We start from the raw sequence: 115343 nt of genomic DNA on the forward strand, positions 1-115343 counted from the left end.
ACCCGTATGCACATTTCCGAGGAGACGCTTCCGGAGCGCCCCCGACCCCACGGACAAAGGGCACGCATATCAGGGGCGCGAGGAACTGCGCGAACAACCACGACGAACCGTGCGACGGGCACGGCGGCCCGGGGGCACCCCGGAAGCCGAACACCCACCGGCCGGTGGACGGCCGACAAGCCCCGGGCGCACCCCGGAAGCCGAAGGGGCGCGGGGAACTACGCGAGCAACCACCCACCGGCCGGAACACGGCAACGCACCGCAAGGGGCAGGACGAGCCCCGCAGGGGCGCGAGGAACTGCGCGACAAGCCACAACGGCGCGGCACACGGCCGACAAGCCCCGGGGGCACCCCGGATGCCGAACCACCCACCGGCCGGTGGACGGCCGACAAGCCCCGGGCGCACCCCCGGAGGCCGACCCAGCAAGCCCCGGGGGCACCCCGCCGGCCGAGAACACCCACCGGCCGGTGGACGGCGGCGGCGAGCGAGGGGCGGGGCGCGCCCCGCAAACCGGCGAACCCCCGGAGGGGCTAGCGCGCACGCAGATACGCGGAGGTGGCGACCCGCCCGATCATCTCGAAGCGCGTGCCGCCGGCAGCCAGGTGCCGGTCGGCCGCCTCCTGCACGCCCTGCCAGGCCTTGTCGCCGTAGTCGTCGAGCACGATCACGGCGCCGGGGGCGGCGATCTCCTCGGCCCATTCCAGGTCGGCGGCGACGCCGTCCGCGGAGTGGTCGCCGTCGATGACGATGACGCCGTACTTCCGGTCGGAGACCGCGGCGCGCACGTCCTGGTCCCCGGACAGGCCCTGCTTCACGCGGGCCTCCTCACCGGCGCGGCCGCCGTACACGAGGTTGGCGCGCAGCACGTCCATGCGGACGGGGGTGCCGGTGGGGTCGCCGCCCACCGTGGCGCCCGGCTGCAACTGGCTGCCGGCGAGCGGGTCGACGATCGTCAGCCGCGGCTCCTGGCCGGCCCGGTGCAGCATCCGCATCAGGGTGGCGGCGAACAGCCCGTACAGGGTGCCGATCTCCAGCACCTCGGGGTCGGCCGGGGCCAGCAGCGGGACGGTGGCGAGCTTGCCGCAGACGTTCGCGGTCGTCCCGGCGAGCCGGCCCAGCGCCAGCGTCTCCAGGGCGACGACGTTGCGGAAGGCTATGGTCACGTTGCGGCGGGCCACCGCGCCGTCCTGGCCGGTGACCTCGCTGATCTCGGCGACCAGCCGGTCGATGTCGGCGGGCGTCGGGACGCGGTGGCCGGTGCGGCCGGTCCGGTCGAAGAGCAGGCCGACGGCGTACTGCGCGCCGCGCACGTCCGCCATCTCGCGCTGCAGGGACCCGAGTTCGCCGCGGAGCGCCTCGATCTCGCCGCGCAGCGCGTCGCGGTCCTTCCGGGACGCCTCGCGCTCGGCGCGGGCCGCCGAGTCGAGGTCGCGGCGGAGCCGTGAGACCGGCCGCTGGACGCGGTTGTCGACCAGGTTGGCGGCCGGCCTCAGCATGCGCCTGGCCAGGGGGTTCTTGAGCAGGGAGGACATGCGCGGAACCTACGCCCGTCGCCACCACCCCCGGCTCAACGCCGGATGCCGGGATCGTGAACTCCTCGGGCCCCCCGGATGGACATCCTGTGCGGGGACGGGCTCGGGGTGTGCACCGGACCGGCCCTGAGCTGCCGGGGCGTCGGCGAAGATGGTCGCATGCCGCATCCCGACCACGCAGCCGGCGCCCCCGCCGCTCCGCAGCCCGCCGTACCGCTCTCCGACGACTCGCCGGTGGTGCTGGACCGCCGCGACGGCCCGTTCGGCGAGGTGGTGCTGCGGCGGCACGCCGGGCGGCACGAGATCATCGCCAACGGCTGCTTCCTGATGGACACCTCCGACGGCCGCTCGGAGCGGCTGCTCGTCGACTGCGCGCTGGACGCGCTGGACGCGCCCGCCGGCCCCCGGTCCGGACTGCGGCTGCTGATCGGGGGGCTCGGTGTCGGGTTCTCGCTGGCCAGGGCCGCGGCGGAGCCGCGCTGGGGCGAGATCGCCGTGGTGGAGCGGGAGACCGCGGTCGTCGACTGGCACCGCTCGGGGCCGCTCGCCGCGTACTCCGCGCACGCGCTGGACGACCCTCGCGTGCGGGTCGTCGAGGCCGATCTGGTGGGCTACGTGCGGGACGCGGAAACCCGTTTCGACGCCCTCTGCCTGGACATCGACAACGGACCCGACTGGACAGTAACCGAGAACAACGGCACTCTCTACAGTCTCAGCGGCCTCGTCGCCTGCCGGGAGCGGCTCGAACCGGCCGGCGTGCTCGCCGTCTGGTCCGCGCAGCCCTCGACGCGCTTCGAGGCAGCGCTGCGGGACGCGGGGTTCACCGGCGTCCGCACGCTGGAGGTGCCGGTCACCCGAGGAGTGCCGGACGTGGTGCACGTTGGCGTCAAGGCGTGAAGGCGTCATAGTCAACGCTTCGGCTCGCCCCGTACGCTGCCCAGGGATCCACCAGGTGGGCCGCGCTCGTTGATCCGTCCCGGGCCACCGGAGGGATCCGACAACCGAGACGACCTTGTGGGGCGGAAGTGGACAGCACGCAGACGGCCGGTGCTCAACGCCGAGTGCTGGTCGTGGAGGACGACCAGACGATAACGCAGGCGATCGCGGCGAGGCTGCAGGCCGAGGGCTTCCAGGTGCGGACCGCCGGTGACGGCCCGTCCGCGGTGGACGCCGCGCACGCCTGGCAGCCCGACCTGCTGGTGCTCGACGTGATGCTCCCCGGGTACGACGGCCTCGAGGTCTGTCGCCGGGTGCAGGCGGACCGGCCGGTGCCGGTGCTGATGCTCACCGCCCGCGACGACGAGACCGACATGCTGGTGGGCCTTGGCGTGGGCGCCGACGACTACATGACCAAGCCGTTCTCCATGCGGGAGCTGGCCGCCCGGGTGCACGTGCTGCTGCGCCGGGTGGAGCGGGCCGAGGTGGCCGCCACCAGCGTCCGCGGCGCCAGCATCCAGCTCGGCGACCTGGAGATCGACCACGCGCAGCGCCGGGTCCGGGTGCGCGGCTCCGACGTCCACCTGACGCCGACCGAGTTCGAGCTGCTGGTGTGCCTGGCGCAGCAGCCGCGCGCCGTGCTCTCCCGCGAGCAGCTGCTGGCCGAGGTGTGGGACTGGGCCGACGCGTCCGGCACCCGGACCGTCGACAGCCACGTCAAGGCGCTGCGGCGGAAGATCGGGGCGGAGCGGATCCGCACGGTCCACGGCGTCGGGTACGCCCTGGAGAGCCCCGCGCAATGATCGTCCCGGGGAGCGAGGCGGTCAGGACGGGCGGACGCGGCCGCTGGCTGCGGCTCCAGTGGCGCCGCCTGTGGGCCGCGCTGCGGCCCTGGGACCCGTTCCGCTCGATCAAGGCCGCGCTGCAGGGCCTGGTCCTGCTGTCCGTGGGCATCACCACGTTCCTGGTGGTCGTGGCGATCCACTCGGCGACCGAGATCCGCGTGATCACCATCTTCTCGATCATCGCGTGCCTGCTGGTCACGCAGATCATGGCCACCGGGCTGACCGCGCCGCTGCGCGAGATGACCGCGGTCGCGCGCGGCATGGCCGGCGGCGACTACAGCCGCCGGGTGACGCGGGTGCGCCGGGACGAGGTCGGCGAGCTGGCCGGCGCGTTCAACCAGATGGCCGCCGACCTGGCCGCCGCGGACCGGCACCGCAAGGAACTCGTGGCAAATGTCTCACATGAGCTGCGCACGCCCATCGCGGCGCTGCGCGCGGTGCTGGAGAACGTGGTCGACGGGGTCTCCGCCGCCGATCCGGAGACGATGCGGCTCGCGCTGCAGCAGACCGAGCGGCTGGGCAAGCTCGTCAGCCAGCTGCTGGACCTGTCGCGGCTGGACAGCGGCGCGGTGCGGCTGGACGCCAAGCGGTTCGAGGTCTGGCCCTACCTGTCGGCGGTGCTGAAGACCGCGAGCCTGGGCATGGAGAGCTCCAAGGCCACCGGCTCGCGCTCCCGGCCGCGCGCGGACGTGCACCTCCACCTGGACGTCTCGCCGCCCGAGCTGACCGCGTACGCGGACGGCGAACGCCTGCACCAGGTGGTGGCGAACCTGGTGGACAACGCGGTCAAGCACAGCCCGCCCGGCGGCCGCGTGACGGTCACCGCCCGGGGCGGGGCGCTGCCCGGCAGCCTGGACCTGGACGTGCGCGACGAGGGCCCCGGCATCCCCGAGGCGGACCGGCTGCGGGTCTTCGAGCGCTTCCACCGCGGCTCGCACCCCGGCGGCGACGGCGGCACGGGTCTGGGCCTGGCGATCGCCCGCTGGGCGGTGGATCTCCACGGTGGCCGGATCGAGGTGGCCGAATCCCCTCGTGGCTGCCGGATCCACGTCACCCTTCCGGGGACCCCCGCGGTGAACCGTTGACGCAGCTGCGACGTACTCCCTGACGGGGCGGTCGTCTCTTTGGGACAAGGCGGCCGTCCCCTTGGCCGGAACAACCCTGAAGAGGGACCACTTTCCCGCCAGCAACGCCCCGCAAACCCGGAATCCGGTGTGACTTGCGCGACGACTGGGCCCCGGGCCTGCGAGAAGGGCCCCGGTAGGCGTAGCCTTTATTCCCGCTGTCCACCATCTTGTGAAGCGGAAGAGGGCGGTTACCGCCGTGTCGCCACAGTCCCCCAATAGCTCTAGTGTCTCGACCGACCACGAAGGGCAGGGCGAGGGCCCTGCAGCGGGTTTCGGCCCGAACGAGTGGCTGGTCGATGAGATCTACCAGCAGTACCTCCAGGACCCGAACTCGGTAGACCGAGCCTGGTGGGACTTCTTCGCCGACTACAAGCCGGACGGCTCGGCCGCTCCGGCGGCCCCCGCGGGCCAGGGCGGTGCCTCCGGCGCCGCCGCCCGCGCGAAGGCGGACACCGCCACGGCGCCCGCCCCGCAGACCGCAGGGGCGAATTCCGGCCAGCCCGCGCCGGCCGCCCCGGCCCCCGCCGCGCCCGTCCCGGCGCCCGCGGCCACCCAGCCGCCGGCCGCGCCCGCGCCCGCCGCCCCCGCGCCGGCTCCCGCGGCCCCGGCCGCCCCCGCGCCGGCCCCGGCGGCCCCGGCACCGGCACCGGCACCGGCACCGGCCGCTGTGAACGGCGCCCCGGCCAAGCCCGCCGCGAAGGCCGAGCAGCCCGCCGCCTCCGGCACCGAGTTCGTGACGCTGCGCGGCCCGGCCGCCGCGGTCGCCAAGAACATGCACGCCTCCCTGGAGCTGCCCACCGCCACCTCGGTGCGGGCCATCCCGGTGAAGCTGCTGTTCGACAACCGCATCGTCATCAACAACCACCTCAAGCGGGCCCGCGGCGGGAAGGTCTCCTTCACGCACCTGATCGGCTACGCGATGGTGCAGGCCCTCAAGGCCATGCCGTCGATGAACCACTCCTTCGCGGAGAAGGACGGCAAGCCGACCCTGGTCAAGCCCGACCACGTGAACCTGGGCCTGGCGATCGACCTGGTGAAGCCGAACGGCGACCGCCAGCTGGTCGTCGCGGCCATCAAGAAGGCCGAGACGCTGAACTTCTTCGAGTTCTGGCAGGCCTACGAGGACATCGTCCGGCGCGCCCGCGGCGGCAAGCTGACGATGGACGACTTCACCGGCGTCACCGCCTCGCTGACCAACCCCGGCGGCCTGGGCACCGTGCACTCCGTGCCGCGGCTGATGCCCGGCCAGTCGATGATCCTCGGCGTCGGCTCGATGGACTACCCGGCCGAGTTCCAGGGCACCTCGCAGGACACCCTGAACCGCCTGGGCATCTCCAAGGTCATGACGCTGACCAGCACCTACGACCACCGGGTGATCCAGGGCGCCGCCTCCGGCGAGTTCCTGCGGATCATGAACCAGCTGCTGCTCGGCGAGAACGACTTCTTCGACGACATCTTCGCCGCGCTGCGCATCCCGTACGAGCCGGTCCGCTGGCGGACCGACATCGACACCGCGCACGAGGACGACGTCACCAAGGCCGCACGGGTCTTCGAGCTGATCCACTCCTACCGGGTCCGCGGCCACGTGATGGCCGACACCGACCCGCTGGAGTACCGCCAGCGCAAGCACCCCGACCTGGACGTGCTGGAGCACGGCCTGACGCTGTGGGACCTGGAGCGCGAGTTCGCGGTCGGCGGCTTCGCCGGCAAGACGCTGATGAAGCTCCGCGACATCCTCGGCGTGCTGCGCGACTCGTACTGCCGGACCGTCGGCGTCGAGTACATGCACATCCAGGACCCCAAGCAGCGCAAGTGGATCCAGGACCGGATCGAGCGCGCGCACGCCAAGCCGGAGCGCGAGGAGCAGCTGCGCATCCTGCGCCGGCTGAACGCGGCCGAGGCGTTCGAGACGTTCCTGCAGACCAAGTACGTCGGCCAGAAGCGCTTCTCGCTGGAGGGCGGCGAGTCCGTCATCCCGCTGCTGGACGCGATCCTGGACGCGGCCGCCGAGTCGCGGCTCGACGAGGTCGTCATCGGCATGGCCCACCGCGGCCGGCTGAACGTGCTGGCGAACATCGTCGGCAAGTCGTACGCGCAGATCTTCCGCGAGTTCGAGGGCAACCTCGACCCGAAGTCGATGCACGGCTCCGGCGACGTGAAGTACCACCTGGGCGCCGAGGGGACCTTCACCGGCCTCGACGGCGAGCAGGTCAAGGTCTCGCTCGCGGCCAACCCGTCGCACCTGGAGACCGTCGACCCGGTCATCGAGGGCATCGCCCGCGCCCGGCAGGACGTCATCAACAAGGCCGGCACCGACTTCACGGTGCTGCCGGTGGCGCTGCACGGCGACGCGGCCTTCGCCGGCCAGGGCGTGGTGGCCGAGACGCTCAACATGTCCCAGCTGCGCGGCTACCGCACCGGCGGCACCGTGCATGTGGTGATCAACAACCAGGTCGGCTACACCGCCGCCCCGGAGGCGTCCCGCTCCTCGATGTACGCCACCGACGTGGCGCGCATGATCGAGGCGCCGATCATCCACGTCAACGGCGACGACCCGGAGGCCGTGGTCCGCGTGGGCCGGCTGGCCTTCGAGTTCCGCCAGGCGTTCAACAAGGACGTCGTCATCGACGTGATCTGCTACCGCCGCCGCGGTCACAACGAGGGCGACAACCCGCAGTTCACCAACCCGCTGATGTACAACCTGATCGACAAGAAGCGCTCGGTGCGCAAGCTGTACACCGAGTCGCTGATCGGCCGGGGCGACATCACGCTGGAAGAGGCCGAGCAGGCGCTGCAGGACTTCCAGGGCCAGCTGGAGAACGTCTTCGCCGAGGTCCGCGAGGCCTCCGTCGAGCCGTCTCCCGCGGTGCCGGCGCTGGACCAGTCGCAGTTCCCGGTCGCGGTGCCCACGGCGGTCTCCTCCGAGGTCGTCAAGCGGATCGCCGAGTCGCAGGTGAACATCCCCGACAACATCACCGTGCACCCGCGCCTGATGCCGCAGCTGCAGCGCCGCGCGGCCTCGGTGAGCGACGGCACGATCGACTGGGGCATGGGCGAGACGCTCGCCATCGGCTCGCTGCTGATGGAGGGCACCACCGTCCGCCTGGCCGGCCAGGACTCCCGCCGCGGCACCTTCGGCCAGCGCCACGCGGTGCTGGTGGACCAGAACACCGGCGAGGAGTACACCCCGCTGCTGTACCTGTCCGAGGGCCAGGCGCGCTACAACGTCTACGACTCGCTGCTCAGCGAGTACGCGGCGATGGGCTTCGAGTACGGCTACTCGCTGGCCCGCCCGGACGCGCTGGTGATGTGGGAGGCCCAGTTCGGCGACTTCGTCAACGGCGCCTCGACCATCGTCGACGAGTACATCTCGGCCGCCGAGCAGAAGTGGGGCCAGACCTCCGGCGTCACGCTGCTGCTGCCGCACGGCTACGAGGGCCAGGGCCCGGACCACTCCTCGGCCCGCATCGAGCGGTTCCTGCAGCTGTGCGCGCAGAACAACATGACGGTGGCGTTCCCGACCACCCCGGCGAACTACTTCCACCTGCTGCGCTGGCAGGTGCACAACCCGCACCACAAGCCGCTGATCGTCTTCACCCCGAAGTCGATGCTCCGGCTCAAGGCGGCGGCGTCGAAGGCCGAGGACTTCACCACCGGTGAGTTCCAGCCGGTGATCCAGGACACCACGGTCGAGCCGGAGGCGGTGCGCAAGGTCGTCTTCTGCACCGGCAAGGTCTACTACGACCTGATCGCCGAGCGGGACCGCCGCGGCGCCAACGACGTGGCGTTCATCCGCATCGAGCGGCTGTACCCGCTGCCCGCGCTGGAGATCCAGGCCGCGGTGGCGCCGTACACCAAGGCGCAGAAGTTCGTCTGGGCCCAGGAGGAGCCGGCGAACCAGGGCGCCTGGCCGTTCATCGCGCTGAACCTGATCGACCACCTGGACCTGCTGCTGGGTGCGGCCCCGGACAACGCGGACCGGCTGCGCCGCGTCTCGCGCCCGGCGTCGTCCTCGCCTGCGGTGGGCTCCGCCAAGCGGCACCAGGCCCAGCAGGAGCAGCTGGTGCGGGAAGTCTTCGAGATCTGACCCGCAGGTCCGCACGTGCCGGCCGGCTTCCGGCCCGCACGGCACCGCGCCCGGGGCCCCGTACCGTCGAGGTACGGGGCCCCGGGCCGTCCGGCCCCCGTATGGCCCGGGCTCCGTACCCCGGGATCCGCTGATCCTCCGACAACCCCGACCGACCCCGACATCACCACCGGAGCACATCGTGTACTTCACCGACCGCGGCATCGAGGAGCTGGCCGACCGGCGCGGCGAGGAGGAGGTCACCTTCGACTGGCTCGCCGACCGGCTGCGCGAGTTCGTCGACCTCAACCCCGAGTTCGAGATCCCGGTGGAGCGGCTGGCCACGTGGCTGGCCCGGCTGGACGACGAAGACGAGTGAGCCGGGCGTGCCGGGGTGAGCCGGTCGGCCGGTGCGAGCCGCCGCGCGCCGGTGCGAGCCGGCCTCGGCGGCGGACGGCCGCTTGACTTGCGCGGTACGCGATATATCGTGTCTCGGAGAGTACGCGATATGTTGCGTTCCCGAGCACCCGGGAGGGGCAGAATGAGCGGCACGGCGGAACGGACCGTCACCGGTCCCGAGACCTTCGTGTTCGACGAGCCCGTGGACGCCCTCAGCGTGAGGATCGTCAACGGCACCGTCAACGTGGTCGGCACCGACTCGGGCCCGGCCCGGCTGGAGGTCACCGAGATCGACGGGCCGCCGCTGAAGGTGAGGGTGGACGACTCGGTGCTCACCGTCACCTACGAGGACCTGCCGTGGAAGGGCCTGCTGAAGTGGCTCGACCGCAAGGGCTGGAAGCGGCACGCGGTGGTCTCCCTGGCCGTGCCCCTGCACACCCGGGTGGAGGTCGGCGTGGTCGGCGCGACCGCGGTGGTCTCCGGGGTGTCCGGGGCCACCACCGTGCAGGGAGTCCACGGCGACAGCACGCTCGTCGGTCTGGCCGGCCCGGTACGGGCCAGCACGGTCTCCGGCAGCGTCGAGGCCCAGTCGCTCTCCGGCGAGCTGGTCTTCAGCACCGTCTCCGGCGACCTGACCGTGGTCGAGGGCAGCGGCCCCGAGGTCAGGGCCGACTCGGTGAGCGGCAACATGGTGCTGGACCTGGACCCGTCGGCCGGCGCGGACGTGCGGCTGACCACGGTCTCCGGCGAGATCGCCATCCGCATCCCCGAGCCCGGCGACGCCGAGGTCGACGCCAGCACCACCAGCGGCCGCGTCTCCTGCGCCTTCGACGAGCTGCAGGTCTCCGGATGGGGCCCCAAGAGGATCAGCGGCCGGATCGGCAGCGGCAGCGCCCGGCTGCGGGCCACCACGGTCTCCGGCGCGCTGGCCCTGCTGCGCAGGCCACCCCTTGATGACGCGGCTGACGCGGCGGACGCGGCGTCGGACGCCCACTCGCTGCGGAAGGACGCCTGACATGGCCCCCGTCTTCGCCCACGGCCGTCTGCGGCTGTACCTGCTCAAGCTGCTGGACGAGTCCCCGCGCCACGGCTACGAGGTGATCCGGCTGCTGGAGGAGCGCTTCCAGGGCCTGTACGCGCCCTCGGCCGGCACCGTCTACCCGCGGCTCGCCAAGCTGGAGAAGGAGGGCCTGGTCACCCACTCCACCGAGGGCGGCCGCAAGGTCTACTCCCTGACCGACGCCGGGCGGGCCGAACTGGCCGAGCGCGCGGACGAGATCGCCGGCCTCGAGGCCGAGATCCGCGAGTCGGTCTCCGCGCTGGCCGCGGAGATCCGCGAGGACGTCCGCGGCGCGGCGGGCGACCTGCGCCGTGAGGTCCGGGCCGCGGCGCAGCAGGCCCGCGCGGGCCAGGGCGACGAGCGCCGCGCCCGCCAGGAGTGGAAGGAGCAGGCCCACCGGGCGAAGGAGGAGAGCCGCCGCGCCAAGGAGGAGGCCCGCGACGCCCGCCGCCAGGCCAAGGCGGCCCGCGACGCGATGGACAGCGCCCGCGAGGAGGTGCAGCGGATCGCCCGGCAGGTGCAGGAGCAGGTCCAGACGCACACCCGGGCCGGCGACTGGCAGGCGGGCCTGCGCGAGGGTCTTGCCGAACTCACCCGCGAGCTGGGCCAGTTCGGCGGCGGGGCGGGCCGGGCCGGCACGGACGCGCCGGCCACGGCCTGGGGCGAGGCGACGAGCACGGCCCAGCCCGGGCGGGACGAGACCGGCGGCGAGGCCGGAGGCGGGACCGGCGGCACCGCCACGAAGGACGGGGCCGAGGGCTCCATGGACGCCGGGGAGGCCCCGGACGCCCCGGACGCCGCCGACGCCGCCGACGCCGCCCCCGTCTCGGAGAACCCGCTGCGGGACCTGGAGCGGCTGCTGGACGGCTTCCGCGACGGCATCCGGGACACCGCACGCGACCGCGGGGTGAACGACCGGCAGCTGCGCGAGGTCCGCCGCCACCTGAAGTCGGCCGCGGCCCACATCTCGGCCGCGCTGCACGGCACGGGCGCCGGGAACACCGAGCGGCCGGAGCGCTGACGCGCGGCGGGCACGGGCACGGGCACGGGCGACGCGCACGCGGGCCGGACGGCGGGGCGCCGACCGGCCCGCCGCGCGTCAGGCGGTGAGCACGATCTTGCCGAACACCTCGCCCGCGGCGAGGTGTTCGAAGCCCTCGCGGGCCCGGTCCAGCGGCAGCACCGAGTCGATCACCGGGCGGACGCCGGTGACCGCGCAGAAGGACAGCAGGTCCTGCAGCTCCTCCTTGCTGCCCATGGTGGAGCCGACGACCTTCAGCTCCAGGAAGAAGATCCGGTTCAGCTCGGCGGAGCGCGGGTTCGGGCCGCTGGTCGCGCCGGAGATCACCAGCGTGCCGCCGGGGCGCAGCGACTTCACCGAGTGCGACCAGGTGGCGGCGCCCACCGTCTCGATCACCGCGTCCACCCGCTCCGGCAGCCGCGCGCCCGGCTCGTACACGCCGTGCGCGCCCAGCTCCTCGGCCCGGCGGCGCTTGGCCGCGTCCCGGCTGGTGGCGTAGACCCGCAGGCCGCCGGCCCGGGCCAGCACGATCGCCGCGGTGGCGACGCCGCCGCCCGCGCCCTGGACGAGCACCGAGTCACCGGGCCGCACACCGGCGTTGCTGAACAGCATCCGGTAGGCGGTCAGCCAGGCGGTGGGCAGGCAGGCCGCCTCCTCGAAGCTGAGCTCCGCGGGCTTGGGCAGCAGGTTCCAGGTGGGCACGGTGACCTGCTCGGCGAAGGTGCCCTGGTAGCGCTCGGTGAGGATGGACCGCCGCTCGTCGGGGCCGACGCCGTACCCGCTCTGCCCGATCACCGAGTGCAGCACCACCTCGTTGCCGTCCTCGTCGATCCCGGCCGCGTCGCAGCCCAGGATCATCGGCAGGCTCTCCTCGCCCAGGCCCACCCCTCTGAGCGACCACAGGTCGTGGTGGTTGAGGGAGGCCGCCTTCACCGTGACGGTGGACCAGCCGTCGCGGGGACGCGGCGCCGGCCGCTCCCCCAACTCCAGTCCGGTCAGCGGCTGCTCGGCATCGATGCGCGCGGCGTAGACAGCAAACATGGCCCGACCCTACGGCGGCCGCCGACGGCGGCGGAACCGGCTCGCGGTGTGACGCGCGCCGCGCGGACGCCCCCTGAACGCCCCGGCCGCCCCGGGTGCGTGTCGCACCGCGGGGCGGCCGGGGCCGGGTCGAGGACCCGTGGACGACCGGTACAGGCCGGGTCAGGCCTTCTTGGTCTCCCAGAAGATCTTGTCGATCTCGGCGATGAGGTCCAGCGCCTTCTGGCCGGTCGCCGGGTCGTTGGACGCCTTGGCGGCGCTCAGGGCCTTCAGGGTGTCGTTGACCAGCTGGTGCAGCTGGGGGTACTTCTCGAAGTGCGGGGCCTTGAAGTAGTCGCTCCACAGGACCGACACGTGGTGCTTGGCCAGCTCCGCGCGCTGCTCCTTGATCAGCACGGCCCGAGTGCGGAAGTCCGCGTCCTCGTTGGCCTGGTACTTCTCCTGGACCGCCTTGACGGACTCGGCCTCGATGCGGGCCTGGGCCGGGTCGTACACGCCGCAGGGCAGGTCGCAGTGGGCGCTGACCTTGACCTTGGGCGCGAACAGGCGAGTGAACATGGCTGTCCTTCCTCGTGATCGTCTTTCAGGTGGGACATTACTCCCTGGAGGAGTCGTTTTCTCGGGTGCCCCAGGTGGCTTAGGCCAAAAGTCTGGTGTCACCCTGGGGGCGGTGGAGGAACGAACCAGGAGGCGGAGCATGCGGGAGCAGGGGGCCGGCAGGCTGTCGTACCAAGTAGTCGAGGTCACCGGTCCGTCGATGGCACCCACGCTGCTGCACGGGGACTGGCTGCTGATCCAGAAGGTCAGCAGTGGTGCCGCGCTGGTCCGTGAGGGGGACGTGGTGGTGCTGCGGCACCCGCTGCAGCAGGATCTGCTGATCGTCAAGCGCGCCGTGGAGCGGCGTGACGGCGGCTGGTGGGTGATGGGCGACAACCGGTTCGTGGAGAACGACAGCCGGGAGTTCGGCACCGTGCCGGACGAGCTGGTCCTGGCGCGGGCACGCGGCCGCTTCCGGCCGCCGCAGAAGGTTCAGCGCTCGCTGACCGGGGTGGCCTCGCTGGCGTCCTGGGCGGCCTCCTGCGTGCGGCCGCTGAGGGCCGACCGCTCGTTCTCCAGGCGTTTGCGGGCCCGGTAGGCCGCCACGTTCGCGCGGGTGGCACACCGGTCCGAGCAGTAGCGGCGGGAGCGGTTCGTCGACGTGTCGACGTAGGCGTTGCGGCAGGGGGCCGCCTCGCAGATGCCCAGCCGGTCCACGCCCAGCGTGGTCAGCTGGAACGCCAGGCCCATGCAGGCGACGGCCGAGTAGGCCGCGCCGGCGCTGGCCGCGTGGTCGGCCAGGTGCATGTGCCAGTCGGGGCGGCCGGTGGCGTCGTCCAGGTTCTCGTGGCCGGAGATCTGCGGGCTGACCGGGAACTCCAGCATCAGCGCGTTGAGCAGGTCGACCGAGCGGACCTCGTCGCCCTCGTCCGCGGCCTCGAAGACGCCGCGCAGCCGGACGCGCACGGCACGCAACCGGGCCACGTCGGCCTCGACCGCCCGGGACGCCAGGTGCGTGCTGGCGCCGAACAGCTCGCGCGCGGCCTCCAGGGAGGTCAGCGCGTCGGTGCCGCGTTCGGGCTCCTCGCTGTTGACGAGCCGCACGGCGTAGTCCGCGTAATAGGCCAGTTCCAACTCTGCGTCCTCACGACAAGCGGTGGTGGCCGGCGTCACCCGGTCCGGGCGGGACGACCGCCCAGGCTGACGTAATGGCCGAACTTCCCTCAAGGGTATTACATTGAGCAAGGGCGCGGAGAGCGCACGCCCGGTGCCGCGCATCCGGCCCACGCCGTCCGCCTGCCCCCGTCCGCGCGGCCGACGCCTCCCGCGACGCAGGAGGGGTGCGGGCCCAGGGCCCGCACCCCCTTGTCGCCTGACGGACTGTCACAGTACCTTTGATAGGAAGGACTTCGTGCGCTCGTGCTGCGGACGGGACAGCACGTCCCGCGGGTGCCCGGACTCCACGACGACACCGTCGTCCATGAAGACCAGCGCGTCGCCCACCTCGCGCGCGAAGCCCATCTCGTGCGTGACGACGATCATCGTCATGCCGTCCTCGGCGAGGCCGCGCATCACGTCCAGCACGTCGCCGACCAGCTCGGGGTCGAGCGCGGACGTGGGCTCGTCGAAGAGCATCAGCTTCGGTTCCATGGCCAGTGCACGCGCGATGGCCACCCGCTGCTGCTGCCCGCCGGACAGCTGCGTCGGGTAGTTCCCGGCCTTGTCGGCCAGGCCCACCCGGTCCAGCAGCGCCTTCGCCCGCTCGCGGGCGACGGCCTTGGCCTCCCGCTTGACCTGGACCGGCCCCTCCATGACGTTCTCGAGCGCCGTCATGTGCGGGAACAGGTTGAAGCGCTGGAAGACCATCCCGATGTCGCGGCGCTTGGCCGCGACCTCGCGGTCCTTCAGCTCGTACAGCTTCCCGTCGTGCTCCCGGTAGCCGACCAGGTGGCCGTCGACCGACAGCCGGCCGGCGTTGATCTGCTCCAGGTGGTTGATGCACCGCAGGAAGGTGGACTTGCCCGACCCGGACGGGCCGATCAGGCAGAACACCTCGCGCGGCGCCACCTCCAGGTCCACGCCCTTGAGGATGTGCGCGGCCCCGAAGGACTTGTGGACGGCTTCCGCCTTCACCATCGGCTGGACACTCATCGCTCAGGCCACCTTCGGTCGGCGCAGGGTGGTCAGGTTCGCCCGGACCTTCTGCCACGGGGTGAGCGGCAGCGTCCGCAGCGAACCGCGGGCGTACCGGCGCTCGACGTAGAACTGCCCGACGCTGAACACGCTGGTCAGCACCAGGTACCAGAAGCAGGCGACGAAGTAGAGCTCCATGATCGCGGTGCTGTCGCTGCCGATGTTCGAGGTCGACCGCAGCAGCTCGGTGTACTGCACCGCGGACACCAGCGACGAGGTCTTCAGCATGTTGATGAACTCGTTGCCGGTGGGCGGGATGATCACCCGCATCGCCTGCGGCAGCACGATCCGGCGCATGGTCCGCGTGCCGGTCATGCCGAGCGCGTGCGCGGCCTCGGTCTGGCCCTCGTCCACCGACTGGATGCCGGCCCGGACGATCTCCGCCATGTAGGCGCCCTCGTTGAGGCCCAGGCCCAGCAGGGCCGCCACGAACGGGGTCATCACCGCGACGGTGTCGTTCTTGTACAGCGGCATCAGGTTGATGACCGGGAAGATCAACGCGAGGTTGAACCACATCAGCAGCTGCACGTACACCGGGGTGCCGCGGAAGAACCAGATGTAGAGCCAGGCCACCGCGCCGGTCACCGGGTTCTTCGACAGCCGCATCACCGCGAAGAGCAGGCCGAGGACCAGGCCGACGGCCATCGCGCACACCGAGATCAGGACGGTGCGCCACAGGCCCTGCAGCACGGTGCGGTCGAACAGCTTGTCCCAGACCGTGCCCCACAGGATGTTGCCCTGGGAGAAGGCGTACACGAGCCAGGCCAGCAGGGCCACCACCACGACCGCGCTGATCCAGCGGCCGTAGTGGCGTACCGGGATGGCCCGGATCGGCTCGTAGGGGGACCCGGCCACGGCGGGTCCCTTGTCGAACGTGTCGGTCACTTCAGTCACGGCGTACTGCCCCTCACCACTGCCGTCCGGTCAGGATCCGCCGTTGACGGCGGCCGCCTTGATCGCACCGCTGGAAGCGTTCCACTTCTGCAGCACCTGCGCGTACGACCCGTCCGCGATGATCGCGTCCATGGCCGCCTTCAGCGCGTCGCGCAGCTGGGCGTTGCCCTTGTCGGTGGCGATGCCGAACGGTCCGGCGTCGGCCGGGTCGCCGGCGACCTCGAAGTCGTTGCCGTTGCCGGACTTCTGCGCGATGTACGCGGCGACCGGCGTGTCGTTGAGGTCGGCGACCGCGCCGCCGGCCTTGACGCGGGTCTGGGCCTCGGAGTCGGTGTCGAACGCCTGGATGGTCAGGCCCTTGGAACCGCAGGCCGTCTTCTGCTTCTTGAAGGCGTCCTCGTAGATCGTGCCGCGCTGCACGGCGACGCTCTGGCCGCAGAGGTCCGCCAGGGCCTTGACGCCCTTGGGGTTGCCCTTCTTGACCAGCAGTGAGGAACCGGACATGTAGTAGTCGACGAAGTCGACGCCCTTGCCGACCTTCTTGCCCTTGTCGTCCAGGCCCTGCTGGCGGGCCTTGGTGTCGCTCATGGCCGACATGACGGCGTCCTCGCGACCGGTGTACAGCGAGGTGATCAGGCCGTCGAACTGACCGTTGGTGAACTCGAACTTCACGCCGAGCTGCTTGGACAGCGCCTGGGCGATGTCCGGGTCGATGCCGACGATCTGGCCGTTCTGGGTCTGCTCCATCGGCGCGTACGAGGCGTCGGTGCCGACCTTGATGACACCGGCGTCCTGGTACTTCTTCGGCAGCTTGGCGAAGAGCGGCGCGGTGGAGGACGAGGCGGAGCCGGAGGCACTCGGCGTCGAGCCGCCCGAGTTGGCGCTGTTGTCCTTCTTCGTCTGGTCGCCGCATCCGGTGACCACCAGGGCGCCGGCGACGGCGAGGGCGGCGACCGCGGAGAGACGGGAGAGGGCGGGGATACGCCGGGTGGTACGTGCGGTCATCGCGGTGTCCTCCTGCTGGATATGCGGAGCTGCGGAATGAGGGTGGGGCCGTGTGTGGGGGCCACGGCGCGCTTCTTCGGGCACCGCCACCCTGTGTGATCTGTGCATCTTGCCATCCGGACAGTCCCAGTCAGGGTTCTGGTTGTGTCAAAATCGGATAACGGGCGATCCCCGGGCACCCATCGGGCCGGTACACCAGGGCCGGACCGCGATGGGGCCGCGCCGATCACATGCGGCTCTCCTGCCGATCACATGCGGATCAGATTCCACTCGTCCCGGAAACGACGTTTCCGGTAGAACGGGTCCTTCACCCCTCATCCGGGGCCCACGGCGTGCGTGCGGCGCGCCTGGCTGCCGGCTTCCGCCACGGTCACTCGTTCCCTGGCGGCACGGACGCCGAGCCCACCTCCTCCGCCCAGCGCGAGGAGTATTCTCCCTCATCAATTCCGACAAAGGGGTCAAAAAGTGGCAGCGGAGATCGTCAATCCCCGGACCGACACCGACCAGCCGCCCGCCGGCGCGCTCGCCCTCGACATCGATCCGGTCTTCGCCCTGCACCGCGGCGGAAAGCTGGAGGTCGCCGCGACCGTGCCGCTGCTCGACGCCGCGGACCTGTCGCTCGCGTACACGCCCGGGGTCGCCGACGTCTGCACGGCGATCGCCAACAAGCCCGAACTCGTGCACGAGTACACCTGGAAGTCGCAGGTGGTCGCGGTGGTCACGGACGGCACGGCGGTGCTCGGCCTGGGCGACATCGGCCCCGAGGCGTCGCTGCCGGTCATGGAGGGCAAGGCGATCCTGTTCAAGCAGTTCGGCGGGGTCGACGCGGTGCCCCTCGCACTCGCCTGCACCGACGTGGACGAGATCGTGGAAACCGTCGTCCGCCTCGCGCCGTCCTTCGGTGGAGTGAACCTGGAGGACATCTCCGCGCCGCGCTGCTTCGAGATCGAGGAACGCCTCAAGGAGCGGCTGGACATCCCGGTGTTCCACGACGACCAGCACGGCACCGCGGTCGTGACGCTGGCCGCGCTGCGCAACGCCTGCACGCTGACCGGCCGTACGCTCGGCGCGCTGCGGGCGGTCATCTCCGGTGCGGGCGCGGCGGGCGTGGCGATCGCCAAGATCCTCGTCGAGGCCGGCATCGGGGACGTCGCGGTCACCGACCGCAGGGGCGTGGTGCACGCCGGCCGCGAGGACCTCAACCCGGTCAAGCGCCACCTGGCGTCCTACACCAACTCCGCGGGCCTGACCGGCTCGCTGGAGGAGGCGCTGGCCGGCGCGGACGTCTTCATCGGCGTCTCCGGCGGCACGGTGGCCGAGCACGCGGTGGCGGCGATGGCCGAGGGCGCGTTCGTCTTCGCGATGGCCAACCCCACCCCCGAGGTCCACCCGGACGTGGCGCACAAGTACGCGGCGGTCGTCGCCACCGGCCGCAGCGACTTCCCCAACCAGATCAACAACGTGCTGGCGTTCCCCGGCATCTTCGCCGGCGCGCTCCAGGTGCGGGCCTCGGCCATCACCGAGGGCATGAAGCTGGCCGCCGCCGAGGCGCTGGCCGCGGTCGTGGCCGACGAGCTGTCACCCGAGTGCGTGATCCCGTCCCCGTTCGACCCGCGGGTGGCACCGGCCGTGACCGCCGCGGTGGCCGCGGCGGCCCGCGCGGACGGCGTGGCGCGCGTCTGACGGCCGGGCCGCCGACGGACCGGGCTGACGGCCCCGTCTGGCGGCCCGGCCTGACGGACCGTCTTCTGGGGTGTGACGCAGGACACAGGCCGGACCGTGTCACATCTCGCACCCCGCCACCCCTCTCATATCTGCCGGCTCCCCCGCCCGGCGACACGAAGCCCCCGCCCACCGGACCCCGTACCGGTGGGCGGGGGCTTCCTGGTTCCCCGTCCGTCACCTCCGCTCCGGGTTCCGGTTGGCAAAAAGTTCCACGACTTATGCGGGAAAGGTTGCTTAGTGCCAACCTCAATCGCCAGGCTGCCGCCAGCACTTGTGCGGCCTCCTCCCCGAGGTCCGCACGTACTGGCAAGCAAGGAGCCCGGATGCACCGTCCGTTCACCCCACGCAGAACCCTGACCATGGCCGCGGCGCTGTCCCTGCTGGCCGGTCTGTCGGTGACCGCGGCCGGCACCGTCACAGCCCGCGCCGACGACCCGCAGCACACCCGCCAGGCCGAGTTCGCCTCCGCCGCCGCGGAGTTCGGCGTCCCGCAGGCCGTCCTCGAAGCGGTGTCGTACAACGAGACCCGCTGGGAGGCCCACGCCGGGCAGGAGAACTCCGAGGCCGGATACGGCCCGATGAACCTCACCGACCTCACGTCCCAGGACCTGGACGCGGACGGCCTGACGACGCAGTCGCCGCGCTACGCCGACCTGCTCAAGGCCCCGGCCGAGCACACCGCGGCGGCCGCCGCCGCGCTGATCGGCGCCGACGTGTCCGCCGTGACGTCCGACGAGGCGCAGAACATCCGGGCCGGCGCCGCGCTGCTGGCCTCCTACGCCCGCGGCTACGGCCACGGCAAGCTGCCCCGGGACGTCGACGGCTGGTACGCGGCCGCCGCCCGCTACGGCCAGCCCACCGAGAACAAGGTCGCGCAGACCTTCGCCGACGTCGTGTGGGACACCCTGCGCACCGGTGCCTCGCGCACCACCCAGGACGGCCAGCAGATCGCCCTGCCGGCCACCGCGCGCCTGCACCCGAACCGCGACGACGTCAGGCTGCTGGGCCTGAAGGACGTCACGCCGCCCGCGAGCAGCACCAAGCCCGAGTGCCCGAAGTCCCTGGACTGCGACTTCATCCCGGGCGCCTACACCCTGCTCGACCCGGCCGACAAGGCCGACTACGGCAGCCACGACCTCGCGGACCGCCCGCACGACCTGCAGATCCGCTACATCACCCTGCACACCACCGACGAGACGTACGACGGCACGCTGGACCTGTTCAACGACCCGACGTACGCCGCCGGCGCCCACTACGTGGTGCGCTCGCAGGACGGCCACGTCACCCAGATGATCCCGACCAAGGACATCGCCTGGGACAGCGGCAACCGGTCGTTCTACCAGCACTCCATCGGCATCGAGCAGGAGTCCTGGTCCACCCACGGCGGCACCTGGTTCAGCGAGAACCTGTACCGCTCCACGGCATCGCTGGTGAAGTACCTGGCCACCACGTACGACATCCCGCTGGACCGCGCGCACATCCTCGGCCACGACAACGTCCCCGGCACCACCGAGGGCGGCGTCGCCACCCAGCACTGGGACCCGGGACCGGGCTGGGACTGGGAGCACTTCTTCGACCTGCTGGGCGCCCCGATCCACGCCACCGCGCCCCAGGGCAGCGACGTCGTGGCCATCAAGCCGGGCTTCCGCACCAACCTGCAGACCACGACGTACTGCGACGACGTACAGGGCTACAAGCAGTTCCCCAACCCGTACCGCAGCTTCGACTGCCCGGTGACGTCGCCCTCGGCGCCCTCCAGCTTCGTGCCGCTGTACACCGCCCCCAGCACCAGCGCCCCGCTGGCCTCCGACCCGTACCTGCACAAGGACGGCTCGGCCGGGACGAACGCGATGAACGACTGGGGCGACAAGGCGCCGGCCGGCGAGCAGTACGTGGTGGCCGACCGCAAGCCCGGCTGGACCGCGATCTGGTGGGCCGGCAAGGAGGTGTGGCTGCAGGACAGCCCGCAGCACCCGGTGACCGTACCGGTCAAGGCGATGCGGATCGTGCCCAAGGCCGGCCGCACCTCGGTCCCGGTGTACACCACGGCCTACCCGGAGGCGTCCGTCTACCCCGCGGACTTCGTGGCCTTCGAGGGCGGCACGCCGCGCGCGCAGGTCGCCCGCAGCCTCTACTCGATCCCGGCCGGGCAGTCGTACGTGGCCGCGGGTCCCGCGGTGAACACCGACTCCTACTTCGCGATCTACTACGACGGCTCCGCGCCGTACGACCAGCACGACTTCGTGGGCCAGACCAAGGTCTACGAGATCGTCTACAACCACCGGATGGCGTTCGTGAACGCCGACGACGTGGACCTCGTCCAGCAGTGACTCGGCAGCCGTCCGGCAGCCGACCGGCAACACGCCGGCACTGACGCGGCGGGCGGCCGGGCGCACTTCCCCGACGGGACCTAATGCGCCCGGTCGCTCTCCAGCGCCTGGTGGGTGATGCGCAGCGCGCGGCTCGACGTGTCGAACGTGCGCTGCGCGACACACACGAACAGGCAGTCCACCACGACCAGTTGGCTGATCCGGCTGGCCATCGCACCGGGCCGGAACGTGGTCTCCCGGCCGGCCGACACCAGCACGAAGTCGGCGAGCTTGGCGGCCGTCGACAGCGGATGGTTGGTGATCACCGCCGTCGTGGCGCCCTGCGCGGAGGCCCGGCGCAGCGGTTCGAGCACGTCACGGCTCTCCCCCGAGTGCGAGACCGCGAGGAAGACGTCGCCCTCGCCCAGCAGCACCGCGCTGGTCAGCGCCGACTGCGAGTCGCCGTGCGCGTGGCACGGCCGCCCGATCCTGGCGAGCTTCTGCTGCAGGTCCTGCGCCACCAGGCCCGACGCGCCGACGCCCGCGATGTGCAGCTGCCCTCCCCCGCACACCGCCTTGACCGCGCCGTCCAGCTGCTCGGGATCGAGCTGCGTCGCGGTCTCCAGGACCGCCTGCGACTCGGTGTGCACCAGCTTGGCGATCACCTCGCCCACCGAGTCCTCCGGCGTGATGCCCGCGGACAGCGTGGAGCGCGGACCCTGCCGGGCCGCCGACGCGGCCAGCGCCAGGCGCAGTTCCGGATAGCCGGCGAAGCCCAGCGCCCGCGCGGTGCGCACGATGGACGACTCGCTCGTGCCGGCCAGCGCGCTCAGCTCGGAGATCGTGCTGCGGGCGACCTGCGCCGGGTCCTCGACGATCAGCGAGGCGATCCGGGCCGCGGCCGGCGTCAGCGACGGCAGCAGCCCGCGCACCGTGGCGGTGAGCGCGTCTCCCGCGTCACTGGCCGCAGTGGCGATTCCTGGTACGGGCCCCGCGGGTCCCGGGACGTTTTCCTGCACGGGAGAAGGATGCACCGGGAAGGGCCCTCATGGGACCGGGTGGGACGAAATCCGGTGGCGGGCGCGCGTCCCCGGGGCGGCCGGCTCCTCGGCCGCGCTGTCACGGCGCGGGGTGACAATGAACCCGTGCCCGCCGACGCCGACCCCCGCCCCGAACGCCCCCAACACCCCGGACCCCCCGGAGGCGGCGCCCCCGGGACCCCGTCCGCGGGCGCGCCGCCCGCACCGCGGCTGCCCTCGCCGCTCGTCGAGGTCGAGGAACCGGCGTTCGCCCGGCACGGCGTGCGGCTGCTGCTCAAGCGGGACGACCTCATCCACCCGGACCTGATCGGCAACAAATACCGCAAGCTGCTGCTCAACCTGGACGCGGCGGCCGCGGCCGGCCACCACACGCTGCTCACCTTCGGCGGCGCCTACTCCAACCACCTGCGGGCCACGGCCGCGGCCGGGCGGCTGTACGGCTTCCGCACCGTCGGCGTCGTGCGCGGCGAGGAGCTGGCCGGCCGCCCGCTGAACCCGTCGCTCGCCCGCGCCGCCGCCGACGGCATGCGCCTGGAGTTCGTCGACCGCGCGACCTACCGCCGCAAGGCCGAGCCCGAGGTGCTGACCGCGCTGCTCGACCGGCACGGGCCGGCGTTCGTCCTGCCCGAGGGCGGCTCCAACGCGGCGGCCGCCCGCGGCTGCGCGGACCTGGGCCGCGAACTTTCCGGCGCCGCGGACGTGGCGGCCGTCGCCTGCGGCACCGGCGGGACCCTCGCCGGGCTCGCCGCGGGACTGCCGGGCGACGCGGAGGCGATCGGGTTCGCGGTGCTGCGCGGCGGCGCCTTCCTGACCGGCGACGTGGCGCGGCTGCAGGAGTCCGCGTTCGGCGGGCGCCGCGGCCGCTGGCGGATCGAGGACCGCTTCCACCACGGCGGCTACGCGCGCACCACTCCCGAGCTGGACGCCTTCGCCGACGCGTTCGCCGCCCGGCACGGCCTGGCGGTGGAGCGGGTGTACGTCGCGAAGATGCTGCACGGTCTGGCGGCACTGGCCGGCGAGCACGCGTTCGCGCCGGGCACCCGGATCGCCGCGGTGATCACCGGCTGATCCGACCGGCAGCTTTACGCACGTCACACCCGGCACCCGTAACCTGGGGTACATGATCCGCGCCGCGACACCCGCCGACCTCCCGGTCATCGAGGACCTCATCCGCCGACTCGCCGCGTACGAGCGGGCGTTGGACGAGGCCAAGGCGACCCGCGAGCAGCTGGCGGAGGCGCTGTTCGGCGCGGACCCGGCGGCGTACGTGCTGATCGCGGAGGACGAGCCGAGCGGCGAGGCGGTGGGCTTCGCGCTGTGGTTCCGCAACTTCTCCACCTGGACCGGCACGCCCGGCCTCTACCTGGAGGACCTGTTCGTGGTGCCCGAGGCCCGCCGGGCCGGGCACGGCAGGGCGCTGCTCGCCGCACTCGCGGCGATCTGCGTCGAGCGCGGCTGGCCCCGCTTCGAGTGGTCGGTGCTGGACTGGAACGAGCAGGCGCTGGCCGTGTACCGGGCGATCGGCGCGCGGCCGCAGGACGAGTGGACCGTGCAGCGGCTCACCGGCCCCGCGCTGGAGGCCCTCGCGGCGCATGCCGCCCCTCCTTCGGGGGCAGGTCCGCACAACCGGGCGAATTCGCATGCGAATTGAGACCTGGGATCCCTACCCACCGTCCGTACCCATGCGCTTACCATGGGTGACAGAAACGGATGCCGCACGTGCCCCGACCGGGCGACACCGGTGGACCGGGCACGATAGCGTCACAGCGAACCAGAGCAATCACCGTGTGCCACCTTGGAGGTGTGGGTGTCCCAGATCGCAGGCGAGCCCGGGTCGAAGGACTTCGTCGAGGTCCGGCTGCCCGCGGCAGGGGCGTATCTGTCGGTGCTGCGTACGGCCACGGCCGGACTCGCGGCACGGCTGGACTTCACCCTCGACGAGATCGAGGACCTGCGGATCGCGGTCGACGAGGCGTGCGCGATCCTGCTGCAGCAGGCCGTGCCCGGATCGGTGCTGAGCTGCGTGTTCCGCCTGGTCGGCGACTCCCTGTGGGTCACCGTGTCGGCGCCGACCACTGACGGCCGCGCACCGGAGCGGGACACCTTCGCCTGGACGGTGCTGTCCGCACTGGCTGGCGAGGTGGACTCCACCGTGGCCGACGACAAGACCGTCAGCATCGCCCTGCACAAGAAGCGCGGCGCCGTACCAGGACTGTCGTGAGGCCGTCGTGGTGAGGTCAGGAGACCCCGGAACGCCCGCGGAGCACCAGGCTCCCGCGGCGCGCGGTCGCGCCTCCGTGCCCGCCCAGCAACCGGACCCGGCGGAACCCGGGCCCGGGCCGCGGCAGGCGGCGCTGCCCCACCCCGATCCGGGCGAACGCGCTCGGGGGCGTATGCGCGAGCAGGCCCGTAGAGACCGGATGGACGTGACGGACGCGGCGGAGCAGGCAGGCCCGATGGATCAGCACGAGCACGTGAAGAGCCCCGGTCAGGCCGGGGCGGGCGAACCCCACGACCCGCACGACAGGTCGGGTGCCCGCGCGCTCTTCGTCGAGCTGAGCAAACTGCCGGAAGGCTCGGTGGAACGTGCCGAGCTGCGCAACCAGCTGGTGCGGATGCACCTGCCGCTGGTCGAGCACCTGGCGCGGCGGTTCCGCAACCGCGGGGAGCCGCTGGACGACCTCACCCAGGTCGCCACGATCGGCCTGATCAAGTCCGTCGACCGGTTCGACGTCGAGCGCGGCGTGGAGTTCTCCACCTACGCCACCCCGACGGTGGTCGGCGAGATCAAGCGTCACTTCAGGGACAAGGGCTGGGCGGTCCGGGTGCCGCGGCGCCTCCAGGAGCTGCGGCTCGCGCTCACCACCGCCACCGGCGAGCTGTCCCAGCGGCACGGCCGGGCGCCGACGGTGCACGAGCTGGCCGAGCACCTGAAGATCTCCGAGGAGGAGGTGCTGGAGGGGCTGGAGTCCGCGAACGCCTACAGCACCCTGTCCCTGGACGTGCCCGACACCGACGACGAGTCGCCGGCCGTCGCCGACACCCTCGGCTCCGAGGACGAGGCGCTGGAGGGCGTGGAGTACCGCGAGTCGCTCAAGCCGCTGCTGGAGCAGCTGCCGCCGCGCGAGAAGACGATCCTGCTGCTCCGCTTCTTCGGCGGCATGACGCAGTCGCAGATCGCGCAGGAGGTCGGCATCTCCCAGATGCACGTCTCCCGGCTGCTGGCCCGCACCCTCGCCCAGCTGCGCGACAAGCTGCTGATCGAGGAGTGACGGGCCGCCGCCCGCGCCGCCCCGGTCGAGGCCGCGGGCCGGGACACCGGCCCGGGCGACCGCCGGCCGGCGGGTGATCAGGCGGCGGTGCGGCGGATGCCGAGCGCGTCGGTGGTCGCCGGGTGGACGAGCAGCACCAGCCCGGCGATCGCCAGCACGCCCAGCACCGCGCCGCCCGCGATCACCGCGCCGTCGCTCTTGACCATCGTCCACGCGATGGGCAGCGCGAGCAGCTGCATGATCAGGGCGGGGCCGCGGCTCCAGCGGCGCGCCTTGCGCAGGCCGTAGGCGGCGCCCAGCGGCAGCGCCGCGAGCACCAGCACCAGCAGCCCGGCCAGCACCGCCTTACCGCCGCCGGTGAAGCACATCGTGACGCCCCAGGCGGCCACCGCGAGTCCCTGCACGCCGGCGACGGCGGCGGCCAGGGTCAGCCGCAGCGGCGGCGGGCCGGCGGGTTCGGCCGGCGGGGCGACATCGGAGGACGGGCTCTTCGGGGTCTGGCTCACACCGTTCAGCGTAGCCCGGCCCGAATTTCGCTAGGTACGCTGTCGAGCATGCGTGCTCTTCTCGTGGTCAACCCCGCTGCCACCACCACCAGCGCCCGGGTCCGCGACGTGATCAGCACGGCGCTCGCCAGCGACCTGAAGCTGGAGGTGGCCACCACCCAGTACCGCGGGCACGCGAGGGACCTGGCCCGCCGGGCAGCCGAGGGCGGCGAGACCGAGCTGGTGGTGTCGCTCGGCGGCGACGGCACCGTCAACGAGATCGTCAACGGGCTGCTGCACCACGGTCCCGACCCCGACGCGCTGCCGCGGCTGGCCGTGGTCCCCGGCGGGTCCACCAACGTCTTCGCCCGCGCGCTGGGCCTGCCCAACGACGCGGTGGAGGCGACCGGCGCGCTGCTGGACGCGCTGCGCGAGGGGTCCTCGCGGACCGTCGGGCTGGGACTGGCCAGCGGCACCCCCGGCACCGAGGACGAAGGCGTGCCGCCGCGCTGGTTCACCTTCTGCGCCGGCCTGGGATTCGACGCCGGGGTGGTCGGACGGGTCGAACAGCAGAGGGAGTTGGGCAAACGTTCGACGCATGCGCTGTACCTGCGCCAGGTCGCACGGCAGTTCGTCTCCGACCCCCACCGGCGGCGCGGCGTCATCACCCTGCAGCGCCCGGACGAGGAGCCGATGGCCGGTCTGATGACCGCCATAATCTGCAACACCTCACCCTGGACCTATCTGGGCAACCGGCCGGTCTACGCCTCCCCCGAGGCGTCCTTCGACACCGCCCTTGACCTGCTCGGAGTCACCAAGATGTCGGCGGTGTCAGGAACGCGTTACGCCGCGCAACTGCTCCGCTCCACTCCGGAACGGGGACCCCACGGGAAGCACACGGTCACGCTGCACGATCTGACCGACTTCACCTTGCAATCGCAGGCGCCACTGCCCTTCCAGGTGGACGGTGACCATCTGGGACTGCGTACGAGTGCGACCTTCACAGGCGTACGCCGGGCACTGCGTGTGATTGTGTAAGTCGAAGAGCCTAAAGTCCTTTTACTCGAACGTTTAGGCTGGCCCGCACCCCTTGGAAGTAGGGCTGTGACCGAGGCGACACCGTGGATTCCAAAAAAAGTTGCCGGAAGGGGTTGTATCTCCAGCCGAGGTTTGCGAACCTCTAACTGGCGATCGGGACGGGCTTCAGAAGCAGCCCCCAATGAGAGCCCGAATCCTCCACTTCACACCGCGGGACCGCACCGGCGAGAGCCGGGGGGCGTCCCGTTCCCTGTGAAGGGATTCGTGAAAGCGTTCACATTCACAAGCAATGTGCTTGTCACACAAGGAGTTGGAGCAGCCATGGACTGGCGTCACCGCGCCGTTTGCCGCGAGGAAGACCCCGAGCTCTTCTTCCCCATCGGCAACACCGGTCCTGCGCTGCTGCAGATCGAGGAAGCCAAGGCCGTCTGCCGCCGCTGCCCCGTCATGGACCAGTGCCTCCAGTGGGCACTGGAAAGCGGACAGGACGCCGGCGTGTGGGGTGGCCTCAGCGAGGACGAGCGCCGCGCAATGAAGCGCCGTGCCGCTCGCAACCGGGCCCGCAACGCCAGCGCCTGACGCCCTGGTCTTCCCCCCGAACCGCAGCGCGCAGCACCTGCCATACGCGCAGCACGCAGCATCGTGAGCCCCCGCACCGGACGGTGCGGGGGCTCCGTGCTGTGCGGGCGCTCGCGCCGACGGCCGTGTTCAGACCGGCAGTTCGAGGACGACGCGGGTGCCGCGTCCCTCGGCGGGCAGCATGTCGAACGTGCCGCCCAACTCCCCCACCACCAGGGTGCGGACGATCTGCAGGCCCAGGTTGCCGGCCTGCTGCGCGTCGAACCCCTCGGGCAGGCCGCGTCCGTCGTCCTGCACGGTGACGGTGATCAGCTCCCGGCCGCGCACCACGCCGATCTCGACGCTGCCCGACTCGTCCTGGCCGAAGCCGTGTTCGAGGGCGTTCTGCAGCAGTTCGGTGAGCACCATGGACAGCGGGGTGGCGATCTCCGCGATCAGCACGCCGAACCGGCCGCTGCGGCGGGTGGTGACGCGGCCGGGCGAGATCTCCGCGACCATGGCCAGCACCCGGTCCGCGATCTCGTCGAACTCCACGCGCTCGTCCAGCGTCTGGGACAGCGTCTCGTGCACGATGGCGATCGAGCCGACCCGCCGGACCGCCTCCTCCAGCGCCTCCCGGGCCCGGTCGGAGTCCATCCGGCGGGCCTGCAGCCGCAGCAGCGCCGCGACGGTCTGCAGGTTGTTCTTCACCCGGTGGTGGATCTCCCGGATGGTCGCGTCCTTGGTGATCAACTCGCGCTCGCGACGGCGCAGTTCCGTGACGTCGCGGAGCAGCACCAGCGAGCCGGTGCGGGTGCCCTTGGGGCTCAGCGGGATGGCCCGCAGCTGGATGACGCCGTCGCCGCCCTCGACCTCGAACGCCCGGGGCGCCCAGCCGCTGGCCAGCTTGACCATCGCCTCGTCCACCGGGCCGCGCTCCGGGGCGAGTTCGGCGGTGGTCTTGCCCAGATGGTGGCCGACCAGGTCGGCGGCCAGGCCCAACCGGTGGTACGCGGACAGGGCGTTGGGGCTGGCGTACTGGACGATGCCGTCCGGGTCCAGCCGGATCAGCCCGTCGCCGGCGCGCGGTGAGGCGTCCATGTCGGCCTGCTGGGCCGGGAACGGGAAGGTGCCGGCGGCGATCATCTGCGCCAGGTCGGAGGCGCTCTGCAGGTAGGTGAGCTCCAGCCGGCTGGGGGTGCGCACGGTGAGCAGGTTGGTGTTGCGGGCGATCACGCCGAGCACCCGGCCGTCGCGGCGCACCGGGATGGACTCCACCCGCACCGGCACCTCCTCGCGCCACTCCGGGTCGCCCTCGCGCACGATCCGGCCCTCGTCCAGCGCGGCGTCCAGCAGCGGCCGGCGCCCGCGCGGAACCAGGTGGCCGACCATGTCGTCCTGGTAGGAGGTGGGACCGGTGTTCGGCCGCATCTGCGCGACGGAGACGTAGCGCGTCCCGTCCCGCGTCGGCACCCAGAGCACCAGGTCGGCGAAGGACAGGTCGGAGAGCAGCTGCCACTCCGAGACGAGCAGGTGCAGCCATTCGAGGTCGGGGGCGTCGAGGGCCGTGTGCTCGCGTACGAGGTCGTTCATGGAGGGCACGCTGTGAGCGTACCTTCCGGCCCCCGCGGGCCGCGCCGCCGTGTTCGGCGCCCGCCGGACTGCCGGAAATCCCCGGCGGAATCCGCGCCGAACCCATGGACAACGGCGAATGGTCTAGTCCACAATCGCTAGTGAGACCTCCGGGCTCCCCGCACAGGAGCGCGGAACGAGGCGAAGGCGTTCTCTGCCCTGACTACGCCGCCGCCTCAGGTCGGCCCTATCGGGCCCCTGGGGACCGCACACCCCACCGGCCACGGCGCCGACGGCAGCTCCGGGCTGCGGTGCTGGAGAGGTTGAGGGTCCTCTCCCGGCACCGCGGCCCGTAGTTTTTTTGCCCTTTTTTGCCGGCCTCTCGCCTCCGGGCGCTCGTACCCGCTGTCGACAGTCGACCGTGCTCGACCCGCTCGTTCCTCACGGGCCTCCGCGCTCCCCCAGCTACCGCTGGGAGGTGCCCCCACCTTTTCGACAGCGGCGCGCCCTTTGGCTCGACGCCTACATCGGCGCACCCGGAGTCGTCACCGCGGCCCGGAGCGCACCCGGAGTCGTCAGTGCCTGCACGGGACGAGCCCTGGGGTGACCCCACGGGAAAGGGGTGCCCAGGGGCCGAGGGAATGGAGTGCGGCACGCGTTTTTGTAGCGGCCGAGCCGAAGGGCGCGCCGGTGTCGAAAGGGAGAACGCGCGCAGGCCCCCGAGGAACGAGGGGGGCGAGCACGATCGAGTGTCGACACCGGGTACAAGCGCCCGGAGGCGAGGCCGCGGCAAAAAAAGGGCTCATCTGGTCTCGGTGACCTTGGAGAGGGCGCGGGGGGCGTCGGGGTCCTGGCCGCGGGCGATGGCGACCTCGTATGCGAGCTTCTGGAGGGGGAGGATCTCCAGCAGGGGCTGCAGGGCCTCGGGGATGCGGCCCGTGGGGAGGGCGAAGCCGCCCGACGCGGCGGCGACCTGTGCGCGCGGGCCGACCACGACGAGGTCCGCGCCCCGCCCGCGCAGCCGGTCGAGCACCGGCTGCAGCGCCTGGCCGCCACGGCCCTCGGTGACGATCGCGATGACCGGCGAGATGTTGTCCACCATGGCCAGCGGGCCGTGCAGCAGGTCCGCGCCGGAGTAGGCGAGCGCCGGGATGTAGCTGGTCTCCATCAGCTTCAGCGCGGCCTCCTTGGCCGTCGGCAGGCCGTAGCCGCGCGAGGTGATCACCATCCGCTCGGCGAACCGGTAGCGGCCGGCCAGGTGCCGCACCTCGTCGCCGCGCTCCAGCACCTCCGCGGCCAGGTCGGGTACCTGCGCGGCGGCCGAGCCGTCCTCGCCGCGCAGGCCCTTCACGAACAGGTAGAGCGCCATCAGTTCCGCGGTGTACGTCTTGGTGGCCGGCAGCGCCTTCTCGGGGCCGGCCAGCAGGTCGATGTGGAACTGGGAGATCTCCGCGAGCGGCGAGTCCGGATTGTTGGTGACCGCGAGGGTGATCGCGCCGGCCTCGGCTGCCGCCGTGGCGCTCGCGGCGAGGTCCGGCGAGCCGCCGGACTGGCTGACCGCGATGACCAGCACGTCCTCCAGGTGCGCCGTGGCGCCGTACGCGGTGGTCGTGGACATCGAGGTGAGGCCGCAGGGCAGGCCCAGCTCCACCTCGATCAGGTACTTCGCGTACAGGGCCGCGTGGTCGGAGGTGCCGCGGGCGCTCAGCAGGACGAAGCGGGGCTTGCGCTCGGCGACCAGCCGGGCGGTCTCGCGGATGGCCGGCGCCCCCTCGGCGAGCAGCCGGCGCAGCACCTCGGGCTGCTCGGCGATCTCGCCGGACATGATCCAGCCCGGCTCGCCCCTGCGCGGCGCGGCGGACGCCACGGTGCCCGACACTCCACCCGCCTCCCTCCGGCAGCCGACGCTCCCAAGTCGACCACAAGGCAGGGTCCTCCGCACCACAAGCCGGGGCCGTCCTCTGCTAGATTGGTCTATACCACATGCTTCAGGCATGGGACGCCACCCACCACCCAAGAACGGCAGGCCCAAGTGGAAGTTGTCATCGTCCCGGACGCCGCAGCCGGCGGCGAACTCATCGCGGAGGCCATGGCCGCCCTGCTGCGCCGCAAGCCCGACGCCCTGCTGGGCGTGGCGACCGGCTCCACCCCGGTGCCCATCTACGAGGCGCTGGCCGCCAAGGTCGCCTCCGGCGCGGTGGACGCGTCCCGGGCCCGGGTGTGCCAGCTCGACGAGTACGTCGGCCTGCCCAGCGGGCACCCGGAGTCGTACCGCTCGGTGGTGCTGCGCCAGGTCGTGGAGCCGCTCGGGCTGTCCACCGGGTCGTTCATGGGCCCGGACGGCACCGCGGACGACCTGCTCGCCGCGTGCGAGGCGTACGACCGGTCGCTCGCCGAGGCCGGCGGCGTGGACATCCAGCTGCTCGGCATCGGCACCGACGGCCACATCGGCTTCAACGAGCCCTGCTCGTCGCTGGCCTCGCGGACCCGGATCAAGACGCTCACCGAGCAGACCCGGGTGGACAACGCGCGGTTCTTCGACGGCGACATCGAGCAGGTCCCGCACCACGTCATCACCCAGGGCATCGGCACCATCCTGGAGGCCCGGCACCTGGTGCTGCTGGCCACCGGCGAGGGCAAGGCCGAGGCCGTCGCGCAGACCGTCGAGGGCCCGGTGGCCGCGGTGGTCCCCGCCTCGGCGCTCCAGCTGCACCGGCACGCCACCGTCGTGGTGGACGAGGCGGCCGCGTCCAAGCTCAAGCTGGCCCCGTACTTCCGGGCCACCTACGCGGCCAAGCCGGCCTGGCAGGGCCTGTAGCCGTTCCGCGTCACCGCGAACGCGCCGAAGGGGCGCGGGGAGCCGACCGGCTCCCCGCGCCCCTTCCGTGTCGGCGGGCTCGCGGCCCGTCCGGTCCGCGGGCCGACCCCCGTCCGGTCCGCGGTCCGATCGGCGGTCGCCTCAGCGGGCCGCCGCGATGGCCTCGGCCGCGGCCTCGCCGCAGACCCGTGCCGCACCGTGGGTGGCGATGTGCAGCGCGCCGGACGGCGGCGCCTGCGGCACGCCCATCTCGACGACCACGGTGTCCGGCCGGGCGGCCAGCACCGCGTCGAGCGCCTGCGCCATCCACGCGTGCCGGTGCACGTCCCGCACGACCGCGACGATCCGGCGGTCGCCGGCCGCGGTCAGCAGGTCGTCGGCCTCCGGCGTGCGGAACGTGCCGGTCTGCGTGCCGGGGAACAGCCGCGCCAGCTCCGCGGCCACACCCCACGGCGTCACGTCGCCGACCGCGATGTTCGCGACCGGTGTGAACGCGGCGACGTACGGCGCCGCCTCCAGCGGGGTGAAGGCGTTCGTCCGGGTGATCCGCAGCGCCCGCCGGGCGGCCTCGAGCCCGACGTCGGAGCCCGGCGCGATCCCGGCCGCCACGCCCTGGTGCTCCTGCGTCCAGGCGGCGAGGCGCCGCACCCGCTCCGCGGCGTCCGCCAGCCGCTCGGCCGGCAGCGAGCCGTCCCGTACGGCGTCGACGATCGCGTCGCGCAGCGCGGTCACCGTCTCCTCGTCGCAGAGCCCGCCGCCGACGCAGATCGCGTCCGCACCGGCCGCGATGGCCATGACGGTGCCGCGCTCGATGCCGTAGGTGGCGGCGACGGCCTGCATCTCGATGCCGTCGGTGACGATCAGGCCGTCGTAGCCGAGGCCGCCCTGGGCGGCGGGCGCCCGCAGCAGTCCGGTGAGCACCGACGGGCTGAGCGTGCCGGGCAGTTCCGCGTCGAGCGCGGGCACCAGGATGTGCGCGCTCATCACGGCCTTGGTGCCGGCCGCCAGGGCGGCCCGGAACGGCACCAGTTCGCGGGCGTGCAGCGTGGCCAGGTCGACGTCGATCCGCGGCATCGCGTGGTGCGAGTCGACGGCCGTGTCGCCGTGCCCGGGGAAGTGCTTGACGCAGGCGGCCACGCCGGCCGACTGCAGGCCCTCCACGTAGGCGGCGGTGTTGCGCGCCACCAGCTCGGGGTCGGCGCCGAACGAGCGCACCCCGATGACCGGGTTGCCCGGGTCGGAGTTGACGTCGGCGGACGGCGCCCAGTCGAAGTTGACACCGCACTCGGCGAGCCGGCGGCCGAGTTCGGCGGCGACCGCGCGGGTCAGCTTGAGGTCGTCGACGGCGCCGAGCGCGAGGTTGCCGGGGAACGACGAGCCGCCGCGCGCCTCCATGCGCGTCACGTCGCCGCCCTCCTCGTCGGCGGCGACCAGCACGTCGGGGCGGACCGCCCGCAGCTGCGCGGTGAGCCGGGCCACCTGCTCGGGCGTCTCGATGTTGCGGCTGAACAGGGCGACCGAGCCCAGCCCTTCGTCGAGCCGGCGCAGCAGCCAGTCGGGGGCCGTGGTGCCGGCGAACCCGGGCTGCAGGACGGCGAGCGCGTCCCGCGTCAGGCTTCCCGCGGGGGTGTGGGTGGTAATGACGGTCATCCCTTCACCGCGCCGGCTGTCAGACCGGCGGCCATCTTCCGCTGGACAAGGAGGAACAGGATCACGACGGGGATGCCCATCATCGTCGACCCCGCCATCATCGGCGCGTACTCGGTGCCGTGCTGGGTGGTGAAGGTGCCGAGCCAGACGGTCGCCGTCTCGTGCTCCTGGCTCATCACCAGCAGCGCGTACAGGAATTCGTTCCACGCCTGGATGAAACCGTAGATCGAGGTGGCCACGAGACCCGGGGCCAGCAGCGGGAACACCACGCGCAGGAAGGCGCCGGTGCGGCTGCAGCCGTCGACCATGGCCGCCTCCTCCAGCTCCTTCGGGATGTTGACCAGGAAGCCGCGCAGCGTCCAGACCGTGAAGGGGAGGATGAACGTCAGGTAGGTGAGCACCAGTCCGGACAGCTTGTCGATCTGGTGGATCTGGTTGAGCAGCAGGAAGACCGGGATGATCATCGCGACCAGCGGCACCATCTGCACCGTGAGGATGCCGACGATGACGACCTTGCGGCCGCGGAACGCGAACCGGGAGATGGCCAGCGCGGCGAGCAGGCCGATGGCGGCGCCGATCACGACGGTGCTGGCGCTGACGATCAGCGAGCGCTCGACCGGCCCCCAGAAGTCGCTGATGTTCAGCGCGCGGCGGAAGTTCTCCAGCGACACCGGGTACGGGAAGAAGTGCGGCGTCGGGTCGATGGCGTCCTTGGCGGGCTTGAACGCCGTGTTGAGCATCCAGTAGACCGGGAAGGCCGCGAGGGCGAAGACCAGCAGGCCCAGCGCGTTCCAGCCCAGCTTGGCGTTGCGCCGGCGACGGGCCGCCGCGACGGCGGGCGCGGACCCCGTGTGCGCCCGGGACGAGGTCATCGCGCTCATTCGACTTCTCCGATCTTGAGCATCTGCCGCATGTACACCGCGACCACCCCGAGCAGCAGCAGCACGGTGAGCAGCGCGATGGCCGAGCCGGTGGCGTAGTCGTTGACGCCGAACGCCCTGTCGTACGAGTACGTGGTGAGCAGCTGGAACTCCGGCTCCGGGTGGCCGCCGCGCATCAGCCAGACCTGCGCGAAGACGCCCATGTCCCAGATCACCGACAGCGTGGTCATCATGACCACCAGCGGCTTGATGATGGGGAAGGTGACGTAGCGGAAGACCCCGAACGCGCCGGCGCCGTCCAGCCGGGCCGCCTCCTCCAGCTCCTTGGGGACCTGGGTGAGGCCGGCGCTGAGGGTGATGACGACGAACGGGATCGCGCCCCAGACGACCTGCATCATGATCACGCTCAGCCCCTCGGGGCCGGACGCGAACCAGTTGTGGCCGCTGTAGTCGACGCCGGGGATCTGGCTGAGCACCCAGTTGACGACGCCGTAGTCGCTGTCGAACATCCACTTGAAGACGGTGACGGCGACCACCACCGGCATCGCCCAGCTGGCCACCAGCGCGATGTTGATCAGTGTCCGCACCCACGGCGAGACCCGCTGCAGCAGCAGCGCGACCAGCATGCCGATCACCATGGTGAACAGCACGCAGAAGCCGGCGAAGACGATGGTGCGGACGACGACCGACCAGAACTCGCTGTCGCCGAGGATGGCCCGGTAGTTGTCGAAGCCGACCCAGGTGGCCGGCTTGAAGCCCCACAGCTGGGGCTTCTTGTAGTCCTGGAAGGACAGGGTGCCCAACCGGATCAGCGGGTAGCCCAGCACCAGGACCAGCACCAGGATGCACGGCGCGAGCAGCAGCCACGGCGTGGCCGCCTGCCCGAGCCTGAGCCTGGTCCGGCGCGGGGCCGCGGATGGTCTCCCGTCGCCGGCGGGAGGTGATGAGTGCCGCCTCGGCGGCACTTTGGCGGTGGTTGTCTCGGCGGCACTCATCACGTGCTCCTCAGTCGTCCCTGTCTACGAGGCGAGGATGGTCAGGTCGTCGGACGTCAGTTCTTGACGTTGATGACCTTGTCGATGGCGCTGTCCGCGTCCTTCGCCGCCTGCTCGACGGACTTCTTGCCGGTCGCGATGGCCTGCAGCATGTCCTGCAGGGTCTTCGCCTTCTCGACCGTGCCCCAGCCGGGCGCGGTGGGGACGAACCAGCTGATCTTGGCCGCCTCGGCGGTCACCGCGGACGCCGGGTCGGACTCCAGGGTGGCCAGCTGGGTGTTGTTGTTGGGCAGGTTGCCCTTGCCCATCAGGACCTGCTGGCCCTTGGTGTTGGTGAAGTCGTTGATCCACTCCGCGGCCAGGTCCTGGGCCTTGGACTTGCTGGGGATCGCCAGGTCGGAACCGCCGAGGAAGACCGGCATGTTCTTGCCGGACGGGCCGGGCAGCACGAAGTTGACCAGGTTGTCCTTCAGCTTGCCGCCGGTCTTGTCGAACTTCGGGTCGGCGGCGGAGGGCGCCTCCCAGCCGGGGGCGTACATCATCGCGGACTTGCCCTGGCCGTACACGATGTAGCGGTCCGACTCGTCCTTGGTCAGGTCGCCGTGCATGTACTTGGCCTCGATGGCCTTCCAGGCGTTGAGGCCCTGGATCGCGGCCGGGTCCTCCAGCGACGCCTTCCACTGGCCGCCGTCCTGCTTGGCGATGGCGCCGCCGGCGTCGTAGACGAAGGACATCGCCGCGTACCAGTCGCGGCTCGGCTGGTACCAGGCGCTGAACTTGGCGCCCTCCTTGGCCTGGATCTTGTCCAGGTCGCCGGTCAGCTCCGTCCAGCTCTTCGGCGCGGCGCTGACGCCGGCCGCGGCCGCGACGTCCTTGCGCCAGGTGGCGATGCGGGCGGCCGCGTAGTAGGGGACGCCGTAGGTCTTGCCGTCGTACATGACCGACTGCTTCAGACCGTCCAGCCAGGCACCGGAGTTGTCGAACTTGGACGGGTCGACCTCGGCGAACGCACCCTCGGCCATGTAGGGCACCATCTCGGTGTTGCCCATCTCCACCACGTCCGGCGCGTTGTCGGTGGCGAGCACCGCGTCCAGCTTCGCGTTCTTGTCCGGCCAGGCGTAGTACTCGTGCTTGACCTTCAGGCCCGGGTGCTTGGCGATGATCGCGTCGTCCGCGGCCTTCACCAGCTCCGGCCAGTTGTGCTGCGCGTCGACCGTCAGCCAGACGGTGATCGAGGACGCGCTCGACTTGCCGGAGTCCCCGTTCGACCCACAGGCCGCCACACCGACGATCATGGTCGCGACGCCGATCGCCGCGATGAGCTTGCGCTTCACGCCACCCTCCTCAGGATGCCCGAAACTCCCCCCACCGCCCGAAATGCCGGACCGCATGACGACACACCGCGGCCGGTCCTGCTCGTGGGTCTGGGATGTGGCCTTAATGGTTTAGACCAGTACCGGGAGCTTGGCCTAGACCTTTGGGGGTGTCAAGGGTGTATAAGAACACCCGTCGGCTCTGTTACCGGACCGACACCTGAGGGGGACAGCCGGCCACCACCTCCCAGCACCAGGTCAGCACGTGCCACCATGTGAGCCGCTATCAACGGAGGAGCCGGTGACGGCAGCACGTCATCAGTCGGGAGTAGACGTCATGCAGAGCGACGCGGGCACGGCGGAGTCCACGGGGAACGGCACCGCGGGCCGCACCGCCCGCGTGCCCAAGTACTACCGGCTCAAGCGGCATCTGCTGGACATCACGCAGACCATGCCCCCCGGCACCCCGGTCCCTCCCGAACGCACGCTGGCCACGGAGTTCGACACCTCCCGCACCACCGTCCGCCAGGCCCTCCAGGAGCTCGTCGTCGAGGGCAGGCTGGAGCGCATCCAGGGCAAGGGCACCTTCGTGGCCAAGCCCAAGGTCTCCCAGGCCCTGCAACTGACCTCGTACACCGAGGACATGCGCGCCCAGGGACTGGAACCGGCCTCCCAGCTGCTGGACATCGGCTACATCACCGCCGACGACCGGCTCGCCGGGCTGCTGGACATGAAGGCCGGCGGCCGGGTGCTGCGCATCGAGCGGCTGCGGCTGGCCAGCGGCGAGCCGATGGCCATCGAGACCACCCACCTGTCCGCCAAGCGCTTCCCCGCGCTGCGCCGCAGCCTGGCCAAGTACACCTCGCTGTACACCGCGTTGGCGGAGGTCTACGACGTGCGGCTGGCCGAGGCGGAGGAGACCATCGAGACCTCGCTGGCCACCCCGCGCGAGGCCGGGCTGCTCGGCACCGACGTCGGCCTGCCGATGCTGATGCTCTCCCGGCACTCCATCGACACCGTCGGCGAACCGGTCGAATGGGTGCGATCCGTCTACCGCGGGGACCGGTACAAGTTCGTGGCCCGCCTCAGCCGGCCGGTGGACTGAGCGGTCCGCCGGGTGGCGTACACCGTGGCCACACCGAGATCCGCACAGGTAGTGACTGTGGTCGGTCCCCTCCCCTAGTTTCGTGCGCACTGCACTGGTCGCTCTAGGGGACGGGAGCCACACGCATGACCGCCACACCTCCTGACACCGCACCACCGGTGATCACACCCTCACGGGTGATCGCCGCACTCTGCCTCGTCGCGCCGTTCGTCGCCCTGCTGTGGGTGAGTTCGTACGCGCGGTTGACGCCGAGGTTCATCGGGATCCCGTTCTTCTACTGGTACCAGATGGCCTGGGTGCCGGTCGCGGCCGCGCTCACGTACACCGCGTACGCCCTGGTCCGCCGTGAGGAGCGCGCGCGCAAGGGGGGTGCGGCCCAGTGAAGAACGACGTCAACGGCGTCGCGCTCGGCGTCTTCCTGTTCTTCTTCCTCGCCGTCACGGTGGTCGGCTTCATGGCCGCCCGCTGGCGGCGCGCCGACAACGCCCTGCACCTGGACGAATGGGGTCTGGGCGGGCGGAGCTTCGGCACCTGGGTCACCTGGTTCCTGCTCGGCGGCGACCTCTACACCGCGTACACCTTCGTCGCGGTCCCGGCCGCGATCTACGGCGCCGGCGCGGCCGGCTTCTTCGCGGTGCCGTACACGATCATCACGTACCCGCTGGTGTTCCTGTTCCTGCCGCGGCTGTGGTCGGTCTCGCACCGCCACGGCTACGTGACGTCCTCGGACTTCATCCGCGGGCGGTTCGGCTCCAAGTCCCTGTCGGTGGCCGTCGCGCTCACCGGCATCCTGGCCACGATGCCGTACATCGCCCTGCAGCTGGTCGGCATCCAGGCGGTGCTGGACGTGATGGGCGTGGGCGGCAGCGACTCCACCAACTGGTTCGTCAAGGACCTGCCGCTGATGATCGCCTTCGCGGTGCTCGCGGCCTACACGTACTCGTCCGGCCTGCGGGCGCCCGCGCTCATCGCCTTCGTCAAGGACGCACTGATCTACCTCGTCATCGCGGTGGCGATCATCTACATCCCGTACAAGCTCGGCGGGTTCGACCACATCTTCAGCAAGGCGTCGGCCGCGTACTCGGTGAAGAACCCGGCGACCGGCCTGCCGCGCGGCTCGCTGGTGACCGGCCCGAAGGCCCAGTGGGCCTACGCCACCCTGGCGATGGGCTCGGCGATGGCGCTCTTCCTCTACCCGCACTCGGTCACGGCCGTGCTGTCCGGCAAGAGCCGCGACACCATCCGCCGCAACACCACCATCCTGCCGCTGTACTCGCTGATGCTCGGCCTGCTGGCCCTGCTCGGCTTCATGGCGCTGGCCGACGGCGTCGGCAAGGGCATCAAGGGCTACAACGCGCAGCTGGCGATCCCGCAGCTGTTCGAGAACATCTTCCCGTCGTGGTTCGCCGGCGTGGCGTTCGCCGCGATCGGGATCGGCGCGCTGGTGCCGGCGGCCATCATGTCGATCGCCGCGGCGAACCTGTTCACCCGCAACATCTACAAGGACCTCTTCAAGCCGGACGCCACGCCCGCGCAGGAGACCCGGGTCTCCAAGCTGGCGTCGCTGGTGGTGAAGGTCGGCGCGCTGGTCTTCGTGCTCACCATGGACAAGACCGTCGCGATCAACTTCCAGCTGCTGGGCGGCATCTGGATCCTCCAGACCGTGCCGGCGATCGTCGGCGGCCTGTTCACGCGGTGGTTCCACCGCTGGGCCCTGCTGGCCGGCTGGGCGGCCGGCATGGCCTACGGCACGTGGAAGGCGTACGAGCAGACCAGCCCCACACAGGCGCACTTCGGCGGGAACTCCGACATGATCCCGTGGATCGGCGAGAAGGGGTACATCGGGCTGACGGCGTTCGTCCTCAACGCGGGCGTCGCGGTGGTCCTCACGCTCGTCCTCAACGCGGTCAAGGCTCCCGCCGGGGTGGACGAGACGTCCGCGACGGACTACGTCGTGGAATCGGGGGACTCCACGACGGCGGGTGCGCCGGTTCCCCGGCCGGGGGACGAGCCCGGGGTGTCGCCCGGGGTTCCCGAACCCGCCTAGCCGTCAGGGCAGGGCCCTGATCAGCCCATCGCCCCTCCCCGGGCGGGGGTACGCCCTCCCGGGCAGGGGTTCGCCCTCCCCGGGCAAGGGGTTCGCCCTGTCCGGGCGAAGGGTCACCATCTGGGGCGCGGGGTCCCCCAGCCTTCGGCCGGGGGTGCCCCCAACGCGCGCAACCGGCCACCGGGCCGGTGGTCCGGACACGACAGCAACAGCCCCTTCGGGGCGGTGACGAACCGCGGCGCCGCGGTGGCTGGTCGCGCAGTTCCCCGCGCCCCTACGGGGCGCGTGCTGCCCCGGCAGGAGCGTTGCCGTCGAACGGGGGTTCAGGGGTCACCGTCAGGGGCGCGGGGTCCCCCGGCAGGGGCGTTGCCGTCGGGCCGGGGGGTTCGCCCTGTGCGGGCGGAGGGTCACCATCAGGGGCGCAAAAAACGGCGCGCGCAACCGGCCACCGGGTCGGTGGTCCGGACGCGACAGCAACAGCCCCTTCGGGCCGGTGACGACCCGCGGGCTCAGCGGCTGGCGAAGGTGCGGCGGTAGGCGTGGGGGGTGGTGCCGGTCCAGCGGGTGAAGTGGTGGCGCAGCGTCGCCGCGTTGCCGAACCCGGCGCGCACCGCGATCGAGTCGATCGTCTCGTCGGACCCTTCGAGCAGCGCCCGCGCCAGCAGGACCCGCTGGCCCAGCAGCCAGCGATACGGCGTCGTCCCCGTCTCCTGCTGGAAGCGCCGCGCGAACGTCCGCGGTGACATGTGCGCCCGCAGGGCCATCTCCTCGACGGTGATCTCGCGGTCGAGGTTCGCCTCCATCCACACCAGCACCCCGCCGACGGTGTCGCTCGACGCCCGCGGCAGCGGCCGGTCCACGAACTGGGCCTGGCCGCCCTCCCGGTGGGGCGGCACCACCATGCGGCGGGCGATCGCGTTGGCCACCGCCGAGCCCTGCTCCCTGCGCACCAGGTGCAGGCACGCGTCGATGCCGGCGGCCGTACCGGCCGAGGTGATCACCCCGGCGTCGTCGACGTACAGCACGTCCGGCTCGACCCGGGCCGCCGGGCACCGCGCGGACAGCCGGTCGACGTGCCGCCAGTGCGCGGTGCACCGGCGCCCGTCGAGCAGTCCCGCCGCGGCCAGCACGAACACGCCCGAGCAGACGCTGAGCACGGTCGCGCCGCGCTCCACCGCCCGGGTCAGCGCGCGCAGCACGTCCGCCGGGAACTCCCGGTCCAGGAACGACTCCCCGGCCGGCACGGCGATCAGGTCCGCCTCCTCCAGCCGGTCCAGGCCGTCCGGCACGGACAGCGCGAACCCGGCGTGGGTGCCGAGCACCGGCCCCTCCCCCGAGACGACCGCGAAGTCGTAGACGGGCAGGCCCTCGTCACTCCGGTCGAGCCCGAACACCTCGCAGACCACGCCGAGTTCGAAGGGGTGCACGCCGTCCAGCACCAGAGCGGCCACGTTCTGCAGCATGGTCCGAGCATGCCACGTGGCAGGATGTCGCGGTAGTACGACAGTCCTGCCACTGTCCGGTCGTAAGCAGCACGAGCACCCTTGACTCATGACACTCCTCCTGGACATCGCCGCCCTGTTCGCCCTGCTGACCGCCCTGACCGCCGCCCCGCTGACCGGCGCGCTCCACGACGCCCGCATCGACCGCCAGCTCCGCGAGGCTGGGAACGCCTCCGCGCGCCGCTGACCATCCGTCCGACACGCCGCCACGACACCACTAGATGTGGGGTTCGCACGAAGGGGGACCACAACATGTATGCTCAACTCCGCTGCCCGCAGGGGAAGCCGGTGTGAGTCCGGCGCTGCCCCGCAACGGTGAGCGGCGGCGCCCCGACGCGCCCCCGCACAGCCCGATCGCCTGCCGGCGCCGCGCCCGGGCGATCGGGCGCGCTGTGTCCGGGCCTCGCGGAGTGGGCTCGCGGACGCGCTCCGCCCCGCCACCGCGCGGGCCGCGGTGCCGCCTTCCGTCCCTCGCCGCCGGCCGCCGCCGCGCTACGAGGGAGAGCACCGATCGTGACCATCGCGTCCGACGCACCCGCAGCAACCGCCGCCGTACCACCCCAGGACCCCGCCGACGCCGCAGGCGCCGCGCTCCTGCGGGACCTCGTGACGCTCACCGCCGACCTTCCCGACACCGACCCCGGACGGGTCGCCGCCGCCGCCCTGCGCGGGCGCAGCGGCCGCGCCGACGCCGCCGAACTGCGCGGCCTGGCCATCGAGGCCGCCGCGGGACTGATCGCCGAGGACCCCGGGTACTCCCGGCTGGCCGCCCGCCTGCTGACCGCGTCCATCGCCGAAGAGGCCGCGGGCCAGGGCGCGGTGGCGTTCTCCGCTTCGGTGGCCGTGGGCCACCGCGAGGGCCTGGTGAGCGACCGCACCGCGCACTTCGTCGCGCTGCACGCCGAGCGGCTGGACGCACTGGCCGCGCGGGCGCTCGAGGACGGCGCCGACGACCGCTTCGGGTACTTCGGGCTGCGCACCCTGCACAGCCGCTACATGCTGCGGCATCCGATCACCCGTCAGGTCATCGAGACCGCCCAGCACTTCCTGCTGCGCGTCGCGGCCGGCCTGGCCGAGGACGACACCGCCCGCGCGCTGGACGAGGTGACCGCGCTGTACGGGCTGATGAACCGGCTGGAGTACCTGCCGAGTTCGCCGACCCTGTTCAACTCCGGCACCCGCCACCCGCAGATGTCCGCCTGCTACCTCCTGGACTCCCCGCAGGACGAGCTGGGCTCGATCTACGACGGGTACGGGCAGATCGCCCGGCTGTCGAAGTTCGCCGGCGGCATCGGGCTGTCCTACTCGCGGATCCGTGCCCGCGGCGCGCTGATCCGCGGCACCAACGGGCACTCCAACGGCATCGTGCCCTTCCTGAAGACGCTCGACGCCTCGGTGGCCGCGGTCAACCAGGGCGGCCGCCGCAAGGGCGCGGCCGCGGTGTACCTGGAGACGTGGCACGCCGACGTCGAGGAGTTCCTGGAGCTGCGCGACAACACCGGTGAGGAGGCCCGCAGGACGCACAACCTGAACCTGGCCCACTGGGTGCCCGACGAGTTCATGCGCCGCGTCGAGGCGGACGCGCCGTGGTCGCTGTTCTCCCCGTCGGACGTCCCCGAGCTGGTGGACCTGTGGGGCGACGCGTTCGACACCGCCTACCGCGCGGCGGAGGCCGCGGGGCTGGCCCGCCGGACCCTGCCCGCCCGCGAGCTGTACGGGCGGATGATGCGCACCCTCGCCCAGACCGGTCAGGGCTGGATGACCTTCAAGGACGCGGCGAACCGCACCGCCAACCAGACCGCGGAGCCCGGCCGCACCGTGCACTCCTCCAACCTGTGCACGGAGATCCTGGAGGTCACCGAGGAGTCCGAGACCGCGGTGTGCAACCTCGGGTCGGTCAACCTCGGCGCGTTCGTCGCGCGGGACGACGCCGCTGACGTCATGGACTGGGCGCGCCTGGACGCGACGGTGCGCACCGCCGTGACGTTCCTCGACCGCGTGGTGGACCTCAACTTCTACCCGACCGAGCAGGCGGGCCGCTCCAACGCCAAGTGGCGCCCGGTGGGCCTGGGCGTCACGGGCCTGCAGGACGTCTTCTTCCGGCTGCGGCTGCCGTTCGACTCCCCCGCCGCCAGGGAGCTGTCCACCAGGATCGCCGAGCGGATCATGCTCGCCGCCTACGAGACGTCCTGCGACCTCGCCGAGCGCAACGGGCCGCTGCCGCGCTGGGAGCAGACCCGCACCGCCGCGGGCGTCCTGCACCCCGACCACTACGGCGTGCGGCCGCACTGGCCCGAGCGCTGGGACGCGCTGCGCACCCGCATGGCGTCGACCGGCCTGCGCAACGCCCTGCTGCTGGCGATCGCCCCGACCGCCACGAACGCGTCGATCGTCGGCGCGTACGAGTGCATCGAGCCGCAGGTCTCCAACCTGTTCAAGCGCGAGACGCTGTCCGGGGAGTTCCTCCAGGTCAACTCCTACCTGGTGGCGGACCTCAAGCGGCTGGGCGTGTGGGACGAGCAGACCCGCGAGGCGCTGCGGGAGAGCGGCGGCAGCGTGCAGGGCCTGTCCTGGATCCCCGCCGAGGTGCGCGCGCTGTACCGCACGGCCTGGGAGATCCCGCAGCGCGCGCTGATCGACCTGGCCGCGGCCCGCACGCCGTACCTGGACCAGAGCCAGTCGCTGAACCTGTTCATGGAGACGCCGACCATCGGCAAGCTCAGCTCGATGTACCTCCACGCGTGGAAGCAGGGCCTGAAGACCACGTACTACCTGCGCTCGCGGCCGGCCACCCGGATCGCCCGGGCCGCCCAGGCGCAGGTCCCGGCCCCGGCGCGCGTCCCCGTGCCCGCCCCGGCCGCCCCCGGCGACGCCGACGCGATCGCCTGCTCCCTGGAGAACCCCGAGTCCTGCGAGGCATGCCAGTGACGACCAGCGACAAGAACCTGCTCGACCCCGGGTTCGAACTCACCCTGCGCCCGATGCGCTACCCCGACTTCTACGAGCGCTACCGGGACGCCATCAAGAACACCTGGACCGTGGAGGAGGTCGACCTCCACTCCGACGTGGCGGACCTCGCCAAGCTCAGCGCCGCCGAACAGCACCTGATCGGCCGCCTCGTGGCGTTCTTCGCCACCGGCGACTCGATCGTGGCCAACAACCTGGTGCTCACCCTCTACAAGCACATCAACTCCCCCGAGGCGCGGCTGTACTTGAGCCGCCAGCTCTTCGAGGAGGCCGTGCACGTCCAGTTCTACCTGACGCTGCTGGACACCTACCTGCCCGATCCGGAGGACCGGGCGGCGGCGTTCGCGGCGGTGGAGAACATCCCCTCGATCCGCGAGAAGGCGCAGTTCTGCTTCCGCTGGATGGACTCGGTGGAGTCGATCGACCGGCTGGAGTCGCGGGCCGACCGGCGCCGCTTCCTGCTCAACCTGATCTGCTTCGCCGCCTGCATCGAGGGCCTGTTCTTCTACGGGGCCTTCGCCTACGTGTACTGGCTGCGCTCGCGCGGGCTGCTGCACGGACTGGCGACCGGCACCAACTGGGTGTTCCGCGACGAGACGATGCACATGGGCTTCGCGTTCGACGTCGTCGACACCGTCCGCAAGGAGGAGCCCGAGCTCTTCGACGACCGGCTGCGCGAGGAGGTCACCGCGATGCTGCGGGAAGCGGTCGACGCCGAGCTGCAGTTCGCCCGGGACCTGTGCGGCGACGGCCTGCCCGGCATGAACACCGCGTCGATGCGGGCCTATCTGGAATGTGTCGCCGACCAGCGGCTGGCCCGGCTGGGCTTCGCGCCGGTGTACGGGTCCCAGAACCCGTTCGCGTTCATGGAGTTGCAGGGCGTGCAGGAGCTCACCAACTTCTTCGAGCGGCGGCCCTCGGCCTACCAGGTCGCCGTCGAGGGCACGGTGGCCCTGGACGAGGAGTTCTGAGCTCCTGAGTTTCTGCGCTTCTGCGCGCCGTCCCGCGGGTTCCCGGTCCGGGGACCCGCGGGACGCGGCGCGCCCGGCAGGACCTCGCGGATCAGTCGTTGGGGACGGTCTCGAACTTCGGGGTGGCCTCGGCCATCTGCCGCAGCACGTCCTTGCGGTCCCGCTTGGACAGGCGGTCGATGTAGAGCCGGCCGAAGAGGTGGTCGGTCTCGTGCTGGAGGCAGCGGGCGAAGTAGCCGGTGCCGTGCACCCGGATCGGGTTGCCCTGGAGGTCCTGGCCGCGGACGATGGCGTAGTCGGGGCGGGCCAGCTCCATGTAGGCGCCGGGCACCGACAGGCAGCCCTCGTTGGAGTCGTCCAGCCGCCGCTGGTCCGAGGGCAGTTCCTCCAGCACCGGGTTGCAGACGGCGCCGACGTGCCGGACGTTCTGGTCGTCGGGGCAGTCGTAGACGAAGACCTTCAGGTCCACGCCGATCTGGTTGGCGGCCAGGCCCACGCCCTCGGCGGCGCGCTGCGAGGCGAACATGTCGTCCACGAGCGCGACCAGCTCGTCGTCGAAGGCCGTGACCTCCTGGCACTCGCGGTGCAGCACCGGGTTGCCGACCACCGTGATCGGGCGGGCCGTGCCGCGCTCGCGGTGGGCCTGCTCGCGCGCCTCGGCGTCCGTCACGTCGTCGAGGAACTCGTGGTCGTGCTCAGTGTGCTGCTGGGACATCTCCGCCGTACGCCTTCCCGGGACCTGAAAGTGATCCTGCCCAGCCTACGGTGCCGGGCAGGGGCACGGTGCCCCGCGAACCGGACGCCGAGGAGTCAGCAGACCTCTTCGAGGTCGCGCCAGTCGCGGGTGCCGGGGCTGTCGGCGACCCAGCTGTCGAGCAGGCCGCGGACCAGGCCGGCGGGCGCGGCGATGCCGCACTCGCGCTCCGGGGTCCAGCGGACCCCCTCCGAGCCGCGGCTCAGGTGGCTGAGGTGGCCGGGGTGGCCCGGCTCGCCGTGGTCGTGCGGGTCGCGGGTGACGGCGGACCCGTCGTCGGTGGGCATCCGGCTCTCCGAACAGGTGCGGCACAGCAGCCGCACCGAGGACGACCAGTCCTCCGCCGCGTAACCGGCGTCGGCGGCCAGCCGCTCCAGCGCGTCCCGGTCCGCCTCGGTCGCCGCCTCCAGCAGCACCAGCCAGGTCGGGACGGGCGACGGCGCCCACAGCTCGATCTCGTCGAACACCGGGTAGACCGCGCTGCCCGGCGCGCCGGAGGTGGCCCGCTCACCGTGCGGGACGCCGTCGTGCAGCACCACCTCGCCCCAGCGGCGGCCGGACGACGGCAGGGGGATGGACAGCACCTCGATGCGGGCCGGGTCGAGCCTGCGGCCCCACACCACCTCGGCCTCGCCCTCCGGCGACAGCCGCACGGCGGCGCTGCCCAGCGCCATCCGCACCGACTCCTCACCGCTGCGCTCGCCGGTGCCGGGCGGCACCCGCAGGCCGTACGCCTGCCAGGCGCGGCGGGCCAGCGGCCAGTCCTGCAGCGCGGTCGCGGCGATGCCGAGGTTCCACCAGTCGGGAGCGCCGACCGGCCGGTCCAGCAGCGCGACCGCCCGCAGGCCCGCGATGCGCGCCTGCGCCCAGTCGTGCCGGAACTTGTGCAGCAGGGCGAGGTTGTACCAGGACTCCGAGAGCCACGGCTCCAGGTCCGCGGCGCGGGTCAGCAGCGCTCCGGCGTCCTCGTAGCGTCCGTCGTCGATCAGCGAGAACGCCCGGTCGGTGGCCTGGCGCCAGGTGGGCGACGGCCGGTGCCGCACTCTTCCGAAGATCTTCAACGTCGATTCCCGCCTCCCCCCGCGCCTTCCCCGTACGACACCAACCTTGCACACTTTGGTCGTTGTCTCAGCCCGACCGTCCCAGGCAGGTGAGGACGGGCCTCACCCGAGGTCCTTGCCATCCGCACCGGCATCCAACCATGCCCGGGTGGAGTGGCGTGCCAGCACCCTGGTCAGAGCTTCCACGACCCGCGGGTCGTAGTCGTACCCGGTGGCCAGCCTCAGCCGCTCCACCGCCGCCAGCCGGGCCTCCAGGGGCGCCGCCTCACCCGTCAGGTCCTCGTACGCGTTGACGGCTCGCACGATGCGCCCGGCGAGCGGCTGCTCCCGGTACGGGTGGGCCTGCCGCTCGACGATCAGCGCGACCTCGGCGGGCGCGCCCGTTCGGCGTACGACCTCGCCGCCCAGTGCGGCGATGGCCTGCCTCCGCTCGCCGTCGAGCGGTTCTGTGGCCCCGCGCGGCACCGGGTCGACCAGCGACAGCTGGCCGATGTCGTGCATCAGCGCCGCGTACGCCAGCAGCGTCAGCTGGCGGGCGGGCAGGCCCAGCTCCCGGCCCACGGCCACCGACAGTTCGCTCACCCGGCCGGCGTGCCCGCGCGGGGTGTAGCCGGCCACCTCGGTGGCCCGGGCCAGGGTCGTCACGGTCTGCCGGTAGGTGGCCCGCACGGCCGCGTGGCCGCGCAGCGACAGCTGGGTGAGCAGCAGCGGCAGGGCCACGAGGGGGACCGCCCACAGGCCGGCGCTGCGCACGGCCAGTGCCATCACCACGCCGCCCGCGCACACCGCCGACGCGATCCCGGTGAGGCCCCTGACCTCGTCGCGCAGTCCCGGCACGAACGGCCGGCCGCCCTCGGCCGCGCCCAGCGCCGCCGACAGCACCGCGTCCCACAGGGCCGTCGCGGCCAGCACCGCCACCAGGAACGCGGCCCGGGGCGCACCGGCCATGCCCGTCAACACCTCCTCGCCGCCCAGCGGTTGGCAGCAGGCCGCGGCGAACGCGACGATCAGCACCCGCCGCAGGGCCGCCTGCGCGCGGGGCGGGGCCGCGGGCGCGGCCTGGGCGTGCCGGCCGTGCCGGCCCTGGCGGGGCCGTGGCGCGGTGAGGCGGGCGGTCAGCGCGGCCGCGCCGGTGGCCGCGGCGACCACGGCCGCGGTCTGCGACACGCCTGCCGCGGCGGGTCCGAGCAGCGCGTAGCCGAGGCCGCCGGCGGTGGCCAGCGGGGCGCCCTCGCGGTCGGTGCCGGCCGGCACCCGCAGCAGTTCGCCGAGGAGCACCACGCCGCCGAAGGCCAGAGCGGCGCCGGGCTCCCGCACGCCCGAGTAAGCGGCCCAGGCGACGCCCCACGCCACCAGGCCGCCGCCGGCCGCGGCCACCGCCCGGCCGGCGTTCCCGCCCTTCCTCACGCCCCCACCACCCCCGCCACCACCAGCAGGCCCTCGCCGAGGGCCGTCGCCTGCGCCACGACGCGCGGCCGCGGCGCGGCGGCGCGCGGCGCGGCGGCGCGCGGCGCGGCGGCGCGCGGCGCGGCGGCGCGCGGCGCGGCGGCCGGGGGCGGCGTGGGAGAGGGGTGGGGGGCACGGGCCGGTGGCGGGGCGGGCAGGGGGCGGGCGGGGGTGGGGCCGGAGCCGTCGCCGCCCGGAGCGGCGGGCGGCTGCGCGGGGAGCGGGGGCGCGGGCTGGGCGAGGGCCCGGGCGAGGGCGGCGACCACCGGCGGGTCGAACTGCGTGCCGGCGCACCGGTGCAGCTCGGCGACGGCGTAGGCGACGGACCGGGCCGGCCGGTAGGAGCGGGTGGACGTCATCGCGTCGAAGGCGTCGGCGACCGCCACCACGCGGGCCGACTCGGGGATCTGGTCGCCGGTCAGGCCGTGCGGGTAGCCGGAGCCGTCCAGCCGTTCGTGGTGGTGCAGGATCGCCGCCCGGGCCTCGTCGAGGAAGGCCAGGCCGCGGGTCATCTCGTGGCCGTACTCGGGGTGCAGCTGGATCAGCCGGCGCTCCTCGGGGTCCAGCGGGCCGGTCTTGCGCAGCACCCGGGTGGGCACGCCGAGCTTGCCGACGTCGTGCAGGATGCCGGCCAGCCGCAGCGTGTCCACGCGGTCGCCGTCCATGCCCAGCTCGCCGGCGATCAGGGCCGAGGCGCGGCCGACGCGCTCGCTGTGGCCGCGGGTGTAGGGGTCCTTGAGGTCGACGGCCTGCACCAGGGCCCGCACGGTCGCGTCGTGCGCCGCCCGCTCCCGGCGGGCCCGTGCGAACACCCAGCAGGCCACGTACATCGGCAGCGGGACCAGCACCGCCGCGAAGACGCCGTACCCGCGCAGCCACAGCAGGGCCGTCGTCAGGGCCACCATGCCGTACGTGAGGTGCGGGCCCAGCGCGCCGAGCAGCGGTTCGCCCCAGGCCGCAGACGGCGGGCAGTGCTCCGCGGTGACCAGCACGGCGCCGGTGAGCGCGGTGGCCGCGGCGCAGAAGACGACGGCCGCGGCGGCGGCGGGCAGCAGCGCGTACGGCAGGTCGCCGGCCCGCAGCGCGGCGGGGCCGCCGAGCAGCCGGGCGGCCAGCGACGCGGCCCACACGGCGACCGCCAGGTGCGCGGCACGCCAGCAGCGCCGCACCCACGGTGCCGGGCGGCCGGCCAGCGACCCGGGCACCGCGACGAGCGCCGCCGCCGCGGGCGGCAGCAGCAGCGCGCCGGCCAGCAGCACCGGCAGGAACGGCCCGACGGCCGACGGGCGGTGCGGGCCGTCGGTGACCCGGCGCAGCACGCCCGGCTCGCACAGCGCGTAGAGCACCGCGAGCACGGCCACGGTCGGCCAGGGCGGTCCCGCCACGGGTGCGGGCGCCGCGCACAGCAGCCCGGCCGCGCACACCGCGGCGACGGTCACGCGGGCCTCGCGCGGCAGCGGCCGGCGGGCCGGCGCGATCGGCACGATCGCCACGGCGGCCTCCCCTCGGGCTCCTGGGTGTGGGCGACGGGCGCGGCCCTGTCCCCCGCCGAGCCCGTCAGAGACTCAGGAGGATAGGGCCGCGCCCGTCGTCGAGGAGCGGGGGCGGCCACGGCTCACCCGCACGGGTGACGCGCCGTGTTCGGACGCGGAGGGTGCGGGGTGGAGGCCGGGCAGGTCGGTGTCAGGCCGAGGGGGCCTCGGTCGGGGTGAACGCCTCCGGCTCGGGCACCGCCTCGCCGGAGCGGATCATCTCGATCCGCATCATCACCTTGGACCGCAGGTCGGTCGGCACGTCGTCAGAGCCGCAGCAGCGTTTGACGAGCTTCTTCACGGCCTGTTCGAGCCCGTACTTCTCCAGGCACGGGTGGCACTCGTCGAAGTGCTCCCGGAACTTGGTGTGGGCTTCCTCGGACATCTCGTCGTCGAGGTACTCGTAGAGGTGGCCGAGCACCTCGGAGCAGTCCGTCTCATGTGCGTCGCCGCAACTCATGAATCCGTGCCCTTCTCATCCGCCGCGCCTGCCGGAACGAGCCCGCGCTCCCGCGCGTAGTCCTCGAGGAGCTCACGCAGCTGGCGCCGTCCGCGGTGCAGCCGCGACATGACGGTGCCGATGGGTGTCCCCATGATGTCCGCGATCTCCTTGTAGGCAAAGCCCTCGACGTCCGCGAGGTAGACCGCGATGCGGAACTCCTCGGGGATCGACTGCAGGGCGGCCTTGACGTCGGAGTCGGGCAGGTGGTCGAGCGCCTGCGACTCCGCGGACCGCAGGCCGGTCGACATGTGCGACTCGGCCCGGGCCAGCTGCCAGTCCTCGATCTCCTCCGCGCCGCTGCGCAGCGGTTCGCGCTGCTTCTTGCGGTAGGAGTTGATGAAGCTGTTGGTGAGGATGCGGTACAGCCAGGCCTTCAGGTTGGTGCCCTCACGGAACTGGTGGAAGGACGCGTACGCCTTCGCGTACGTCTCCTGCACGAGGTCCTCGGCGTCGGCCGGATTGCGGGTCATCCGCAGCGCGGCCGAGTACATCTGGTCGAGAAAGCCCAGGGCGTCCCGCTCGAAGCGCGCAGCGCGCTCCCGCTCGCTCTCCTGTGCCGCTCCCTCGCCGGACGCACCCGCGGTACTCGCCGTGCTGTCGTCGGTGCCGGTGACCGGACCCACCTCCTCAGTGACGCTGACGTGCCCCAAAGAGGACACGCTCGTCTGGGAGGATATTGCACCGGGGATCGGCGTGCCGGTTCCGCCCTTCCCGTCCTTGGACGAGGACCACTCGGTCCACTCCAGATACGGTGCGGCGGCGGCCGCCTGTGCCGCGGCGACGTCCGCCTCTGCACGTGGCCGGCATGCGGCTGAAACCATGCGGCTGCCTTTCTCACCAAGCTCGTGGAAGCTGCTTCGCTCTGTCGCTCAGCACAACGCGCCGTGTGATGTCGTCATTCCCGGGGACGAGAACGCCCGGTCGGAGGCCCGTGACGCGCCGTTCCCGGCCTGTTCCCGGAGTGTTCGCGGCCGTTTCCCGGGCTGTTTCCCGCCCGCGGCCGCCCGCGGGACCGGACCGGTTCAGGCCGCCGGCGCGGCCAGCCCGAGCCCGGTCAGCCAGTCGCCGGCCGCGTCGGTGAGCAGCCGCAGGGCCTCCTCCTGGGTGGTGTCCGCCCGCTTGGGGACGGCGAAGCCGTGGTCGGCGTCCGGCACCTCGACCGGGACGTGGCCGGGCGGGAACTCCGCCGGGTGCCCGAAGGTGTCCCGGCCGCCCTGCACGCCCAGCAGCGGCAGCGCCTCGGCCGCCGCGGTCAGCTCGGCGGCCCGCGACTTCTCCGGCCTGCCGGGCGGGTGCAGCGGGAATGCCAGGGCCAGCACGGCCGCGGCGCCCAGCTCCCCTGCGGTGCGGCAGGCCACCCGGGCGCCCGCGCTGCGGCCGCCCGCCACCACCGGCAGGCCCGGCGCGGCCAGCGCGGGCCACAGCCCGGCCCACCCGGCGTCGAGCGTCTTCGGTGCCGGCGCCAGCCTGTGTCCGGCCACCCGCCAGGGTTGCTCCACCAGGGCGACGGCCACCCCGCGCGGGGGCAGTGCGGCGGCCAGCGCGACCAGGTCGCGGGCCTCGATGCCGCCGCCCGCGCCGTGGCCCAGGGCCAGCACGCCGCGGGCCGCGGTGCCGCGCGGCGGCCGGTGCCAGGTGATCCTGGCCGGTCCCGCCGGGGTGTCGGCCGTCTCCGTCGCCGGTCCGGCCGGGGTGTGCTTCGCGGGCATCAGAAGAGCGTCTCCTCCTCGGGCGCGGCCAGTTCCTCGACCAGCTGCGGCCCGTTGTTCTGCACGTTGCTGACGGCGGTGCCGACCGGGTACGCCCGCAGCAGGCCGGCGGGCGGCGGGGCCAGCAGGTGCGCGAGGGCGTCGGCGTCGGTGGTCGCCGGGTCCAGCCACGCGTCCCAGCGGTCGGGGGTCATCATCAGCGGCATCCGCGGGTGGATCTCCTCGAGCGAGCGCGGGCCCGACCCCGCGTACCCGGCCAGGTCCGTCGTCTCGGCCGCGGTGGTGACCACGGTGCAGGTGGTCCACCAGGCCCGCGGGTGGTCGTCGGGCAGCGTGCGGTCGCGCCAGAACTCGTAGAGCCCGGCCATCGCGAACACGGCGCCGTCCGCCGGCGTGACGAAGTACGGCTGCTTGCGGGGCCGCTTGCGCCGGCCCTCCTCCTCCAGCTGCCGCTCCTGGGTGCCGGTGACCCACTCGAAGTAGCCGTCGGCCGGTATCAGGCAGCGCCGCGCGGCCAGGGCGCGCCGGAACGACGGCTTCTCCGCGACCGTCTCGGCCCGCGCGTTGATCAGCCGGGCGCCGCCCTCGGGGGTCTTGGCCCACGACGGGACGAGTCCCCAGCGCAGCACCCGCAGCTGCCGGACCGGTTCCGGGGAACCGGAGTCCCGCACCGGACGGTCAAGTACCACGTAGACGTCTTTCGTCGGAGCCACGTTGTAGTCCGGTGCGAGCGTCTCGGTGGGCTCCCACTTCTGGACCTCGAAGATCCCGGTGAGGTCCTCGGGTTTCCGGCTCGCCGCATACCTGCCACACATAGCTGCAACACTGCCACGACCCAGGCCCCAGGTAGCAAGGACCCGAGAGGGAAGATCGCCCGATGAACGTCGCGAGCATCACCGAGATGTGGCACAGGTTGACCGGCACGCAGCCCGACCCCTCCCGCTGGCTGGTGCTGGCGACCGCGCTGGTGGCGCTGGCCGCCGTGCTGATGCGGGGGGTGTGGCACGTCACGCGCAACGCGGTGACCATCGCCCACGAGGGCGGGCACGGCCTGCTCGCGCTGGTGTCCGGCCGCCGGCTGGACGGCATACGCCTGCACTCCGACACCTCGGGCCTGACCGTCTCGCGCGGCAAGCCGCACGGCCTGGGCATGGTGCTGACGGCGGCCGCGGGCTACACCGCGCCGCCGCTGCTGGGCCTGGCCGGCGCGGGCCTGCTGGCCGCCGGGCACATCACCGCGCTCCTGTGGGGCGCCACCGCGCTGCTCCTGGTCATGCTCGTGATGATCCGCAACGCCTACGGCGCGCTCACCGTGGTGATCGCCTGCGCGCTGTTCCTGCTGGTGTCGTGGCTGACCAAGGCCCAGGTGCAGGCCGCGTTCGCGTACCTGGTGGTGTGGTTCCTGCTGGTCGGCGGGGCGCGGCCGGTCGCCGAGCTGCAGCGCACCAGGCGACGGGACCGCAGCGGCTCCTCGGACGCCGACCAGCTCGCCCGGCTCACCCACACCCCGGTGGCCCTGTGGCTGCTGTTCTTCTACGCCGTCGCGATCTGCTCGCTGGTCGGCGGCGGCCGCTGGCTGCTGGGCCGGTGAGCGCGGCCGCGGCGGGCGCCGCGGGGACATCCGGACGGACACACCGCCGGGCGCACCCGGCGACCGCGTCCCGGGCTCCCGGAGCCCGCCCGGCGGACCCTCCCGCGAGCTGGGGTGACCGCCGGTACGGGCGGCGCCCGGCCGCGAGCGGAGATCCTTGTGTTTCCAGTCGGTTTCGGCCGATTCGCCGACTTATCTCCCCGCACCCGAGCCACTACGCTTGCTGACCATGACGGACAGCACCGCACAGAGCGACGTATGGCCCGCCCCGGTGGCGACCGGGGCCGTGGAGGCCGTCGTCCGGGTTCCCGGCTCCAAGTCGGTGACCAACCGCGCCCTGGTGCTGGCCGCCCACTCGACCGAGCCCGGATGGGTGCGGCGCCCGCTGCGCAGCCGCGACACCGTGCTGATGGCCGACGCCCTGCGCGCGATGGGCGTGCAGATCGACGAGATGGTCAACCCCGACGGCGGCGAGGCGTGGCGGATCATCCCGGCCGGCCTGCACGGCCCGGCGCGGGTGGACGTGGGCAACGCGGGCACCGTGATGCGCTTCCTGCCGCCGGTCGCCGCGCTCACCGACGGCCCGGTGCGCTTCGAGGGCGACGCGCGGGCGTACGAGCGGCCGCTGCACGGCGTGATCGACGCGCTGCGGGTGCTGGGCGCCCGGATCGACGACGAGGGGCGCGGCTCGCTGCCGATGACCGTGCACGGCGCGGGCTCGCTGACCGGCGGAGCGGTGGACGTGGACGCGTCGGCGTCCTCCCAGTTCGTGAGCGCGCTCCTGCTGTCAGGCCCGCGCTTCAACAAGGGTCTGGAGCTGCGCCACACCGGCCGCACCCTGCCCTCGCAGCCGCACATCCGGATGACCGTGGACATGCTGCGCACCGCGGGCGCCAAGGTGGACACCCCGCAGGACGGCGGCGCCCGCAACGTGTGGCGGGTCGCGCCCAGCGCGCTGCTGGGCCGCGACCTGACGGTCGAGCCCGACCTGTCGAACGCGGCGCCGTTCCTGGCCGCCGCGCTGGTCACCGGTGGGACGGTGACGGTGCCCGACTGGCCGCGGCGCACCACTCAGGCGGGCGACAGCCTGCGCGAGCTGTTCACCCGGATGGGCGGCTCCTGCGACCTCACCGACCGCGGTCTGACCCTCCGCGGCGGGGGCCGCGTCCTCGGCCTGACCGCGGACCTGCACGACGTCGGCGAGCTCGCCCCGGTGATCGCCGCCGTGGCCGCGCTCGCCGACGGCGAGTCGGAGCTGAGCGGCATCGCCCACCTGCGGATGCACGAGACGGACCGGCTGGCCGCGCTCGCCAAGGAGATCAACGGTCTCGGCGGCGACGTCACCGAGACCGAGGACGGCCTGCGGATCCGCCCGCGCCCGCTGCACGGCGGGGTCTTCCACACCTACGAGGACCACCGGCTGGCGACCGCGGCCGCGGTGCTCGGCCTGGTCGTCGACGGTGTCGCCGTGGAGAACGTGGGGACGACCGCCAAGACGCTGCCGGACTTCCCCGAGATGTGGACGGCGATGCTCGGTGCCCCGGACGGCGCCGCCGCCGGCACGCGGCCCCGGCCGCCGTCCCGGCAGAGCCAGGGACAGGGACAGGGCTGAGCAGTGCGGCGCTACGGCAAGAACCCCGACGAGGACGACGTCCGCATCCGCCCCAACCGCAAGGGGAACCGGCCGCGGACCACCATCCGCCCCAAGCACGAGGACGCCGCCGAGGGCATGGTGCTCACCGTCGACCGGGGCCGGCTCACCGTCCTCGTCGACGACCGCGAGATCACCGCGATGAAGGCCAGGGAGCTGGGCCGCAAGTCCGCGGTGGTGGGCGACCAGGTCGCGGTCGTCGGCGACCTGTCCGGCGCCAAGGACACCCTCGCGCGCATCGTCCGGGTGGAGGAGCGCTCGTCGGTGCTGCGCCGCACCGCGGACGACACCGACCCGTTCGAGCGGGTCGTGGTGGCCAACGCCGACCAGCTGGCGATCGTCACCGCGCTCGCCGACCCCGAGCCGCGGCCGCGGATGATCGACCGGTGCCTGGTCGCCGCCTACGACGCGGGGCTGAATCCGCTGCTGGTGCTCACCAAGTCCGACCTGGCACCGGCCGGACCCCTGCTGGAGACGTACGGCGCGCTGGACCTGGACTACGTGGTGACCAACCGGGACGAGCTGCTGACCGCCGGCGCCGACGAGGTGCTGCGGAAACTGACCGGGCGCGTCACCGCGTTCGTCGGGCACAGCGGCGTCGGCAAGACCACGCTGGTCAACGCGCTGGTCGAACGGCAGCGCACCACCGGCCACGTGAACGCGGTGACCGGGCGCGGCCGGCACACGACCACCTCGGCGCTGGCGCTGCCGCTGCCCGGTGACGCCGGCTGGGTGATCGACACCCCGGGCGTACGGTCCTTCGGCCTCGCGCACATCGACCCCTCGCGGGTCATCCACGCGTTCCCCGACCTGGAGCCGGGCACGGTGGACTGCCCGCGCGCCTGCTCGCACGACGAACCGGACTGCGCGCTCGACGAGTGGGTGGCCACCGGTCACGCCGAGCCGGCCCGGCTGGACTCGCTGCGGCGCCTGCTGTCGACCCGCGAACGGCGCGAGGGCGACTGAGCCGGGCCGCCCGACTGGCGGCGGGTGCGCGAAGGCGCTCACGCACACCGGGCATGCTGTGTGATGATCGACAGCGCACGGCGTGCCGGACGCCGTGCCGTACGGCGTAGTGAGCGGGGCCGAGCAGGGCCCCGGCGGAGAAACGGAGGCACGCGATGGCCTGGCTCCTCGTGGTGGTCGCGGGGCTCTTCGAAACCGGGTTCGCCGTGTGCCTGAAGCTGTCGCACGGCTTCACCCGGCTGTGGCCGACCGTCGCGTTCGCCCTGTTCGCACTGGGCTCCTTCGGCCTGCTCACCCTGTCCCTGAAGAAGCTGGACGTCGGCCCGGCGTACGCGGTCTGGACCGGCATCGGCGCCGCGGGCACCGCGATCTACGGCATGGCCTTCCTCGGCGACGTGGTCTCCGCCCTGAAGCTGGCGTCGATCTCCCTGGTCATCCTCGGCGTCATCGGCCTGCAGATCTCCGGCTCCTCGCACTAGGTTCCGTCGTTTCGTCGTCACGTCGCCTGCGGGCGGGACGACGCGGGGTGGGCCCCCGCGGGATCACAGCACGGTCCGTACCGCCGGGAAGTGACAGGCCGCCACATGGTCGGCGGCGTGGGACGCGAGGTCGGGCACGACCGTGGTGCAGCGGTCACGGCCGGGCGCGTCGAGCGTGGCGAACACCGGGCAGCGGCCGCGGAAGCGGCAGCCGGTCACGCGCTCGGTCTGTCCCGGCGGGTCACCGGCCAGCAGGATGCGGGTGCGGCGCCGCTCGCGCACCGGGTCGGGCAGCGGCACCGCCGACAGCAGCGCCTGGGTGTAGGGGTGCCGCGGCCGGGCGAACACCTCGGCGACGGCACCCGCCTCGACGGTCCGGCCCAGGTACATCACGCTCACCCGGTCCGCGACGTGCCGCACCACGGACAGGTCGTGGGAGACGAACAGGTAGGACAGCCCGAGTTCGGCGCGCAGCCGCAGCAGCAGGTTGAGCACGCCGGCCTGCACGGACACGTCCAGCGCCGACACCGGTTCGTCGAGCACCAGCAGACGCGGGTCGACGGCGAGCGCCCTGGCCACGCCGATGCGCTGCCGCTGGCCGCCGGAGAACTCGTGCGGGAAGCGGGCCGCGTGCGACGGATCCAGCCCGACCTGGCGCAGCAGTTCGGGCACCCTGCGGGCGATCCGGTCCCGGTCGGCGCGCTGCGCGCGCAGCGGTTCGGCGATGATGTCGCCCACCGGCTGCCGCGGATCGAGGCTGGCCATCGGGTCCTGGAAGACGATCTGCACCTGGGCGCGCAGCGCGTGCGCCTCGCGGCGGGTGAGGCCGGTGGCCGGACGCCCCATCAGCTCGACACTGCCCCGCTCGGTGCCGGCCAGCTCCAGGATCTCGAACAGCGTGGTGGACTTCCCCGAGCCCGACTCGCCCACCAGGCCCAGCACTTCGCCCTGCCGGATGTCGAGGTCCACACCGTCCACGGCGTGCACGGCCCCGACCCTGCGCTTGAACACCGCGCCCTTCAGCAGCGGAAAGGTCTTCGCCAGCCCGCTGACCCGCAGCACCTCGGCGGTCTCCGGGCGCTTCGAGGACCGGGGGGCGGCGACCCGTTCGGCCGGCGGGACGGGGAAGACGTCCAGCGGGGCGAGTCCGGCGACGTCCGCGTGCCGTACGCACGCCGCCCGGTGCTCCCCGGCGGCGTCGCGTGCCGCGCCCGGGACGTCGGCCGGGACGGCGGCCGCGCCGTCGGGGGTGCCGTCGGGGGTGCCGTCGGGGGTGCCGAGTGGCAGCAGTTCGGGCTCGGCGTGCCGGCAGCGGTCCTGCGCCAGCGGGCAGCGCGGGGCGAAGGCGCAGCCGGGCGGCAGCGCGTCCGGCCGCGGCGGCGTGCCCGGGATCGGTACCAGGACGCCCGGTGCGGCCCCGTCGCCGGCGAGCGCCACGTCGCCCGCGAGCGCCCCCGGGCCGGTGGGCTCGCCGGGGCCCCCGTCGAGCCGCGGGACGGCGCCGATCAGGCCGAGCGTGTACGGCATCCGGGGCCGGGCGAAGAGCGTCTCCACCTCGGCGCTCTCCACGATCCGCCCGGCGTACATCACCGCCACCCGGTCGGCGCTGCCCGCGATGACCCCGAGGTCGTGGCTGACCAGCAGCAGCGCCGCCCCGGTCTCGCGCTGGGCGGTGCGCAGCACGTCGAGGATCTGGGCCTGGATGGTGACGTCGAGCGCGGTGGTCGGCTCGTCGGCGAGCAGCACGTCCGGGTCGTTGGCGACGGCCATCGCGATCATCGCGCGCTGGCGCATCCCGCCGGAGAACTCGTGCGGGAACGCCTGGGCGCGCAGGGCGGGTTCGGGGATGCCGACCAGGTCGAGAAGTTCGACGGCGCGCCGCGCGGCCTGGGCGCGCGGCAGGTCCTGATGGGTGCGGATCGCCTCCACGATCTGGTCGCCGATCCGGTATACGGGCGTGAACGCCGTCAGCGGATCCTGGAAGACCATGGCGATGCGGTTGCCGCGCAGCCGGGACAGCGCGGCGTCGGAGGCGCCGACCAGTTCGGTGCCGTCCAGCCGGACGGAGCCGCCCACGCGCGCGCTGTCGGGCAGCAGGCCCATCGCCGCGAGCGCGGTCACCGACTTGCCGGAGCCGGACTCGCCGACCAGGCCCAGGACTTCACCGCGGCGCAGCGTGAGGTCGACGCCGCGCACGGCGGGCGCGCCGCGGAAGTCGACGGTCAGGCCGCGGATGTCGAGCACGACGTCGCTCACCTGGCACCCGCCTTCGCCAGGCGCCGCCGCTGCCGCCGGCCCGGACCGCCCGGACCGCGCGAGGTGGGGTCCAGGGCGTCCCGCAGCCCGTCGCCGATCAGGTTGACCGCGAGCACGAACACCACGAGCAGCCCGGCGGCGAAGAAGAACATCCACGGGTAGGTCACGGCCGCGGTGGTCCCGTCGGCGATGAGCGTGCCGAGCGAGACGTCGGGCGGCTGCACGCCGAAGCCGAAGTAGGACAGCGCGGTCTCGCTCATCACCGCGGTGCCGACCGCGATGGTGGCGTCGATGATCAGGAAGGAGGCGACGTTGGGCAGGATGTGCCGGACGATGATCCGCACCGGCCCCACCCCCATGTAGCGGGCGGCGCGGACGAACTCGCGCTCCCGCAGCGAGATCGTCATGGAGCGCACGACGCGGGCGGTGACCATCCAGGCGAAGAAGGCGAGCAGGAAGGCGAACACCAGCCAGCCGCCGCCCTTCAGCCGGGGCGAGACGACCGAGATGACCAGGAAGCCGGGGAAGATCAGCAGCAGGTCGGTGGTGAACGTCAGCAGCCGGTCCGTCCAGCCGCCGAAGTAGCCGGCGCAGGCCCCGACCGCGGCCGCCGCGCCGGTCGCCAGCACCCCCACCAGCAGCCCGATGACCAGGGACTTCTGGAGCCCGCGCACGGTCTGCGCGAACACGTCCTGCCCGATCCTGTTGGTGCCCCACCAGTGGCGTGCCGACGGTGCCGACCGCAGGGCGGTGTAGTCGACGTCGCTGTAGCTCCAGTGCGTCAGGTGCGGGCCGGCGAAGGCCAGGACGAACAGCAGGACCACCACGGCGAGCCCGGCGAGCGCGGTGCGGTGAGCGGCGAACCGCCGCAGCACCACCCGGGTGCGTCCGGGCGGCGCGAGGAGGGTGCCGTCGTCTGCGGCCCCGGCGAGCAGGGCCTCGGGTGCGGTAGCCATGGGGATCGGCCCTGTCAGGAGTGGCGGATACGGGGATCGAGCGCGGCGTGCAGCAGGTCGGCGAGGAAGCCGGACAGCAGGACGACGACGGCCGCGAAGGTGCTCACCGCGACGACCGAGTTGACGTCGTCCTTGGCGATCGACGCGACCAGCCACTCGCCCATGCCGTGCCAGCCGAAGATCGCCTCGGTGAAGATGGCGCCGGTGAACAGGGCGAGGAAGTTGTAGGAGAAGAACGTCGACATCGGGATCAGCGCGGTGCGCAGCCCGTGCCTGAGCAGCGCCCTGCGCCGGGTCAGCCCCTTGGCCCGCGCGGTGCGCAGGTAGTCCGAACCCAGCACGTCCAGCATCGTGTTGCGCTGGTAGCGGCTGTAGAGCGCGACGGTGACCAGGCCGATGGACAGGCTCGGCAGCAGCAGGTGCACGGCCCGGTCCCTGAGGTGCGTCAGGAAGCCGCCCTGGAGGCCGGGGGTCTTCTCGCCGGTGAACTGGATGACGTCCGAGCCCAGTGCCTGGTTCAGCCGGATCGCGCCGATCTTGAGCAGCACGGCGAGCAGGAACACCGGGGTGGACAGCAGCAGGAACGAGCCGAGGGTGACCAGCCGGTCGGGGAGCCGGTACTGGCGGACCGCGGTCCAGGCGCCGGCGAGCACCCCGAACACGGTGCCCAGGACGGTGCCGGCGATCAGCAACCGCAGGCTCACCCCGACCCGGCGGCCGAACTCGTCGTCGACGGAGCCGTCGTCGATGGTGCGGCCGAGGTCGCCGCGCACGGCGTGGCCGGCCCAGTGGCCGAAGCGCTCGGCCAGCGGGGTGTGGTCGTTGATGCCGAGCGCGGTGAGCTGCGCGTCGACGGCCGCGGGCCGGGGCGGTGGCTGCCGCGCCTCGAAGTAGGCGCGCGGCTGCAGCGCGGTGGCGGCCAGCGCATACGACAGGCACACCGCGATCAGCAGCAGTGCCACGTAGTAGCCAAGCCTTCTCGCCAGATACGCGAGCACGTCGGCGGTCCTCTCCGTCGGGTCCATCCGATCTTCGAGTCCTCACATTGCCGCATTGTGAAGAGATCATGTCAACATCCGCAGAGCGACTCGTGGTGTCCGGATGCCGGTCTACGGTGTGGCCACTCTGGGTCTGTTGGGACCTGAGTGCCGGCTGCACACTGCTGCACAGGCCGCACACTGCCGCACCACAGGAGGAGTTGCTCATGCCAGGGACCTTCGGCAGATCCGCGACCGCGGGCGCGGTCGCCCTCGCGGCAGTGCTGGCGGTGGCGGGCTGCAGCAGCGGCTCCTCCGACGGCAAGCCGGATCCGAAGCGGAGTTCGGCGGCCCCCGCGGCCGGTTCGCAGGAAATCGACCCGCAGCCGGCGGCGAACGTGCGGCAGGGCGGCACGGTGAAGATGGCGATCCAGCAGTGGGTCTCGCAGTGGAACTTCTACCAGGTCGACGGCACGCAGGGCGACGGCCAGAGCATCGTGCAGCAGGTCGAGCCGAGCCTGTTCACCTTCGACGCCCACGGCAACTCGGTGCTCGACAAGGACTTCCTGGTCTCCGCGCAGGTGACGTCCACCAGCCCACAGGTGGTCACCTACCGGCTGAACCCCAAGGCCAGGTGGTCGGACGGCAGGCAGCTGAGCTGGCAGGACTTCGCCACCCAGTGGAAGGCGCTCAACGGCACCGACGACCGCTTCCTGGTGGCCGACACCAGCGGCTACGACCAGATCGCCTCCGTGACGCGCGGCGCCGGCGACCAGGAGGCGCGGGTCACCTTCCGCACTCCCTACGCCGACTGGCAGCGGCTGTTCCGCCCGCTGCTGCCGGCGCCCTCCATCGCCACGCCCGACCTGTTCAACAAGGGCTGGCTGACGAAGGTCCCGATCACCGGCAACTCCTGGAAGATCAGCTCCTACGACCGGACCGCGCAGACGGTCACCACCGTGCCGGACCCGAACTGGTGGGGCGCCAAGCCCAAGTTGGACGCGATCATCTACCGGTCGCTGGACGCGTCCGCGCAGACGGACGCGTACCTCAACAAGGAGATCGACTACGCCTCGGCGATCCTGCCCGAGGACTACAAGCGGCTGTCGGGCTCGCCCGGCACCGACATCCGCCACGGCGCCCGCTGGGACGAGGTGCACATCACCCTCAACGGCGCGCGCGGGCCGCTGCAGGACCTGCGGGTGCGCCAGGCGGTGGACCTGGCGATCGACCGGAAGGGCCTGGTGGAGGCCTTCTCCAAGGACCTGCCGTTCCCGGTCCGGCCGCTGGGCAACCACTTCTTCATGCCCAACCAGCAGGGCTACCAGGACAACAGCGGGCACTGGGGGACGTACGACCTGGCGGGCGCGAAGCAGCTGCTGGACCAGGCGGGCTGGAAGGACAACGGCGCGGGCAAGGCCAGGACCAAGGACGGCAGGCAGCTCACCCTGGACTACGTACTGAGCGCCGGCTCCAGTTCCTCGGCGACCGACCAGGCCCAGCTCGTCCAGGCCCAACTCGCCCAGGCCGGCGTCGTCGTCCACATCCGCCAGGTCCCGGCGAACGACTACTTCGAGAAGTACGTCGACACCGGCGGCTTCGACCTGGTGAGCTTCCGCAACGTCGACGCGATCTTCCACACGCTGCTCTACTCCACCTTCCAGGCGCCCAAGGGCCAGCAGGTGTACGGCAACTACGGGCGGGTCACCACCCCTCAGATACAGCAGCTGCTGGACCAGGCCGCGCGGACCACCGACCAGGCCGCGTCCGACGCCCTGTACAACCGGGCGGACACCCAGATCTGGCAGCAGGTGCACTCCATCGAGCTCTACCAGCGCCCGCAGATCCTCGCGGTCCGCAAGGGCCTGGCCAACTTCGGGGCGTCGGGCCTCGCCGACTGGAACTACAACACGATGGGCTGGACCAAGTAGCAGGCGACGGCCCGCCCGCGGTGGTCACGCCGCGGGCGGTGCCAGCAGACTCCGCACGAGCTGGGCCACCCGCAGGCACGCCTCCTCGTCGCTGGGCGCGGGCGCGATGACGTAGGAGAGGGTCAGGCGGATCGCGGCCTCGCAGGCCCACGCGACGGTGTCGCGGCGCAGCCGCGGGAACCCGGCCACCAGCGCGTCGACGGCGCGTTCGTGCAGTGCGCCCACCAGGTCGGGCAGCGGCGGCTGGGTGCGGGGGCCGGTCAGGCCGGCGCGGACCAGCGGGCTGCCGCGGGCGCCGCGCAGCGTCCAGCCGGCCGCCGCCGCGAAGCACTCCCCCGGGTCGCCGCCGTCCCGCCCGGCCAGCGCCAGCGCCCGTTCGGCGCCCGCCAGGTACGCGTCGGTCTCGCGCAGCGCCAGCGCTCTGGCCAGGCCGTCCTTGCTGTGGAACTCGTTGTAGAGGGTCTGCCGGGACACCCCGGCCGCCGCCGCCACCTCGACCATCCGGACCGCGGTCCAGGGCCTGCTGCCGAGTGCGTCGAACGCCGCGTCGAGGAGCGAGTCCCTGGCTGTGGGCATCGTCGCCTCCCGACCCCGTCGCGCCCGTGGCGGCCTGCGCGCGTGGGTGCAGAATTGACGCGGCCGCGGGGTCTGTCAAGGCTCCGCGTCAGCTCCGTGCAAGCGCGGCGGCGCGTTCGTGTGAACGCTCGAACAGCGCGAGCCGGCCGGATAACCGCGCGCCCTGCCGGGCCCGCTGATGGCCCGGGCACAGCCGGATCGCTACTGTTCGGCTCATGGCCGACTACAACGACGACCTCCGACTGGCCCACGTCCTGGCCGACGCCGCGGACTCAGCGACGATGGCCCGCTTCAAGGCGCTCGACCTCAAGGTCGAGACGAAGCCGGACCTGACCCCGGTCACCGAGGCGGACAAGGCAGCGGAAGAGGTCGTCCGCCACCAGTTGGGCCGCGCGCGCCCGCGCGACGCGGTGCTGGGCGAGGAGTTCGGCAGCGACGGCGGCGGCGCCCGCCGCTGGATCGTCGACCCGATCGACGGCACCAAGAACTACGTGCGCGGCGTGCCCGTGTGGGCGACGCTGATCGCGCTGGCGGTGCGCGGCGAGGGCGGCGACGAGGTGGTGGTCGGCGTCGTGTCGGCACCGGCGCTCGGCCGCCGCTGGTGGGCGACGAAGGGGGGCGGCGCGTACACCGGGCGCAGCCTGTCCTCCGCGACCCGCATGCACGTCTCGCGCGTCGGCAGGCTGGAGGACGCGTCGTTCGCGTACTCCTCGCTGGGCGGCTGGGAGGACCAGGGCCGCCTCGACGGCTTCCTCGACCTGACGCGCACCTGCTGGCGCACCCGCGGTTACGGCGACTTCTGGCCCTACATGATGGTCGCCGAGGGCTCGGTCGACATCTGCGCGGAGCCCGAACTCAACCTGTGGGACATGGCGGCCAACGACGTGATCGTGCGGGAGGCCGGCGGCACGTTCACCTCGCTCGACGGCGAGCCGGGTCCGTACGGCGGGAACGCCGCGGCCTCCAACGGCCTGCTGCACAAGGACCTGTTGGCGTACCTGGAGCGCCGCCCCTGACCCGGGGGGCGGCGCATCGGACCACCCGCGCGCGGGAGTTGGGCCGCGCACGCCCCCTTGCCCGTCGCGGACGCGCATGTGACCATGAAGGTGCCGGAGCTTGTGAACTTGTGAAAACTTTCACGGGCGGCCGGTGCCCGCCCCCAACGGAAGGCTTCACCCCCAAGGAGGTGCCCTTCATGCTGGTCCGCGACGCGATGACCACGGTGGTCCTCACCATCGGCCCCGCCCACACCCTCCGCCAGGCCGCCCAGCTGATGTCCGCCCGCCGCGTCGGCGCAGCCATCGTCCTCGACCCCGACACGTGCGGCCTCGGCATCCTGACCGAGCGCGACGTCCTCAACGCGATCGGCGCGGGACTCGACCCCGACCATGAGCCCAGCCACGCCCACACCACCACCGACGTCGTCTTCGCCACACCGCACTGGACGCTGGAGGAGGCCGCGGCCGCCATGCTCCACGGCGGCTTCCGCCACCTGATCGTGCTGGACGGCCAGGACGCGGTGGGGGTGGTCTCCGTCCGCGACATCGTGAAGTGCTGGGCGGCGGCCCACTCGACGGTGCCGGCCTGACCGCGACACGGCGATGGGGCCGGAGCCCTATGGCGTCCGGCCCCATCGGCCTCGGCGGTCAAGCGGTGGGCGAGGCGCGGAGGGCCATGGACCGCTGCCTCCACCCGCTTGCCGAACACACGGCTCAGGGGCCGTGAAACAGATCCTACGATAGACAGAGTCTAAGTCAAGAGCCTGACCAGTCACGGATCTATTCGTTTTCAGGACCGCCGCTGTTAGGGTGTACGCATGAGCGACCTGCTGGAACGCCTGCGCGAGCGCGGGTGGCGTATGACCGCGCAGCGGCGTGTCGTGGCCGAGGTCCTCGACGGCGAGCACGTCCACCTCACCGCCGACGAGGTGCACGCCCGTGCCACCGCGCGGCTCCCGGAGATCTCCCGGGCGACGGTGTACAACACGCTCGGCGAGATGGTGAGCATCGGCGAGGTCATCGAGGTGGCCACCGACGGGCGGGCCAAGCGCTACGACCCGAACGCCCACCGCCCGCACCAGCACCTGGTCTGCTCGCGCTGCGGCACCATCCGCGACGTGCACCCGCACGGCGACCCGCTGGCCGCGCTCCCCGCGGGCGAGCGGTTCGGCTTCACCGTCTCCGAGGTCGAGGTCACCTACCGCGGCGTCTGCCCGGACTGCGCGTAAGCCCCTCCCGCCTGGCCGGGACGCCGGGCGCCGATGCGCTCGGCGAGCCGGCGCACGGCCGGCTCGGTGCGGGTCCTGCCGATCCACAGCGTCTCCGGCGGCACCTCGTGCGGCACCCGGCTCAGCCCTTCGAACACCTCACGCGCCACTCCCGGATCCGGGTCGTTGGCCAGCGGACCCAGCAGCCCGACGAGCTGGTCCGGCGCGGCCAACCGCGCCACCCCGTGGGCGGCCGCCCGGCGCACCGCCGGCTGCGGGCTGCCCAGCAGCCCGCCCAGCAGCCGCGCGTCCGAGGCGTCACCGCACTCGCCGAGCCCGACCACCAGCCCCACCAGCAGCCGCTGCGCGGTACTCGTGGCCTTGACCGCCTTGCGCAGCTGCACCCGGTACACCTCGGCGGGCGGCTCGCCGCGCTGGTACAGCTGCCAGCGGGCCTGCGCCCGCACCATCCGGGCCCGGTCGGCCAGCAGCGGCACCAGGTGCTTGGCCGGGACGTCCGGCGGCAGCGCGGCCACCGCCAGCTCCCGCACGCCGGCCCCCTTGGCGGTCAGCAGCCGGCCCGCCTGCGCCGGCTCGATCTCCAGCAGCCGCTGCGCGCACAACCTGCGACACACCTGGTCCCCGTCGTAGAGCGCGGCCCGCAGCAGGTCCCCGGGCACGTACTCGCCCAGGTCCAGGGCCAGTTCGACGCCGAACCTGCGGGCCGGCGGGTCGGCGTCGGCGGCCAGCGCGCGCACCGCGCGGCGGTGCGGGGGCGTGGACAGCGCGGCCCGGTAGTCCGCCAGCAGCCCGCCGGCCCGGGTACGGTGCTCCATCCGCAGCAGCACCCGGACCGCGGCGGCCACCTCGTCCGGCGCGCTGCGCATCATGAGCGCGCTCGTCGCCCGCTGCCTGACCTCCGCCGCCCAGTCGTCGGTGCGCAGCGCCAGCGCCGCCGCGGCCAGCGGCCCACCGCACGCGGCGAGGCCCTCGACCGCCGCCTGGCGGGTCATGCCCCGGGCGTCCAGGGAGTCGAGAAACAGCCGCAGCGGCCCGGCGGGGCCGCTCACCGGCGGGCCCGGGCGGGCGTGCCGGTCCAGGAGCAGCAGCAGACGCGCCGGAGCCTGCGACAGCGCGTCCAGCGCCGCGGTCCGGGCGCCCGACGGCCCGGTGGTCAGCACCGCCCGCAACTGGGTGAGCAGGTGCCGCACTGATTCGGGGCTTCCCACGGCCGCCGAAGCACACCAGGCAGCCCAGCTCCCGCCCTCCACGGTCAGGGCCGCGGTCGTGGCCGTGGCCCGCCCCCGCCGTCTGCGCAGCAATCCCGCCTCCAGGCTCGGCCCGGCGCTCGTACCCTCACAGGATCGCAAGACGCACCCGCTCCGGCCAGGCAGCTAGCGCGGACTTTGCCCGAAGTGTGACGAAAGAAAAGAGAGCGGAGGCCGACGCGATGCCGAAGCAAGGTCGAACCGGGGCCGAACCGGGGACAAAGGAAGGCCGAGGAAAGCCGAGGGAGGGCCGGCAAAGGGACGAGGCCCGGAAGCTTGCGCCTCCGGGCCTCGTCCTGTGTGGTAGCGGGGACAGGATTTGAACCTGCGACCTCTGGGTTATGAGCCCAGCGAGCTACCGAGCTGCTCCACCCCGCGTCGTTGTGTCTTTACCTTAGCCTGAGCCACCCCGATCGACCAAATCCCTTTCCCCACCGCCCCGCTCGGCGCCCTCCGGAGGACGGCGGGCGGCCACCGGCCGGGTGTGCGGCGGCCGGCGCCGGGTCCGTGACGGCGGACGGCCGGAACCGCGGCGGCCCGCCCAGGGACGCACCGCCCCTGGGGGCGGCGGGTCCGCGGGCGGGCCGGGCCGGAGGTTCTCAGGCCGTCATGCCGTCACGCCGTCAGTTCGTGGGTGACCGCGTCGCGCAGGCGTGCGGCGCGCTCGGCCACCGGGCCCGGGCCGCAGGCGATGGCGCGGGCGCACCAGGACTGCGCCTCGGCCAGCGCGCCGCGGCGGGCGGCGAGCAGCGCCAGGCGCAGCGCGGCACGGCCGTGGCCGGCGTCCGCGGCCCGCGTCCACCACATCTCGGCCTCCCGCTCGCTGCCCTCACGGGCCAGCAGCAGCCCGAGGTTGAACGCGCCGTTGCGCGACCCGGCCTCGGCGGCCAGCCGGTACCAGTGCCCGGCGTGCTCCGCGTCGCCGCGCTTGGCCGCGCGCATGCCGAGCCGCACCTGGGCGCGGCGGTGGCCCTGGCGGGCCGCCCGCTCGTACCACTCCTCGGCCTCCTCACCCACGCCGGCGCCGGAGGCGTCACCCTCCGGGTCCCGTGCGGCGTCCAGCAGCGCGCCGAGCCGGAACGCCGCCTCGGGGCTGCCCCCGCCGGCCGCGCACCGCAGGTGCCGCTCCGCGCCGTGCAGGTCGCCCTCGCGCTGGAGCGCTATCGCGACCTGCAGCGCGGCCTCGGCGTGGCCGGCCGCGGCCGCCCGCTCGTACCAGCGGCGCGCGGTGTCGGTCTCGTCCCGGCCCGCGTGCAGGATGCCCAGGTTGAAGGCCGCGTCGATGCTGCCCGCCTCGGCCGCCTTGGAGAACCAGGGCTCGGCGCCCGCCGCGTCGCCGCGCTGCAGCAGCAGCACGGCCAGCGCGTTCGCCGCCTCGCGGTGCCCGGCGTACGCGGCCTTGCGGTACCACTGCTCGGCCTGCGCGCTGCGGCCCTGGCCGGCGCACAGCAGGCCCAGGTTGTAGGCGCCGTTGACGTCACCGGCCTCCATGGCCGTGCGGTACCAGCGCTCGGCGGTCTGCGTCTCGCCCTCCTGGGCGTGCAGCGCGCCGAGCGCGTTCGCCGCCTGGCCGTCGCCCGCCTGGGCGGCGCGGCGCCACCAGGTCGCGGCCTGGTCGATGTCGCCCGCGTCGCGCAGCAGGAAGCCCAGGGCGCAGGCCGCACGGGCCTCGCCGTCGCGCGCCGCGGTCAGGTACCAGCGCTGGGCCTCCGCGGTCTCGCCGCGCTCCTCCAGGAGCGTGCCGAGGCGCAGCGCGGCCCGCCGGTGGCGGCGCGCCGCGGCCTGCCGGTACCACTGCTCGGCCTCACGGTTCTCGCCGCGGTCCGCGCAGATCCGGGCCAGCCGGTAGGCGGCCTCGCGGTGGCCGTGCTCGGCGGCGAGCCGGAACCACTGCTCGGCGCCGTCCTCCTGGCGGTGCTCGATCAGGTCCGCGAGGGCGTACGCACCGAGCGCGTGCCCTGCGTCGGCGGACTGCCGCAGCCAGTACTCGGCGCCGGGCTCGTCGCCCCGCTCGCGGTAGTACCGGCCGAGCGCGTGCGCGGCGGGCGCGGAGCCCGCGACGGCGGCGATCCGCCACCAGTCGGCGGCCTCGTCGCCGTAGCCGCGCTGGTGCAGCAGCAGGGCCAGGTTGTTGGCGGCGGCCCGGTCGCCGTGCTGGACCGCGGCACGCAGGACCGGCTCGGCGCCGTCCAGGTCGCCGCGGCGCAGCAGGAGGGTGCCCAGGGCGCTCATCGCGGCCGGGTCGCCCTGCTCCGCGGCGCGGCGGTGCCGGGCCTCTATCTCGGCCTCCTCGCGCATGGCGAGGGTGTCCTCGTCGGGCAGTTCACTGATCAGCGCGGGCAGACCGGGCGAGGGGTCCTCACGCCCCGGCTCCGCCGCGCGCGGCGCCGGCAGTATGCCGGCCGCGGTCGCGGGCAGCGGCGTCCCACTCGCCGACCCATGCCCCTCATGGATCTGACGAGTGTTCAGCAGCCTTGCACCATCCCCCATGAGCTCCATCGTCGCACCACCCGATACCGGCGTACACCTGGTATACCGCAAGCCAGTCGGTCACTTCAGCGTTTTGTCGACTTCCCGACAAGACGTCACGCCAAACCCCTCACGGCAAAGGTCCCCCGAAAAAGTGAAGAGGCCCGGAGTCGATTGACTCCGAGCCTCTTCGTGCAGTAGCGGGGACAGGATTTGAACCTGCGACCTCTGGGTTATGAGCCCAGCGAGCTACCGAGCTGCTCCACCCCGCGTCGTTGTGTCCCTACAGTACCACGACACGGGGATGACCCCTGGTCAGGCCCCTCAGTGCTTGATCGCCGGCGCGGCGCGCTCCGCGGCCTGCGCCCGCTTGAGCGCGTCCTCCAGCCGCTTCTGCGCCTGGCCGTACGCCGTCCAGTCGCCCTTCTGCAGGGCCTTCTGGCTGTCGCCGTAGGCCTGCTGGGCGTCGGCCAGCGCCTTCTGCAGGTCCGCCGAACCCCCGCTCCCGGCCGGAGGCGACGTGGCCGTCCCGCCACCCGTGCCCGGGGTCGTGCCCGTGCCCGGAGTGGTGCCCGCGCCCGGAGTGGTCCCCGTTCCCGGAGCGGTGGCGGACGGCGGCGGCGAGCCGGAGGGCTGGAACACCGCGTCCAGCGCCTCGTCCAGGGTGTCTTTGAAGGCCATCCGGCCGTCGAAGTCCACCAGCACCTTCTGCAGGAGCGGGTAGTTGATGGCCGGGTCCGCGCCGCGCACGTACACCGGCTCGACGTACAGCAGGCCCCCGTCGAGCGGGACGGTCAGCAGGTTGCCGTACTCGATGGTGGAGTCCCCGCGTTTGAGGAGGTTCAGGTCCGGCGCGAAGTCGCGGTCGGAGTTGAACTTGCTCTGCACCTGCCCCGGCCCGTCGACCGGCGAGTTGAGTTTGAGGATGCGCATCGTCCCGTAGTCGGGACTGGTGGCGTCCGCGTCGACGGCCATGAACGACGCCAGGTTGGCCCGGCTGGTCGGGGTGAACGTCGTGGTCAGCGAGAAGGCACGGCTGGCCTGCCCCGGCATCTTCATGCTCAGGTAGTACGGCGGGACCGCCTTGCCCGACTTCGAGGCCGGGTCGTCCGGCACCTTCCACACCTCGCTGCCGCTGTAGAACTGGGCGGCGGTGGTCACGTGGTAGGTCGCCAGCAGCTGCCGCTGCACCTTGAACAGGTCCTGCGGGTAGCGCAGGTGGGACAGCAGGTCCGGGGAGATCGCGCTCCTGGGCTGCACGGTGTGCGGGAACGCCTTCATCCACGTCTTGAGCACCGGGTCCTCGGTGTCCCACTGGTAGAGCTTCACGGTGCCGTCGTAGGCGTCGACCGTCGCCTTCACCGAGTTCCGGATGTAGTTGACCTGGTTCTGCTGCGGGACCACCGCGCGGTGGCTGTCGGTCAGCGCGTCCGCGGTGGTGTCGCCCAGCGTGGTCCGCGAGGCGTACGGATAGCCGTTGGTGGTGGTGTAGGCGTCGACGATCCACTGCACGCGGCCGTCCACCACCGCCGGGTACGGGTCCCCGTCGATCGTCAGCCAGGGGGCCACGGCCTCCACCCGCTCCTTGGGGGTGCGGTTGTAGAGGATCTTCGAGCCGTGGCCTATCGCCCCGGAGTACAGGATCTGCGGCTCGCCGAACGTCACCGCATAGGCGGCGCGCGTCAGCGGGTTGTCCAGGCTGACGCCGCCGGAGCCGGTGTAGCTCGTGGTGTGCTCGCCGCCCTGGTTGTCGACGTAGTCCAGCTCCTTGGTGTGGCCGCCCACGATCGAGTACTGGGTGGTCTGCTCACCGAAGTAGATCTGCTGCCGGTACGGCCCGAACGTGCCGCCCGTCGGCAGGCTCTGCTCGGTGTACACGGGCTGGCCCACCGGGTAGGAGCCGGTGACCTCGGTGCCCTTGGCGGCGACGACGCCGTAGCCGTGCGTGTACTTGAAGTGGTCGTTGACCCAGTTGTTCTCGGGGACGCCGCTGGTGTTCAGCTCGCGCACGCCGACCACTGTGTCCTGCTCGTTGCCGTCGGTGCCGTACCGGTCGACGTCGAGCGTGGAGGGGAAGGAGTAGTAGCCGCGGGACTGCTGCATCTGCTGGAACGTCGGCGAGACCACGTTCGGGTCGAGTACGCGCACCGACGCGGCGCCGGCGACGTCCTTGCGCAGCGTCGCCTTGTCGGTCGTGCTCTGGCCGGCGTACTCCTGCACCTTGCTGCCGTCGATGCCGTAGGCCTTGCGCGTGGCGTCGATGTTCTTCTGGATGTACGGCGCTTCCTTGGCGGCCTCGTTGGGCTGCACCGTGAACTTCTGGACGATCGCGGGGTAGAGCCCGCCGATCAGGATCGCGGACAGCACCATGAGGCCGAAGCCGATCATGGGCAGCGACCAGGTGCGCCGCCAGAGGGTGGCGAAGAACAGCAGGGCGCAGATCACCGCGATGCAGAAGAGGATCGTCTTGGCCGGCAGGTAGGCGTTGGCGTCGACGTAGCGCAGGCCGGTCCAGTTGTCGGTGGAGCGCAGGCCGCTGGACTTCACCGCCAGGCCGTAGCGGTCGAGCCAGTAGGCGACCGCCTTGAGCGAGACGAACAGGCCGAGCAGCACCGACAGGTGCCCGGTGGCCGCCGCGGTGGCGCGGCCGCCCGGCGAGGTGATCCGCAGCCCCCCGTACAGGTAGTGCACCGCGGCCGCCCCGACCAGCGACAGCACCACGGCGGCGAAGCCGAAGTCGAGCAGGAAGCGGTACCAGGGCAGGTCGAAGGCGTAGAACGCGACGTCCTTGTGGAACTGGGGGTCCTTGACGTGGAAGGGCGTGGCGTTGGTGGTCATCAGCCACAGCCGCCAGTGCGCCGCGGCCGACCCGCCCGCGACGAGCCCGACCATCGCGCAGATCCCCAGCAGCACCCACGTCTTGTACGGGGCTATGCCCATCCGGTAGCGGTCCAGGTTCTGCTGCTCCGCCGACATCGCGCTCAGGGGCGGCCGCAGCCGGTGCGCGAGGTAGAGGTTGGCGCCCACCACGAGCGCCATCAGCAGGCCGAAGACGCAGAACAGCCCGATCCTCGTCCACAGCATGGTGCGGAAGACCGAGGAGAAGTGCACCGAGCGGTACCAGAGCCAGTCCGTCCAGATCCCCGCGAACATCACGAACGCGACCATCAGCACCGCGAGGATGCCGACGGTGATGAGCAGCGACCGCGCGCCACGGGACGGGCGGCCGACCCTCACCCGCGGTCCCGGCGGGCCCGCGCCGCGTTCGGGCATCTGGAATACCAAGGTGCGCACCTTCGAACTGTCGCGAAAAAGGCGTCCCGGGTCGGACGCCCACTGGTGCAACTTACCTACGCTTTGGCCGGTTCCCGATTCCGGTAACGGAACGGGCAGGATGGGGGCCATGTCCAACACCCCCGATGAGGGCGCACCGCTCTCGGCGAACCCGCTGACCCGTGCCGTCCTGGAGATCGACACCTACACGTCGGGCCTCGGCTGGGACCAGCCGGCCCGCCTGTTCGCCCTGGTCGACACCGCTCACCTGCGCTCCCGTGAACCCGGCCTCGCCGACCAGCTGGGGCTCGGCGACGAGACCACGGGCGGGCTCACCCCGATCGAGCAGGAGGAGCTGCCGTCCGGCGCCGCCCTCGACGAGTTCCTCGCCACCATCGCCTGGCCCGACGTGATCGCCGGCTGCGCGCTCACCGTGGAGCGGCTGATGCTGCCGCCGTCCGCGGAGGCGGCCATGCCGGACGGTCTGGGCGACGCCGAGCTGGCGTCCTGGGTGGCCCGGCACCCCGAGCGCCAGGAGGTGCGGATGACGGTCGCGGTGCTGCGGGACGGCACCCGCGAGTCGGCGGTGCGGCTGCGCGAGAAGGACTCGCCGACCGAGGTGCTGACCGGCCCCGACCTCGTCCCGGGCCTGGCCGACGCGCTGGCGGCGACCTTCGAGTGAGGGCCGTCAGCCCGTGCAGCTGGGCAGCGCCGCGTCGTTGCCGGACTTGATGTTCGTCAGTGCCGCCATGGCGTCGTCGAGGGTCTTGACCTTCACCAGGGTCAGGCCCTTGGGGACGTCCTTGGCGGCCTCCTCGCAGTTGTCCGCGGGGGTGAGGAAGAACCGCGCGCCCTTGTCGCGGGCGCCGATCGTCTTCAGGCTGATGCCGCCGATCGGGCCGACCGTCCCGTTGTCGTCGATGGTGCCCGTGCCGGCCACGAAGTTGCCGCCGGTCATGTTGCCCGGGGTGAGCTTGTCGATGATGCCCAGCGCGAACATCATGCCCGCGCTCGGGCCGCCCACGTCGGCCAGCTTGATGTCGATGGTGAACGGGTAGGTGTGCTCGATCCCGGCCTGGATGCCGACCACCGCGCGGGACGGGCCCTGGTCGTGCGACTCACGTGTGGTGACCGTCACCTGGTGGGTGGGCGCCGACTTCGACTTGACGTCGGCGGCGCGCACGACGGTGAAGACCACCGGCTCGCCCGGCTTGTGCTTGGTGACCAGCTGCGCGACCTGGTCGGACTGCGTGACCTTGGTGCCGTCCACGGCCTTGATGACGTCGCCGGCGTGCAGCGTGCCCTCGGCGGCGCCGCCCTTGACCACGGCGGCCACGATCACCCGGGACTGCACGGGGATGTGCAGCTCGTCCAGGGCGGCGACCTTGGCGCTGTCCTGGGACTGGCTGAACTCCTCGGCGTTCTCCTGGTCGGCCTGCTCGGCGGTCTGCCCCGGCGGGTAGAGCGTGTCGTGCTCGACCACCTTGTCGTCGTGCCGCGCCCAGCCCAGCAGCGCCTCGACGAGGTTCATCCGGTAGTCGGCGCCGGTCACCCGCACCGTCGTCATGTTGAGGTGGCCGTCGGCGGGGTACGTCTGGCGGCCCGAGATCTGGATCACCGTGTCGCCGCCGTAGTCGCCGAGGGTGTTGACCGTCGGCCCCGGCGACATCTCCGCGTAGGGAGCGGGCGTCAGGAGCGCCACGCACAGCAGCGCTATGAGCGTCAAAGTCGAGGCGATCAGCGTCGCGGTGCGGCGTGGCATGGGTCGACCCTACGGGATTGAGCCCTCAACCGGCCTCTTGGGTGAGTCCTCCTCGCCCGCTCCGGAGGCCGCCTTTGCGGAGGCTTTGCGGCCGCTGTGGGACCGCGCGGGGCCGTGCCCGGAGACGATGATCCGGCGGCGGCGGCCGATCCTTCCCCCCTCGGCGGCGGGCTGCTCGGCACCGGCCCGCGCCCCGGCCGGCCGGGTGTCCCGGACACCGCCGGCGGAGGCGCCCTCAGGGGCCGCGGAGCCGTCGGCGACCGGACGCCCGGCGGCGTCCGGAACGGCCTCCATGGCCGCCCTGAAGCGCTCGTAGCCGGCCAGCGAGGCGCCGTCGTGGGTGACGCGCTTACGTGCCGCCCAGCGTGCCCAGACAGCGGCGAACAGCGCCGCGACAGCAGGAATGAGCAACCACACGAGTGCACCCACAACGAACTCCCGACCCCGTATCGACCCCAGAGGCCCCAAATCAGACCTATGAGCAGATTAACCACCCGGTGCGTCAACGCTCCGGCGGGCCAACGGGTTACGCAAGCGGAAATCCCACTAACGGACGGTTACGTCATCAGAGTGGGTGCAGGGTCGGGGCGCGAGGGTCCGGCGCTCAGCGGGCGCCGACCCACTCCTCGCCGCCGTCGTCGAACCGCTGGTGCTTCCAGATCGGCACCTCGCTCTTGAGGTCGTCGATCAGTCGGCGGCTGGCCGCGAACGCCTCGCCGCGATGCGGGCAGGACACGGCCACCACGACGGCGATGTCGCCGACCACGAGGTCGCCGACGCGGTGCACGGCCGCCAGGGCCCGCACCGGGAACTCCGCGGCCACCTTCTCCGCGACGCGGCGCAGCTCGGCGCCCGCGGTCGGGTGCGCACTGTAGGACAGGCCGGTGACCCGCGCATCCGCACGTCCGTCGTGGTCGCGCACCGTCCCGACGAAGAGCGTGGTGCCGCCGGCCGCGTCGTCACCGACCGCCGCGAGGACCTCGTCCACCGACAGCGCGCCGTCACGGATGGCCAGCAGCCGGATCGGGCCACCCGCCGTGTCGCGGTCCTCGTACATGGGTGCCATGCCCTCCATGCTGCCTCACACTCCCGCGATACGGAAAGAAGTTTCCACTACGTGGCCCGTGCCGTTCACAGGCCGCGCCGCTTGCGGGCCCGGCGGACCACGGCCGCCGCGCCGACCAGGGCCACGGTGGCGCCGGCCGCGCCCAGCGTCGTCGCGTCCTTGCGGCCGAGCCTGCGGCCCGCGACGGAGTTGCGCCCCGCGACCTCCTCCAGCAGTTCGGCCAGCACCTCCTCGTTGGTCCACCGGGGCCGCCAGCCCGCGTCGTGCAACCGGCTCCCGCTGACCACCCAGGGGTGCATGGTGTAGGCGAGGTCGCCGGCCGGGGACGGGGTCAGGCCGAGACGGTGCAGGCGGGATGCGGCGCCGAAGGCGATCGCGGGCGGCAGTTCCATGCGGCGGATGCCGGACAGCTCCTCGACCTCCTCCTGCTCCAGCCAGCCGTCGCAGCCCACCGCCATCTCGCCGTCGACCTCCTCCAGCACGGCGTACTCCAGCGCCGACACCAGGTCCTCGACGTGGCAGAACTGCCAGCACGGGCGGCTGCCCGCCACCACCAGCAGGCGCGGCGACTCGAAGTAGCGGGTCAGCGCGGTGTCCGTGCCGCCCACCAGGACCGCGGGCCGCAGGATCGTCACGTTGAGGCCGGGGTGGGCGCGGGGCGCGCGCCGCCCCAGCCGCTCGATCTCCAGCAGGTCGTCGACGAAGCTGGCCTCGGAGGTCGCGCGCAGCGGCGCGTCCTCGGCGAGCGGCACGTCGTTGTCCGCCTGCGCGCCGTAGACCATCGCCGAGGTGCACAGCACGACCCGGCGCACTCCGGCGGCGGCCGAGGCCGTCAACACGGTCTGCGTCCCGCGCACGTTGAACGCCGAGCGGGCCTTGGGGTCGGACTCCAGGTCGAGGTCGAGCGCGAGGTGCACGACGACGTCCGCGCCGCGCAGCTTCTCGGCGATCGCCGGGTCGCGCACATCGAGCACCCGCCAGGTCGCACCGGGCACGTCACCGCGCCGCTCGTCGATCGCCAGGACCTTCTTGACCTGCTCCGATTCGACGAGCCGCAGCGCCAGGGCACGGCCGACGCCGGAGGCCGCGCCGGTGACCGCGACGACCGGGCCTGACGCGCTCCGGCCACCGCTCCGCTCTGGGCGAACGTGTGCTTCTGGGGAACTCACCGGGTGTCTCCCACGGTTGTCTCAGATACGTACGCAGCCATCCTGCCGGACAGGTGTCTAGGCTGGAGGTACAGCCCACCACACACCCCACCACGACACAGAGCCGAGGAATCCCGTGAGTGACATCCCATTCGGATTCGGCGTCCCTCCGGAGGAGCCCGAGGACGGGGACGAGGGCAAGCAGCGCAAGGGCGGTGAGGGCCAGGGCGGCCAGGGCGGCCCGCCGAACCCCTTCGGTTTCGGGGGCGGCAACCCCTTCGGGCCCGGCGGCGGGGACAACCCGTTCGCGGCGATGTTCGGCTCGCTGAACCCCAACGACCTGGGCGCGGCCTTCCAGCAGCTCGGGCAGATGCTCTCCTACGAGGGCGGCCCGGTGAACTGGGACATGGCCAAGGACATCGCGCGGCAGACCGTCGCCCAGGGCACGCCCGACGGCGTCAAGGACGCCAGTGTGGGACGCGCCGACCGCGACTGGGTCGCGGAGGCCATGCGCCTGGCGGACCTGTGGCTCGACGGCGCCACCTCGCTGCCGTCCGGTGCCAACACGGCGGTGGCCTGGAGCCGTGCCGAGTGGGTCGAGGCGACGCTGCCGGTGTGGAAGGACCTGGTCGACCCGGTCGCGGAGCGCGTGGCCGGCGCGATGGGTGACGTGCTGCCCGAGGAGATGCAGGCCATGACCGGCCCGCTGCTCGGCATGATGCGCTCCATGGGCGGGGCGATGTTCGGCTCCCAGATCGGGCAGGCGCTCGGCACCCTCGCCGGCGAGGTCGTCGGCTCCACCGACGTCGGCCTGCCGCTGGGCCCGGCCGGCAAGGCCGCGCTCCTCCCGGCGAACGTCGCGGCGTTCGGTGACGGCCTGGGCATCCCGCAGGAGGAGGTCCGGCTCTACCTGGCGCTGCGCGAGGCCGCCCACCAGCGGCTCTTCGCCCACGTGCCGTGGCTGCGGGCCCACCTGTTCGGCGCGGTCGAGGGCTACGCGCGCGGCATCAAGGTCGACACGGCCCGCCTCGAGGAGGCCGTCGGCCAGCTCGACCCGTCGCAGCCCGAGCAGCTCCAGGAGGCGCTGCAGCAGGGCATGTTCCAGCCCCAGGACACCCCGGAGCAGAAGGCGGCGCTGGCCCGGCTGGAGACCGCGCTGGCCCTCGTCGAGGGCTGGGTGGACGCGGTGGTGCACGAGGCGGCGGCCCCGCACCTGCCGTCCGCCGGCGCCCTGCGCGAGACGCTGCGCCGCCGCCGGGCCAGCGGCGGCCCCGCCGAGCAGACCTTCGCCACCCTGATCGGCCTGGAACTGCGGCCGCGCAGGCTGCGGGACGCGGCCCGCCTGTGGGCGTCGCTGTCCGACGCCCGCGGGACCGACGGCAGGGACGGCCTGTGGGCCCACCCCGACATGCTGCCGACCGCCGCCGACCTGGACGACCCCGACGGCTTCGTGCACCGCGAGACCTTCGACTTCTCCGAGCTGGACAAGATGCTCGGCGAGGCGGCGGCCGACGCGGCCGGCAGCGTGGAGAGCCGGCGGGACGCCGAGAAGGGTGACGCCGGCGAGAAGGCCGGGACGGACGCCCCGGACGCCGCGCGCGACGAGAAGCGGGACCCGCGCCAGGAGCCGGAGAAGTCCCCGGGCAAGGATGGCGAGGACGGCCAGGACGGCGACGAGGGCGACGCCGGCAAGTGAGCGCTCTGCACGCGGACGCGGTCGGCGTCCTGGAGGGGTGGGACGCGCCCGCCGCGGACCAGGAGGAGCTGCGCCGGGACTACCTGGCGCACCTGGCCGCCCACCCCGACGGCCTGCTCAAGTCGTGCCGTGACGGCCATGTGACCGGCAGTGTGCTGGTCGTCGACCCGCCGCGCGAGCGCGTGCTGCTCACGCTGCACGCGAAGCTGCGGATGTGGCTGCAGATGGGCGGCCACTGCGAGCCGGACGACACGTCGCTGGCCGCGGCCGCGCTGCGGGAGGGCGTGGAGGAGTCCGGTATCGGCGGGCTGCGCCTGCTGGTTCCGGTGCCGGTCCGGCTGGACCGCCACCACACGCCGTGCGCCTGGCACCTGGACGTGCAGTACGCGGCGGTGGCGCCGGAGGGCGCGGTCGCCGCGATCAGCGACGAGTCGCTCGACCTGCGCTGGTACGGCTACGACGAGGTCGCCGGTGTCGCCGACGCCTCGGTGGCGGCCCTGGTGGAGCGGACCCGCGCCCTGCTGTAGGACGCGGTCCGCTCCCTCCGGCGTGCGGTGCGCCGGCCCGCGGTGCGCCGTGCGTCAGCGGTTGGACCAGATGTTGCCCGGGTTCTGGCCGTGCGCGCCCTGCTGCCCGACGCCGTACTGCGCGCGCAGGCCCTGCCCGATGTTCATGTGCTGCGGCGGCATCAACTCGCTGGGCTGCACGAGGACGTAGCCCTGCCCGACGAAGTTCAGCTCCCAGCCCTCGCCGGTGCTGCCGCGGCGCCGGAAGACCGACGAGCTGCTGGTCTGCGCCTGCATCTGCACGCGCAGGCCGCTGGACCAGGCGACGACCGCGTCCGCGTCGCAGGACACGTAACGGTCGGGGGTGACGGGCATCATGAGCGGCTTGCCCGAGGTCATCAGCGCGACCTTGCCGTTGCCGGAGATGTTCAGGTTGTACTGGCCGGTGCCGGACAGCCCGAACTGGCTGTCCACCGCGATGACCTCCCAGTGCAGGCCGGAGTCCAGCGCGAGCACATACGCGCTGTCGACGGTCAGGCCCTCGTGGTCGACGTCCAGGACGTGGATCTGCTGCGCGAGGTTGGCGAGGTAGACGGTGCCCTGCCCGGAGCAGCGCATCAGGTCCAGGCCCTCGCCGGTGTGGCGGCGGCCGCTGCGCTGGTGGCGCGACTGGTACTCGCCGTCGAACTCGATCATGCCCTGGTAGGCCACCATCGAGCCCTTGCGGGCCAGGCAGTCCGGGCCGGTGTTGCCGTCGAGCCGGACCCGCAGCAGGTAGGAGTTCTGCAGGCTGTAGTGGTCCTGGTTCTGGACCTCGGTGAACGCGAAAAGCGGGCTCTGCATGGTGTGTTCGCTCCCCCTCAGCCCCGGACCCGGAGCCGGTCAGTGCTGTCCTCGCTCGGCTGGACGACCACGAATCCCTGGCCGGAGAAGCCGATCTGGAACGCCTCGCCGCTGCCGCGCCCGATCAGCGACGACGCCTTGAAGCTGCGCTTGGCCTTCATCTTCAGCCCCGACGACCACGCGACCAGCGCGTCCGGGTCCACGTACGTCTCGTCCGCGCCGCTGCCGCAGTCGACGACGATCGGCGTGCCGCGGGAGGTGATGGCGACCCAGCCGTTGCCGGACACGCCCACGTTGAACAGGCCCTGCCCGGCGAACTTGGCGAGTCCCTTGACCCTCTCGACGCCCCACTGCAGGTGCGCGTCGAAGGCGAGGAGGTTGGTGCCGTTGACCGACACCGACTCGTTGTCGAGGTTCAGGCACACCACGTCGGCGCCGTAGTCCGCCAGGTACAGCAGCCCGTCGCCGCTGCACTTCATGAGCGGGGTGCTCTCACCGGTCAGCCAGGCCGAGGCCATCTGCCGCACGGCCGGCGGGTTGGGCTCGTACTGCACGAAGCCCTCGTAGGCGATCATCGAGCCGGTGCGGGCGAAGAGGTCCTGGCCGGTCTGCATGGCGACCTTGAGCATCGACGAGCCGTGGTTCTCCATGCGCGCGGCGACGGGCGTCGGCGCGTACCCCGCGATCATCTGCTGGTCCATGGCGGGTCACACCTCGTAGGGCTGGACGACGATGAAGTTGCCGGGAGCGCCGCGGAACTGGAGGTTCACGGTCTCACCGCTGTGGCCGGGGTAGGCGCTCCTGCGCAGCCGCACCTGGCTGGAGACGATCACCTGGGCGGCGGCCGACCAGGCCACGATCGCGTTGCTGTCGGCGTAGGTGGTCGGGGTGACCGGGAGGACCACCGGCGTGCCGTGGGTCTTGACGATCACCGTGCCGGTGCCCTGGAACTGCATGGTGAACAGGGCGCCGCCGGGGATGCCGTGCCCTTCGATCCGCCGCACCTCGTGCTGCAGGCTCTCGTCGAAGGCGAGCACGTTCTCCGCGGACACGCACAGGGCGTCGCCCTGCAGCTCGACGGGGTGGAGGTACGAGGCGTTCTCGGCGAAGAAGACCTGGCCGTTGCCGGTGCAGCGCATCAGCTGCATCTCCTGGCCGGTCATGTTGCCGACGATGCGGCCGGTGAAGCCGGCGCCCTTGTAGCCGAAGTCGACCTTGCCCTGGTAGAGCACCATGCTCCCCTGCCGGGCGAGTACCGGCTGGCCGCCCGCCTGGCTGAGGTCGGCGCGCATCATCTTGGGGTTCTGCTGCGTCCAGCGCTGGCCGGTGGGCGCCTCGCGGTACTTCTGCATGCCGACGGCCAGGCCCGGACCCTGCGCCGGCATCGACGGCAGGCCGTAGTTGGCCGGGGCGCCGGGCTGCGGGTAGCCGGGCGGCGGCTGCTGGGCGAAGGGGTTGCCCGGCGCGGAAGCCCCGGGCGGGCCGGGCTGGCCGGGGAACGGCGGCGGCGTCATGCCCGGGCCGGGCGGCGCGGCGGGCGGGGGGACCTGCCCGAACGGCGGTGCCTGGCCGGGTGGGGTGGCCAGCGGTCCGACCATGGTCGGCGCGTGGTGGATGTCGAGGCCGCCGGCGCCGGGTGGCGGCGTGAAACCGGACCGGTCGGGAGCCGGCTGCGGCGGCGCGACGGGCCCGCCGAACGAGGGGGCGGGCGCGGGGGCCGGGGCGGGCGGCGGCGTGGGGCCGCCCGCGGGCGGCGCGAAGCCGGGTGCCGGGCCGGACGGCGGTGCGAAACCGGGCGCGGACTGCGGCGCCGGCGGCTCGGCGGCGGGCTCGTCCTCGGCGACCTCGCCGCCGAAGTTCCGCAGCAGCGCCGCGAGTCCGCCGTCGAAGCCCTGGCCGACGGCGGCGAACCGCCACACGTCCTTGAGGTAGATGTCGGCGAGCATCACCGCGCGCTCGGTGCTGAACTCGGCGCCGGAGAAGGCGTACCGGGCGACCTCCTCGCCGCCGGCCACCAACCGGATGTAGCCGGGGGCGATCTGGGACATCTGCCCGTCGCCGTCGATGGTGGCGGTGAAGCTGAGCCGCTGCACGGCCGCCGGGATCCGGTCCAGCGTGACGCGGAACGACTCGGCGTCACCGGCCTGCGCGCCGAGCAACTGGATGGACTCTTCCGGCGACTTGGGCTGGTTGAAGAAGACGAAATAGCGGTCGTCGGAGAGCTTCTCGTCCGCGTCCAGCCCGAAACAGCTGATGTCGAAGGTCAGTCCGGGGGCGGAGATCTGCACCCCGACGTAGAGATCGGTGCCAGCGGTCAAGTCGCTGATCTTGGCCTTGTGGCCGCGCTGGAATTCCCTGGCCATCGTGCGACCTTCCCCCATCCCCTTTGTGCTCCGGTGCGTTGCGACAGGCTAACCGCTCTCTCCGACGGGAGCCATTCCCCTCAGGTCACCGCTGCGTCACCGTTGTACCGGCGCGACGTGCCGCGATGCCCTGGGGGCGCGTGGTGCGGGGTGCGTTCCGGTGGAGGGTGAGGCGCGTGCCCGGGTGCGGGTGAGGCGCGTGCCCGGCTGCGCGAGGGCGCGGCGTCAGCCCGGCTGCACGGGGCGTGATGTCCACGCGGCTGCACGGGGGCGTGATGTCCGCGCGGGGCGGCGGTCAGTCCTGCGGGCCGGGCGGGTGGGGCAGCCGGTCGGCGGCCACCACGCCCTCCAGGTAGCCGCGGGCGCGCTCGGTGCGCGGGTAGCTCTCCAGCAGCTTCCAGAACGCCGGGCCGTGTCCGGGCACCAGCAGGTGGGCGAGCTCGTGCAGCAGCACGTAGTCGATGACGTACTCGGGCATGCCCTGCAGCCGGTGGGAGAGCCGGATACTGCCCTCGGAGGGCGTGCAGGAGCCCCAGCGCGAGTTCTGGTTGGTGACCCAGCGGACCGTGTCCGGGACCGCGCCGCCCAGGAGGTACTGCTCGGACAGCCGTTCCGCCCGGGCGGCCAGCTCCTGGTCGCCGGGCATCCGGCGGCTCTCCTGCGCGGCGAGCTTGTCCAGCATCACCGTGACCCAGCGCTGCTCCTCCGCCGCCGACATCCGGGCCGGGATCAGCACGACCGTGCGATCGCCGTCCCGATAGGCGGACACCGTCCGGCGGCGGCGTGCGCTGCGGCGCACCTCCACCGCACTCGCCCCGCTCGTCCGGAGGCCGCGGGCGGTCTGGCTGGCGAGATTTCGCGCTGGATCGGCGGACACGGCTCGACCGTACCCGTTTCACCTGTGATAAGTCCCGCCTCCAAGCCGTTCGGCCCGTGAATCACCTCGGTTCGCACACATATGGAATGCCTGAGTTCACCTGTCCCGCGATCAGGTGAAGTGCGGCTCACCTGGGCTTCGGGGATTTCGGGGCGCGGGCGCCGCGGCGAGCGCACGGGCATATGAAATGAATCTCTCCCACAGCCTGTGGATAACTTCACGGCGCTTGCGGGCGGATCGGCCATGCTGACGCTGTCACTCACGGAGAGTGAGCGGCCGGACGGCGTGCGCGACGGATCGCGCGAAGCCGGACGCGGGAGCACGGCGCGGGAGCACGGCGCGGGAGCACCGCGTGGGTTGCGAGCGTGCGGGAGCACCGCGTGGGTTGCGAGCGCGCGGCCGGCGGGCGTGCGCGATGCGGGCGTTCGGGACGCAGGGTTCGGGATGCGGGAAGGCGTGTGAGGGCGATGCAGGGAATGCGGCCGATGCTGAAGACGGCGCTGCGGCGGAGCTGGCGGGACGGGGAGAGCGTGCAGTTCGGGGTGGGGCCCGACCACGCGGTGGTGCTGGAGCCGGTGGACGGCCCGGCGGCCGGTTTCCTCGACCTCCTCGACGGCACCCGCGGCACCGCGACGCTGACGAGGGACGCGGCCGCGCTCGGACTGCCGCCGGACCGGGTGCGGCGGCTGCTGGGGCTGCTCGCGGACGGCGGCGTGCTGGACGACGCGTCCGGGCACGCGGCCCTTTCGGCGGCGGTGCGGCACCGGGCGCCGCTGCTGGACAGGCTGCGACCCGATCTGGCGGCCCTGTCGGTGGTCCACCCAGGTCCGGGTGCCGCCGCGGCCCGGATACGGCACCGGCGGGCGGCCCGGGTGCGGGTCCACGGGGCGGGCCGGGTCGGCGCGCACCTGGCCGCACTGCTGGCGGCGGCCGGCGTGGGCGCGGTGGACGTGGTGGACGGCGGCCGCGTCGAGCCGTGGGATGCGGCGCCGGGCGGGATCCCGGCCGAGCAGGTCGGCGAACGCAGGGACGCCGCCGGGCGGGGCGCGGTGCGGCGGGCGGCGCCGGAGGCGCGCAGGGGTGCGGCGGCCGGGACCTGCGGCACCGGTGGCACGGTCACCCCCGGTGGGGCGGGCGGGCGCGCGGCCGGGACCACGGGATCGGTGCTGACGGTGCTCGCGCCGCGCGACGGGCTGCACGCCTACTCCCCCGACCCCGAGGAGGCGAGGCGGCTGGTGGCCTCGGGGGTGCCGCACCTGTACGCGGGCGTACTGGAGGGCACGGGTGTGGTGGGCCCGCTGGTGCTGCCGGGCCGGACACCGTGCGGGGAGTGCGTCGGGCTGCGGCTCGCCCGGCAGGACGCGGCGTGGCCGCGGATACTGGCCCAGCTCAGGTCGGGGCGGCAGCCGGGTGTGCCGGCCTGCGACGTCGCTCTGGCCGCCACGGTCGCCGGGCTCGCCGCCGCCCACGCGCTGGCCCACCTCGACGGGCGGGTGCCGCCGAGCGCCGGGGCCCGGGTGGAGCTGTCCCTGGAGCGCCTGTCCGGCACGGTCCGGCCGCTGCCCGCGGAGACCGGATGCGGGTGCGGCGCGGCGGCCCGCGAGGCCCGCACGGGCGCGGCGGGCACCGGCGGCGAGTCCCGCCGGGACGATCGGGACATTGCGCTGACCATGGCGTCAAGTGGCCGCCTCATCCCCGGGCCGCCCCGGGAGCGGGGCACAATGGCCATGTGACCGACCGGAAATGAGGGGCGCATGTCTGATCTTCCGCGCAAGGCTGTGACCCGGACCGCGAAACTGGCAGCGCTCCCTCTGGGGTTCGCCGGGCGGGCCACGATGGGGCTCGGCAAGCGGCTCGGCGGCCGTCCCGCCGACGAGGTGGCGATCGAGCTGCAGGAGCGGACCGCGGAGCAGATCTTCAAGGTGCTCGGTGAGCTCAAGGGCGGCGCGATGAAGTTCGGGCAGGCGCTGTCCGTCTTCGAGTCCGCGCTCCCGGAGGACGTCGCGGGCCCCTACCGGGCGGCGCTGACCAAGCTCCAGGAGGCCGCACCGCCGATGCCGGCCCGCACCGTCCACCGGGTGCTGGCCGAGCGGCTGGGCAAGGACTGGCGCTCGCTGTTCTCCGAGTTCGAGGACGTCCCGGCGGCCGCCGCGTCGATCGGCCAGGTGCACCGCGCGGTGTGGAGCGACGGGCGGAAGGTCGCGGTGAAGGTGCAGTACCCGGGGGCCGGTGACGCGCTGCTCTCGGACCTGTCCCAACTCGGCCGTGTGGCGAGGCTGTTCGGCCCGCTGATTCCGGGCATGGACGTCAAGCCGCTGCTGGCGGAGCTGCGCGAGCGGGTCGCGGAGGAGCTGGACTACGCGCTGGAGGCCAAGGCGCAGCACGCCCACGCGGCGGAGTTCGCCGGTGATCCGGACGTCGAGGTGCCGGACGTGGTCCACCAGGCGGACCAGGTGCTGGTCACCGAGTGGATGGACGGGGTGCCGCTGTCCGAGGTGATCGCCTCGGGCACCGAGGACATGCGCGACCGGGCCGGGCAGCTGCTGGCGCACTTCCTGTTCGCCGGCCCCGCGCGCACCGGGTTGCTGCACGCCGACCCGCACCCGGGCAACTTCCGGCTGCTGGTGGACGACGGCCCGGCGGACGGGTGGCGGCTGGGCGTGCTGGACTTCGGCACCGTCGACCGGCTGCCGGAGGGCCTGCCGCTGCCGATCGGCACGGCACTGCGGCTGGCGCTGGAGGACGAGGCCGAGCAGGTCTACGCGATGCTGCGCACCGAGGGCTTCGTCAAGCCGACGATCACCCTGGACGCGGAGGCGGTCGCGGACTACCTGCGGCCGATCATCGAACCGGCCGCCCGCGAGGAGTTCCACTTCGAGCGGGCGTGGATGCGGGCGCAGGCGGCGCGGATCGCCGATCCGCGGTCGCCCGCCCACCAGTTGGGCAAGCAGCTGAACCTGCCGCCGGCGTACCTGCTGATCCACCGCGTGACGCTGAGCACCGTCGGGGTGCTGTGCCAGCTGGGCGCGACGGTGCGGCTGCGCGAGGAGCTGCTGGAGTGGCTGCCCGGTTTCGACGGCGAGGGAACGGCGGAGTCCGCCTGAGCGGCGGCGCCGCCGCGGCTACCACCAGGCGGAGTCCAGCCGCCCTTCGATGCTGCGCAGGTGCTTGCGGGCGCAGGTGTCGCAGAAGAAGACGCGGCGGCCGTTCTCCACGGAGCAGGTCCACGTGAGCGGAAGACCCTGCTGGGTGACGCCGCAGCGGGCGCACGTCGTCGCTGCCTGAGACCCGGCCGGTGATGGCTTGTGATCCACTGGTTGACGATACCTCCGCCAGTGCCGGGTTTGTCGGCATAACGCACCGCGGGACCGGCCCTTTCGGACCGGTCCCGCGGGGTGTCTGTCGTGGCCGTGCGCTGGTCGTGCCCCTCGCGGGGCGGTGCCGGGAATCCGGCGGGGGCCGTTACTGCATCACGGCCATGGCCAGGGCGCGCCGGGCGCGCAGCGACGCGCGCTCGGCACGGCGCTGCAGCCGGCGGGCGGCGAGCAGGTGCATCGACCTGCGTTCGTGCTCCGCCTCCCGCAGGCGCTGTTGCATATGGGCACGAGCCAGGGCTTCTGGCATGAGTTGCATCTCGAGGTTCCTGTTCTGGCGCGACGCCATCGCGTCGGATTCACGTGCGGGGAGTTCGCTGAGGGTGGGAGTCATCGGGGCCTGATTCATCGGATCGTGCGTGAGTGGGTTGTCGAGGGTGCCGGGGGTGGTGGACTTCCGGATGGTCATGCCGCGACCGCGTTCTTGCGCGGACGGCCACGGGGCCGCTTGCGGGCGACGACCACACCCTGGATGAACAGCTCGCCGCCCCAGACGCCCCAGGGCTCGCGGCGGTCCTTGGCACCGGCGAGGCAGGCCTCGCGGACCGGGCAGGTCTGGCAGAGGGACTTGGCGTACTCGACGTCGGCCGGCGACTCCGCGAAGAAGACCTCGGGGTCGTAGGTACGGCAGGGGACGGGCACGCCGAGTCGCTCGATCTCGTCGTCGAGCTCGGTGAGGGGCAGCAAGGTGGTCTCCGGGGGCTGTGCGGGCGGGTGGGTCAGGTCGGGCAGGGAAGCTGACGTGGCGTGCGGGGTGGTGTGCACGGTTGCTTCGTTCCTCATCTGTCGGTCTGTCGTTCCGGCCGGTCGGTGGCCCGGCCGGGGCGGTGCTGCAGGTCTGAAGAAAACAGAAGGGCCGCGGATCCCGGTCTGGGATTCCGCGGCCCTGAGGTGCCGACCTGATGCCGTATCAGGCTGGATCACTCCAGGGTTCGAGCCCGCGGAAGGCCCACTTGCCGTGCTGCTGCGTCTTCTGCTGTCCGTTCGCGTGTCCCTTGGCGGCTTCCACGCCCGTGGCGGTACCAGCGCCGGCGCCGTTGGCCGCCGCCGCAAAGGCATAGGCCTGCGCCTGAGCCTTCGCCGCCACTACCGCGGACGCCTTGGTCGGTCGCTCGATCCGCTCGCGCACCGGGACGACCGGCAGGAGAGCGGCGGAGGACAGACCGGAGCCGGGCATCGAAATGCCGAGCGGGCAGGCGAGCAGGACCGAACGATCGGTCATCACGGTGGTCAGCTGGCTGGTCATCGGGGCTCGCCTCCTCTCGGCGTCTCGTAAGGGCAGTGGAACGGACTTGCCTAGTACATCACGTGCGGGTGGGCCTTTGGAAGAGGCGTTCCCCGACCGTGCTCGTGAAGGCTATGGGGACCTCCGCGGGATGCGCAAACTATTTTTCGGCTTCTTCCGCGGAAGTTTCTTCGGGCAGGTCGGGGGCCGTCGCGGGCTCCTCCGACGGCTCCCCGTCGGACAGTTGGCCGCCACCCTGAACCGGAATGTCGAGCTCCGCGCCGGAGCAGAGCGTCAGCACGTCCGCACCGAACCGTTCGAGCTTGCGCGCACCGACGCCGGCGATCTGCGAGAGCTCCCGCTCGTCGGACGGGCGGACCTCCGCGATGGCCAGCAGCGTCTTGTCGGTGAACACGCAGTACGCCGGCTGCCCCAGCCCCTTGGCCTGCTCCGACCGCCAGGCGCGCAGCCGCTCGTACAGGCCCTCGTCCAGATCCGAGGGGCAGTCCTCGCAGCGCATCAGCTTGATCTCGCCGGCGTCGGACAGGGTGCGCCCGCAGACCCGGCACAGCACCGGCCCGCGCCGCTTGCGCCCGCCGCCCTGGCCGCGCTCCACGCCGCTGCTGCCGCCCGCTCCGGCGCCCCGGGCGCCGCGGGGCGCGGAACCCGGCCGCAGGCCGTCCAGGAAGCGCGAGGGCCGCCTTCCGCCGCGCCCGCCGGGCGAGCGGGACAGCGCCCAGGACAGGTTCAGGTGGAACCGGGCCCGGGTGACGCCGACGTACAGCAGCCGCCGCTCCTCCTCGACCTGCTCGTCGGTCTTGGCGTAGGTGATCGGCAGCGTGCCCTCGGTCAGGCCGACCAGGAACACCGCGTCCCACTCCAGGCCCTTGGCCGCGTGCAGCGAGGCCAGGGTGACGCCCTCCACCGTCGGCGCGTGCTGGGCGTTCGCCCGCTCGTCCAGCTCGGCAACGAAGTCGCCCAGTGTCGCGGTGGGCCGGGCCACCGCGAAGTCCTCCGACAGCCGCACCAGCGCGGCCAGCGACTCCCAGCGGTCGCGCACCGCGCCGGATCCGGCCGGCGGTTCCGAGGCCCAGCCGCGGGAGCTGAGCACCGCACGCACCTGCTCGGGCACCGGCTCCGGATCGCCGGGCTCGGCCGAGGCACGGGCGGCCCCGCGCAGCAGCAGCCCCGCCTCGCGCACCTCGGGCCGCTCGAAGAACCGCTCGGCGCCGCGCAGCTGGTAGGGCACCCCGGCGTCGGCCAGGGCCTGCTCGTAGACCTCGGACTGGGCGTTGATCCGGTAGAGCACGGCGATCTCGCTGGGCCGCACGCCGGAGTCGATCAGGTCGCGGATCCGGCGGGCGGTGCCCTCGGCCTCGGCCGGCTCGTCGGAGTACTCGGCGTAGGCCGGGGCCGGGCCCGCCTCGCGCTGCGAGACCAGTTCCAGCCGGTGGGCGGCCGCCTGGCCGCGCGCCTGGCCGAGCAGCCCGTTGGCCAGCGCCACGACCTGCGGGGTCGAGCGGTAGTCGCGCACCAGCTTGACCACCGTCGCGTCCGGGTGCCGGGTGCGGAAACCGAGCAGGAAGTCAGGGGTGGCCCCGGTGAAGGAGTAGATGGTCTGCGACGCGTCGCCGACCACGCACAGGTCGTCCCGGCCGCCGAGCCACAGGTCGAGCAGCCGCTGCTGCAGCGGGCTGACGTCCTGGTACTCGTCGACGACGAAGTGCTGGTACTGCGAGCGGACGGTCTCCGCCACGTCGGGCCGGTCCTCCAGCACGCCGACGGTCAGCAGCAGCACGTCCTCGAAGTCGATGACCCCGCGGTCGCGCTTGAGCTGCTCGTACGTGGTGTAGACGCGGGCGACCTCGGCGGGGTCGCGCGGCGCGTCGCGGCCGGTCTTGGCGACGGCCGCCGCGTACTCCTCGGGGACGGTCTGGGTGACCTTGCACCACTCGATCTCGCCGGTGACGTCCCGCAGCTCCGTGCGGTCCAGCCGGATGCGGCAGCGCGCGCCGGCCTCGGCGACCAGCTGCACCTTGCGCTCCACCAGGCGCGGCATCTCCCCGCCGATCGCCCGCGGCCAGAAGTACTGCAGCTGGCGCAGCGCCGCCGCGTGGAAGGTGCGCGCCTGCACCCCGCCCGCGCCGAGCTGCCGCAGCCGGCCGCGCATCTCGCCGGCGGCCCGTGCGGTGAACGTGACGGCGAGCACACTGGCGGGCTGCAGTATCCCGGCGCGCACCCCGTAGGCGATCCGGTGGGTGATCGCCCGGGTCTTGCCGGTGCCGGCGCCGGCCAGCACGCACACCGGCCCGTGCAGGGCCGTGGCCACCGCGCGCTGCTCGGGGTCGAGGCCGTCGAGCACCGCGTCCGCGGAGTCGGGTACCGCCGGGAAGAGCGAGTCGTGGAGTGTCGCAGTCACCCCGCCACTCTGCCACTTTCGTAGGACAGGCCGGGAAGGTTATCCACAGGGCGACCACCCGCGTCCGGAATGCGACACGCGTCCCGGGCGTTCACCGAGCGGCAGCGACCGCCGCCACCGCACACCCCCGGGACAAGGAGCGCACACCGATGTCGGGCACCGTGACCATGTACAGCACCACTTGGTGCGGCTACTGCCGCCGTCTGAAGACGCAGCTGGACCGCGAGGGCATCGCGTACACCGAGATCAACATCGAGGAGGACCCCGCGTCCGCCTCGTTCGTGGAGAAGGTCAACGGCGGCAACCAGACGGTGCCGACCGTGCAGGTCGTGCCCGCCGGCGGCGCCGCCGAGGTGGTCATGACGAACCCCAGCCTCGCGCAGGTGAAGCAGGCGCTCGGCGCCTGACGCCACCCTGGGGGGCGGGGGCTGAAGGAAATCGAGGGACTGAAGGCGAGGTCCCGGGCCGGTCCGGCGGTACGCCGGTCCGGCCCCTGGCATGCGGGGACCCGGGCCCGTGAAGCACCCGCCGGACCCGGCGCACCCACGCGTCGCGCGGGCGCGCCCGGCCGTGTCGTACGGAGCCGCACGGACGCGCCTCGCACCGAGGCGCCGCCCGGCGTGCGGGTCAGCGGGCGGCGGCGCCCGGACCCGGCAGGGGCTTGCCGTACCAGCTCTCGATGAGCCGCGCGGCGATCGAGATGCCCGACGGCGGCAGCACCTCGCCGGACTCGAAGGCGGCCCGCAGTTCGTCCCGCGAGAACCAGCGCGCCTCGTGGATCTCCTCGCCGTCCACGGTGATCTCCGTGGACGTCGCCCGCGCGTTGAACCCCAGCATCAGGCTGGACGGGAACGGCCAGGGCTGGCTCGCCACGTACGCGACCTCGCCGACGGCGACGCCGACCTCCTCCTGCACCTCCCGGCGCACCGCCTCCTCGATCGACTCGCCGGGCTCCACGAATCCGGCGAGCGTCGAGAAGCGGCCCTCGGGCCAGTGCACCTGCCGGCCCAGCAGCACCCGGTCGTCCTCGTCGGTGACCGCCATGATCACCGCCGGGTCGGTCCGCGGGTAGTGCTCGGCGCCGCACGCGGGGCAGCGCCGGATGTGGCCGGCCGCCGCGATCACGGTCCGCTCCCCGCAGCGGGAGCAGAAGCGGTGCATGCGCTGCCAGTTCTCCAGCGCCACCGCGTGCACCATCAGGCCGGCCTCCAGCGGCGACAGCAGCCCGCCGACCTCGCGCAGCCCCGCGGGCCGCGCCACCGCGTCCATCCGCCCGGGCAGGGCGTCCTTCTGCAGCGCGAAGTACCGCACGCCCTCGGGGTCGATGCCCAGGAAGTAGCGGTGGGTCTCGGTCTCGGGCGCGTCGAACGCCGGGGTCATGACGAGTTCGGTGCGGCCGTCCTCGGTGTCCTCGACCAGGACCTGGCCGCCGGAGACCACGAACACCCGGGTCGTCGGGTGGCTCCACGCGGCCGCCAGCCACGCCTCGTCCATGCGGTGGTGTGCCGCCCGGTCCACGCCCTGGTGGGTGAGGGCCAGCGGCTGCGAAGTCGCGTCCAGTCCGGTCAAGGTGCTTCCTACTCCCCGTCGTTCACGTACGTCGGCTGAGGTGTCCGCGGTGTGTCCGCGGGCCGGCGGTTCAGCTCGCCGGCCGCGGCGCGGCCGGCCAGGGCCCGGCGCGCCAGTCCTCGGCGAGGTCCGTCCACAGATGGGCGGCCGTCTCGACCCCCTTGAACAGCAGGTCGAGCTCCACCTTCTCGTTCACCGAATGCCAACCGTCGGACGGCACGGAAATTCCCAGGAACAGCACGGGAACCCCCAGCACGTCCTGGAGGTCGGCGGCCGGGCCCGAGCCGCCCTCGCGGGTGAAGCGGATCTCCTGGCCGAACGCGCGGCCCATGGCGCGCACCAGCGAGCGCAGCGCCGGGTGGTCCAGCGGGGTCAGGCACGGGCGGGTGCCGCCGCCCCAGAACCGGATCTCGTGCCGGACGCCGTCCGGCAGCCGCTCGGCGACCCAGTCGGTGAACAGCCGCTGGACCGCCGCGGTGTCCTGTCCGGCCACCAGCCGGAAGGAGAACTTGACCTCGGCGCGCGACGGCACGATCGTCTTGCCGCCCGGGCCGCCGTAGCCGCTGTGGATGCCGTTGACCTCGGCGGTCGGCCGGGCCCAGATCCGCTCCAGGGTGCTGTGGCCGCGCTCGCCGAGCGCGGCGTGCGACTTGGCGGTGCGCAGCCAGGCGGCCTCGTCGAAGCGCAGCTCGGCGAGCAGCCGGCGCTCGCGCTCGGTCAGCTCCACGACGCCGTCGTAGAAACCGGGTATCGCCACCCGGCGGTCGTCGTCGTGCAGCGCGGCCACCAGCCGGGCGGCCTCGGTCGCCGGGTTCGGGACCGCGCCGCCGAACGACCCGGAGTGGATGTCCTGGTCGGGCCCGTGCAGCACGACCTCGCCGTCGACCAGGCCGCGCATGCCGGTGCACACCGTCGGGGTGTCCTCGGCCCACATGCCGGTGTCCGAGACGATCGCGGTGTCGCAGGCCAGCCGGTCGGCGCGCTCCCTGATCAGCTCCAGGAAGTGCGGGGAGCCGGACTCCTCCTCGCCCTCGACGAGGAACTTCAGGTGCACCGCGGGCGTGGTCCTGCCGGTCGCCGCCAGGTGTGCGCGCAGGCCCAGGGTGTGCAGGAACACCTGCCCCTTGTCGTCGGCCGCGCCCCGCGCGTACAGCCGCCCGTCGCGCTCGACGGGCTCGAACGGGTCGCCGTCCCAGCCGTCGGCCAGGGCCGCGGGCTGCACGTCGTGGTGCCCGTAGACCAGGACGGTCGGCGCGTCCTCGTCGTCGCTCCGCCACTCCGCGAACACCGCCGGCGCGCCCTTGGTCGGCCACACCTCGGCGACCGGGAAGCCGGTCTCCTTCAGGGCCGCCGCCAGCCACTCCGCGCTGCGCAGCAGGTCCGGCGCGCGATCGGGCTCGGCGGACACCGAGGGGATGCGCAGCCACTCGGCCAGGTCCGCGAGGAACGGCGTGCGGTGGGCGCGGATGTACGTCTGGACGTCGTCGTCCGGGGTGGAGCTCATGCCGTGCAGCCTAGCCTGGGGCGCGGCCGCGGAGCCCGGGCGGGTGACGGCGCTGACGGCACGCTGACATGTGAGTTGCCGCACGTCGGGGGCGGGCGGGCGGGCCGTCCGGACGCCGGGACGGGCCGGGGACGCGGGCGGCGGGGCGCCTCCCCGCCGCACGAGCACCGGCGCGCCAGCCCGCACCGCCCGGGGCCTTCAGGAAACGTCGGGAGCCGTCAGCCGCTCCAGATCCGCGCGGCCCGGCAGGCCCGGCGGATGGACCAGGTCCCCGGTGCGGACGTAGAGGAACGCGGCGCGCACCGCGGTCAGCGGCACGCCCTGCCGCTCGGCCCACGCGAGCCGGTAGACGGCCAGCTGCAGCGGGTCCGCGGGCGAGACCTCGGGGTGCCCGGTCTTCCAGTCGAGCAGGTCGTACGTGTCGCCGTCCCGGTACACCGCGTCGATCCGCCCCCGCACCACGCGCCCGCCGAGCACGATCTGGAACGGGACCTCGACGGCGTAGGGGGCGCGGTCGGCGAACGGGGTGCGCAGGAACGCCTCCTTGAGCGCGGTCAGGTCGCGTTCGTCGGCGATGTCGAGGTCGCCGGCCGGTTCGGCGCCCGGCAGCTCGTCCAGGCCGAACAGCGGACCGGTCTCCCAGCGGGACTCCAGCCAGGTGTGGAAACGGGTGCCGCGGCGGGCCGCGGGCGCCGGGGGCCGGGGCAGCGGCCGGGCCAGTTCGCGGGCGAGCCCGTCGGGGTCGGCGGCCAGCCGCAGCAGCTGCGTGGCGGTCAGCGACGCGGGCAGCGGCACGTCGTGCACCTTGGCCCGGGCCCGCCGCAGCTCTCCGGCGAGCGCGTCCAGGTCGCGGTCCCAGGACGCCGCGAGCCGTGCTTCCTCCGTGACGAGCCACCCGTCCTCGCCGCCGCCCTCCGAGGTCGGCCCGCCCTCCTCCGGATACGGCCCGTAGCCGCCCTCGTCCTCCGGATACGGTCCGAGGTCGTCCTCCGCGCCGGACCCGCCCTCGTCCTCCGGATACGGCTCGTGGTCGTGCTCGGCGACGGCTCGGCGCACGCCGCCCGTGGCGCGGGCCCCGGCCTCCGCCGCGAAGGTCTCGTCGTCCGGCTCGCCTGCTTGGTGCCCGACGCGGCCCGCGGCCATCCCGGCCATCCCGGCCGTCTCCGCCGCGCCCGCCGCCTCCAGGTCGCGGACGGCGTCGAGGTGCGCGACGACCGCCTTCGCCGCGTGCCTGCGGCGCTCCAGGGCCGCGGGGTCCAGCGGCAGCGGCCACGGCTGCTCGGCGGCCTCCGCCAGCGCGGGGTTGACGTCCTCGGGCGCGGGCCGGTCCGTCCAGTGCTCGATCTCGCCGTGGCCGGCCTCGCAATGGACACGCAGCGCGTCGAGGAACGCCGACGGGCCGAACGGGGACTTCTGGGTCGGCCCCCACCAGTGGCCGGAGCCGAGCAGCAGTGACCGTGGGCGGGTGAACGTCACGTAGCCCAGGCGCAGTTCCTCGATCCGCTGGTGCTCCCGCATCTCCTCGCGGAAGCCGTCGACGCCGGCCCGCGTCCACTCCACGACGTCCGGCAGCGTCGCGGCGTCGCCGCGCAGCCCGTGCGGCAGCACCTTCGCGTTGACCGGCCACAGTTCGCGGCCGCGCTCGCTGGGGAAGCCCTTGGCGACCAGGCCGGGCACGGCGACGACGTCCCATTCCAGGCCCTTGGACTTGTGCGCGGTCAGCACCTTGACGGTGTCCTCCCCGCCGGGCAGCGAGCTGTCCAGGCCCTTCTCGAACTCGGCGGCGGTGCGCAGGAAGCCGAGGAAGGCGAGCAGGGTGGCCTCGCCGTCCAGCGCGGCGAACCCGGCGGCGACGTCGAGGAACGTCTGCAGGGTCTCGCGGCGGCGGGCGGCCAGCGCGTGCGGCGACGCGGACAGCTCGAGCTCCAGGCCGGTGACGGCCAGGACCCGGTGCAGGACGTCCATCAGCGGGTCGGCGAGCGCCCGCCGCAGGTCGCGGGTCTCCGCGGCGAACCGCGCGAACCGGACCCGGGCCTCGGGCGAGAACGGCAGGTCGTCGCCGGGGTCGGCGTCCAGGAACGTCTCCAGGGCGTCGGCCAGCGAGACCGTCTCGGCCGGGTCGACGCCCTCGACGGCCGCGGCCAGCGCGTCGGCGCCCGCGTCCGGCCGCCCGGTGCGAACCAGCAGCCGGGCGCGGCGGCCCAGCAGGGCCAGGTCGCGCGGGCCGATCCGCCAGCGCGGGCCGGTCAGCAGGCGGACCACCGCCGCGTTCGCGGTCGGATCGTGCAGCACCTCGCACGTCGCCACGAGATCGGCGACCTCGGGCAGGTGCAGCAGCCCGGACAGGCCGACCACCTCGACGGGCACGTCCCGGGCGACCAGGGCCGCGTGGATCTCGGGGAAGTGGGCGGCGGTGCGGCACAGCACCGCGATCTCGCCGGGCGGGGTGCCGGTGCGCACCAGGTGCGCGAGCGAGTCGGCGAGCCAGGCCGTCTCGTCCTGCTGCGTGGGCAGCAGGGCGCAGCGCACCACCCCGTCGTACTCGGCTCCCGGCGCGGGCCGCAGGGCCTCGACACCCTCGTGGCGGGCGCGCAGTTCGGCGGCGAGGGTGTTGGCGAGCTCCAGCAGCCGGCCGCCGGAGCGGCGGTTCTCGCTCAGCGCGTAGCGGTCGGCGGGGGCTCCGCCGTGCTGGGGGAAGTGCGCGGGAAAGTCGTCGAGGTTGGCGACGGAGGCGCCGCGCCAGCCGTAGATCGCCTGGCACGGGTCGCCGACCGCGGTCACCGGATGACCGGTGCCGCCGCCGAACAGGCCCGCCAGCAGGAGGCGCTGGGCCACCGAGGTGTCCTGGTACTCGTCGAGCAGCACGACGCGGTACTCGTCGCGCAGCAGCGCGCCGACCTCCGGGCGGGTCTGGGCGAGCGTGGCCGACAGGGCGATCTGGTCGCCGAAGTCGAGCATGTCCCGGCGCTGCTTCTCGTCACGGTAGGTGGCGGCGAGTTCGGCCAGGTCGCGGCGGGCGGCGACGGCCGCGGTGACGTCCCGGACCCAGGCGTTGCCGCGTCTGGCCGGGTCGATCCCGGCGAGCCGCTCGGCCAGCCGCGCGTCGTGCGCGCGCAGCCGCTCGGCCGTCACCAGGTGCTCCGACAGCTCGCCGGACAGCGCGAGCAGGTCGCCGACCAGCGTGGGCAGGCCCTTCACCAGCGCCGGGTACGGTCCGGGCGCGGCACGCAGCACCTTCGCGGCGAGCTGGAAGCGGGTCGCGTCGGCGAGCAGCCGGGCGCCGGGCTCCAGGCCGATCCGCATGCCGTGGTCCTTGAGCAGTTGCCCGGCGAAGGCGTGGTACGTGGCGATACGGGCGTCGCCGGGCGGGTCCCCGTCCGGGCCGGCGGCGGGATCGCCCGCGTCCCCGGCGCCCACACCGGCTGCCGCCAGGGCGCGCCTGACCCGTTCCGACAGCTCACCTGCCGCCTTGTTGGTGAACGTCAGACCGAGCACCTGCTCGGGTGCGACCTGCCCGGTGCCGACCAACCACACCACGCGGGCCGCCATCACCGTCGTCTTCCCCGACCCGGCACCGGCCACGATCACCGCCGGGGCGAGCGGCGCGGTCACGCACGCCAGCTGCTCCGGGGTGAAGGGGATGCCCAGCAGCTCTTTCAGCTGCTCGGGTCGGGTGATACGCGGTGCCACCCGGTGAGGCTATCCGGCCGCGCCGACACTTGGAGCGCCGGTTGGCACCCTTAGCCGCCTTGCGTCCTGTTCATATGGAGATGTCCGGGTTGCCGAACGCGCTCAGGTCGAGAGTCCTGGACGCCGGCGGCGCCGAGATGCGAGGCGCCTTGCCGAAGCCGCTGAACGCCGCGGAGTTCGACGGGTCGTCCGGGGTGAAGGCGCGCAGGATGTACGGGGTGCCGGAGGCGGCGATCAGGATGTCGGTGGTGGTGCCGTCGGTGTCCTTCTCCACCACGGTCACCGCGGGCTGCCCGCCGACCGTCGTCGCCGCCCCCTTGGTGAAGGTCCCCGAGTCCGAACCCTGGGAGATCTCGTCCAGCATCACGCTCAGGTCGCACAGCTCCGCGAAGTTCCGGCCCTGCTTCTCCGGCATCTTGAGCCACTTGCCGGCCAGCAGCCGGGACATCGCCTGGCCGTTCTTGCCCCCCTGCGCCTTCCAGAAGCCCGCGTCGGCCTTCAGGTAGTAGGCGCCGCCGGCGTGGATGATCTGCAGGCTGTCGCCGCCGGCGGTGGCCGCGGCCGCGCACTTCCCGGACCTGGTGAGCGCGGTGGTGAAGTGGAAGGCCTTGTCGCTGTCGTCGGTGGTGCGCAGGTCGACGGTCATCGACGGGGCCGCCTTCATCGCGGCCAGCGCACGGTCCATCAACTGGCGTCCCGTCAGGTCCGCGTACGGCCCGGTGGCCTTGTGCGTGGACGCCGGACGCACCAGCGGGGCGTCCGCGCCGCTCTTGTCTCCGCCGCAGCCCGCCAGTCCCAGTGCCGCCGCCCCCGCGGCGAGCGCCGCGGCGAGAATCCTGCGTGTGGCCCCCATGGCCGCCCCCTCGTTCCCCTCGTCCCGCGCACCGTCGCCGCGCGCCGGCGCGCGGGCCCTCCCTCAGGTGCTACCGCCAACATAGCGCCGCGGTCGGACAGTCCGGGCGCCCCGGGGCGGCCGCGCACCACCGGCCCCGGTGCATCGCCCCGCTCCGCCTCGGGGGCGTCGCGTCGCCGCGGTCACTCCACCACGTGCCGGCCCTCGGGCCGGGCGGTGCAGGAGCCGCGGAACGCGCAGTGCGCGCAGTGCCGGCCGGCGGCCGGGGTGAACCGCTCGTCGAGCACCCGGCCGGCCGCCTCGGCGAGCAGGTCCTGCGCCCACTCCCCCTCCAGCGGCTCCTGCCGCTGGACGGCCGGCACCGCGTCGCCGCCCTCCTTCTGGGTGGCGCCGAGCCGCAGATGGACGAGCTCCGCGCCTCCGGGCCGCGGGCGCTCACCGCCGAACAGCGGGTCGACCGCCCCCTCCCGCACGGCCAGCTGGTACACGGCCAGCTGCGGGTGACGGGCCACCTCGCCGGACGTCGGCTTGGCCCGCCCGGTCTTGAAGTCCACGACGTACGCCTGCCCTTCGGCGTCCGTCTCGACCCGGTCCATGCTGCCGCGGATCCGCACCTGCACCTCGCCCGCGTCCAGCGTCACGTCGAAGTCCTGCTCCGTGGCGACGGTGGTGCGACCGCCGCGCTCCATGACGTGCCAGCGCAGGAAGCGCTCCAGCGCAGCGCGGGCGTTCTCCTTCTCCTGCCGGGACTTCCACGGCGCGTCGAAGGCCAGCGCGTCCCACACCGAGTCCAGCCGGGCCATCAGCACGTCCAGGTCGGCGGGCGCGCGGCCGGAGGCGACCTCGTCGGCCAGCACATGCACCACGTTGCCGAAGCCCTGCGCCGCGGTCGACGGCGGTTCCGCCTTCACCTCGCGGCCCAGGAACCACTGCAGGGCACAGGTGTTGGCGAGCTGGTCGAGCGCCGAGCCGGACAGCGCGACGGGGCGGTCCCGGTCGCGGACCGGCACCGCCGAGCGGGTCGGCTCGTACAGGCCCCACCAGCGGTCGGGGTGCGCGGCCGGCACCAGCGACACGCCGTCGTCGCTGAGCGCGGCCATCCGTGCCAGCCGCCGTGCGGCGGCCTCGCGCAGCGCCGGGCTCGCCTCGGGGTCGACGGTGGTGGCCCGCAGTTCCGCGACCAGGGCGGCGACGGCGAGCGGGCGGCGCGGGCGGTGGGCCACGTCCCTGGGCTCGACGCCCAGCTCGGCGAGGAAGCGGGAGGGCTGGTCGCCGTCGTCCGACGAGGACTTCACGGCGGTGACGAGCAGCCGCTCGCGGGCCCGGGTCGCCGCCACGTAGAACAGCCGCCGCTCCTCGGTGAGCAGCGCGCCCTGCGACAGCGGCGGCGCCAGGCCGTCGCGGCCGATCCGGTCGGCTTCGAGCAGCGAGCCGCGGCGGCGCAGGTCGGGCCACACGCCCTCCTGCACCCCGGCGACCACCACGAGCCGCCACTGCAGCCCCTTGGCGCGGTGCGCGGTCATCAGGTGCACCGCGTCGGGCCGCACGGTGCGGCCGCTGAGGGTGTCGGCGGCGATGTCGAAGCCGGACAGCTCCTCGATGAGGTTGAGCGCGCCACGGCCGCCGGTGCGCTCCTCCGCGCGCCCGGCGGTGTCGAACAGCGCGACCACCGCGTCCAGGTCGCGGTCTGCGTTGCGGCCCGCGGGCCCGCCGCGCAGCGCGGCCCGTTCGAGCCGCGCGCCCCAGCCCGAGCCCGACCACAGGCCCCACAGGGCGTCCTCCGCGGTGCCGCCGGCCGCGAGCGTGGCGCGGGCCGCGGCGAGCAGCCGGCCCAGCCGCAGCGCGCCGCGCGCGTACGCCTGTTCGTGCGCCACCAGTCGCTGCGGCTCGGCGACGGCCTCCGCGATCAGCACGTCGGACGGCCGCGGCACCGCCGCCCCCGCCGCCCGCTCCTCCTCGCGCAGCGCCCGCCCCAGCCTGCGCAGGTCCGCGGTGTCCATCCCGCCGAGCGGCGACACCAGCAGCTCCAGCGCTTCCTCGACCCCGATCCCGCGCTCGCCCTCCGGCCCGGACCCCGCCCCTGCCGCACCTTGCGCGGCCTCCAGCCCGTCGGCGTCCACCGGTGCCGCGCCGGGCTCAGCGCCCGAAAGCTCCTGCGTCACGGCCTCCGGCCCAGCGGCCTCCACCAGCCCGCCCGCGTCCGTACGCGCCGCGCCAGGCTCCGTCCCCGGTTCCGTCTCCGAGAGCTCTGGCCCTCCGGCCTCCGGGCCGCCCGCGGCCGCCCGCGCCGCGCCGGGCTCAGCGCCCGAAGGCTCTGGCGTCACGGCCTCCGCGGCCGGTGTCCGCGCCTCCGTGGCCGCGGGGGCGACGAGGGTGCGGGCGGCGATGCGGAGGGCCTGGAGGAGGGGGGCGACCGCGGGCTCGGCGTGCAGGGGGGCGGCGGACGCCTCCAGCTCGACGGGGACGCCCGCGGAGGTGAGCGCGCGGCGCAGCGCGGGCAGCGGGGTCGCGCCGCGGACCAGGACGGCCATGTCGCGCCACGCGACGCCGTCCTCCAGGTGGGCCCGGCGCAGGGTGTCGGCGATCGAGTCGACCTCGGCGCCGGGCGACGGGTAGGTGCGCACCGCGACGGCACCGCCGTCGTGGACGGGAGCGAGCGCGCGGTGGGCGCGGGCGGCGGCCGCGGGCAGGCGGGGCAGCGGCAGGCGGGAGGCGACGTGCCGGCTCGCGGCCAGCAGGGCGGCGCCGGACCGCCGGGACGTGCCGAGCACCCGGACCGGCGCGGGAGAGCCGTCACGCCGCGGGAAAGCCTGCGGGAAGTCGAGGATGCCGTTGACGTCGGCGCCGCGGAACGCGTAGATCGCCTGGTCGGGGTCGCCGAAGGCGACGAGGGTGCGGCCCTGCCCGGCGAGCGCCTGCAGCAGCCGCACCTGGGCCGGATCGGTGTCCTGGTACTCGTCGACGTACACCGCGTCGTAGCGCGCCGCGAGCTCCGCGTGCACCTCGGGGCGCGTCGCCAGCCGCACCGCGCGGTGGACCAGTTCGGTGTAGTCGACGACGCCCTGGAGGTCGGTGACGTCCAGGTACTCCTGGAGGAACGCGGCCGCGGCCAGCCAGTCGGGGCGGCCGGCGCGGCGGGCGAAGCCGGCCAGGTCGCCGGGACCCAGGCCCAGCTCGCGGGTGCGGGCGATGACCGCGCGGACCTCGTCGGCGAAGCCCCTGGTGCCCAGTGCGGCCCGCAGGTCGTCGGGCCAGCGGACCCGGGCCCGCCGCTCGCGGGCCAGCGCGGCCTGCCCGGCCAGCAGCTCGCGGACCACCAGGTCCTGCTCGGGTCCGGACAGCAGCCGCAGCGGCTCGGCGAACAGCCCCGACCCCGCCGCGCCCTGCTGGGCGCGTACCAGGGAGTAGCAGAAGGAGTGAAAGGTCACAGCCGGCGGTGCGGCGTGCCCGCCGGCCCGCCCGGCCATCCGGTCGCGCAGCTCGGCGGCGGCCTTGCGGCCGAAGGTGAGGACGAGGATCCGGTCGGCCGGGGTGCCGGCCGCCACCCGTGCGGTGACCGCCTCGACGAGCGTGGTGGTCTTGCCGGTGCCCGGCCCGGCCAGCACCAGCAGGGGTCCGTCGCGGTGCTCAACCACGGCGCGCTGTGCCGCGTCCAGCACAGGGGGCGCCGCGGGTGCCACCGGCGTGCGCACGAGCCGGTACCCGCCGGCCCCCGCGCGCCCGGCGGCCGCGCGGGCCCGCGGCACGCCGGCGTGACCGGGTGCACCGGGCCCGCCCGGGGTGCCCGGAGCCGCGGGTTCCGCCGCCGGTCGGGAAGAAGAAGAGGGGTTCACGTGGTTCGCCGGTTTCGTGGTGGTCGAGGAATGTACTCCCTACGGAGAGCCGAGGGCATGCCCGGGCCCGGGATGCCGGAAGCTGGATGACATGAGCGTCCGGCTGTCACGCGCTGTCGGCGCCTCCCGGGGCGCCGGCCGCGCCCTGCCCGTCCCAGCGCGCCCGGCGCATGTCGACGCGCGGCACGTGGCCGTCCGCGGCCGGTCCGCTCTGCCGCAGCGGGGTGCCCTCGGCCCGGTACTCGGCCAGCGCGTCGAGCTCGTGGCCGGGCAGCAGCGTGCCGTCGGACCGGACGACGCGCCACCACGGCACGCCGCCGCCGTAGTGGGACATGACGTGCCCCACCTGGCGCGGGCCGCCCTCGCCCAGCCATTCGGCCACGTCCCCGTACGTCATGACGCGGCCGGCCGGGATCAGCTCGACCGTCTCCAGGACGCGTTCCGCGTAGGCACCCGGCTCGCCCGGGGCGTACTCCTCGCTCATCCGTCCCATCCTGCCCCAGACATCCGACACCGGGGGGTTCCGGTGCGTTCCACGGTGCCCTCGTGCCACCATCGTGCGGGCGGTGACAGGTGATACGAGACCAAGAAGACCAGGAACAGGTGACAGGGGACCCAGCGGGCGCGCAGGAGGCCGGAGAGGCCGCCGCCGCTCCCCGTGACGTGCCCGCACCCGCCGCCCGCCGCGGTCAGCGCGAGCCCGCGGAGACCGGTACCGGCCATGACAGGGGCGGCGACGCCCCCGGTGACACGGGCGGGAACGCCGGCAGCGACAAGGACCACGGGGCCGGCACGGACGCCGGCAGTGGTACGGGACCGGGCCTCGCGCACGGCGCCACCGTCGCCGACCGTTCGGCCTGGCTCGGCGCCGCCGAGGCGCCGGGCGCCAACGGAAACGGCAGCGGCAGCGGCAGCGGCAGCGGCAGCGGCAAGGACACAGGCACGGGCAACGGCGGCGGAAGCGGCCCGGACGATCCCCGCGGCGGCTCCCACCGGGACACCACCGGGGACGCAAGCGCCGGTGACGGTGACGGCGACGGTCCCGACGGCGAGTCCTGCGCGCAGGACTCCGGGGCGACCCGGCACGCCGTCTCCGTCGACGAGCCGCTGCTCGCCGCCCGCGTGCACCGGCCCGCGGACCTCGTCCGCTTCTTCGTCGGGGTGCTCGGCATCGCGGTCGTGCTGGCCGTCGCGGGGTTCGCCCACGCCACCACCACCGGCCTGGACACCGACATCTCCAAGGGCGCCGACCACGCGCCCGACTTCCTGTCGTCGTTCGCGGGGCTGACGGCGAGCATCGCCGTGCTGATCGTGCCGGTGGCCTTCGCCGTGGAGCGGCTGGTCAAACGGGACGGCCTGCGGATCGCCGACGGCGTCCTCGCGGCCGTCCTGGCGCACGGCACGGCGCTGGCCACCGACCTGTGGGTGACGAACTCCGCGCCCGCCTCCATCCGCGAGGCGCTGTCCCACGTCGCGCCGGTCGGCAACGGCACGACCGACCCGGTGCACGGCTACCTCGCGCCGGTCATCGCGTACGTGACCGCGGTGGGGATGGCACGCCGGCCGAGATGGCGGGTGGCGCTGTGGTTCGTGCTGCTGCTGGACGCGTTCGCGGTCCTGGTCGGCGGCTACACCACGCCGTTCTCGATCGCCCTGACCGTGCTGATCGGCTGGACCGTGGCGTACGGCACGGTCTACGCCGTGGGCTCGCCGAACGTGCGGCCCACCGGGCAGAACCTGATGGCGGGGCTGCGGCGGGTCGGCTTCGCGCCGCTGACCGCCCGCCGCGTCGGCCAGGACGAGCCGGCGACCGCGGACTCCGACCGCGGCCGGCAGTACCTGGTGACGATGGAGGACGGCCCGCCGCTCGACGTGACGGTGGTGGACCGCGAGCAGCAGGCGCAGGGGTTCTTCTACCGGGCGTGGCGGCGGCTGTCGCTGGTCGGCGGCATCACCCAGCGCCGCAGCCTGCTGTCGCTGCGGCAGGCGCTGGAGCAGGAGGCGCTGCTGGCCTACGCGGCGATCGCGGCCGGGGCGAACGCGCCGAAGCTCATCGCCACGTCCGAGCTGGGGCCGGACGCGGTGATGCTGGTCTACGAGCACATCGGCGGCCGGCGGCTGGACACGCTCGCCGACGAGGAGATCACCGACGGTCTGCTGCGCGAGGCGTGGACGCAGGTGCGGGCCCTGCACTCGCGGCGGATCGCGCACCGGCGGCTGGTCGGCGAGTCGCTGCTGGTGGACCGCGGCGGCCGGGTGTTCCTGACCGACCTGCGCGGCGGCGAGATCGCGGCCGGCGACCTGGTGCTGCGGATGGACACCGCGCAGTTGCTGACCACCCTCGCGCTGCGGGTCGGCCCGGAGCGGGCGGTGGCGTCCGCGCTGGCGGTGCTCGGCCCGGACACGGTGGCCGACTCGCTGCCGCTGCTCCAGCCGATCGCGCTGAGCCGGGCGACCCGCGCGCAGCTGAAGGTGCTGGGCCGCGAGCGGGCGCAGCGCGAGCGGGAGGCGGTGCTGGCGGCGTCCGCGCGGGAGAAGGAGGCGCGCGAGGAGCGCAGGTCGCTGGAGGCGGCGCACGCCGGCCACCGCGGTGAGACGTCGGCGAAGGTGCCGTCGAAGGCGGAGCGCAGGGCCGACGGCAAGGCGGAGAAGCGCGCCATGGAGGACGCGCTGGAGGAGATCCGCGAGGAGGACCTGCTCTCCCGGATCCGGCAGCAGGTGCTGCTGATCCGCCCGCAGGCGCCGGTGGAGCCGGTGCGGCTGGAGCGGATCAAGCCGCGGACGCTGGTGACCGTGATCGCGGGGGCGTTCGCCGCGTACTTCCTGCTGTCGCAGCTCAGCTCGGTGCCGATCGGGCACGCGGTGCTGAACGCCGACTGGCGGTGGGCGGTGATCGCGGTCCTCGGGTCGGCGGCCACCTACGTGGCGGCCGCGTGCGCGCTGTCGGGCTTCGTGCCGGAGCGGCTGTCGCTGATGCGGACGGTGCTGGCGCAGGTCGCCGGCTCGTTCGTGAAGCTGGTGGCGCCGGCCGCGGTGGGCGGTGTGGCGCTGAACACCCGCTACCTGCAGAAGGCGGGGGTGCGGCCGGGCCTGGCGGTGGCGAGCGTGGGCGCCTCCCAGCTGGTGGGCCTGGGCGCGCACGTGATGCTGCTGATGACGTTCGGCTTCATCACCGGGACGGAGAAGACGCCGTCGCTCTCGCCGTCCCGCACGGTGATGGCCGGGCTGCTGACGGCCGGCGTGCTGGTGCTGGTGGTCACGGCGGTTCCCGCGCTGCGCAAGTTCGTCTCGACCCGGGTGCGGGCGCTGTTCGCGGGCGTGGTGCCGCGCATGCTGGACGTGCTGCAGCGGCCGGCGAAGCTGCTCACCGGGATCGGCGGCACGCTGATGCTGACGGTGTGCTTCGTGATCTGCCTGGACGGCTGCGTCCGGGCGTTCGGCGGGCACCTGAGCTACGCGGCGATCGCGGTCGTCTTCCTGGCGGGCAACGCGCTGGGGTCGGCGGCGCCGACGCCCGGCGGCGTGGGCGCGGTCGAGCTGGCGCTGACCGGTGGTCTGATCGCGGCGGGCCTGCCCAAGGAGGTGGCGACCCCCGCGGTGCTGTTCTTCCGGCTGCTGACCTTCTGGCTGCCCGTCCTGCCGGGCTGGCTGGCCTTCACGCACCTCACCCGCAAGGGCCAGCTGTAGGCCGCCGTCCGCCCGGGCCCTCACAGGAGCACTCCGGCCCCGAGGGTCCCCGCCCCCGCCGTGCGACCGCGCGGCGGGGGCGCCCGCGTGCGTGTGCGTGGGGCGGGAGGGAGCGGTTGAGCCAACCGTGGCAGGTCCTTGCCAAAATTTCGGCCAAATCTCCGGCGCCGCCCATCCCTTGATCCCCCCGGCGTGATCAGGTGCCGTGCGAACGGCACCACTCACGCACGCTCGGGGAGGATTCGTGAACGCACCAACCCGCAGAAGACGGTGGCTGACGATCTCGGCCGCCACTGCACTGGCCGCCCTGTTCGCCATTCCGGCCACCGCGGCGCCCGGCCATCCGGCCACGCATCCACGCGCCTTCACCGCACAGGCCACCGCCTCGGACGGTGGGGGCGACGGCGACGGCGGCGCCGAGGAGTCCGACGAGATCGCGGAGGGCGCGGACCAGTTCGCCGAGGCCCGCACCTCCCCCGGAACCCTGCTGCCGGGCGCCTACACCGCGGCCTGGAACCAGATGACCGCCCTGCCGAACACGGGCGGGCAGTGGCAGCACGTCACCGGCCTGCCGTACAACTCCGACGACCCGCGCTACCGCGACTTCGACTCCAACTCCAGCGGTGGCGCCGGCCTGGTCACCGGGCGCGCGTCCGCGCTGGCCGCCGACGACGACGGCTACGTGTACGAGGGGTCGGCGGGCGGCGGCGTGTGGCGCTCGTCGTCCGGCGGCGGCCACTGGCAGCCGATCAGCGACGCGCTGCCCGCGCAGGCGACCGGCGCCCTCGCCCTGGACGGCCGCGGACGGCTGTGGCTGGGCACCGGCGAGTCGACCACGAACGCGGACGCGTACCTGGGCAGCGGCGTGTACGTCCTGGACCACCCGCACTCCGGCACCTTCGCGTCGTACGACCGGGTGGGCGGCGGCGAGCTGGACTCCACCTCGATCCACACGCTGCGCTTCGGCGGCGACAAGGTGTGGGCGTCCACCACGCGGGGCGTGTGGAGCCACTCCACCACGGACCTGCGCGGCCCGTGGAAGCTGGAGTTCGCGCCCAACCCGGCCTATCTGCCGGGCGGTTCGCTGGCCACCGACCCGAACGCGCCGTACAAGAACATCGCCAACGACGTGGCCGTCGACCCCAAGGACCCGTCGAAGGTCATGCTGGCGATCGGCTGGCGCAGCGGCGACGACTACAACGGCTTCTACGAGAAGTCGGGCGGCAGCTGGGTTCGTGTCAGCTCGCTGGGCGCGCTGCCCACGGACGCCGGGACCGTCGGCAACGTGACCTTCGCGCGGGCGAAGGACGGCTCGCGGTACTACGCGATCGTGCAGTCGCCGACCGCCCTGGCCACCGACCCGGACAGCAACCTCGACGGCATCTACGTCTCCAGGTCCGGTGACCCGTTCGGCAGTTGGCAGCGGATCGCCGACACCGAGACGCTCGTCGGCTCCGGCTCGGCGCTGACCGATCCGGGCTACATGCCCGGCGTGCAGGCCTGGTACAACGAGTTCCTCCAGGTCGACCCGACGAACGCGGACCACGTGTACGCGGGTCTCGAGGAGGTCTTCGAGACCAAGGACGCCGGCACGTCCTGGTCGGCCGTCGGCCCGTACTGGAACTTCGGGTTCCCGTGCTGGAGCATCGACCCGTCCCAGCAGACCGGTTCCTGCCACCAGACGACGCACGCCGACCAGCACGCGGTCGCCGTCGGCAGCTACCACGGCAAGCCGTACGTCTACGTCGGCGACGACGGCGGCGTGTACAAGCGCCCGCTCGACGGCCGCACCGACGCGGACGGCCACGCCACCGACTGGGTGTCCACCAACGACGGCACCATCGACACGCTGCAGTACTACTCGGTGGGCGTCGGCACGGACCCCGGCCACCGCGGTGTCGCGGTCAACGGCGGCCTGCAGGACAACGGCCAGTCGATCCTGCGTCCCGGCGACAAGGTGATGGGCTCCAACTTCGGCGGCGACGGCGGCGACACGCTCACCGACCCCGCCAACGGCTGCAACATCGCCCAGGAGTACGTCTACCTGGCCGTCAACGTCACGCAGAACTGCGCGGTGAACAACGGCGCCTGGGTCGACGACCCGTCGAAGGTGACGAGTTACTCCGTCGCCCCGGCCGACAACGCGACCGGCGAGGCCCGCTTCATCGCCCCGCTGACCGCCGACACCAAGGACGGCAACACCTGGATCGCGGGCGGCCGCCACGTGTGGGTGCAGACCCACGGCTACGCCATCCGCAGCTCCAGCGAGTGGACCGACGCCTTCGACCTCGGCGCGGGCCACACCGCCACCGCCGTGGCCGCGCAGGGCGGCAAGGTGTACGCGGCCTGGTGCGGGCCGTGCAACAACCAGGGCTTCACCCGCGGCCTCGCGGTCGGCAACGCCGACGGCACGGGCTGGCACCAGGTGAGCCTGCCGGCCACCGGCGCGACCGGCACGGTGCCGAACCGGTACCTGGCCGGCCTGGCCGTGGACCCGACCGACTCCTCGCACGTGTACCTGGCCGTCAACGGCTTCTCGCGGCAGTGGACCGAGGGCCCGGGCGCGGGCGTCGGCCACGTCTTCGAGTCCACGGACGGCGGCACCACGTGGAAGGACGACTCGGCGAACCTGCCGGACGTGCCGTCCAACGCATTGATGGCCCTGCCGAACGGCGGGCTGCTGCTGGCCACCGACCTCGGCGTGGTCTACCGGGCGCCGCACCGCACCTCGTGGGAGCGGGTCGGCTCGCTGCCCGCGGTGGCCGTGATGCAGCTCAAGCCCGGCGCCGACGGGCGGATCTACGCGGCCACGCACGGCCGCGGGCTGTTCGCGATCCGGCCGCACTAGCCGGTCGCCCCGGCCGGTCGCACGTACCGGCCGGGGCACGCGACGGGGCCCGGGGGCCGCGCTGGACGCGCGGCTCCCGGGCCCCTGGCCCCCGTCGTCGAAGGGGCCGCTCGCCGATCGAGGGCTCTAGAACAGGTAGTTGTAGACGTTCCAGCCCGTGCCGATGTTCTGGCGCTTGCCGTACGGGGTCGTGGCGTTGCCCGTGCCCGGGTACAGCCACAGGCCGCCGCTGGTGTCGCGGGCGATCAGGTCGTTGAGCCCGTCGCCGTTGCTGTCGCCCAGGCCGAGGATCTTGTTGTAGATGTTCCAGCCGGCACCGATCTTGGTGCGGGGGGCGAACGGCGCGTGGTAGTCGCCGGTGCCCTTGTAGAGCCACAGCGTGCCGGAGGAGTCGCGCGCGACGATGTCCGCGTTGCCGTCCCCGGTGAGGTCCCCGCGGCCGGCGATCTGGCTGTAGATGTTCCAGCCGGCGCCGACCTTGGTGCGGCTGGTGAAGTGGCCGTCCGCGTAGGACAGGTAGACCCACAGGGTGCCGCCGGTGTCGCGGGCCAGCAGGTCGGGGTACACGGCGCCGCCCAGGTTGCCGGGCGTCACGAACGCGTTGTAGATCTGCCAGCCGCTGCCGATGACGGTGCCGGGGCTCTGGCTGCTGCCGTACCGCCGCAGCGTGCCGCCGAAGCGGGCGTACATGTTGACGCTGGTGCCGTCGCCGGAGTTGTTCTGGAAGAACGCGCCGGCCGCACCGAAGCCGGTGCCGCTGTTCTCGCGGGCCGCGAAGCCGCCGCCGCTCTTGGGCGCGTAGTCCCACAGCGTGCCGGAGCTGTCACGGCCGTTGAGCGGGAACGACCAGCCGAGGTTCGGGTCGGGCAGGCTGTCCGCGGTGGCGGAGCTGAAGGCGGACGTGGCCGGAGCGGCGTGCCTCGCCGCGGTCGTGCTGCCGCTGGCCGCCGCCGCGTCGCTGGCGCTGGCCGCGACCGACACGCCCAGCGTCAGGGCGAGCGTGCCCGCCGCGACGGCCGCGGCCCGGGCGCGCAGTCCGCGCCTGCGGCGCGGGTGATGCGTTGTCACCTGTGGTCCCCCTTGGTGGATGAAACAGGCTCCCGCGCGGCGGTCCCGCGCGGGAGGCCACGACGCTACCGCGCGATCCGGCACGTGACCCCCACACGAATGTCATCGTCCGGTCACAGTTCCTCCGCATCGGGCGAACGCGCGGGCGGGTGTGCGAAAACGGCAGGCTGGCACCCGACTCGAGCCGCGCATGCGGACGTTGACGGTCCGCACCGCCCGTGTGTGTGACATGAGCGTGACCAATTCCGCATCGTCCGGGGCTCGCTGGGCCACCACCCCTTCGCTACGGTGGATTTCAGCCTGGAACGGGGACCCGGCGCATCGATCTCGCCATGCGTGTGCTCCCCCGTCCGCCACTGATCGGGGGAACCGAGACCATGCGAGCCACGCGGACCACTCCGGCCGCCGCCACCGCCCTGGCCGCCGTCGCCGCTCTGGTCCTCAGCGCCTGCGGTTCCGGTTCCGGCGGTTCCGACACCATCGACAAGGGCGGGCCGGCCACCACCGCGTCCGCGCCCTCCGCCACCCCGACCGCGACGCCCTCGGGCCCGCCGCCGAAGATCGACCGCGCGCTGGCCCTGCCGGCCGGCCTCACGGTGGTCTTCGACTTCGGGACGCCCGCCGATCCCGCGCAGGCGGCGGCCCTCACCGGCGCCGCCGACTTCATCCAGGCGATCAGCCACGCGGTCGTGCGGCAGAACCCGCACGACGCGGTGCTCGGCGCGTACGGCGCCGGGGACGCCCTGACGTACGCGCGCACCTACGTGCAGCAGAACGTGCGGCGCAGGCTCACCCTCACCGGGACGGACCGCTACTACCGGCCGAAGATCACGGTGAGCAAGGGCGGCGGCGCCGTCGAGGTCGTCCTCTGCAACAACCAGGCGAAGCTGTACAGCAAGGACATCGCCACCGGGAAGGTGCACATCACGCCCGCGGACGACGCGAGTTACTCGCTGTTCGACCTCGTGATGGCGAAGCTCCCCACCGGCAAGGGGCTCTGGCAGGCCAACTCGATCACGGTCAAGGGGAAGGCACTGGAATGCGAGCAGTGAGACCGATGTCGCTGGTCGGACGGGGGCTGGTGCTCGCCGGGGTCGCCGTGGTGGCGACCGCGGGCACGGCGCTCGCGAACAGCGAGGTCACGAAGACGTCGGGGAACAGCGGCAACGGGACGATCAGCGCCGACGTCAAGGGCGTCACGTACACGTCCTCCGGCTCCCCGGGCACCTCGGCCCGGCACCTCGCCTCGTCCGACGTGAGCTGGACGCCGCCGCCCTGCTGGATCGGCCCGATCGGCGGCCCCGCCGAGTTCAAGAAGATGGTCGAGAAGCAGGTCACGGAGACCGACTCCTACCCGGGGCAGGCCAACTACGCGATGGAGGCGATGGACGAGTACCGCCGCCACTACGCGGAGGGCTACACCTGGAGCGGCGGCGGGGACGGCTACAAGGACTACAACATGGACCAGGCCGGCAAGGGCCTGTTCTGGGGGCCGTTCGAGAACCCCGGCTCCACCAGCCCGGACCGCTTCGACTGCAACTCGACGCTGCCGATGTGGGTGCCGAACGGGCAGCGCCCGCCGGCCGGCACGCCGAACGTCATCACCACGGAGATGCTCGCGAAGTTCGCCGCCGCCCACGCCCAGGTCCCGGGCGTGGCCGTCGCGACCAACCCGCGTGGCACCCAGACCGTCAACCTGCCGACCTGGGTCAAGCTCCAGGACGACTACGCGCCGGTGACCGTCCGCGCCTCCGTCGACCTCGGCGGCGGGCAGACGCTCTGGGCGGAGACCACGGCGAAAACCGACGGCGCCCACATCGACCCGGGCACCGCGGACGCCCAGGTCTTCCCCGGTGACGGCAACTGCCCGGTGCGGGCCGACCACACGATCGGCGCCGACTATGACGGCCACCCGGACGCGACGCCGCCCTGCGGCGTCACCTACCGCCGCTCCACGCAGAACCGCGGCCCGTTCCAGCTGAACGTCAGCACGGTGTGGACGGTCACCTGGCAGGGATCCGACGGCGGCCAGGGCGGATTCGCCCCCGCCACCATCACCGACCCGACCCCGGTCACCGTCCGCGAGATCCAGACCGTCAACCGCTGACACCGCTCCGGCGCGGCACCGCGCCCGCCCGGACACACGCCAGGGGCGGCACCCTCCGCGGGTGCCGCCCCTGGCGTCGCTCGGACGGTGCCGGTCAGTAGATCGGCTTCTCCGGCTCGACGGTGTTGACCCAGCCGATGACGCCGCCGCCGACGTGGACCGCGTCGGAGAAGCCGGCGGACTTCAGGACCGCCAGGACCTCGGCGCTGCGGACGCCGGTCTTGCAATGGAGCACGATCCGCTTGTCCTGCGGCAGCGAGGACAGCGCGGTGCCCATCAGGAACTCGTTCTTCGGGATGAGCTTCGCGCCCGGGATGGACACGATCTCGTACTCGTTGGGCTCGCGGACGTCGATGATCTCGATGTTCTCGCCGTCGTCGATCCACTCCTTGAGCTGCTTGGGAGTGATCGTGGAGCCGGCGGCGGCCTGCTGGGCCTCCTCGGAGACCACGCCGCAGAACGCCTCGTAGTCGATGAGCTCGGTGACCGTCGGGTTCTCGCCGCACACCGCGCAGTCCGGGTCCTTGCGGACCTTGACCTGGCGGTACTGCATCTCCAGGGCGTCGTAGATCATCAGCCGGCCGACCAGCGGGTCGCCGACGCCGGCCAGCACCTTGATCGCCTCGGTGACCTGGATGGAGCCGATGGAGGCGCACAGCACGCCGAGGACGCCGCCCTCGGCGCAGGACGGGACCATGCCCGGCGGCGGGGGCTCCGGGTACAGGCAGCGGTAGCACGGCCCGTGCTCGGACCAGAACACCGACGCCTGGCCGTCGAACCGGTAGATCGAGCCCCACACGTACGGCTTGTTGAGCAGCACGCACGCGTCGTTGACCAGGTACCGGGTGGCGAAGTTGTCGGTGCCGTCGACGATCAGGTCGTACTGGCTGAAGATGTCCATCACGTTGTCGGCCTCGAGCCGCGTCTCGTGCAGGACCACGTTCACGTACGGGTTGATGCCCAGGACGGAGTCGCGGGCGGACTCGGCCTTGGAGCGGCCGATGTCGGCCTGGCTGTGGATGATCTGGCGCTGCAGGTTCGACTCGTCGACCTCGTCGAACTCCACGATGCCGAGCGTGCCGACGCCCGCCGCGGCCAGGTACATCAGGGCCGGCGAGCCGAGACCGCCGGCGCCGACACACAGCACCCGGGCGTTCTTCAGCCGCTTCTGCCCGTCCATGCCCACATCGGGGATGATCAGGTGACGCGAGTACCTGCGGACCTCGTCAACGGTGAGCTCGTCGGCCGGCTCGACCAGGGGTGGCAGCGACACAGGGACCTCAGCAATACGGTTGGTCGGTCATCAGACAGGACACGCACGGCCCGGCCCGTCGGCCGGCACCTCCACGCTGTTGATGCAACACTGCCACGCCCGTCTTCATTCCAAGACACCCGTTCCGAGGGTCGAGACATCCGCCGGTCACATGGTGGGCGGGACCGTCCGGGAGGTGTTCACCCCACCGCGCGCACCGCGTCGTGCCAGTAACCGGGCAGGCCCGACCACGGATCGGCGCCGTCCAGGTCCGTGCGGTCGGTCATGCAGACGGTGCCCGCGCCCTGCCAGCGGGCGATCCGCAGCGCCTCCTCCAGGTGCGCGGCGGCCAGCCCGTGCACCAGGTGCGCGAACCGCGACGACGGATACGCCGCCGACCACTCCGGGGCCTCCGACCAGCGGTAACGGGTCCAGGCGCCGTGGAAGACCACCAGCTGGTCGGCGATCTCCGCGTAGCCGGGGTACGGGTAGGCGCCCGGCGCCAGCACGATCCGCGGACGGACTCCGGCGCCGTCGGCAGCGGCGTCAGCCGCCTCCGGGCCGCCGTGGCCGTCGCGGCCGGCCCGCCGCTCCCGCTCCTTGCCGATCAGCGCCCGCAGCGTCGTCACCACCCGCCGGCACTCGGCGGTCTCGGCCCGCAGCGTCGGCGCGCGGTCCAGGTAGAACCCGTCGACGCCGTACCAGTCGAGGTAGTGCGAGGCGTCCGAGACCAGCTGGCCGAAGGGCCGCATGCCGTACGCGCAGTCCAGCAGTCCGAGGACCGGCACGCCGTTCTCACGGACGCGCCCCAGCGCCTCGGTGTACAGCGGGTCGCAGCGGGTGCCGGGGCCGCGGTCCACGTCGAACGCCACCCAGTGCAGCGGGGCGCCCGGCCGGGCCAGCTCGGCCCACTCCGCGGGGGCCATCAGCGGGTGCGCGAAGGCGGGCACGCCGAAGCCGGTGCCGGTGTCCGCCGGCCGGCCGTCCCCGGCCTCGCGGACGGCCCTGCCGTCCCGGCTCTCCCGGGACGGGATCAGACGCGGCATGCCGCCTCCATCCACACGTCGGCCAGCGACTCCTCCAGGCCGATCCTCGGCCGCCAGCCGAGCCGGTCGCGGGCCGTGCGCACGTCCGCCTGCTGCCACAGTCCGCAGCCGTCGGGGTACGGCGGCTGCGGGGGCGGGGTGTGCGCCTCGTCCACCTCGTGCAGGACTCCGTCGTAGCCCGCGACGTGCGCGAGGGCCGCGGCCATGTCCCGCATCCGGACGGCCCGGCCGCTGCCGATGTTCACCACGCCCTGCGCGGCCGACAGCGACGCCGCGTGCACGGCACGCGCCACGTCCCGCACGTCGACGAAGTCACGCTGCACGGACAGCCCGCCGAGCTTCAGCTCGCCGTCGCCGTTCTGCATCGCGCGGCGCAGCGCCTCGGCGACACGGCCGAGCGGCGCGCCGGTGGGGGTGCCGGGGCCGACCGGGCTGAACACCCGCAGCACCACCGCGTCCAGGCCCGACCCGAGCACCAGCTCGGTCGCGGCGAGTTTGCTGACGCCGTAGGGGCCGCCGGGCCGCGGCGCGGCGTCCTCGCCGGTGGACGCGCCGACCGGCGAGGGCCCGTACTCCGAGCCGCAGCCGACCTGCACCAGGCGGGCGCCGATCGAGCTGCGGCGCAGCGCCTCGCAGACCGTCGCGACGGCCACCGTGTTCTGCCGGGTCAGGTCGCGGGCGTTGCCGCGGGTCGAGCCGGCGCAGTTGATGACGACGCCCGGGTGCACGGCGTCCAGGAAGCGGGCGAGGACGCCGGGGGCGCCCGAGGACAGGTCGAACCGGACGTCCGCGTCGTCGCTCCTGCCCAGCGCGGTGAGCTGGACGGCGGGGTCGGCGAGCAGGCGCTCGGCGACGTGGCGCCCGAGGAAGCCGTCGGCTCCGAGCAGCAGCGCTCTCATCGGCTGCCTCCCGAACGGGTGGGCGCGCCCGGGGCGCGCCGTGGTGTCGGCGTGCAGTGCGTGGTCAAGGGTCTTTCTCCTGGTGTGGGTCGTACGTCTCGTGCTGCGTACGGATGTCAGGTGGGTCGGTGGGCGGCGGCCCGGGACAGGGTGCGGAACGCCGCCACGACGGCCACCGCCGCGGCGGCACCGCAGATCAGGGCGTGCGCGCCGGCGCGCGGGCCACCGGGCCCGAGCACGGTCGCCAGCCGGTACAGGGCCTCCGCCGCGCAGGCCGCGCCCAGCACGGCCGCGGCGGTGGCCGCCCGTCCGTGCAGGGCCAGCAGGCGGGTGGCGAACAGCAGCAGTCCGAGGGCGGCCGGCGCGGCCACCGGACCGGCCGCGCCCAGCAGCGCGGCCAGCACGGCGGTGTAGCCGGCCAGGACGGCGGCCAGCCGCGGGCGGACGGCGTCGGCGAAGTCGTCCAGGCCGTGGCTGGGGGCGAGTTGGGCGCGGGAGCGCACCGCGAACCAGTGCGCTCCGTACGCCGCGGGTACCAGGCTCGCGGCGAGGCCCGGCGCGGTCGGGGACGTGAGGGCGAGCAGGCCGCACACCCACAGGGCCGCGGATCTGCCCGGTGCGTGCAGCGGCCCCCGGCGCAGGACCGCGTACGCGGCGACGAGGACGAGGGCCGTGACGGCCTCCGCCGGCAGGAAGCGGCCGGCCACCGCGCACACCGCGCCCGGCAGCAGGTAGCGCGCGGCGCGCGGCGGGTGCAGCCACGCGCCCTCCCGCTCCCCCTGCACGGGCTCCGCGATCTGCCCGGCCCGCGGCACCCGCGCGTACAGCTCCTCGGCGAGACCGAAGACGTCGCGGTGCCGGAGCCGGCGCGCGTCCACGTCCGTCACGCCGTGCGCCTCCAGGCCGGCGGCGATCTCCCAGACGTCCACGGCGCCGGCGATGAGCGTCTGGTGGCGGTGCATCACCTGGCGCACCGGGTCCGCGGGCCCGCGCCGCCGCACCCGCCCCCCGCCCGCGCGCTCCCCCGGCCCCGCACCGTCCCGCACCGGAGCGGCCCGCCCGCCCGCCGGTTCAGCCGCCTTGCCCCGCGGTGCCGACGGCGCCATGACGGCCGCACCCCGCTCACCTCCGGGCGCACGCGGGCCCGGCACGCTGACGGTCACGGCCTCGACCTCGTCCTCGGGCTCGGCCTCGGCCGAC

96 protein-coding genes and 2 tRNA genes (1 of these 98 running past the window's edge) are annotated in these 115343 nt (G+C 73.2%); 41 read left to right on the forward strand and 57 right to left on the reverse strand.

Annotated features, from left to right (window positions below; all coding sequences use genetic code 11):
• Positions 1-531 precede the first annotated feature (531 nt).
• A complete protein-coding gene (locus BMW99_RS07385; RefSeq protein WP_075016468.1) occupies positions 532-1533 on the reverse strand; it encodes a class I SAM-dependent methyltransferase in 1002 nt (333 codons plus the stop codon).
• A gap of 159 nt (positions 1534-1692) precedes the next feature.
• On the opposite strand from BMW99_RS07385, the gene BMW99_RS07390 reads away from it, so the two are divergent.
• The 7 genes from BMW99_RS07390 to BMW99_RS07415 all read left to right on the forward strand — a co-directional run bounded on the left by BMW99_RS07390 (position 1693) and on the right by BMW99_RS07415 (position 10987).
• Entirely contained in the window at positions 1693-2430 is a 738-nt protein-coding gene (locus BMW99_RS07390) for a spermidine synthase family protein (protein WP_069466135.1), read from the forward strand.
• Positions 2431-2558: 128 nt separating this feature from the next.
• Positions 2559-3272: a response regulator transcription factor gene (locus tag BMW99_RS07395; RefSeq protein WP_069466136.1), complete on the forward strand. Its 714-nt coding sequence runs from the start codon at positions 2559-2561 to the stop codon at positions 3270-3272.
• Positions 3269-4399 carry a HAMP domain-containing sensor histidine kinase gene (locus BMW99_RS07400; protein ID WP_079175975.1) on the forward strand — a complete coding sequence of 377 codons (1131 nt, stop codon included), beginning with the start codon at positions 3269-3271 and terminating at the stop codon, positions 4397-4399. Before BMW99_RS07395 ends, BMW99_RS07400 begins: the two co-directional genes overlap by 4 nt.
• A gap of 238 nt (positions 4400-4637) precedes the next feature.
• Positions 4638-8528, forward strand: coding sequence for a multifunctional oxoglutarate decarboxylase/oxoglutarate dehydrogenase thiamine pyrophosphate-binding subunit/dihydrolipoyllysine-residue succinyltransferase subunit (locus BMW99_RS07405; protein WP_075016469.1), 3891 nt, complete (start codon positions 4638-4640; stop codon positions 8526-8528).
• 181 nt (positions 8529-8709) lie between these two features.
• Positions 8710-8886, forward strand: coding sequence for a DUF6104 family protein (locus tag BMW99_RS41225; protein WP_176735734.1), 177 nt, complete (start codon positions 8710-8712; stop codon positions 8884-8886).
• Between the two features lie 162 nt (positions 8887-9048).
• Positions 9049-9921 (forward strand): DUF4097 family beta strand repeat-containing protein, encoded by an 873-nt coding sequence (locus BMW99_RS07410; protein WP_069467238.1) that lies wholly within the window; start codon positions 9049-9051, stop codon positions 9919-9921.
• 1 nt (position 9922) lies between these two features.
• A complete protein-coding gene (locus BMW99_RS07415) occupies positions 9923-10987 on the forward strand; it encodes a PadR family transcriptional regulator (RefSeq protein ID WP_075016470.1) in 1065 nt (354 codons plus the stop codon).
• A gap of 78 nt (positions 10988-11065) precedes the next feature.
• Here BMW99_RS07415 and BMW99_RS07420 read toward each other — a convergent pair whose 3' ends face one another.
• Complete coding sequence (locus BMW99_RS07420; protein WP_075016471.1) at positions 11066-12028, reverse strand: zinc-binding dehydrogenase; 963 nt, start codon at positions 12026-12028, stop codon at positions 11066-11068.
• A gap of 162 nt (positions 12029-12190) precedes the next feature.
• Positions 12191-12586, reverse strand: coding sequence for a superoxide dismutase, Ni (gene sodN / locus BMW99_RS07425; protein WP_069465350.1), 396 nt, complete (start codon positions 12584-12586; stop codon positions 12191-12193).
• A gap of 139 nt (positions 12587-12725) precedes the next feature.
• Between sodN and sodX the strand changes: the two genes are divergently transcribed.
• Positions 12726-13163 carry a nickel-type superoxide dismutase maturation protease gene (sodX, locus tag BMW99_RS07430; RefSeq protein WP_075016472.1) on the forward strand — a complete coding sequence of 146 codons (438 nt, stop codon included), beginning with the start codon at positions 12726-12728 and terminating at the stop codon, positions 13161-13163.
• Here the strand turns inward: sodX and BMW99_RS07435 are convergent.
• The 4 genes from BMW99_RS07435 to BMW99_RS07450 form a co-directional block, all read right to left on the reverse strand.
• Positions 13058-13699 carry a CGNR zinc finger domain-containing protein gene (locus BMW99_RS07435; RefSeq protein ID WP_069465349.1) on the reverse strand — a complete coding sequence of 214 codons (642 nt, stop codon included), beginning with the start codon at positions 13697-13699 and terminating at the stop codon, positions 13058-13060. The two genes, sodX and BMW99_RS07435, sit on opposite strands and share 106 nt — an antisense overlap.
• A gap of 249 nt (positions 13700-13948) precedes the next feature.
• A complete protein-coding gene (locus BMW99_RS07440) occupies positions 13949-14701 on the reverse strand; it encodes an amino acid ABC transporter ATP-binding protein (protein ID WP_069465348.1) in 753 nt (250 codons plus the stop codon).
• Positions 14702-14719: 18 nt separating this feature from the next.
• Positions 14720-15643 (reverse strand): amino acid ABC transporter permease, encoded by a 924-nt coding sequence (locus BMW99_RS07445; RefSeq protein WP_069465347.1) that lies wholly within the window; start codon positions 15641-15643, stop codon positions 14720-14722.
• A 39-nt stretch (positions 15644-15682) separates the two neighbouring features.
• Complete coding sequence (locus BMW99_RS07450) at positions 15683-16657, reverse strand: ABC transporter substrate-binding protein (RefSeq protein ID WP_069465346.1); 975 nt, start codon at positions 16655-16657, stop codon at positions 15683-15685.
• A gap of 465 nt (positions 16658-17122) precedes the next feature.
• On the opposite strand from BMW99_RS07450, the gene BMW99_RS07455 reads away from it, so the two are divergent.
• A complete protein-coding gene (locus BMW99_RS07455) occupies positions 17123-18340 on the forward strand; it encodes an NAD(P)-dependent malic enzyme (protein WP_075016473.1) in 1218 nt (405 codons plus the stop codon).
• A 365-nt stretch (positions 18341-18705) separates the two neighbouring features.
• Positions 18706-20712 (forward strand): N-acetylmuramoyl-L-alanine amidase, encoded by a 2007-nt coding sequence (locus BMW99_RS07460; RefSeq protein WP_075016474.1) that lies wholly within the window; start codon positions 18706-18708, stop codon positions 20710-20712.
• A gap of 80 nt (positions 20713-20792) precedes the next feature.
• On the opposite strand, the gene BMW99_RS07465 is transcribed toward BMW99_RS07460, so the two are convergent.
• A complete protein-coding gene (locus BMW99_RS07465) occupies positions 20793-21710 on the reverse strand; it encodes a MurR/RpiR family transcriptional regulator (protein WP_245791280.1) in 918 nt (305 codons plus the stop codon).
• A 231-nt stretch (positions 21711-21941) separates the two neighbouring features.
• On the opposite strand from BMW99_RS07465, the gene BMW99_RS07470 reads away from it, so the two are divergent.
• From BMW99_RS07470 to BMW99_RS07485, 4 genes are all read left to right on the forward strand, one after another.
• A complete protein-coding gene (locus BMW99_RS07470; RefSeq protein WP_075016545.1) occupies positions 21942-22799 on the forward strand; it encodes a 1-aminocyclopropane-1-carboxylate deaminase/D-cysteine desulfhydrase in 858 nt (285 codons plus the stop codon).
• Between the two features lie 52 nt (positions 22800-22851).
• Positions 22852-23382, forward strand: a complete 531-nt coding sequence (locus BMW99_RS07475; protein ID WP_069465106.1) for a GNAT family N-acetyltransferase — start codon at positions 22852-22854, stop codon at positions 23380-23382.
• 156 nt (positions 23383-23538) lie between these two features.
• The gene (locus tag BMW99_RS07480) at positions 23539-23952 is read left to right on the forward strand and encodes an ATP-binding protein (protein ID WP_069465112.1); all 414 of its coding nucleotides are present in this window, start codon (positions 23539-23541) and stop codon (positions 23950-23952) included.
• A 172-nt stretch (positions 23953-24124) separates the two neighbouring features.
• The gene (locus BMW99_RS07485; protein WP_245791282.1) at positions 24125-25003 is read left to right on the forward strand and encodes an RNA polymerase sigma factor SigF; all 879 of its coding nucleotides are present in this window, start codon (positions 24125-24127) and stop codon (positions 25001-25003) included.
• A gap of 77 nt (positions 25004-25080) precedes the next feature.
• Here the strand turns inward: BMW99_RS07485 and BMW99_RS07490 are convergent, their stop codons facing one another.
• Positions 25081-25509 (reverse strand): hypothetical protein, encoded by a 429-nt coding sequence (locus tag BMW99_RS07490; protein ID WP_069465108.1) that lies wholly within the window; start codon positions 25507-25509, stop codon positions 25081-25083.
• Positions 25510-25557: 48 nt separating this feature from the next.
• On the opposite strand from BMW99_RS07490, the gene BMW99_RS07495 reads away from it, so the two are divergent.
• Positions 25558-26526, forward strand: coding sequence for a diacylglycerol/lipid kinase family protein (locus tag BMW99_RS07495; protein ID WP_069465109.1), 969 nt, complete (start codon positions 25558-25560; stop codon positions 26524-26526).
• A gap of 321 nt (positions 26527-26847) precedes the next feature.
• Complete coding sequence (locus BMW99_RS07500; protein ID WP_037913060.1) at positions 26848-27105, forward strand: WhiB family transcriptional regulator; 258 nt, start codon at positions 26848-26850, stop codon at positions 27103-27105.
• A 129-nt stretch (positions 27106-27234) separates the two neighbouring features.
• Here BMW99_RS07500 and BMW99_RS07505 read toward each other — a convergent pair whose 3' ends face one another.
• Together BMW99_RS07505 and BMW99_RS07510 are read right to left on the reverse strand one after the other, a co-directional pair.
• Positions 27235-28677 carry a sensor histidine kinase gene (locus BMW99_RS07505; RefSeq protein WP_069465110.1) on the reverse strand — a complete coding sequence of 481 codons (1443 nt, stop codon included), beginning with the start codon at positions 28675-28677 and terminating at the stop codon, positions 27235-27237.
• A 781-nt stretch (positions 28678-29458) separates the two neighbouring features.
• Entirely contained in the window at positions 29459-30481 is a 1023-nt protein-coding gene (locus BMW99_RS07510; protein WP_069465113.1) for an SIS domain-containing protein, read from the reverse strand.
• A 207-nt stretch (positions 30482-30688) separates the two neighbouring features.
• Here BMW99_RS07510 and nagB point away from each other — a divergent pair, with 207 nt between their 5' ends.
• The gene (nagB, locus tag BMW99_RS07515) at positions 30689-31474 is read left to right on the forward strand and encodes a glucosamine-6-phosphate deaminase (protein WP_075016475.1); all 786 of its coding nucleotides are present in this window, start codon (positions 30689-30691) and stop codon (positions 31472-31474) included.
• A 141-nt stretch (positions 31475-31615) separates the two neighbouring features.
• Here the strand turns inward: nagB and BMW99_RS07520 are convergent, their stop codons facing one another.
• The 4 genes from BMW99_RS07520 to BMW99_RS07535 are packed head-to-tail and all read right to left on the reverse strand — an operon-like array spanning position 31616 to position 36334.
• Positions 31616-33124, reverse strand: coding sequence for a glycoside hydrolase family 3 protein (locus tag BMW99_RS07520; RefSeq protein ID WP_075016476.1), 1509 nt, complete (start codon positions 33122-33124; stop codon positions 31616-31618).
• A complete protein-coding gene (locus tag BMW99_RS07525; RefSeq protein ID WP_075016477.1) occupies positions 33121-34005 on the reverse strand; it encodes a carbohydrate ABC transporter permease in 885 nt (294 codons plus the stop codon). Before BMW99_RS07525 ends, BMW99_RS07520 begins: the two co-directional genes overlap by 4 nt.
• Entirely contained in the window at positions 34002-35000 is a 999-nt protein-coding gene (locus BMW99_RS07530) for a carbohydrate ABC transporter permease (RefSeq protein ID WP_069465125.1), read from the reverse strand. Before BMW99_RS07530 ends, BMW99_RS07525 begins: the two co-directional genes overlap by 4 nt.
• A gap of 56 nt (positions 35001-35056) precedes the next feature.
• Positions 35057-36334: an extracellular solute-binding protein gene (locus BMW99_RS07535; protein ID WP_069465124.1), complete on the reverse strand. Its 1278-nt coding sequence runs from the start codon at positions 36332-36334 to the stop codon at positions 35057-35059.
• A gap of 316 nt (positions 36335-36650) precedes the next feature.
• Here BMW99_RS07535 and BMW99_RS07540 point away from each other — a divergent pair, with 316 nt between their 5' ends.
• From BMW99_RS07540 to mctP, 3 genes are all read left to right on the forward strand, one after another.
• A complete protein-coding gene (locus BMW99_RS07540; RefSeq protein WP_069465123.1) occupies positions 36651-37418 on the forward strand; it encodes a GntR family transcriptional regulator in 768 nt (255 codons plus the stop codon).
• A gap of 125 nt (positions 37419-37543) precedes the next feature.
• A complete protein-coding gene (locus tag BMW99_RS07545; protein WP_069465122.1) occupies positions 37544-37801 on the forward strand; it encodes a DUF3311 domain-containing protein in 258 nt (85 codons plus the stop codon).
• A complete protein-coding gene (gene mctP / locus BMW99_RS07550) occupies positions 37798-39465 on the forward strand; it encodes a monocarboxylate uptake permease MctP (protein ID WP_075016478.1) in 1668 nt (555 codons plus the stop codon). Before BMW99_RS07545 ends, mctP begins: the two co-directional genes overlap by 4 nt.
• Before the next feature lie 509 nt (positions 39466-39974).
• Here mctP and BMW99_RS07555 read toward each other — a convergent pair.
• The gene (locus BMW99_RS07555; protein WP_069464250.1) at positions 39975-40928 is read right to left on the reverse strand and encodes a helix-turn-helix domain-containing protein; all 954 of its coding nucleotides are present in this window, start codon (positions 40926-40928) and stop codon (positions 39975-39977) included.
• Positions 40929-41016: 88 nt separating this feature from the next.
• Here BMW99_RS07555 and BMW99_RS41230 point away from each other — a divergent pair, with 88 nt between their 5' ends.
• The 3 genes from BMW99_RS41230 (at position 41017) to BMW99_RS07565 (ending at position 44905) form a co-directional block, all read left to right on the forward strand.
• The gene (locus BMW99_RS41230; protein WP_176735525.1) at positions 41017-41154 is read left to right on the forward strand and encodes a hypothetical protein; all 138 of its coding nucleotides are present in this window, start codon (positions 41017-41019) and stop codon (positions 41152-41154) included.
• A 326-nt stretch (positions 41155-41480) separates the two neighbouring features.
• Complete coding sequence (locus tag BMW99_RS07560) at positions 41481-43895, forward strand: ribonucleoside-diphosphate reductase subunit alpha (protein ID WP_069464249.1); 2415 nt, start codon at positions 41481-41483, stop codon at positions 43893-43895.
• Complete coding sequence (locus BMW99_RS07565) at positions 43886-44905, forward strand: ribonucleotide-diphosphate reductase subunit beta (RefSeq protein ID WP_069464248.1); 1020 nt, start codon at positions 43886-43888, stop codon at positions 44903-44905. Before BMW99_RS07560 ends, BMW99_RS07565 begins: the two co-directional genes overlap by 10 nt.
• 91 nt (positions 44906-44996) lie before the next feature.
• On the opposite strand, the gene def is transcribed toward BMW99_RS07565, so the two are convergent.
• The 8 genes from def to BMW99_RS07605 all read right to left on the reverse strand — a co-directional run bounded on the left by def (position 44997) and on the right by BMW99_RS07605 (position 52724).
• Entirely contained in the window at positions 44997-45620 is a 624-nt protein-coding gene (gene def, locus BMW99_RS07570) for a peptide deformylase (RefSeq protein WP_069464247.1), read from the reverse strand.
• A gap of 95 nt (positions 45621-45715) precedes the next feature.
• Positions 45716-46720, reverse strand: a complete 1005-nt coding sequence (locus BMW99_RS07575) for a tetratricopeptide repeat protein (RefSeq protein WP_069464246.1) — start codon at positions 46718-46720, stop codon at positions 45716-45718.
• Positions 46721-46822: 102 nt separating this feature from the next.
• Complete coding sequence (locus tag BMW99_RS07580) at positions 46823-48127, reverse strand: HD-GYP domain-containing protein (protein ID WP_407640269.1); 1305 nt, start codon at positions 48125-48127, stop codon at positions 46823-46825.
• A complete protein-coding gene (locus BMW99_RS07585; RefSeq protein ID WP_075016479.1) occupies positions 48124-49659 on the reverse strand; it encodes an HD-GYP domain-containing protein in 1536 nt (511 codons plus the stop codon). Before BMW99_RS07585 ends, BMW99_RS07580 begins: the two co-directional genes overlap by 4 nt.
• Positions 49660-49849: 190 nt before the next feature.
• Complete coding sequence (gene rsrA, locus BMW99_RS07590; protein ID WP_069463550.1) at positions 49850-50158, reverse strand: mycothiol system anti-sigma-R factor; 309 nt, start codon at positions 50156-50158, stop codon at positions 49850-49852.
• A complete protein-coding gene (locus tag BMW99_RS07595) occupies positions 50155-50823 on the reverse strand; it encodes a sigma-70 family RNA polymerase sigma factor (RefSeq protein ID WP_069463549.1) in 669 nt (222 codons plus the stop codon). The genes rsrA and BMW99_RS07595 overlap by 4 nt, the downstream gene beginning before the upstream one ends.
• A 399-nt stretch (positions 50824-51222) precedes the next feature.
• Complete coding sequence (locus tag BMW99_RS07600; RefSeq protein WP_069463548.1) at positions 51223-51909, reverse strand: alpha/beta hydrolase family protein; 687 nt, start codon at positions 51907-51909, stop codon at positions 51223-51225.
• Complete coding sequence (locus BMW99_RS07605) at positions 51909-52724, reverse strand: SOS response-associated peptidase (RefSeq protein ID WP_069463547.1); 816 nt, start codon at positions 52722-52724, stop codon at positions 51909-51911. The genes BMW99_RS07600 and BMW99_RS07605 overlap by 1 nt, the downstream gene beginning before the upstream one ends.
• Before the next feature lie 62 nt (positions 52725-52786).
• Between BMW99_RS07605 and BMW99_RS07610 the strand changes: the two genes are divergently transcribed.
• The 4 genes from BMW99_RS07610 to BMW99_RS07625 all read left to right on the forward strand — a co-directional run bounded on the left by BMW99_RS07610 (position 52787) and on the right by BMW99_RS07625 (position 56596).
• Positions 52787-53500: a M50 family metallopeptidase gene (locus BMW99_RS07610; RefSeq protein ID WP_069463546.1), complete on the forward strand. Its 714-nt coding sequence runs from the start codon at positions 52787-52789 to the stop codon at positions 53498-53500.
• Positions 53501-53729: 229 nt separating this feature from the next.
• On the forward strand, positions 53730-55112 hold the full coding sequence (gene aroA / locus BMW99_RS07615) for a 3-phosphoshikimate 1-carboxyvinyltransferase (protein ID WP_069463551.1): 1383 nt from the start codon (positions 53730-53732) through the stop codon (positions 55110-55112).
• A 3-nt stretch (positions 55113-55115) separates the two neighbouring features.
• Positions 55116-56117: a ribosome small subunit-dependent GTPase A gene (gene rsgA / locus BMW99_RS07620; protein WP_075016481.1), complete on the forward strand. Its 1002-nt coding sequence runs from the start codon at positions 55116-55118 to the stop codon at positions 56115-56117.
• Positions 56118-56272: 155 nt separating this feature from the next.
• On the forward strand, positions 56273-56596 hold the full coding sequence (locus tag BMW99_RS07625) for a DMT family transporter (RefSeq protein ID WP_069464675.1): 324 nt from the start codon (positions 56273-56275) through the stop codon (positions 56594-56596).
• A 63-nt stretch (positions 56597-56659) separates the two neighbouring features.
• Here BMW99_RS07625 and BMW99_RS07630 read toward each other — a convergent pair whose 3' ends face one another.
• From BMW99_RS07630 to BMW99_RS07640, 3 genes are read right to left on the reverse strand one after another with little or no spacing between them, the layout of a single operon-like run.
• Positions 56660-58852 (reverse strand): dipeptide ABC transporter ATP-binding protein, encoded by a 2193-nt coding sequence (locus BMW99_RS07630; protein WP_075016482.1) that lies wholly within the window; start codon positions 58850-58852, stop codon positions 56660-56662.
• Positions 58849-59808 (reverse strand): ABC transporter permease, encoded by a 960-nt coding sequence (locus BMW99_RS07635; protein WP_069462011.1) that lies wholly within the window; start codon positions 59806-59808, stop codon positions 58849-58851. The genes BMW99_RS07630 and BMW99_RS07635 overlap by 4 nt, the downstream gene beginning before the upstream one ends.
• 14 nt (positions 59809-59822) lie before the next feature.
• Positions 59823-60806, reverse strand: a complete 984-nt coding sequence (locus tag BMW99_RS07640; RefSeq protein WP_107451436.1) for an ABC transporter permease — start codon at positions 60804-60806, stop codon at positions 59823-59825.
• Between the two features lie 206 nt (positions 60807-61012).
• Between BMW99_RS07640 and BMW99_RS07645 the strand changes: the two genes are divergently transcribed.
• Positions 61013-62716, forward strand: coding sequence for an ABC transporter family substrate-binding protein (locus tag BMW99_RS07645; RefSeq protein ID WP_069462013.1), 1704 nt, complete (start codon positions 61013-61015; stop codon positions 62714-62716).
• A 24-nt stretch (positions 62717-62740) separates the two neighbouring features.
• Here BMW99_RS07645 and BMW99_RS07650 read toward each other — a convergent pair whose 3' ends face one another.
• A complete protein-coding gene (locus tag BMW99_RS07650) occupies positions 62741-63292 on the reverse strand; it encodes a TetR/AcrR family transcriptional regulator (RefSeq protein WP_069462014.1) in 552 nt (183 codons plus the stop codon).
• 215 nt (positions 63293-63507) lie between these two features.
• On the opposite strand from BMW99_RS07650, the gene hisN reads away from it, so the two are divergent.
• The 3 genes from hisN (at position 63508) to BMW99_RS07665 (ending at position 65519) form a co-directional block, all read left to right on the forward strand.
• Positions 63508-64308: a histidinol-phosphatase gene (gene hisN / locus BMW99_RS07655; RefSeq protein ID WP_069462015.1), complete on the forward strand. Its 801-nt coding sequence runs from the start codon at positions 63508-63510 to the stop codon at positions 64306-64308.
• Positions 64309-64487: 179 nt separating this feature from the next.
• Positions 64488-64880 (forward strand): CBS domain-containing protein, encoded by a 393-nt coding sequence (locus BMW99_RS07660; RefSeq protein ID WP_069462027.1) that lies wholly within the window; start codon positions 64488-64490, stop codon positions 64878-64880.
• 228 nt (positions 64881-65108) lie between these two features.
• On the forward strand, positions 65109-65519 hold the full coding sequence (locus tag BMW99_RS07665; protein ID WP_069462016.1) for a Fur family transcriptional regulator: 411 nt from the start codon (positions 65109-65111) through the stop codon (positions 65517-65519).
• On the opposite strand, the gene BMW99_RS07670 is transcribed toward BMW99_RS07665, so the two are convergent.
• The 5 genes from BMW99_RS07670 to BMW99_RS07690 all read right to left on the reverse strand — a co-directional run bounded on the left by BMW99_RS07670 (position 65489) and on the right by BMW99_RS07690 (position 72529).
• On the reverse strand, positions 65489-66709 hold the full coding sequence (locus tag BMW99_RS07670) for a HEAT repeat domain-containing protein (RefSeq protein ID WP_069462017.1): 1221 nt from the start codon (positions 66707-66709) through the stop codon (positions 65489-65491). The two genes, BMW99_RS07665 and BMW99_RS07670, sit on opposite strands and share 31 nt — an antisense overlap.
• Before the next feature lie 358 nt (positions 66710-67067).
• Positions 67068-67144: transfer RNA gene (locus tag BMW99_RS07675), tRNA-Met, on the reverse strand.
• Between the two features lie 237 nt (positions 67145-67381).
• Positions 67382-69265: a tetratricopeptide repeat protein gene (locus BMW99_RS07680; RefSeq protein WP_107451435.1), complete on the reverse strand. Its 1884-nt coding sequence runs from the start codon at positions 69263-69265 to the stop codon at positions 67382-67384.
• Between the two features lie 168 nt (positions 69266-69433).
• Positions 69434-69507, reverse strand: a tRNA-Met gene (locus BMW99_RS07685).
• Between the two features lie 52 nt (positions 69508-69559).
• Positions 69560-72529: a UPF0182 family membrane protein gene (locus BMW99_RS07690; protein WP_069462018.1), complete on the reverse strand. Its 2970-nt coding sequence runs from the start codon at positions 72527-72529 to the stop codon at positions 69560-69562.
• A 109-nt stretch (positions 72530-72638) separates the two neighbouring features.
• Between BMW99_RS07690 and BMW99_RS07695 the strand changes: the two genes are divergently transcribed.
• Positions 72639-73190, forward strand: a complete 552-nt coding sequence (locus tag BMW99_RS07695) for a PPA1309 family protein (protein ID WP_069462019.1) — start codon at positions 72639-72641, stop codon at positions 73188-73190.
• Between the two features lie 6 nt (positions 73191-73196).
• Here BMW99_RS07695 and BMW99_RS07700 read toward each other — a convergent pair whose 3' ends face one another.
• From BMW99_RS07700 to BMW99_RS07715, 4 genes are all read right to left on the reverse strand, one after another.
• The gene (locus BMW99_RS07700; RefSeq protein ID WP_069462020.1) at positions 73197-74270 is read right to left on the reverse strand and encodes a YlbL family protein; all 1074 of its coding nucleotides are present in this window, start codon (positions 74268-74270) and stop codon (positions 73197-73199) included.
• Positions 74271-74279: 9 nt separating this feature from the next.
• Complete coding sequence (locus BMW99_RS07705) at positions 74280-74681, reverse strand: hypothetical protein (protein ID WP_177226063.1); 402 nt, start codon at positions 74679-74681, stop codon at positions 74280-74282.
• A gap of 193 nt (positions 74682-74874) precedes the next feature.
• Positions 74875-75345, reverse strand: a complete 471-nt coding sequence (locus BMW99_RS07710) for a molybdenum cofactor biosynthesis protein MoaE (protein WP_069462022.1) — start codon at positions 75343-75345, stop codon at positions 74875-74877.
• Between the two features lie 56 nt (positions 75346-75401).
• On the reverse strand, positions 75402-76505 hold the full coding sequence (locus BMW99_RS07715; RefSeq protein WP_069462023.1) for an SDR family oxidoreductase: 1104 nt from the start codon (positions 76503-76505) through the stop codon (positions 75402-75404).
• Positions 76506-76620: 115 nt separating this feature from the next.
• On the opposite strand from BMW99_RS07715, the gene BMW99_RS07720 reads away from it, so the two are divergent.
• The gene (locus BMW99_RS07720; protein WP_079138181.1) at positions 76621-78180 is read left to right on the forward strand and encodes a zinc-dependent metalloprotease; all 1560 of its coding nucleotides are present in this window, start codon (positions 76621-76623) and stop codon (positions 78178-78180) included.
• The gene (locus BMW99_RS07725; RefSeq protein ID WP_069462024.1) at positions 78177-78707 is read left to right on the forward strand and encodes an NUDIX hydrolase; all 531 of its coding nucleotides are present in this window, start codon (positions 78177-78179) and stop codon (positions 78705-78707) included. The genes BMW99_RS07720 and BMW99_RS07725 overlap by 4 nt, the downstream gene beginning before the upstream one ends.
• A 54-nt stretch (positions 78708-78761) precedes the next feature.
• Here BMW99_RS07725 and BMW99_RS07730 read toward each other — a convergent pair whose 3' ends face one another.
• The 4 genes from BMW99_RS07730 to BMW99_RS07745 form a co-directional block, all read right to left on the reverse strand.
• A complete protein-coding gene (locus BMW99_RS07730; protein ID WP_069462025.1) occupies positions 78762-79529 on the reverse strand; it encodes an AIM24 family protein in 768 nt (255 codons plus the stop codon).
• A gap of 17 nt (positions 79530-79546) precedes the next feature.
• A complete protein-coding gene (locus tag BMW99_RS07735) occupies positions 79547-80230 on the reverse strand; it encodes an AIM24 family protein (RefSeq protein ID WP_069462026.1) in 684 nt (227 codons plus the stop codon).
• A 6-nt stretch (positions 80231-80236) separates the two neighbouring features.
• Entirely contained in the window at positions 80237-81892 is a 1656-nt protein-coding gene (locus tag BMW99_RS07740; RefSeq protein ID WP_075016484.1) for a TerD family protein, read from the reverse strand.
• 295 nt (positions 81893-82187) lie between these two features.
• On the reverse strand, positions 82188-82769 hold the full coding sequence (locus BMW99_RS07745; RefSeq protein WP_069467041.1) for a M48 metallopeptidase family protein: 582 nt from the start codon (positions 82767-82769) through the stop codon (positions 82188-82190).
• Positions 82770-83254: 485 nt separating this feature from the next.
• On the opposite strand from BMW99_RS07745, the gene BMW99_RS07750 reads away from it, so the two are divergent.
• Together BMW99_RS07750 and BMW99_RS07755 are read left to right on the forward strand one after the other, a co-directional pair.
• Complete coding sequence (locus tag BMW99_RS07750; protein ID WP_075016485.1) at positions 83255-84502, forward strand: TOMM precursor leader peptide-binding protein; 1248 nt, start codon at positions 83255-83257, stop codon at positions 84500-84502.
• Positions 84503-84523: 21 nt separating this feature from the next.
• Positions 84524-85873 carry an ABC1 kinase family protein gene (locus BMW99_RS07755; protein WP_075016486.1) on the forward strand — a complete coding sequence of 450 codons (1350 nt, stop codon included), beginning with the start codon at positions 84524-84526 and terminating at the stop codon, positions 85871-85873.
• 18 nt (positions 85874-85891) lie between these two features.
• Here the strand turns inward: BMW99_RS07755 and BMW99_RS07760 are convergent, their stop codons facing one another.
• The 5 genes from BMW99_RS07760 to BMW99_RS07780 all read right to left on the reverse strand — a co-directional run bounded on the left by BMW99_RS07760 (position 85892) and on the right by BMW99_RS07780 (position 89787).
• Entirely contained in the window at positions 85892-86083 is a 192-nt protein-coding gene (locus BMW99_RS07760) for a hypothetical protein (protein ID WP_069467746.1), read from the reverse strand.
• A gap of 148 nt (positions 86084-86231) precedes the next feature.
• A complete protein-coding gene (locus BMW99_RS07765) occupies positions 86232-86552 on the reverse strand; it encodes a hypothetical protein (protein ID WP_069467747.1) in 321 nt (106 codons plus the stop codon).
• Positions 86549-86908 (reverse strand): WhiB family transcriptional regulator, encoded by a 360-nt coding sequence (locus tag BMW99_RS07770; protein ID WP_407640274.1) that lies wholly within the window; start codon positions 86906-86908, stop codon positions 86549-86551. Before BMW99_RS07770 ends, BMW99_RS07765 begins: the two co-directional genes overlap by 4 nt.
• Positions 86909-87053: 145 nt before the next feature.
• Positions 87054-87389, reverse strand: coding sequence for a hypothetical protein (locus tag BMW99_RS07775; protein WP_069462264.1), 336 nt, complete (start codon positions 87387-87389; stop codon positions 87054-87056).
• Between the two features lie 139 nt (positions 87390-87528).
• Positions 87529-89787, reverse strand: a complete 2259-nt coding sequence (locus BMW99_RS07780; RefSeq protein ID WP_079138212.1) for an ATP-dependent DNA helicase UvrD2 — start codon at positions 89785-89787, stop codon at positions 87529-87531.
• Positions 89788-89936: 149 nt separating this feature from the next.
• Between BMW99_RS07780 and BMW99_RS07785 the strand changes: the two genes are divergently transcribed.
• The gene (locus tag BMW99_RS07785; protein ID WP_069462265.1) at positions 89937-90194 is read left to right on the forward strand and encodes a mycoredoxin; all 258 of its coding nucleotides are present in this window, start codon (positions 89937-89939) and stop codon (positions 90192-90194) included.
• Between the two features lie 220 nt (positions 90195-90414).
• On the opposite strand, the gene nudC is transcribed toward BMW99_RS07785, so the two are convergent.
• The 6 genes from nudC to BMW99_RS07815 form a co-directional block, all read right to left on the reverse strand.
• On the reverse strand, positions 90415-91356 hold the full coding sequence (gene nudC, locus BMW99_RS07790; RefSeq protein ID WP_069462266.1) for an NAD(+) diphosphatase: 942 nt from the start codon (positions 91354-91356) through the stop codon (positions 90415-90417).
• Between the two features lie 70 nt (positions 91357-91426).
• Positions 91427-92860: a M20/M25/M40 family metallo-hydrolase gene (locus BMW99_RS07795; protein WP_075016488.1), complete on the reverse strand. Its 1434-nt coding sequence runs from the start codon at positions 92858-92860 to the stop codon at positions 91427-91429.
• A 198-nt stretch (positions 92861-93058) separates the two neighbouring features.
• Complete coding sequence (locus tag BMW99_RS07800) at positions 93059-96550, reverse strand: ATP-dependent helicase (RefSeq protein WP_075016489.1); 3492 nt, start codon at positions 96548-96550, stop codon at positions 93059-93061.
• Positions 96551-96620: 70 nt separating this feature from the next.
• A complete protein-coding gene (locus BMW99_RS07805; protein ID WP_069465478.1) occupies positions 96621-97403 on the reverse strand; it encodes a hypothetical protein in 783 nt (260 codons plus the stop codon).
• A 182-nt stretch (positions 97404-97585) separates the two neighbouring features.
• On the reverse strand, positions 97586-101095 hold the full coding sequence (locus tag BMW99_RS07810) for an ATP-dependent helicase (RefSeq protein WP_075016548.1): 3510 nt from the start codon (positions 101093-101095) through the stop codon (positions 97586-97588).
• Between the two features lie 247 nt (positions 101096-101342).
• Positions 101343-101729, reverse strand: a complete 387-nt coding sequence (locus BMW99_RS07815; RefSeq protein WP_075016490.1) for an MGMT family protein — start codon at positions 101727-101729, stop codon at positions 101343-101345.
• 629 nt (positions 101730-102358) lie between these two features.
• Here BMW99_RS07815 and BMW99_RS07820 point away from each other — a divergent pair.
• Positions 102359-104923: a flippase-like domain-containing protein gene (locus BMW99_RS07820; RefSeq protein ID WP_407640275.1), complete on the forward strand. Its 2565-nt coding sequence runs from the start codon at positions 102359-102361 to the stop codon at positions 104921-104923.
• Positions 104924-105167: 244 nt separating this feature from the next.
• The gene (locus BMW99_RS07825) at positions 105168-107771 is read left to right on the forward strand and encodes a ligand-binding sensor domain-containing protein (protein ID WP_069462709.1); all 2604 of its coding nucleotides are present in this window, start codon (positions 105168-105170) and stop codon (positions 107769-107771) included.
• A 126-nt stretch (positions 107772-107897) separates the two neighbouring features.
• Here BMW99_RS07825 and BMW99_RS07830 read toward each other — a convergent pair whose 3' ends face one another.
• A complete protein-coding gene (locus tag BMW99_RS07830) occupies positions 107898-108839 on the reverse strand; it encodes an FG-GAP repeat domain-containing protein (RefSeq protein ID WP_069462708.1) in 942 nt (313 codons plus the stop codon).
• Positions 108840-109216: 377 nt separating this feature from the next.
• Between BMW99_RS07830 and BMW99_RS07835 the strand changes: the two genes are divergently transcribed.
• On the forward strand, positions 109217-109891 hold the full coding sequence (locus BMW99_RS07835; protein ID WP_069462707.1) for a hypothetical protein: 675 nt from the start codon (positions 109217-109219) through the stop codon (positions 109889-109891).
• Positions 109879-110946, forward strand: a complete 1068-nt coding sequence (locus BMW99_RS07840) for a hypothetical protein (protein WP_143080518.1) — start codon at positions 109879-109881, stop codon at positions 110944-110946. The genes BMW99_RS07835 and BMW99_RS07840 overlap by 13 nt, the downstream gene beginning before the upstream one ends.
• A gap of 94 nt (positions 110947-111040) precedes the next feature.
• Here BMW99_RS07840 and moeZ read toward each other — a convergent pair whose 3' ends face one another.
• The 4 genes from moeZ to BMW99_RS39970 form a co-directional block, all read right to left on the reverse strand.
• Positions 111041-112219, reverse strand: a complete 1179-nt coding sequence (gene moeZ, locus BMW99_RS07845) for an adenylyltransferase/sulfurtransferase MoeZ (protein ID WP_069462705.1) — start codon at positions 112217-112219, stop codon at positions 111041-111043.
• 179 nt (positions 112220-112398) lie between these two features.
• On the reverse strand, positions 112399-113244 hold the full coding sequence (locus tag BMW99_RS07850) for a spherulation-specific family 4 protein (protein ID WP_069462704.1): 846 nt from the start codon (positions 113242-113244) through the stop codon (positions 112399-112401).
• The gene (locus BMW99_RS07855; protein WP_069462703.1) at positions 113232-114143 is read right to left on the reverse strand and encodes an NAD-dependent epimerase/dehydratase family protein; all 912 of its coding nucleotides are present in this window, start codon (positions 114141-114143) and stop codon (positions 113232-113234) included. Before BMW99_RS07855 ends, BMW99_RS07850 begins: the two co-directional genes overlap by 13 nt.
• A gap of 116 nt (positions 114144-114259) precedes the next feature.
• Positions 114260-115343 carry the 3' portion of a hypothetical protein gene (locus tag BMW99_RS39970; RefSeq protein WP_107485343.1) on the reverse strand. 707 nt of this gene lie beyond the right edge of the window, so 1084 of the gene's 1791 nt are visible here — the last part of the coding sequence; the start codon falls outside the window, past its right edge; the stop codon is at positions 114260-114262.

This window comes from Actinacidiphila rubida (genome assembly GCF_900110255.1).
Lineage (GTDB): Bacteria > Actinomycetota > Actinomycetes > Streptomycetales > Streptomycetaceae > Actinacidiphila > Actinacidiphila rubida.

What these genes read in the sequence shown, in the direction of transcription:
- BMW99_RS07680 (WP_107451435.1), bottom strand. Translation starts at nt 69,265, where the DNA reads ATGGAGCTCATGGGGGATGGTGCAAGGCTGCTGAACACTCGTCAGATC.
- BMW99_RS07500 (WP_037913060.1), top strand. Translation starts at nt 26,848, where the DNA reads ATGGACTGGCGTCACCGCGCCGTTTGCCGCGAGGAAGACCCCGAGCTC.
- BMW99_RS07600 (WP_069463548.1), bottom strand. Translation starts at nt 51,909, where the DNA reads ATGCCCGCGAAGCACACCCCGGCCGGACCGGCGACGGAGACGGCCGAC.
- BMW99_RS07410 (WP_069467238.1), top strand. Translation starts at nt 9,049, where the DNA reads ATGAGCGGCACGGCGGAACGGACCGTCACCGGTCCCGAGACCTTCGTG.
- BMW99_RS07420 (WP_075016471.1), bottom strand. Translation starts at nt 12,028, where the DNA reads ATGTTTGCTGTCTACGCCGCGCGCATCGATGCCGAGCAGCCGCTGACC.
- BMW99_RS07855 (WP_069462703.1), bottom strand. Translation starts at nt 114,143, where the DNA reads ATGAGAGCGCTGCTGCTCGGAGCCGACGGCTTCCTCGGGCGCCACGTC.
- BMW99_RS07635 (WP_069462011.1), bottom strand. Translation starts at nt 59,808, where the DNA reads ATGGCTACCGCACCCGAGGCCCTGCTCGCCGGGGCCGCAGACGACGGC.
- aroA (WP_069463551.1), top strand. Translation starts at nt 53,730, where the DNA reads ATGACGGACAGCACCGCACAGAGCGACGTATGGCCCGCCCCGGTGGCG.
- BMW99_RS07735 (WP_069462026.1), bottom strand. Translation starts at nt 80,230, where the DNA reads ATGGACCAGCAGATGATCGCGGGGTACGCGCCGACGCCCGTCGCCGCG.
- BMW99_RS07475 (WP_069465106.1), top strand. Translation starts at nt 22,852, where the DNA reads ATGATCCGCGCCGCGACACCCGCCGACCTCCCGGTCATCGAGGACCTC.
- BMW99_RS07755 (WP_075016486.1), top strand. Translation starts at nt 84,524, where the DNA reads ATGTCTGATCTTCCGCGCAAGGCTGTGACCCGGACCGCGAAACTGGCA.
- BMW99_RS07785 (WP_069462265.1), top strand. Translation starts at nt 89,937, where the DNA reads ATGTCGGGCACCGTGACCATGTACAGCACCACTTGGTGCGGCTACTGC.
- BMW99_RS07710 (WP_069462022.1), bottom strand. Translation starts at nt 75,345, where the DNA reads ATGGAGGGCATGGCACCCATGTACGAGGACCGCGACACGGCGGGTGGC.
- BMW99_RS07840 (WP_143080518.1), top strand. Translation starts at nt 109,879, where the DNA reads ATGCGAGCAGTGAGACCGATGTCGCTGGTCGGACGGGGGCTGGTGCTC.
- BMW99_RS07805 (WP_069465478.1), bottom strand. Translation starts at nt 97,403, where the DNA reads ATGGGGGCCACACGCAGGATTCTCGCCGCGGCGCTCGCCGCGGGGGCG.
- BMW99_RS07440 (WP_069465348.1), bottom strand. Translation starts at nt 14,701, where the DNA reads ATGGTGAAGGCGGAAGCCGTCCACAAGTCCTTCGGGGCCGCGCACATC.
- BMW99_RS07750 (WP_075016485.1), top strand. Translation starts at nt 83,255, where the DNA reads ATGCTGAAGACGGCGCTGCGGCGGAGCTGGCGGGACGGGGAGAGCGTG.
- BMW99_RS07730 (WP_069462025.1), bottom strand. Translation starts at nt 79,529, where the DNA reads ATGCAGAGCCCGCTTTTCGCGTTCACCGAGGTCCAGAACCAGGACCAC.
- BMW99_RS07795 (WP_075016488.1), bottom strand. Translation starts at nt 92,860, where the DNA reads ATGAGCTCCACCCCGGACGACGACGTCCAGACGTACATCCGCGCCCAC.
- BMW99_RS41230 (WP_176735525.1), top strand. Translation starts at nt 41,017, where the DNA reads ATGACACTCCTCCTGGACATCGCCGCCCTGTTCGCCCTGCTGACCGCC.
- BMW99_RS07605 (WP_069463547.1), bottom strand. Translation starts at nt 52,724, where the DNA reads ATGTGTGGCAGGTATGCGGCGAGCCGGAAACCCGAGGACCTCACCGGG.
- BMW99_RS07505 (WP_069465110.1), bottom strand. Translation starts at nt 28,677, where the DNA reads ATGAACGACCTCGTACGCGAGCACACGGCCCTCGACGCCCCCGACCTC.
- sodX (WP_075016472.1), top strand. Translation starts at nt 12,726, where the DNA reads ATGCGGGAGCAGGGGGCCGGCAGGCTGTCGTACCAAGTAGTCGAGGTC.
- BMW99_RS07485 (WP_245791282.1), top strand. Translation starts at nt 24,125, where the DNA reads ATGCGCGAGCAGGCCCGTAGAGACCGGATGGACGTGACGGACGCGGCG.
- BMW99_RS07555 (WP_069464250.1), bottom strand. Translation starts at nt 40,928, where the DNA reads ATGCTGCAGAACGTGGCCGCTCTGGTGCTGGACGGCGTGCACCCCTTC.
- BMW99_RS07765 (WP_069467747.1), bottom strand. Translation starts at nt 86,552, where the DNA reads ATGACCATCCGGAAGTCCACCACCCCCGGCACCCTCGACAACCCACTC.
- BMW99_RS07815 (WP_075016490.1), bottom strand. Translation starts at nt 101,729, where the DNA reads ATGGGACGGATGAGCGAGGAGTACGCCCCGGGCGAGCCGGGTGCCTAC.
- BMW99_RS07645 (WP_069462013.1), top strand. Translation starts at nt 61,013, where the DNA reads ATGCCAGGGACCTTCGGCAGATCCGCGACCGCGGGCGCGGTCGCCCTC.
- BMW99_RS07660 (WP_069462027.1), top strand. Translation starts at nt 64,488, where the DNA reads ATGCTGGTCCGCGACGCGATGACCACGGTGGTCCTCACCATCGGCCCC.
- BMW99_RS07495 (WP_069465109.1), top strand. Translation starts at nt 25,558, where the DNA reads ATGCGTGCTCTTCTCGTGGTCAACCCCGCTGCCACCACCACCAGCGCC.
- BMW99_RS07850 (WP_069462704.1), bottom strand. Translation starts at nt 113,244, where the DNA reads ATGCCGCGTCTGATCCCGTCCCGGGAGAGCCGGGACGGCAGGGCCGTC.
- BMW99_RS07695 (WP_069462019.1), top strand. Translation starts at nt 72,639, where the DNA reads ATGTCCAACACCCCCGATGAGGGCGCACCGCTCTCGGCGAACCCGCTG.
- BMW99_RS07390 (WP_069466135.1), top strand. Translation starts at nt 1,693, where the DNA reads ATGCCGCATCCCGACCACGCAGCCGGCGCCCCCGCCGCTCCGCAGCCC.
- BMW99_RS07625 (WP_069464675.1), top strand. Translation starts at nt 56,273, where the DNA reads ATGGCCTGGCTCCTCGTGGTGGTCGCGGGGCTCTTCGAAACCGGGTTC.
- BMW99_RS07740 (WP_075016484.1), bottom strand. Translation starts at nt 81,892, where the DNA reads ATGGCCAGGGAATTCCAGCGCGGCCACAAGGCCAAGATCAGCGACTTG.
- BMW99_RS07610 (WP_069463546.1), top strand. Translation starts at nt 52,787, where the DNA reads ATGAACGTCGCGAGCATCACCGAGATGTGGCACAGGTTGACCGGCACG.
- BMW99_RS07530 (WP_069465125.1), bottom strand. Translation starts at nt 35,000, where the DNA reads ATGAGTGCCGCCGAGACAACCACCGCCAAAGTGCCGCCGAGGCGGCAC.
- BMW99_RS07545 (WP_069465122.1), top strand. Translation starts at nt 37,544, where the DNA reads ATGACCGCCACACCTCCTGACACCGCACCACCGGTGATCACACCCTCA.
- rsrA (WP_069463550.1), bottom strand. Translation starts at nt 50,158, where the DNA reads ATGAGTTGCGGCGACGCACATGAGACGGACTGCTCCGAGGTGCTCGGC.
- BMW99_RS07565 (WP_069464248.1), top strand. Translation starts at nt 43,886, where the DNA reads ATGCCAGTGACGACCAGCGACAAGAACCTGCTCGACCCCGGGTTCGAA.
- BMW99_RS07775 (WP_069462264.1), bottom strand. Translation starts at nt 87,389, where the DNA reads ATGACCAGCCAGCTGACCACCGTGATGACCGATCGTTCGGTCCTGCTC.
- BMW99_RS07450 (WP_069465346.1), bottom strand. Translation starts at nt 16,657, where the DNA reads ATGACCGCACGTACCACCCGGCGTATCCCCGCCCTCTCCCGTCTCTCC.
- BMW99_RS07510 (WP_069465113.1), bottom strand. Translation starts at nt 30,481, where the DNA reads ATGTCCGGCGAGATCGCCGAGCAGCCCGAGGTGCTGCGCCGGCTGCTC.
- BMW99_RS07460 (WP_075016474.1), top strand. Translation starts at nt 18,706, where the DNA reads ATGCACCGTCCGTTCACCCCACGCAGAACCCTGACCATGGCCGCGGCG.
- BMW99_RS07520 (WP_075016476.1), bottom strand. Translation starts at nt 33,124, where the DNA reads ATGACCGTCATTACCACCCACACCCCCGCGGGAAGCCTGACGCGGGAC.
- BMW99_RS07665 (WP_069462016.1), top strand. Translation starts at nt 65,109, where the DNA reads ATGAGCGACCTGCTGGAACGCCTGCGCGAGCGCGGGTGGCGTATGACC.
- BMW99_RS07525 (WP_075016477.1), bottom strand. Translation starts at nt 34,005, where the DNA reads ATGAGCGCGATGACCTCGTCCCGGGCGCACACGGGGTCCGCGCCCGCC.
- BMW99_RS07650 (WP_069462014.1), bottom strand. Translation starts at nt 63,292, where the DNA reads ATGCCCACAGCCAGGGACTCGCTCCTCGACGCGGCGTTCGACGCACTC.
- sodN (WP_069465350.1), bottom strand. Translation starts at nt 12,586, where the DNA reads ATGTTCACTCGCCTGTTCGCGCCCAAGGTCAAGGTCAGCGCCCACTGC.
- hisN (WP_069462015.1), top strand. Translation starts at nt 63,508, where the DNA reads ATGGCCGACTACAACGACGACCTCCGACTGGCCCACGTCCTGGCCGAC.
- BMW99_RS07540 (WP_069465123.1), top strand. Translation starts at nt 36,651, where the DNA reads ATGCAGAGCGACGCGGGCACGGCGGAGTCCACGGGGAACGGCACCGCG.
- def (WP_069464247.1), bottom strand. Translation starts at nt 45,620, where the DNA reads ATGTCCCAGCAGCACACTGAGCACGACCACGAGTTCCTCGACGACGTG.
- BMW99_RS07400 (WP_079175975.1), top strand. Translation starts at nt 3,269, where the DNA reads ATGATCGTCCCGGGGAGCGAGGCGGTCAGGACGGGCGGACGCGGCCGC.
- BMW99_RS07700 (WP_069462020.1), bottom strand. Translation starts at nt 74,270, where the DNA reads ATGCCACGCCGCACCGCGACGCTGATCGCCTCGACTTTGACGCTCATA.
- BMW99_RS07385 (WP_075016468.1), bottom strand. Translation starts at nt 1,533, where the DNA reads ATGTCCTCCCTGCTCAAGAACCCCCTGGCCAGGCGCATGCTGAGGCCG.
- BMW99_RS07835 (WP_069462707.1), top strand. Translation starts at nt 109,217, where the DNA reads ATGCGAGCCACGCGGACCACTCCGGCCGCCGCCACCGCCCTGGCCGCC.
- BMW99_RS07415 (WP_075016470.1), top strand. Translation starts at nt 9,923, where the DNA reads ATGGCCCCCGTCTTCGCCCACGGCCGTCTGCGGCTGTACCTGCTCAAG.